This window comes from Saccharothrix sp. DSM 118769 (genome assembly GCF_052936295.1).
In genome coordinates, this window is sequence record NZ_CP193627.1 from 452,618 (window position 1) to 564,864 (window position 112,247).

The window sequence follows — 112,247 nt, forward strand, 5'->3', positions numbered from 1 at the left end:
GCACGGGTTTTGACGGGAACGCCGCGCACGTCGCGCCGCCGGGACGTTAGGCTGCCTCGCGTGTCGGAGGACCTGAGCGGGCGGCGGCTGGGGCACTACCGGATCGACGGCGTGCTCGGGCGCGGGGGCATGAGCGTCACCTACCGGGCCACGGACGTCAGGCTCGGCCGCAAGGTCGCCCTGAAGGTCATCGGCGAGCACCTCACCGCCGACGCCGAGTTCCGCGAGCGGTTCGTCGACGAGGCCCGCAACACCTCGGCCATCGACCACGCCAACATCGTGCCGCTCTACGACTTCGACGAGGTCGACGGGCTGCTCTACATCGCGATGCGCCTGGTCGACGGGCAGGACCTCGCCGCGCTCATCAAGGACGGCCCCCTCTCGCCCGCGCGGACGCTCACGCTGCTCGGCCAGGTCGCCGAAGCGCTCGACATGCTGCACGGCAAGGGCCTCGTCCACCTCGACGTGAAACCGGCGAACGTGCTGGTCACGGCCAAGGAGGCGTCGCGCGAGCACGTGTACCTCGCCGACTTCGGCCTCACCCGGCGCGGCGCCACCGGGCACCGCACCCGCACCGGCGACTTCCTCGGCTCGCCCACCTACGCCGCGCCCGAGCACCTGCGCGGCGAACCCCTCGACGGGCGCACCGACCAGTACGCGCTCGCGTGCATGCTGTTCGCCTGCCTGTCCGGCCGGCCGCCGTACCAGGGGGGTGTGCAGGACGTCATCCAGGGCCACCTCGCGTCCGAGACGCCGTCGTTGACCGCCCTGGTGTCCCTGCCGCCGGCCATCGACGACGTGCTGCGCAAGGCGACCTCCAAGGACCCGTCGCAGCGCTACGCCTCGTGCGTGGAGCTGGTCAACGCCGCCCGCACCGCGCTGTCCGCCGCGCCCCAGGGCGCCCCGCCGCCGCGCCGCACCGACTCCGGCTCGATGCCCGCGCTCGGCTCCCCGGTGCCCGGTCACCAGTCGTCCGGGCCCCAGGGGGCCGGTCCTCAAGGCGGCGTGCCCGCCCAGCAGCACCAGCCCTACCGGCCGTCGCCGCAGCAGCAGCCCTACCAGCAGCAACAGCAGCAGCCCGGGTTCCTCCAGGACCCCGTCCGGCTGCGCCCGCCCGCGCAGGTCGGCGCGTCCGCGTTCACCACCACCGGCAAGTCCCGGCCCGCCTGGTTCGCGCCCGTCGTCGCGGGCGTCGTCGCGATCGCGGCGATCGTCGTCCTCGTGTTCATCCTCACCCCGAAGGATGAACCGCCGCGACCGGTCGACCAGACCGGCACCACCCAGTCCATCGACGTCGGGGGCACCTCGGGCAGCAAGCCGCTGCCCACCAGCGTGCCCGTTCGGTCGTCCCGCTGAGCTGCACTTCTTGCACTCTCCTGCGTCGAGTGCTAAACACGGTACTGGCACTCGGAACACCTGAGTGCCAACACGCAGGCTGGGACTGGTGAGGCCCGCCCCCACGGGGGCAGGTCGTCCGTCGCGGGCACCGCGCCTGGCCGAAGCACCGTGTTCCGCTGTGGGCTCGCGCCTGCAGTGGCCCCATTCGTAATCAGGCGGAGGAACACACCGCAATGGCCAAGATGATCGCGTTCGACGAGGATGCCCGCCGCGGCCTTGAGCGTGGCATGAACCAGCTCGCCGACGCCGTCAAGGTGACGCTCGGCCCCAAGGGCCGCAACGTCGTGCTCGAGAAGAAGTGGGGCGCGCCGACCATCACCAACGACGGCGTCTCCATCGCCAAGGAGATCGAGCTCGAGGACCCCTGGGAGAAGATCGGGGCCGAGCTCGTCAAGGAAGTGGCGAAGAAGACCGACGACGTCGCGGGTGACGGCACCACCACCGCCACCGTGCTGGCCCAGGCCCTGGTCCGCGAGGGCCTGCGCAACGTGGCCGCCGGCGCCAACCCGCTCGGCCTCAAGCGCGGCATCGAGCAGGCCGTCGAGGCCGTCATCGAGCAGCTGCACAAGACCGCCAGGGAGGTCGAGACCAAGGAGCAGATCGCCGCCACGGCGTCCATCTCCGCGGGCGACACCACCATCGGCGAGCTCATCGCCGAGGCGATGGACAAGGTCGGCAAGGAAGGCGTCATCACCGTCGAGGAGAGCAACGCTCTCGGTCTCGAGCTCGAGCTCACCGAGGGCATGCGCTTCGACAAGGGCTACATCTCCGGTTACTTCGTGACCGACCCGGAGCGGCAGGAAGCGGTCCTCGAGGACCCGTACATCCTGCTCTACGGCTCCAAGATCTCCACGGTCAAGGACCTGCTCCCCCTGCTGGAGAAGGTCATGCAGGGCGGCAAGCCGCTGCTGATCATCTCCGAGGACGTCGAGGGCGAGGCCCTGGCCACGCTGGTCGTCAACAAGATCCGCGGCACCTTCAAGTCCGTCGCCGTCAAGGCCCCGGGCTTCGGCGACCGCCGCAAGGCGATCCTCCAGGACATCGCCATCCTCACCGGTGGCCAGGTCATCACGGAGGACGTCGGCCTCAAGCTGGAGAACGCCGACCTGTCGCTGCTGGGCAAGGCCCGCAAGGTCGTCGTGACCAAGGACGAGACCACCGTCGTCGAGGGTGCGGGTGACGCCGAGCAGATCCAGGGCCGCGTCAACCAGATCCGCGCCGAGATCGAGAAGTCGGACTCCGACTACGACCGCGAGAAGCTGCAGGAGCGCCTGGCGAAGCTCGCCGGCGGTGTCGCGGTCATCAAGGCCGGCGCCGCCACCGAGGTGGAGCTGAAGGAGCGCAAGCACCGCATCGAGGACGCGGTGCGCAACGCCAAGGCCGCCGTCGAGGAGGGCATCGTCGCCGGTGGTGGCGTGGCCCTGCTCCAGGCCGCCGAGATCGCGTTCGCGGGCCTGAAGCTCGAGGGCGACGAGGCCACCGGTGCCAACATCGTCAAGGTCGCCGTCGAGGCGCCGCTGAAGCAGATCGCCGTGAACGCCGGCCTCGAAGGCGGCGTCGTGGTGGAGAAGGTCAAGGGCCTCCCCGTGGGTCACGGCCTCAACGCCGCCACCGGCGTGTACGAGGACCTGCTCGCGGCCGGTGTCCCGGACCCGACCAAGGTGACCCGTTCGGCGCTGCAGAACGCCGCGTCGATCGCCGCCCTGTTCCTCACCACCGAGGCGGTCGTCGCCGACAAGCCGGAGAAGGCGGGCTCCGCCCCGGCCGTCCCGGACGCCGGCGGCATGGACTTCTGATCGGTTCTCCGATCAGGTGAGGTCCCTCCCGGAGGGCCCGGTTCGCTTCACGCGGACCGGGCCCTCCGGTATTCGTGAGGTGGAATAACGGCGGGTGGTGTGTTTTGCGCATCGGGTGTCGAATGCGGTGACCAGCGCTTTCGACAAAAGGGCTGACACGATTGGGTGAACCAGGCGTCGATAATGTACGGAAACGCTGTTACGGCCATCGGTTGGACAATGCAGCGCCCCGACCCGCCACCAGTCCCGAGAACGCCACGAGCCCAAACCCCCGACCCGGCCCACTCACCCACTGACCCTTAACCCACTCACCCACCCCGCCCCGCTGACCCCCGCCACTCACCCCGCCCCATTCACCCCGCTCCCCAAGGGCCGCCACCCCAGCCCGCACCGACCATCACGCTGCCTCCAGCGCTCCAGCGCTCCAGCGCTCCAGCGCTCCAGCGCTCCAGCGCTCCAGCGCTCCAGCGCTCCAGCGCTCCAGCGCCCCAGCGCCCCAGCGCTCCAGCGCCCCAGCGCACCGCCCGCCCGAGGTGCCGCGTCGCCTGCCCGCCTGCCTGTCCGCGCCGCGCCCCGCCTGCGCCGCCCATTCGCGCCGCGTCTGCCCGCGCCGCCTCTCCGTGCCGCGTCTGCCCGCGCCGCCCACTCGCGCCGCGCCCGCCTGCGCCGCCTGTCCGCGCTACCGGCCCGCCCGCGCCGTACCGGCCCGCCCGCGCCGTACCGGCCCGCCTGCGCCGCCCACCCGCGCCTGTCCGCGTCGCCTGCCTGTGCCCGCGCCTGCCGCGCTTGCTGCGCCTGTCCGCGCCGTGTCTGCCTGTCCGCCCGGGACGTCGAGCCGCCGGCCTATGCCGGTCGCCCTTCTGCGCCCCCGAGGTGGGGCGGGTTTCGGTCTTCGGGCCGCTTGGGTGGCGTGGTGGATTGTGGGATTGTTGAACGAGGGGGCGATTGGTGTGGCGGGGTAGGGGTGGGGTGGGGGCCTCAGGCGCCGAAGCACACGAACGGGCGGCGTAGGGGGTCGGCGGCGGTTGCCTCCGCCAGGGCGTGCGAGGGCGGCTTGCCCTCGGCCAGCAGCTTGTGGAACATCGCCATCGTCCGGGACGCGGCCCGGTCGCCCACCTTGCTGACGGCGGCGACCACGGTCCGCGACCCGCTGGCCAGCAGCGCGCCGGCGAAACCCAGGGCCTCGTCGCCCGGCCTGATGCGGCTCAGCGCCAGCGAGCACGCCGCCAGCACCACCTGCTCGGGCGCCCTGCGCAGCCTGGCCGTCTCGTGGGCGAACAGCGGCCCGTCGGCCAGCTCCAAGCGGGAGAAGAGGGCGTTGTCGGCCACGTGCTCGCCGTGCGCGGCGATGTGCGCCAGGCGCGCCCCGTCCAACGCCTCCAGCACGTCCGACACCGCGTCGACCACCACCGCGTCGGGGTAGGCCCCGCGCAGGTCGCTCACCTCGCCCACCGCCTCCGGCAGGTCCGGTCCGCCGACCAGGACGACCCGCGTGGCGCGCGGGGCGGCGGACGCCGCGTTCAGCCACGCCGTCGCCGAGGGGGCGACCACCACGGGCCGGTTGTGCAGGGACGGCAGGGCGTTCCACGGCACCGCGTACAGCTCGCCGGTCGGGACGACCACCAGTTCGCCCGCGCCCAGGTGGGGGCCCAGCGGCGCGATGAGCACCTCGTCCAAGCGTGCGGCACGCCGGGCCGCCGACTCGGTGATCGCGGCGGCCAGCACCTCGGGCAGGTGGTCGGGGGCCAGCACGTCGAGGTCGGCGTGCAGCTGCCTGCTCAGCTCGAACGCCTCACCGGCCCGCCCCAGGCGGACCAGGGTCGCGCCGTCCCGGGACAGCACGACGGCGGACAGGACGTCGTCGCGGGCGACGAAGCTGACCACGGTCCGGTCGCCCAGGTGCGGCACCACGTCGCCGACCCGGCGGACGGGCCGGGGCCGCCCCCACACGCTGGTGTGCCAGCCCAGGCGCGCGACCTCGTTCTGGAGGACGTCGAGGCGGGCCTCCAGCTCGTCGGCGGGACGCCCGTCGAGGCGGGCCTGCTGCACGGCGCGGGACAGGCTGCGCGACTCGGCGACGCGCCGCGCGAGCACCGGGTCGTCGATCGCCGGCAGCGGCTCGTAGCGGTAAACCTGGGCGCGGGTGCGCTCCAGCCAGTCGAACGCCACCCCGGCGTCGCCGTCCCGGTCCAGGACGAGGCCGACGGCCAGCTCGCCCAGTTCGCGGCCGTGCACGGCGGTGCCGCACAGCAGGTCGAGGCCGCCCATCCGGTCGCGCACCCGGCCCAGTTCGGCCAGGCCCTCCTCGGCCTCGCGCAGGGCGTCGTCGACCGCGCCGGTCGCGACGGCCAGCTCGGCCCGGCACAGGCGGCGCAGCATCCGGTGGTCCACGGGGGTGATGGGGGTGGGCGCGGGCACCCGGTCCAGCAGCCCGCGGGCCCCGGCCAGGTCACCGCGGCGGATCGCCATCCGGACCGCGAGCAGCGTCGCCACGGCCGCCTCGTCGGTCAGGCCGACGGCTTGGAGGCGTGCGGCCAGCTTCGCCGCGCGGGCCGGGGTCGCCGTGCGCGCCGAGGGTGCCGTGCGCGCCGGGGGCGCCGTGCGGGACCGGGCGGAAGGGCCAGGGGGAGAGCTGGAGGGAGAGCTGGAGGGGGAGTCGGCGGGGGAGCTGGAGGGGGACCCGGCGGGGGGAGCGGCAGGGGAGTCAGAGGGAGAGCCGGCCCGGGGGGCGGGGCGGGGGTTCGCCGAGGCGGAGACCGAGACGGCGATCGGCAGGCGCGCGGACGCCGTCGTGCCCGTCCTCGGCGGTCCGGCGGTCGGGCGTCGGTCGGTGGTGAGGAAGAAGCCCTCCACCGGCGGCAGCATCACCTCAGCGGAAGCGGAAGCGGAAGCGGAAGTAGGAGCAGGCGCAGGCGCAGGCGCGGGAGAGGGGGAGGGGACGGCGGCGAACTCGGCGCGCATCTTCATCAACGCCGCCAGCTCCGCCCACGACGTGCTGCCGCGCCGCCGGAAGCGGCGTTGTGCCTGGCCCGCCAGGTCCTGCGCGGTCGCCCAGTCACCCTGGAGCAGGGCGGCGGCGGCGCGGGTCAGCTCGGCTTCCGCCAGGTCCTGCCCCACCCGGCGGCGGCGCAGGACGACCAGGGCGTCGTCGAGGTGCTTGGCGGCCTCGTCGGCCAGGCCCGCCGCGAGCATCACGCGCGCCCGGTCGATGCGGGTCCTCGCGACCAGGTCCGGCGCCAGCACGCGGAACGCCCGTTCGGCCTGCTCGTGGTGGTGCAGCGACCGGGGCGCGTCGCCGGTCATCTGGGCGATGTCGCCGAGGTTGCCGTACGCCTTGGCGCGCATCAGCGGCAGGTCCTCGGCCTCGGCCAGCTCGATGGTGCGCCGGATGTCGCGCTCGGCGGCCTCGGGCAGCCCGAACGCGATGTTCGTCAGGCCGCGGTTCATCAGGGCCGCCGACAGCGTCGCCGTGTCGACCGCGCCGGCGGCCAGGCCGTCCTCCAGTTCGCGCACGGACTGGTCGTAGAGCGCGATGGCCTCGGCGGTGCGGCCCGCCCGGTGCAGGATCAGGGCCTGCTGGTCCTTGGCGATGGCGCGCAGCGAGACCGCCTCCGGCCCCTCGGGCAGGGCGGCGATCAGGTCGTTCGCCGTCCCGAGGTGCGCGAGGCCGTTCTCGACCGACCCGGTCTCGGCCTCGCCGTAGGACAGCGTGATCAGTATCCGGATGCGCACCGTGGTCGCCTCCGGGCTGGCCGGGGTGACGGGCAGTGCGCCCAGCGCGCGCCGCAGGAGTCTCACCGCGTCCGCGGGACGACCGGCCGATGCCGCGCGGTAAGCCTGTTTGCGCAGCTCAACGGCAAGATCAAGACCACTGTGGGCGGGGCTGGGTGCCGGTACGACGGCACGGGACACGGACACGCCCTAATGCCAGCACACAGAACGTGCCCGAGGAGCCGTCTTGTGGAGGGAATGGCTGAGCCGAACGGGTCACTCTCCGTGAGTGCACCGCCGGCGACCCGCTGTGAGCGTCCCTCGCAGGCCGAGCGCGCCGAGCGCGCCGAGCGCGCCGAGCGCGCCGAGCAAGGCGCGCGACGCGCCCGCCGCGGCGGGCCGGTTACAACATGATGGTGGGGGTCACGACCGTCCGACCGGGTTCGCCCCGGGAGTTGACCAGGTGGACCACGATCTGCGTGGTGCCCGCCGGCACGTCCGAGAGCACGAACCGGCCACCGTCGTCGGCCTTGGTCGTGCTGGACCGGTGCTCGGCGACCCGGACCTCCACGGTGTGCTCACCCGCGGGCACGAGCCAGCCGTCGATGCGGTGGTGCGCGCCGGTCGAGGTGAAGTTCACCATCAGGGTCAGGTTGTCCACCGTGAACGTGATCGTGCCCGGGTTCCCGCCGCGCACGCCGGCCAGCGAGCCCGCGCGTTCCCAGCGGGCGACCTCGACGTCCAGGTTCTCCAGGGCGACCGCGAACTGGATGCGTTCGACGAGCCCCGGTGGGGGCGCGTCCAACTCGTACACCAGGCGGTTCAGCTCAGTGAGGACTGCGGTGTCCTCTTGGCCTCTGCGGTCATCGCGCGGGTCGATGTCGTTCACCGCGATCCTCCTTCCGCGTCGAGATGTGTGCGCAGCATCGTCAGGCACCGGCCCCTGGTGGGCCCGATGCTGCCGCGTGGCATGGACAGTGCTTCGGCGACCGCGCGGTACTCGGCCCGCCCGGCCAGCACGGTGAGTCGCAGGAGTTCCTGGCACTTCTGCGACAAACGGCCGAAGGCCCGCCACAGCCGGTGGTCCCGGTCGTCGACCAGGGCGGCGTCCTCGGGCAGGCCGTGCTCGCTCTCCAGGTGGTCCGCCAGCTCGTCGCTCAGCGCGGCTTCGCGGTGGGCGGGCGTCCAGGTGCGCTGGGCCTCGCGGCGCGTCGTCACGACGAGCCACCCGGCCAGCGCGCGCGGTTCGACCAGTCGGTCGAGGTGGCGCAGCAGCGCGAGCCACACCGTCTGCACCACGTCCTCGGCGGTGCTGCGGTCCAGCCCGTGCCCCCGCGCGACGTGCCACACGAGCGGTGTCAGGTCCGCGACGAGCACGTCCAGCGCCCTGCGGTCGCCGTCCCGCGCGGCGACGACGCAGGCGGCGTGCCGGTCGGTTCCGTCGAGCCCCTCCCACGGTGGGCGCTCACCCGCCGTGCGCAGTTCTCCCAACGTCGTCACCTCCTCCTCGACTTCCCCCAGCCGGAGCTGATCGTCACACACGGGCGGTGTGCCCGCGGCGGGCGGTCCGCGGTGCCCCCCTCGCACCGCGGACCGCCGTTCCCCAGCCGGGCGGCAGCCGGTCGACACCCCTCGAAGCCGACCGACCGCCGCCCTTCCCCCAGCGTCCTCAGTGCGTTTGGTGATGGCCCTCGGGAGAGGGCGGCGGCGGTTCGGGCAGCTCGGGCGACTTCGGGTCGTCCGGGGTGCCGGTCTCGTCGGACGGTGCCGACGGGTCGAGCTCCAGCTCGTCAACGGGGTCGAGCTCGTCGACGCCAGGCGGGTTGGCGGTCATGCGCGGGCCTCCTCAGTCGGGGTTGAGGTCGGTCATCAGATAAGGAGTGAGTAGTTCTACGGTGGATACACGGCTGCCGGTTCACAGTTCACAGATCAGCCGACCGGGTGACGGGGGTCCGTCGTGGGCGTTCCGGCGCGACCGGCCGCTCGTTATGGTCCAGACCATGTTGGAAGTCATCGCACTGCACGCCGCCGACGCCGAGGCCGCGCAGGCCGGCGGCGCGGACCGCCTCGAACTGACCGTCGACATGGCCTCGGACGGCCTCACGCCGCCGGTCGCCGTGTACCGGGAGGTCGCCGCGGCGACCGACCTGCCGGTGCGCGTCATGCTGCGCGACGCCGTCGGGTTCGCGCCCGGCGACCCCGACCGGCTGCGGCGGGACGCGGCGGCGCTGCGCGAGGCGGGCGCGTCGGAGTTCGTGCTCGGTTTCCTCGACGCCTCCGGCCGGGTCGACGCGGACGCCGTGCGCGCCGTGCTGGCCGAGGTGGGGGGCTGCGCGTGGACGTTCCACCGGGCGCTGGACAACTCCGCCGACCCCGAGGGCGAGTGGGACGTCGTCGCCGGGCTCGGCTGCGACACGGTGCTCGCCGCCGGCAGCCCGCGCGGCGTGGCGGACGGCCTGCCCGTCCTGGAACGGCTCGCCGCCCGGCGGGGCGCGGTGCGGCTGCTCGTCGGCGGCGGGCTGAAGGCGGAGCAGGTGGCCCCGCTCAAGGCCCTCGGCGTGACCGGGTTCCACGTCGGGAGCGCCGTGCGCCCACGCGGGTGGGACGCCCCGCTGTCCGCCGACGCCGTCCGGACCTGGGCGAATCTGGTCTAGACCGCTTGCCGATCAGGACATTAGCATCCGCGTTGCTCCCCTTGAAATAGTCGTTGCGCAGGACGCAACGCAGCTCGGGAAGAGGTGGCGAGGATGCGGTTCGTAGTGGCGGCAGTCGCGGTGGGCGCCGCCGTGCTGGCCGGGTGCGCCCCGGTCCAGTCCGGCCCGGCGCCCGCCGGCGCGGACGAGCGGACCGGGCAGCTGAGGGTCTGGCTGTTCGACGAGGTCAACCGGGGACCGAAGGAGGCGGTCGTCGCGGAGGCCGTCGCCGAGTTCCAGCGGGCCCACGAGGGCGTCACCGTGGACGTGCAGTACATCCAGGTCCAGACCCGCGCCGAGCGGTTCAAGGCCGCGTTCAGCGACCCGGCGAGCGCGCCCGACGTCGCCGAGTTCGGCAACACCGACCTCGCGGGCTACGTGGCGGGCGGCGGGTTCGCCGAGCTGGACCTCTCGACGTGGGACGAGGCCGGCGACCTGCTGCCCGCCGTCCTGGACACGGGCAAGGTCGACGGCAAGGTCTACGGCGTCCCCTGGTACGTCGGCGTGCGCGCCCTCTACTACCGCACCGACGTCTTCCAGGAGCTGGGCCTCCAGCCGCCGGCGACGCTCGACGCGATCGCCACGACCGCCCGCGCGATCCGCGCCGCCAAGCCCGACCTGCTCGGCATCTCCGCCGGCGGCAAGTACACCTACGGCGCCATGCCGTTCGTGTGGGCCAACGGCGGCGACATCGCGAAGAAGGACGGCGCCGGGTACGTCTCCACCATCGACAGCGCCGAGTCGAAGGCCGGCCTGCGGCAGTACACCGAGCTGATCGCCGACGACATCTGCCCGCCCGCCCAGTGCGCCGCCAACGGCGGCGACGCCAGCGTCGAGGCGTTCCGCGCCGGCAAGGCCGCCATGGTCATCGGCGGCGACTTCAACCGCCGGTCCGTCGACGCCTCCACCGCCGCCGGCAAGTACGCCGTCGTCCCGGTGCCCGGCAGGACCGCGGGCACCATCGCGCCGGCGTTCGCGGGCGGCAACCTGCTCGGCGTCCTCAAGGGCTCGCAGCGCCGGACCCTCGCCCAGGAGTTCACCAGGCTCCTCGGCGGCAAGACCTACCAGCGCAAGATGTTCGACGCCATGGGCAACCTGCCCACGTTCGGCGACGTGCAGGCCGAGGTCGCGAAGGCCAACCCGGTGCTGGAGCCGTTCATCGAGACGCTGGAGTCCGGCACCAGGTTCGTGCCCGTCACCCCCGACTGGGCCAAGGTCGACGCGCAGGCCGTGCTGCCGAACCTGCTCCAGGAGGTCGCCGCCGGCGGCGAGGACGTCGACACCGCGGCGAAGGCGGCGGCCGACGAGATGAACGCCGCGTTCGGCTCGTGACGGCGCCGGCGAAGACCCCCGGGGTCGGGAAGGGGGACGGGCGGGTCGCGTTCGCCTACCTCGCCCCCGCGCTGCTGGTGCTCGTCGGCCTCATGGGCTACCCGGTGTACCAGCTCGTGCTGATCTCCCTGTTCGACTACGGCCAGGAGCAGGTCAGCGGCGGCGCGCCGCTGACCTTCCTGGGCCTGGGCAACTACGCGACCCTGCTCGGGGACGCGCGGTTCTGGTCCGTGCTCGGGCAGACCGTCGGCTTCGCGGCGGTGTGCGTGCTCGGGACCCTGCTGGTCGGCGCCGCCCTCGCGGTGCTGGCCACCAGGGTCCGCACGTGGGCGCGCACCACGCTGTTCCTGGCCGCGCTCGGCGCCTGGTCCACGCCCGCCGTCGCCGGGTCCACGATCTGGCTGTTCCTGTTCGACGCGAACTTCGGCTTCGTCAACGAGGTGCTGGGCACCACCGGGTTCTCCTGGACCTACGACAAGTGGACCGCGTTCGGGCTCGTCGCCGCGCAGGTCGTCTGGTGCTCGTTCCCGTTCGTCATGGTCACCCTCTACGCGGGGATCAAGGCCATCCCCGGCGAGGTGCTGGAGGCCGCCGCGCTCGACGGCGCGTCCACCCTGCGGACCGCGACGGACGTGATCCTGCCGCTGCTCAGGCCGCTGCTCGTCGTCGTCACCATCCAGTCGGTCATCTGGGACTTCAAGGTGTTCACGCAGGTCTACGTCATGACCAACGGCGGCGGCATCGCCGGGCGCAACCTCGTGCTCAACGTCTACGCCTACCAGCAGGCGTTCGCCGCCTCCGAGTACGGGCTGGGCGCGGCGATCGGCGTGGTGACGACGCTGATCCTGCTGCTCGTCACGGTCGGGTACCTGCGGGCGCTGCGGCGCGGGGGTGAGGCGCTGTGAACCGCCGGATCTCGCGCGGGATCGCCGAGACCGCCACCGTCGTCGTGGCGGGCGTGGTGGCGTTCCCGCTGTACTGGATGCTGCTGACCGCGCTGAAGCCCGAGGCCGAGGTCGTCTCGACCGACCCGCGGCCGTGGACGCTCCTGCCGACGCTGGACAGCTTCGTGCGGGCGCTCACCGTGCAGAGCTTCGGCCGCTACCTGCTCAACAGCCTCGTCGTGGCGGGCGCGGTGGTGGTGCTGAGCCTGTTCGTCTCGTTCCTGGCGGCCACCGCGCTGACCCGGTTCCGGTTCCGCGGCCGCACCACGATGCTGGTGATGCTGCTGGTCGTGCAGATGGTGCCGGTGGAGGCGCTGACCATCCCGCTGTTCTTCGTCATGCGGTCCGTGCGGGACGTCGCGCCCGCGTTCGGCCTCAACCACCTCGGGTCGCTGGTGCTGGTGCACCTGGCGTTCAGCCTGCCGTTCGCGATCTGGATGCTGCGCGGGTTCGTCGCCGCCGTGCCCGTCGAGCTGGAGGAGGCCGCGACCCTCGACGGCGCGTCCCGCTTCCGGTTCCTGTGGCAGGTGCTGTTCCCGCTCGTCGCGCCCGGCCTGGTGGCGACCAGCGTGCTGTCGTTCATCCACGCCTGGAACGACTTCCTGTTCGCCAAGACGTTCATCATCTCGGCGGCCGAGAACCAGACCCTGCCGCTGGCGCTGCAGGTGTTCGTCAAACCGGACCAGAACGACTGGGGCGCGATCATGGCAGGATCGACGCTGATGACGATCCCGGTGCTGGTCTTCTTCGTCCTCGTCCAACGGCGGCTCGTCGCCGGACTCGCGGGAGCGGTCAAGTGATCCTGTTGCCCAGGCCCGTCCTGTTCGACGCCGGTGACGGCGAGGTCGACTTCGACGGGGCGTTCCAGGTCGAGCGCGTCGACGGGCCCGCCGAGGGCTACCGGCTGTCCGTCTCGCCCGACGGGGTGCGCGTGCTGGCGTCCGACGACGCGGGCGAGTTCTACGCCCGGCAGACGCTGCGGCAGCTCAGCGGGCCCGCCGCGTTCCGGGCCGTGCCGCCCGGCGTGGTGCGGCTGCCGGTGTGCTCCGTGGTCGACCACCCGCGGTTCGCGTGGCGCGGGGTGCTGATCGACGTGGCGCGGCACTTCCTGCCCAAGCACGACCTGCTGCGCTACGTGGACCTGCTCGCCGCGCACAAGCTGAACGTGCTGCACCTGCACCTCACCGACGACCAGGGCTGGCGGTTCGAGTCCCGCCGCCACCCCCGGCTGCACGAGGTCGGCGGCTGGCGGCCCGACTCGCGGTCCGGCGACCGGCGCTCCGGCGGGATGACCGGCCGGCCCCACGGCGGCTACTACACCCAGGACGACCTGCGCGAACTCGTCGCCTACGCGGCGGCCCGGCACGTCACCGTGGTGCCCGAGATCGACGTGCCCGGCCACAGCCAGGCCGCGATCGCCGCCTACCCCGAGCTGGGCACCGCCGGCGGCGGCGTGTGGACGGACTGGGGGGTCAACCCGAACGTCCTCAAGGCCGACGAGGCCGCGGTGGACTTCTACCGGGACGTGTTCGACGAGCTGCTGGACGTGTTCCCCAGCGAGGTCGTGGGCCTCGGCGGCGACGAGGCCGAGGGCGGCGACGGGCGGTTCGTGCGGCGGGTCGCGCAGCACCTCGCGGCGCGCGGGCGGCGGCCGTTCGGCTGGGACGAGGTGCTCGACGCGGGCCCCCTGCCCGCGTCGACCGTCGTCGCGTCGTGGCGGGGCGAGGAACCGGGCCTGCGCGCCCTCGACCGCGGGCACGACGTCGTCCTGTGCCCCGAGGAGCACCTCTACCTCGACTACCGGCAGTCCGACCACCCCGACGAGCCCGTCCCGGTCGGCACGGTGACGACCCTGGAGGACGTCCACCGGTACGAGCCCGCCGCGGCCGACCGGGTGCTGGGCGTGCAGGCGAACCTGTGGACCGAGCACCTCGACTCGCCGCGGCGCCTCGACTACGCGGCCTTCCCCCGGCTCGCCGCGTTCGCCGAGGTCGCGTGGAGCCCCGCCGGTCCCCGCGACCACGCCGAGTTCCGGGCCAGGCTCGCCGGGCACCACCTGCCGAGGCTCGACGCCCTCGGCGTCGAGTACCGCCCCCTCGACGGCCCCCGGCCGTGGCAGACCCTCCCGGGCGTGCCCGGGTTCCCCCGCTAGACCGTCTCTTCGGGCACCAGCACCCAGGCGGCGAGGTAGAGGACCGCGCCCGCGCCGAACCCGAAGAGGGTCGCGGCGACCAGCAGGATGCGCAGCAGCGCCGCGTCGACGCCGAGGAGCTTCGCGAGGCCGCCGCACACGCCCGCGACCATGCGGTCGCCCCGGCTGCGGCGGAGCTTCTTGACCTTGTCGGTGGCCTGGTTCAGGGTGTCCGTCGCCTGGTTCAGCACGTCGTTCGTCGTCATGGCCCAAGCCTGCCCGGCCGGGCGTCCCGGCACATCGGGGACGCTCCCCGGTTCCGCCTCGGGGTTGAACCACGACCTGGCCCCGGGGTCCCCGGCCCCCGCTCGTCCGGGCGCCGGGGCGCCTCCGCCGCCTACCCTCGGAGGTGTGACGCCAGTGGAACCCGCCCCGCCGCCGGAGCCCGTGCAGTCGGGGCCCCCGCCGCCGGAGCCCGCGACGCCGGGCGAGCTGGCCGCCGCGCTCGACCGCGCCGGCTACCTGCCGGACGAGGGGATCGCCACCGCCGCCTTCCTGGCCCTGCGGATGCGCCGCCCCCTGTTCTGCGAGGGCGAGCCGGGCACCGGCAAGACGTTCCTGGCGGTGGCGCTGGCCGACGCGCTCGGCCTGCCGCTGATCCGGCTCCAGTGCCACGAGGGCATCGACGCCGCCCAGGCCCTCTACGACTGGGACTTCCCGCGCCAGCTCCTGCACCTGCGGACCCTCGAAGCCGCCGGGCCGGTCGACGCCGAGGCCGCCGGGGCCTCCCTGCACACCCGCCGCTTCCTGCTCGCCCGGCCGCTGCTGCGCGCCCTCGAACAGGCGCCGTGCGTGCTGCTCGTCGACGAGGTGGACCGCGCCGACGACGAGTTCGAGGCGCTCCTGCTGGAGGTGCTCGGCGAGAACGCCGTGACCATCCCCGAACTGGGCCGCGTCGCCGCCGCCACCCCGCCGCTGGTCGTGCTCACCTCCAACCGCACCCGCGACGTGCACGACGCCCTCAAGCGCCGCTGCCTCTACCACTGGCTGGAGCACCCCGACCTGGCCCGCGAGGTCGCCATCCTGCGCCGCGCCCTGCCCGGCGCGACGGAGCGCCTCGCCACCCGGGTCGCCACCGCCGTGCGCGCCCTGCGCGACCTCGACCTGCTCAAGCCGCCCGGCGTCGCCGAATCCCTCGACTGGGCCCGCGCCCTGCTCGCCCTGGGCCGCACCGACCTCGACACCGACACCGCCGCCGCGACCCTCGGCGCCGTCCTGAAGTACCGGGAGGACACCCGGCGCGTCCTGGCCGCCGGCGTCCTCGACCTGGTGACCGGGGACGCGGTCGCGGGATGACCGGGGCCGACGCGCAGAGCGGGACCGACGCGCCGACCGGGTTCGCGGGGTTCGCGCACGCGCTGCGGCACGCCGGGGTGCCGTGCGGGCCGGACCGGGTGCGGGCGTTCGTCGCCGCGCTCGACCACCTCGACGTCACGCGCGGCGCGGACGTGTACTGGGCCGGGCGGCTCGCGCTGTGCTCCGGGCCGGACGACCTGCCGCGCTACGACGCCGCGTTCGCCGCCTGGTTCGGCGACGCCCTCCCCCGCCCGCGTCCCCGGCCGCCGGCGCGCCGGACCTCGCACCTCGCCGCGCTCGGGACCGGCGCCGACCGCGCCGGGGGCGCGCCCCCGCTGCGGGTCGCGGCGAGCGACGCGGAAACCCTGCGGCACAAGGACATCGCCGCGATGAGCCCCGCCGAGCGCGAGCACCTCGCGCTGCTCGTGGCGGCGCTGCGGCCCGTGCCGCCCCGGCGGCGCTCGTCCCGGGCGCGGCCCGCGCGGCGCGGCGAGCTCGACCCCGCCCGGGTGCTGCGCCGGCTCGTCGCGACCGGGGAGGTGGTGCCCGCGCACCGGCGCCGCGCCACCCGCCCGCGCCGGGTCGTGCTGCTGGTCGACGTGTCCGGGTCCATGAAGCCCTACGCCGGCGCGCTGCTGCGGTTCGCGCACGTCGTCGCCCGCGCCGTGCCCGCCGAGGTGTGCACGCTCGGCACCCGGCTCACCCGCGTCACCCGGCAGCTGCGGCACCGCGACCCCGAGGCGGCGCTGACCGCGGCGGCCCGCGCCGTGCCCGACTCCGGGGGCGGCACGCGGCTCGGCGAGGCCCTGAAGGCGTTCCTCGACCGGTGGGGGCAGCGGGGCGCGGCGCGCGGCGCGGTCGTCGTGATCTGCTCCGACGGCTGGGAGCGCGGCGACCCCGCCCTGCTCGCCGAGCAGGTGGCGCGGCTCGCCCGGCTGGCCCACCGGGTGCTGTGGGTCAACCCGCACGCCGGCCACGACGGCTACCTGCCCGTGCAGTCCGGCATCGCCGCCGCCCTGCCGCACCTGGACCGGCTCCTCGCCGGTCACAGCCTCGACACCCTGCACGCCCTGCTGGAGGAGGTCCGACGTGCGTGATGTGCTCGCCGAACTGGCCCGTCGCGTCGACGCCGGGGAGACCGTCGGCGTCGGGACGGTCGTCGCCGCGTTCAGCTCCGCCCCCCGGCCGCCGGGCGCGGCGATGCTCGTCGGCGCCGGCGGCGAGGTCGTCGGCAGCGTGTCCGGCGGCTGCGTCGAGGGCGCGGTCTACGAGCTGGCGCGGGAGGTCGTGGCCGGTGGCGCGCCCGTGCTCCAGCGGTACGGGGTGAGCGACGACGACGCGTTCGCCGTGGGCCTGACCTGCGGCGGGATCATCGACGTGTACGTGGAGCCGGTGTCCGCGGCGACGTTCCCGGAGCTGCCCGAGGTGCTGGCGACCGTGCGCGCCGGGGAACCGGTGGCCGTCGCCACGGTCGTCGAGCACCCCGAGTGGGTCGGGCGCAGGCTCGTCGTGTGGCCCGACCGCGTGTCCGGCGACGTCCCGTCCGACCGGGCCCGCGACGCCGTCGCCGACGACGCGCGCGGCCTGCTCGCCGCCGGCCGCAGCGGCACCCTGCGCTACGGGCCGGACGGGCAGCGGCGCGGCGAGGGCATGGCGGTGTTCGTGAACTCCTTCGAACCACCGCCCAGGATGCTGGTGTTCGGCGCCATCGACTTCGCCGCCGCCGTGGCGCGGCTCGGCGCGTTCCTCGGCTACCGCGTCACGGTGTGCGACGCGCGCCCGGTGTTCGCGACGGCCGGCCGGTTCCCCGAAGCCGACGAGGTCGTCGTGGACTGGCCGCACCGCTACCTCGCCGGGCAGGCCGACGCGGGCGCGCTCGACGGCCGCACGGTCGTCGCCGTGCTCACCCACGACCCGAAGTTCGACGTGCCGCTGCTGGAGGTCGCCCTGCGGCTCGACCTCGGCTACGTCGGCGCGATGGGGTCCCGCCGCACGCACGACGACCGGCTGCGGCGGCTGCGCGAGGCGGGCGTCACCGAGGACGAGCTGGCCCGGCTGTCCTCGCCCATCGGCCTGGACCTGGGCGCGCGGACCCCCGAGGAGACCGCCGTGTCGATCGCCGCCGAGATCATCGCGCTGCGCTGGGGCGGGGGAGGGGAGCGCCTGGCGCGGACCGCCGGCGCCATCCACCGGGAACCGGGGGTTGTTTGACCCGACAACCAAGAGCAGGCTCGGACGTGACCCCCACCACAACCGGACCTGGAGGGTTCATGCGGATCACCGTCACCGTCGACGGCGTGGCCTACACCGACGAGGTCGAACCGAGAACGTTGCTGGTCCACCACCTGCGCGAACGGCTCGGCCGGACCGGCACCGTCGTCGGCTGCGACACGGGCAACTGCGGGGCCTGCACCGTCCACCTCGACGGGCGCAGCGTGAAGTCCTGCTCCGTCCTCGCCGTGCAGGCCGACGGCCACGAGGTCACCACCGTCGAGGGCCTGGCCCGGGACGGGCAACTGCACCCCGTGCAGCGCGCGTTCCACGAGAACCACGCCCTCCAGTGCGGGTTCTGCACCCCCGGCATGATCATGCAGGCCATCGACCTGCTCGCGGACAACCCCGACCCCGACGAGGACGAGGTGCGGCACGGCCTGGAGGGCAACCTCTGCCGCTGCACCGGCTACCAGAACATCGTGCGCGCCGTGCGCGCCGCCGCCCGCGCCGGCGGTGCCGCGTGACGGCCCCCGCCGACGCCCCCGCCGGGTCCCCGGATGCCGGACCCCCGGACGCCGGCCCCTCGGGCGCCGGACCCGAGATCGGCAGGGCCCGCCTGCGCAAGGAGGACGCCCGGCTCATCACCGGCGCCACCCGGTGGACCGACAACCTCCAGCTCCCCGGCATGCTGCACCTGGCCGTGCTGCGCAGCCCCGTCGCGCACGCCCGCATCACGTCGGTCGACGTCGGCGGGGCCACCCGGATGCCCGGCGTGCTCGCCGTCCTCACCGGCCGCGACCTCGCCGACGAGCAGGGCAGCCTGCCGTGCGCCTGGCCGATCACCGAGGACATGAAGGCCCCGCCCGCGCCGGCCCTCGCGGTGGACGAGGTGAACTTCGCGGGCGAGGCCGTCGCGCTGGTCGTGGCGCGCTCCGCGGCCGAGGCGCACGACGCGCTGGCCGCCGTCGACGTCGACTACGACGAGCTGCCCGTGGTCCTCGACATCACCCGCGCCGTCGAGGACGGCGCCGACCTCGTGCACCCCGACCTGGGCACCAACACCAGCGCCACCTGGGTGTTCGACTCCGCCGAGGCGGGCACCGGCGGCGACGTCGACCGGGCGGTCGCCGACGCCGAGGTGGTCGTGCGCCGCACGTTCCGCCAGCAGCGGCTCATCCCCGCGTTCATGGAACCCCGCTCGGTCGTGGTCGACCCCTCGCCCGACGGCGTCACCCTGTGGTCGTCCACGCAGGTCCCGCACGTCCTGCGGTGGATGCTGTCGGCCGTGCTCGGCATCCCGGAGCACACGATCCGGGTCATCGCGCCGGACGTCGGCGGTGGGTTCGGCGGCAAGCTCCAGGTCACGCCCGAGGAGGTGCTGACCCTGCTCGTCGCCCGCCGGCTCGGCAAGCCGGTGAAGTGGACCGAGACCCGCACCGAGTCGATGCTCTCCGGCCACCACGGCCGCGACCAGGTGCAGCGGCTCACCCTCACCGCCCGCCGCGACGGCACCGTCACCGGGCTCGACGTGGACCTGCTCGCCGACATGGGCGCCTACCTGCGGCTGATCAGCTCGGGCGTGCCGATCCTCGGCGCGTTCATGTTCAACGCCATCTACAAGTTCCCCGCCTACCGGTTCACCTGCGCGAACGTGTTCACGAACAAGGTGCCCACGGACGCCTACCGCGGCGCGGGCCGGCCCGAGGCGACGTTCGCGATCGAGCGGCTGATGGACGAGCTGGCCGCCGAGCTCGGCCGCGACCCGCTGGAGCTGCGGCGGCAGAACTGGATCGGGCGCGAGGAGTTCCCGTTCACCACCGTCGCGGGGCTCACCTACGACACCGGGGACTACGAGGCCGCCACCGACCGCGCCGTCGAGCTGTTCGACTACGACGGGCTGCGCGCCGAGCAGGCCGGCCGCCGCGCCGCCGGCGACCCCGTGCAGCTGGGCATCGGCATCTCCACCTACACCGAGATGTGCGGGCTCGCCCCGTCCCGCGTGCTGGGCGCCCTGCGGTACGCGGCGGGCGGCTGGGAGCACGCGGCCGTGCGCGTGCTGCCCACCGGCAAGGTCGAGCTGGTCACCGGCACCTCCCCGCACGGCCAGGGGCACGTCACGGCGTGGAGCCAGATCGTCGCCGACCGGCTCGGCGTGCCGTTCGAGGACGTCGAGGTGCTGCACGGCGACACCCGCGTCGCGCACCGCGGCATGGACAGCTACGGGTCCCGCTCGGTGGCCGTCGGCGGCGCGGCGGTCGCGCTGGCCGCGGACAAGGTGCTCGCCAAGGCCCGCGCGATCGCCGCGCACCTGATGGAGGTCGGCGAGGACGACGTCGAGTTCGCCGCCGGCGCGTTCGCCGTGCGCGGCACGTCCACCACGATGGCGTTCGGGGACGTGGTGGTCGCCGCGCACGTCGCCCACGACCTGCCCGACGGCGTGGAACCCGGGCTCGACGCCGAGGCCACGTTCGACCCGGAGAACTTCTCCTACCCGCACGGCACGCACCTGTGCGCGGTCGAGGTCGACACGGAGACCGGCGCGGTGGCGATCCGCTCGTACGTGTGCGTCGACGACGTCGGCACGGTGGTGAACCCGCTGATCGTGGAGGGCCAGGTGCACGGCGGCCTGGCGCAGGGCATCGCGCAGGCCCTGTTCGAGGAGGCCGTGCACGACGAGCACGGCACCCTCACCACGGCCACCCTCGCCGACTACCTGCTGCCGTCCGCGGTGGACCTGCCGCACTTCACCACCGACCGCACCGAGACGCCCGCCGCGACCAACCCGCTGGGCGTGAAGGGCGTCGGCGAGGCGGGCACCATCGCGTCCACCCCGGCCGTGGTCAACGCGGTCGTGGACGCCGTGCGGCACCTGGGCGTCACCGACGTGGGGATGCCGTGCACCCCGATGCGGGTGTGGAAGGCGATCCGGGGCGCGTCCACCGACCCGCCCACCACGCCCGGCCCCGGCGGCGGCCTGGGCTCGATCACCACGACGGGGGGCGGCGCGTGATCCCGGCCGCGTTCGACTACGTCGCGCCCACCACGGTCGAGGAGGCCGTGCGGGCCCTCGCCGAGGGCGGCGAGGACGCCAAGGTGATGGCGGGCGGGCAGAGCCTGGTCCCGGTGCTGCGGATGCGGCTCGCCGCGCCGACCCTCGTGGTCGACCTGTCCCGGCTGACCGGGCTGTCCGGCGTCCGCGACGAGGGCGACTCGCTGCTCGTCGGGGCCATGACCACCCAGCACGACCTGCACCGGGACCCGCTGGTGCGCGCGCACGCCGGGCTGCTGCGGCTCGTCGTCGGCACCGTCGCCGACCCGCAGGTGCGCCACCGCGGCACGGTCGGCGGCTCGCTCGCCCACGCCGACCCGGCGGGCGACCTGCCCGCGCCCGTCCTCGCGCTGGACGCGGTGCTGGTGTGCGTCGGTCCGGGCGGGACCCGCGAGGTGCCCGCGGCGCGGTTCTTCGTCGACCGCTTCACCACCGACCTCGCCCCCGACGAGCTGCTCACCCACGTGCGCGTCCCGAAGCTGACCGGCTGGGGCGCGCGCTACGAGAAGTTCACCCGGGTCGCCCAGGCGTGGTCGATCGCCGGGGTCGCCGCCGCGGTGCGGGTCGAGGACGGCGGCATCACCGGGGCCCGCGTCGGCCTGACCAACATGGGCCCCACCCCGGTGCGGGCGCACGGCGTGGAGGAGGCGCTGGTCGGGCGGCCCGCGACGGCCGAGGTGATCGCCGCGGCGGCGGCCCGCGCCGGCGAGGGCACCTCCCCGGCGACGGACGCCGACGCCGACGCCGAGTACCGCGCGCACCTCGCCCGCGTGCTCACCGGGCGGGCCGTCACCGCGGCGGTGGGCGCGTGAGGCTGGAGCACCGGTTCACCGCCCCCGCGCCCGTGCCGGCCGTGTGGGCGGTGCTGCTCGACCCGGAGGCGGTCGCGCCGTGCATGCCGGGCGCGACCCTCACCGGCGTCGACGGGCCCTCGTTCACCGGCACCGTCAAGGTCAAGCTGGGCCCGGTGAGCCTGCTCTACCGGGGGACCGGCGAGTTCACGTCCGTCGACGAGGCGGCGCGCACCGCCGTGCTGACCGCCGCCGGCAAGGACAGCCGGGGCAACGGCACCGCGTCCGCCACGGTGTCCGTGGCGCTCACCGCCGCCGGCGACGGCACCGACGTGTCCGTGGTCACCGAGGTGCGCGTCACCGGCCGTCCCGCGCAGTTCGGGCGCGGTCTGATCGGCGAGGTCGCGGGCAAGGTCGTCGCCGAGTTCGCCGAACGCCTGGCGGCGCGGCTCGCGCCGGCGGAAGCTGAGGGCGTGACCGCTCCAGAGGCAACCGCCCGGCCGAGGCTGCACGCCGTCCCGGACGAGCCGCTCGACCTGCTCGACACCGGGGGCGCGCCCGCCCTCCGGCGGGTGCTGCCGGTGGCCGCCGGCCTGGCGGTGCTGGTGCTGCTGGTCCGCGCCGTGCGCCGGCGGCGCAGCTGAACGCGCGCGGCGGGCGGCTGGCCCTCGGGCTGGCCGCCTGCGCCGCCGCGGTGGCCTGCACCGGCTCGCCCGTCGTGCTCACGCCGTCCCGCGCGCCGGCGACGACCACCACGTCCACCGCGCCCGAGCCGCCGTCGTTCACGCTCGCCGCGGGCGGTGACGTCCTCATCCACCCGGCGCTCACCGAGCAGGCCGACCAGGACGGGGCGCGCGACTTCACGCCCCTGCTGGAGGGCCTGCGGCAGGCCGTCGACGCCGACGTGTCGATCTGCCACCTGGAGACGCCGCTGTCCGCGCCGGGCGCGCCCACGTTCGGCTACCCGGCGTTCAGCGCGCCGCCCGAGGTGGCGACCGCGCTGCGGCGCATCGGCTACGACAGCTGCTCCACCGCGTCCAACCACACCCTCGACCGCGGCCCGTCCGCGATCGCCACCACGCTGGACGCGCTGGACGCCGCCGGCCTGCGGCACACCGGCTCGTTCCGCTCGCCCGAGGAGTCCGCCACGCCGCTGCTGCTCGACGCGAAGGGCGTGAAGGTCGGGCACGTCGCGTTCACCTACGGCTTCAACGGCATCCCGCTCGACCAGCCGTGGCGGGCGAACCAGCTCTCCGTCGAGGGCGTCCTGACCGCCGCGCGGGCCGCGCGCGCCGCCGGCGCCGAGGTCGTCGTGGCCTCCCTGCACTGGGGCGACGAGTACCGGCACGAGGCGACGCCGCAGCAGCGCGAGATGGCCGCCGCGCTGCTCGGCGACCCGGCCGTGGACCTGATCATCGGCACCCACGTGCACGCCGTGCAGCCGATCGAGCGGGTCAACGGCAAGTGGGTCGTCTACGGCATGGGCAACGAGGTGGCCCGCCACTCCGAGCCGAGGGGCATCACCGAAGAGGGCATCATCACCCGCTTCCGGTTCGTGAAGGGCGACGCCGGCTGGTCGGTGGCGGACGCCTCCTACGTGCCGACCCTGGTCGAGTTCGGCCCCCCGATCCGCGTGGTCGACCTGACCCGGGTCCCCGCCACGCCGAGGCGCACGGAAGCCCTGACCCGCACCGACGGCGTCGTCCGCAGCCTGGGCGCGGACATCGCGCACCCCTGAGGACCACCGGTCCACCCGTTCGCCCGACCGGTGGGACCGGTGTCGCCGTACGATCCGGTCACTCGCTCCGGAGGAGGTGGTGTGGATGGTCGACCGGTTCCGCGACGCGTTGCTGACCCCGGGGGAGACCGCCCGGCACCTGCTCATCCCGAAGCGCACCATGTCCCGCTGGCTGGCCGAGCAGGCGGGCGGAGCGCCGCTCGTGCACCGCGTCGCGGCGGAAGGGCGCGGAGCCCCCTCGGTGCCGTTCGTGGCGGTGGTCGAGGCGTACGTCCTGCGCTCGCTCCGCGACCTCGGCCTCACCAAGCGGAAGATCAGGGACGCCGCGGCGGCGGTGCGCACCGAGTTCGGCACTCCCTACGGCCTCGCGACGCAGCAGATCGTCACCGACGGCCTCGACATCTTCCTGCACTACGCCGATGGCGACCTGGCCCGCGTCGGTGACCGGCAGCGGCCCATCAGGGAGGTGCTCGACGGCTACCTGCGCTACATCGCGTGGGACGCCGAGGACGGGTTCGCCTCGTCGCTGCGGTTGCGCCAGTACCCGGACATCGCGCCGGTGGTGATCGACCCCTTGTTCGGCTGGGGGGCACCGGTGGTCCAGGAGAACCGCGTCCCGGTGGACGCCGTCGTGCGGATGTGGCTGGCCGGCGACTCCCTCAAGGACGTCGCGCACGAGTACGACCTGGCTCCCGACCAGGTCGAGGCCATCTGCCGCGCGGCACAGCATGTCGCCGCTTGAGTACTTCCTCGACCGGGGACTGGGACGCGGTGTGGCCGACGGCCTGCGCGCTCGGGGGTGGCTCGTGCACCGCATCACCGACCACTACCCCGACGACGCCCAGTGCGTCCCGGACGAGGAGTGGCTCGCGTACGGGCTGGAGCGCGGCTGGGTCCCGTTGTGCAAGGACGGGCGGATCAAGGGGCGGCACCACGAGCGCGAGCCGATCGCGGTGCACTCGGCGGTCCTGTTCTACCTGAACAACCAGCAGCTCCGCCGCGAGGAGATGATCAGCCGCTTCGTGAACGCGCGTCCGGCGATGGAGCGCGCCGTGCGGCGGGGTGGTCCGGCCGTCTACGCCGTGGCGGAGTCGACCATTCGGCGGACCTGGCCCTGAGCGGGGGCAGCCCGAGCAGGGGCAGCCCGAGCGCGGACAGCCGAGCAGGGGGCAGCCCGAGCGGGTCAGCCGAGCAGGCGGCGCACCCGGTCCAGCCGGTCCAGCCAGCGCCCCTCCGTCGCCGGGTCCGCGGCGACCCCGCCCAGGAGGTCGGGGGTCGGGGCCGTCGACGGCACGGGCAGCCGGCCGTCCACCGGGCGCAGGGACCCGCTCGTCACGTCCCCGTCCAGCAGGGACAGGGTGCCCAGGCCGCACGCGAAGTCCAGTTCCGGCAGGGCGCCCGCCAGCGCCAGGCCGGCCGCCATGCCCACCGACGTCTCCAGCGCCGACGACACCACGCACGGCAGGCCGCACGCCTCCGCCACCTCCAGCGCCCGCCGCACCCCGCCCAGCGGCGCGACCTTGATCACCGCCACGTCCGCCGCGCCGGCCACCGCGACCCTCACCGGGTCCTCGGCGTGCCGGATCGACTCGTCCGCCGCGATCCGCACGTCCACCCGCCGCCGCACCGCGGCCAGCTCCTCGACGGTCCGGCACGGCTGCTCGACGTACTCCAGGCCGCCCGCCGCGCGGTCCAGCTCGCGGATCGCGGCCACCGCCGCGCCCACGTCCCACGCCGCGTTCGCGTCGACCCGCACCGCGCCGCCCGGCCCCAGCGCGTCGCGCACCGCCGCGACCCGCTCCAGGTCGGCGGACAGCGGCGTGCCGGGGTCGGCGACCTTCACCTTCGCCGTCGAGCAGCCGGACGCGGCGACGATCGCGTGGGCCCGCTCCGGCGACACGACCGGCACCGTGCAGTTCACCGGCACCGACGTGCGCACGGGCGCGGGCCAGCCCCGTTCCGCCGCCTCCACCGCGCACCGCAGCCACGGCACCGACTCGGCGTCCCCGTAGTCCTCGAACGGGCAGAACTCGCCCCACCCGGCCGGCCCCTCCCAGATGACGCCGTGGCGGGCGGTGATGCCGCGGAACCGGGTGCGCATGGGGATCGAGTAGACCTGCGCCGAGTTGACCTGCACCGGCGAATCCTAGAGCGGGTCGGGTGGTCGGGCGGGGTCAGCCGATCCTGGGGCCGAGCAGGTCGTCGGCGTCCACGATCCGGTAGGCGTAGCCCTGCTCGGCCAGGAACCGCTGCCGGTGCGCCGCGTAGTCGGTGTCGAGCGTGTCGCGGGACACCACCGAGTAGAAGTGCGCCTGCCGGCCGTCGCCCTTGGGCCGCAGCAGCCGGCCCAGCCGCTGCGCCTCCTCCTGCCGCGACCCGAACGTGCCCGACACCTGCACCGCGACCGACGCCTCGGGCAGGTCGATGGAGAAGTTCGCCACCTTCGACACCACCAGCGTGCGCAGCTCGCCCCGCCGGAACCGGTCGAACAGCTCCTCGCGCTCCTTGTTCTTCGTCGAACCCTGGATGACCGGCGCGTCCAGCGCCTCGCCCAGCGCCTCCAACTGGTCCAGGTAGGCGCCGATGACCAACGTCGGCTCGTCGGGGTGCCGGTCCAGGATCGCCCTCACCACCGGCAGCTTCGTGCGGGCCGTGGCGCACAGCTTGTAGCGCTCCTCCGGCTCGGCCGTCGCGTACTCCAACCGCTCGTTGTCGGTCAGCGTCACCCGCACCTCGGTGCACTCGGCGGGCGCGATCCAGCCCTGCGCCTCGATGTCGCGCCACGGCACGTCGTACCGCTTCGGCCCGATCAGCGAGAACACGTCGCCCTCCTGGCCGTCCTCGCGCACCAGCGTCGCGGTCAGGCCGAGCCGGCGGCGGGACTGGAGGTCGGCCGTCATCCGGAACACCGGCGCGGGCAGCAGGTGCACCTCGTCGTAGACGATCAGGCCCCAGTCGCGGGAGTCGAACAGCTCCAGGTGCTTGTACTCGCCCTTCGACTTGCGGGTGATCACCTGGTAGGTCGCGATGGTGACCGGCCGGATCTCCTTGCGCTCGCCCGAGTACTCGCCGATCTCGTCCTCGGTGAGCGACGTGCGCGCCACCAGCTCGCGCTTCCACTGCCTGCCCGCCACCGTGTTGGTGACCAGGATCAGCGTGGTGGCCCCCGCCTCGGCCATCGCCGCCGCGCCGACCAGCGTCTTGCCCGCGCCGCACGGCAGCACGACCACGCCCGAGCCGCCCGCCCGGAACGCCTGCGCGGCCAGCCGCTGGTAGTCGCGCAGCTGCCAGCCGTCCTCGCGCAGCTCGATGGGGTGCGCCTCGCCGTCGACGTACCCGGCGAGGTCCTCGGCGGGCCAGCCGATCTTGAGCAGCAGCTGCTTGAGCCGGCCGCGTTCGCTCGGGTGCACCACGACGGTGTCGTCGTCGACGCGGTCGCCGAGCATCGGCTTGACCTTCTTGTGCCGCAGCACCTCCTCCAGGACGGCGCGGTCCAGGGAGATGAGGGTGAGGCCGTGCGTCGGGTGGTTGGCCAGCTGGAGGCGGCCGAAGCGGCCCATGGTGTCGACCACGTCCACCAGCAGCGGCTGCGGCACCGGGTAGCGCGAGTAGCGGACCAGGGCGTCCACGACCTGCTCGGCGTCGTGGCCGGCGGCGCGGGCGTTCCACAGCGCCAGCGGCGTGACGCGGTAGGTGTGCACGTGCTCGGGCGCGCGCTCCAGCTCGGCGAACGGCGCGATGGCGGTGCGGGCGTCGTCCGACAGCGGGTGGTCCACTTCCAGCAGCAGGGTCTTGTCCGACTGGACGATCAAAGGGCCGTCGGTCACGAGTGCGCACTCCCGTCGATTGGGTACCTCCAGTGTGCCCACCGGGGGCAAGTCGGTCCCCCGACCGCGTGTGCGCCTGGTCACGGCCCTGGCGATACCTTCTGGGTCGTCACGCGCACCCGTCCAGCGAGGATGATCATGAGCAACGAGCCGGCACAGCCCGCCGACGACGCGTCCGAGCCCACCGCGGGCGGTGCTCCCCCGGCCAGGCCCACCTCGCCCCGCGTGCCGCCCGCCGACGCGGAGCGCGTCGCCGCCGCCGAAGCCGCCGCCGCGAACGCGGACGGGCCCGAGCTGACCGCCCCGGCGTCCACCGGCCTGGGGTCGGGCGCGGGCGTCGCCGGCCAGGGCCCCGCCCCCGAGCAGGGCGCGGGCGCGCGTGAGCAGCCGGTGACCGGCAACGAACCCGCCACGCCCGCGGGCCCGACCGCCGTGACGGGCGCGCGGCCGGCCCCCTCCGCCGACCCGGTCGCCACGGGTGCCGGCGAACCGGCCTCCCAGGCCCCCGCCGCCGACGAGCCGTCCACGGGCGGGAACGTCGCCGCGCCGGGCGCGGCGGCCGGCGGTTCGGCCGCCACCGAGCCGCCGGGCACCGCCGGTGCCGCCGGGACCGGAGCCGCGGGGACCGGAGTTGCCGGGACCGGTGCTGCCGGGACTGGTGCTGCCGGGACGGGTGCCGGCGCTGTGCCGCCCGCCCGACCGGTCGGCGAGGTCCCGCCCGGCCCCGGCGCGTCGATCCCCGGCACCGCGCCCGCCGACACGATCTCCGACTCGCTCCCGGACGCGGCCACGACCGGCTCGACCGGCGCGACCGGCCCCGGCGCGACCGCGACCGGCTCGGCGACCACCGGTTCGGCTGTGGCGGCGACTGGGGCGACCGCGGCCGGTGCGGGTGCGGGTGCCGGTGCGGTCGAGGAACACGATCCCCGCGACAAGAAGAAGACCCTCCGCACGGTGTTGATCATCGTGGTGATCCTCGCCCTGGTCGCCGTCGTCGTGTACGGCGTGAGCCTGCTCACCAACACCGCCTCGAACGCCGAGGCCGGCGACTGCGTCAGCGTCACCTCGCAGGACGGGGACCGCGCCGACGTCGAGTCGCTCGACTGCTCGGCCGACCGGGCGTCCTTCAAGGTCGGCAAGGTCGTGGAGTCGACCGACGCCACCTGCCCGGAGGAGGGCCTCTACACCGAGATCGTCCCGACCCAGAACGTCGGCGACGGCTTTAAGCTGTGCCTGCTGCCGAACATGGCCGAGGGCGCCTGCTACAAGCCGGACGAGGGCACCGGCTTCGTGAAGACCGAGTGCACCGGCCCCGAGACCATCAAGGTGACCAAGGTCGTCCAGGGCTCGACCGACCTGGAGGCGTGCCCCGACTCCGCGGGCATGTCCTACCCGGAGCCGGCCGTCACGTACTGCCTGGCACCCGCCGAGGAGTGAGCGAATGCCCGCTGGGGGGTAACCCGATCGGGTGAACCAGCTCAACCGGTCGGACGGCCGTGCCGATGCCCTGGGCCATGCGGAAGACGATCCGGTGGGGCATCGGCGCGGTCGGCCTGGTCGTGGTGGGCGCGTTCGCCACCACGGCCCTCGGGGCCGATCCCGAGGGACCGCCGGTGGGCGCGTGCGCGCGGATCGAGGGCACGGCGAAGGCGGCGAAGTACCAGGCGGTGGACTGCTCCTCCGACCGGGCCACGGTCAAGGTCGCCAAGGTCGTCGAGGAGGGCGGGAAGTGCCCCGCCGGCGGCGGGATCTACTCGACCTACACCGGCTCGTCGACGCTGTGCCTGATCCCCAACTTCGTCGAGGGCGGCTGCTACCAGCGGGACCAGCAGACGGGCCTGCGCAAGGTCGACTGCTCGACCACCGGCTCGGTCCGCGTCGTCAAGGCGTCGAAGGGCCCGGTGGACTGCGGCGACGACCGCACCCTGCGCTACCCGGAGCCCGCCGTCACGTTCTGCCTCACCCACCCCGCCTGACGCCCGCGCCCGTGCGCTGAAACGCCCGCGCCCGTGCGCCGAAACACCCGCGCCTGTGTGCTGAAACGCCCGCGCCCGTGCGCGGAAACGGCTGCGCCCGCCGCTGGACCGGGGGTACGTTCCGCTCGCCCGATTCGAGAGGAACGCCAGGTGACCACGCCCCCCAACCCGCCCCCCGGTCAGCCGCAGGGCTACCCGCCACCCCAGCAGCCGGACTGGGGACAGCCGTCGTCGCCGCAGGGGTTCCCGGCCCAGCAGCCGTACCCGCAGCAGCCGCACCCCCAGCAGCCCGGCTTCCAGCAGCAGCCCGGCTACCCGCAGCAGGAGCAGCCCGGCGGCTACCCCCAGCACCCCGGCGGCTACCCGCAGCAGCCGTACCCGCAGCAGCCCGGCTTCCAGCAGCAGCCCGGTTACCCGCAGCAACCCGGCTACCCGCAGCCGTTCGCCGGCCAGCCGTACCCCGGTCAGCAGCTCCCGCCGCCGCCCGGCAACAAGGTGTCCCGGGGCGCGAAGAAGCTGGTCGGCGTGGTCGTGGTGGCCATCGTGGGCGTGGTCGTCGCGGGCGTCATCGCGAACCTGACCGGCCCGTCCGGCGCGGACCCCGGCGAGTGCATCAAGATCATCTCGGCGAGCGTCTCGGACGCCGAGGTGGAGAAGGTCGACTGCGGCTCGTCGGAGGCCGCCTTCAAGGTGGCGTCGAACCTGAGCAGCAGCGCCGACTCGTGCCCGGACGGCGACTACGCCGAGTACTCCGACCGCGGCGGCCGGCGCAGCAACGGCTTCAAGCTGTGCCTGGTGCTCAACGCGGCCGAGGGCGACTGCTTCAAGCAGGAGGGCTCGGTCGTCGCCGCCAAGACGACCAAGGTGACCTGCGGCGCGGGCGCCACCTACAAGGTCGGCAAGGTCGTCCAGGGCCGGGCCGACGAGAACGAGTGCGCGGGCGGGGAGACGCCGGTGGTCTACTCGCAGCCGGCCGCCACGATCTGCCTCGTGGAGCCGTAAAAAAGGCCGAAAGCAGCCGTAAAAAAGCCGCGAAGAACCGAAAGCAGAGGGGGCCTTCTCACCGGAGAAGGCCCCCTCTGCCGTGCGCGGTCCGTCAGTTCGTGGTGCCCGGCGGCAGCAGCGCGCCGACGTCGAGCCGTTCCTTGAGCACCTCTTCGGTGTCCATCATGTCGGCGACCCGCTGGAGCCGGACCGGGTTCAGCGACAGCGGGAACACGCCCACCGACACCAGCGCCGCGGTCTGCTGGTCCACGTCGACGTAGCCGGTCAGCGCGTCCTGCACGGACAGCTTGTTGTTCGACGCGGTTTCCTGCGCGGTGCGCAGCACCTGCCGGAACAGGGCGAGCGTGCGCGGGTTGCCGTCGGCGAACTTCTTGCTCGACGCGTACCCCGACATGGGGAAGTCCTTGGTGGGGCCGATCGCGGTGTCGGTGACGACGCGGGCGCCGGCGTCGCGCTGGGCCTTGGTGATGAACGGCTCGGTCATCCAGGCCGCGTCGACCTGCTTGGCCTTCATCGCCTCGACCATCTGGTCGAACGGCATCTCGCGCAGCGCGATCCGCTGCTTCTCCACGCCGGCCGTCTTGAGCACGGCCTTCGTGGTGAGTGCGCCGACGTCCTCGGTCGAGTTCACCGCGATGCGCGGCGCGGCCAGCGCGCCGGGTGCGTCGTAGTCCCCGTTGAGCGTGACCAGCGCCATCGTGCCGGTGCCCGCCTGGTACGCCTCGCCCTGGAGCTGGATCTGCGCGCCGTCGACGTAGCTGCGGAACAGGTTGACGTGGCTCGCCCAGGTCAGGTCGAGGGTCGTGTCGAGCTGCTGGATGCCCTCGTCCTCGCTGCTCAGCGTCACGAGCTGGACCTGGAGCCCGGACTTCTCGAACAGCTTGTTGTCGAGGGCGAGCTTCAGCGGCGCCACGTCGACGACCGGCAGCACGCCGATGCGCAGCGTGTTGCGCTCCACCTCGGGCTGGTCGACGCTGTCGGTGCCCGGGAGCAGACCGCACGCCGTCAGGGTCGCGGCGCACGCGATCAACGCTGCCGCACGTCGCAGAACACGCGCTGGGGTAGGCATGGCACCTCTCGCCGGGACGACCTCGAGAGCGGGGTCTTATTGATCAAGGAATTGTCGACGAAGGATGTCGATGTGGGGGATGGTAACCACCCAGAGGTATGAAACGACAGTCCTGCTCCGATACGGTGAGTGCCCTCGCACTCTTCCCCGGGGCAGGGGTCGAGCACTACGCTCCCCGCCGGGTGGCACTGGTCGTCGCACACGGTCGTGTCGCCGCCCGGGGGTGGGGTGCCTAGCCGGCGCTACCACTCCTGTGCTGCAATTCGGCCCGATTTCGTGTCCATGCTTCGGTCCGTGGGGAGAGGCCGGGGAACACTGCTGCAAGAAGAGGAAGCCCAGGGTGGCCCGTCGAGAGAGAGGTCCCAGCCAGTCAGGCGTGGGAAATCTGACACGCTCCGAAAGGCCCGGAACGGGTGAAGGAATGACTGCGCTGCGTGAGGGAAGTGTGACAGAGTCCACGGGCGCCGTTTCCGCGACGGACGCACGCGCTCCGCAACGGGACACCCGCACCGCGGGCTGGCGCCTGCGCAACTGGCGACTGCCGACCAAGCTCGCCGCCGTGCTGCTGATCCCCACGATCGCGGCGCTCGCCCTCGGCGGTCTGCGCGTGAACTCCGACCTGGCCGACGCCACCGAGTTCAACCGGTTGGCGAACCAGATCCAGCTGGAGTCCGCGGTCGCCGACCTGGTGCAGCAGCTCCAGCGCGAACGGGACCTCAGCACGCTCCACGTCGCCTCCGGCAAGGCGCTGGACCGCGTCGTCCTCGACCGCCAGCTCCGCCGCGTCAACGACACGATCGACGCCCTGAACACCAAGATCCTGGAACTCAGCGGCGACCTCGGCGACGACGTGGTGACCCGCTTCCGGCAGGCGTCGAGCCAGCTCAACCGCCTCAACAGCCTGCGCAACGCGGTCCGCGACACGGCCTACCCGTCGGACGCGGTGCTGCGCACCTACTCCGAGTCCGTGGAGAGCCTCCTGGACCTCGGCGAGCAGGCCATCGCGGGCATCAACGACCCGGAGCTGGTGCGGCTGCACCTGGCGACCAACGCCATCGCCCGCATCAAGGAGCAGGAGTCGCGCAAGCGCGGCATCATGCTCGACGTCTTCCAGCGCGGGCAGCTCGGCTCGCCGCAGGAGCGCCTGATCCTCTCCGCCGAGGCCGAGCTGAACGCGGCCCGCAACGACTTCCGCAAGTCCGCGACCCCCGACCAGGCCAAGATCTACGACGACACCGTCACCGGCCTGATCGTCGACACCGCGAACGACATGGTGGAGACCGCCCTCAACCTCGGCGAGAACGAGCAGAGCCTGGAGGCCCTGCGCCCGGAGAAGTGGGACATCGCCGCCACGCTGACGGTGAACCTCACCCGCGACGTGGAGAACCTGCTGCTGGAGCAGCTCCAGAACCGCACCGACGAGCTGACCGGCCAGGCGCGCAGGGCGGCGTTCGTCGACTCCGGCATCGTCCTCGTCTCGCTGCTGCTGGCCCTGGTCATGGCCCTGTTCGTGGCCCGCTCGATCCTCCAGCCGCTGCGCGTGCTGCGCCGCACCGCCCTCGACGTGGCCGACCACGGCCTGCCCGAGGCGGTCGGTCGCATCCTCAAGGACCCGAACCCGCAGGAAGCCGCCAAGTCCGCCATCGCGCCGGTGCCGATCACCACCCGCGAGGAGGTCGGCCAGGTGGCCCGCGCGTTCGACGCGGTGCACGGCGAGGCGGTCCGGCTGGCCGCCGAGCAGGCCCTGCTGCGCGACAACGTCAACTCGATGTTCGTCAACCTGTCCCGCCGCTCGCAGGCCCTGGTCGAGCGCCAGCTGAACCTGATCGACCGGCTGGAGCAGGACGAGCAGGACCCCGACCAGCTCGCCAGCCTGTTCGAGCTGGACCACCTCGCGACCCGCATGCGCCGCAACAGCGAGAACCTGCTGGTCCTGTCCGGCACGGACCTGTCCCGGCGGCTCACCCGCCCGGTCCCGGCGGCCGAGGTCCTCGGCGCCGCGGTGTCCGAGGTCGAGCAGTACGCCCGCGTGCAGGTCGGCCAGACCCCCGAGCTGACGGTCCAGGGCCGCGCGGTCAACGACCTCGTGCACCTGATCGCCGAGCTGCTCGACAACGCCACCGCGTTCTCCGACCCGGTGACGAAGGTCACCGTGCGCACGGCCCGCACCCGCAAGGGCGAGCTGGCCATCGAGATCCAGGACCGCGGCGTCGGCATGGGCGAGCAGGAGATCAACGACGCCAACACGCGCCTGGCCGACCCGCCGGACGTCGACGTCGCCGTGTCCCGCCGCATGGGCCTGTACGTGGTCGCGCGGCTGGCCAAGCGCCACGACATCAAGGTGCGGCTGCGCTCCAACGAGGACATCGAGGGCGGCACCACCGCGCTCGTGCTGGTGCCCGACACGCTCGTGCAGCAGCCCGGCCAGGCCGGCGCGCCGATCGAGCCCGCCGCCGCGTTCCCGAGCCAGAACCCCGCGCAGCGCTCCGCCGGCATCGCCGGGGCGTTCGGCGGCGGCGGCCTCGGCAACGGCGGTGGCGGTCTGGCCGGCGGCCTCGGCGGCGGTCCGTCCCCCGCGGACGACGAGCCGAGCTTCCCCAGCTTCCCCAGCCTGCCCCGGGTCGAGGACGAGCAGCCCGCGTTCCCGGTGAGCTTCGTGCGGGGCGACGGCGAGCACGACCCGGCCCGCGTGCCCGCGTTCGGCGACGTCCCGGCCGAGGTGCCCGCCGAGACGTCCGCCGAGATCTCGCAGCCGTGGCTGCCGGTGGGCGACGAGCGCGACGCCGAGCGCGAGCCGTCCGGCTCGTTCGGCGAGCCGACGCTGTTCACCGCCTACGAGGACCGCGACGAGCAGGACCAGGACCAGCACGGCTTCGAGACGGCCCAGTTCGCCGCCGCCGTCGAGCCCGGCTTCCACACCGCGAACGGGTCCTTCGACACCGGGTCCTTCGACACCGGGTCCGCCGACACGGGGTCCGCCGACACCGGGACCGGGGTCTTCGGCTCCGCGTTCGGGGCCCGCGCGCCGGAGGCGCCCGCCCACCGCAACGGCACCGCCCCGTCGCCCGCGGCCAAGGAGGTCGAGCACGACTTGGACGCCCCGACCGAGCGGCTGCCGATCTACGAGGCGGTCCTCTCGCAGTGGTTCCAGGCCGTGGGCAGCGAGACCTCGGCGGCGACCGCCCAGGCGGTGCCGCCCGCACCGGCGGCGGGCGCCGGGGCGACCCGCGAGCCCGTCCGGGAGTCGCTGCCGACCCGCAGGCCGCAGCCCGTGCCGCCGGTCGCGCCCACCACGTCCGAGGACGCCCCGCCGCGGCGCGGCACCCTCGACGCGAGCGCCAACGGCCACGCCGCGCGCGACTCCGAGGGTGCGCTTGCCCACACGGGTGACGCCGCGCCTAGTCTGACCGAGAACGGGTTGCCCAAGCGGCAGCCCGGCTCGCCCACCGCCCTGCCCAAGCGCGCTACGGAGAACCCTTATGGGGAGGTGTCCCGCGTGACCGAGCCCGAGCCGGTCGCCGAGCCCGAGCCGTCCGCGCCGTCCGCCGAGTCGGTGTGGCACTCGCCCGCCGACGAGGGCTGGCAGGCAGCACAGGCCTTGCTCGCCAAGGCCCCCGAGACCACGACACAGGCGGGGTTGCCCAAGCGGGTGCCCAAGGCTCAGCTTGTGCCGGGATCAGCCGCGCCGAAGCCCCAGGCGGCGGAGCGGCAACCGCAGCGGCCCCCGCTGCCACCACGATCGGCTGACGCGATCCGTGGACGCATGTCGAGTCTTCAGCAGGGCGTCCGTCGTGGGCGACACGCTTTGATCGACGCTTACGCTGGTGACATGTCGAGCCGGCAAGACGAGGAGCAGGAGTGACGACCGCAGCTCAGCCAGGCAGCTTTGGTTGGCTTATCACCGACTTCGTGCGCCGGGTTCCCGGTGTAGCGCATTCCGTGGTCGTGTCCGCCGACGGGCTTCTGCTCGCCGGCTCGCAGGGCCTGCCCCGCGACCGCGCCGAACAACTCTCCGCGGTGGCGTCCGGGCTGGTCAGCCTCACGGCCGGCGCCGCACGGTGCTTCGAGGCGGGCACGGTCAACCAGACCGTGGTCGAGATGGAACGGGGTTACCTGTTCCTGATGTCGATCAGCGACGGGTCGTGCCTCGCGGTGCTCGCGGCCCCGAACTGCGACATCGGCCTCGTGGCCTACGAGATGACCCTGCTGGTCGAGCGCGTGGGCCAGCAGCTGACCCCGGAGCTGCGCGCGCAGCTCCAGGGCGTGGTTCGGCGGTAGATCCTCGTGAGATCGTGGGGGTGAGGGTAAATGGCTGAACGATCTGGCGCCGGTGGCCGCCGCTTCGGTAGGAACTTCAACTACCAGGAGTGGGCGGTCGGCGGTTTCCGTTTCGCTGAGCCGGATGCCGACCCCACACAGGACGAGGAAGCCGAGGACGCACCCAACTCGTGGACGGCCGGCCGGGCCGGACAGGCGCGGCCACCACGGGTCGAAGGCACAGGGCAGGGGCAAGGCGACATGTCACAGCGTGAGGTTGACGACTCGTCGTACGGCTACGACGACGTTCCCAACCGGTTCGACATCGACGGGTACGGCAGCGGGTTGTTCGGAGGTCCGGGCGCCGACCTGTTCGGTGCCCACGGCCTGCCCGACAGCGTGCCGGAACAGGTGCCCTACACGACCGGTCCGCAGCCGGTCGTGCGACGGGAGGAGAACCCGGCCGCCGAGTCGGGTTCGCTCGTCCGCCCGTACACCAGGACCGGTGGCCGCACCCGGCCCGACTACGACCTCGCGATCGAGGCCCTGATCTCCACCAGCGAGAAGGGCCTCGACCGGGACGCGGCCGTGCTCCCCGAGCACAGGTCGATCTGCGGGCTCTGCACCGACACCAGGTCGGTGGCCGAGGTCGCCGCGCACCTCCGACTGCCCCTCGGCGTGGCGCGGGTGCTCATCGGCGACATGGCGAGCATGGGTTTGGTTTTGATTCACCAGGGTGGCTTGGTCGTGGGGGACAGGCCGTCCATTGATTTCCTTGAGAGGGTGCTCAGTGGGCTTCGCAGGCTCTAGCCCCAACGCGGCCGAAGGCGCACGGAAGCCTACGACCTCCGCGAAGATCGTGGTGGCCGGTGGCTTCGGCGTGGGCAAGACTACGTTCGTCGGTTCCGTGTCGGAGATCGTTCCGCTGACCACCGAAGCGGTGATGACCGAGGCCAGCGCCGGGGTCGACGACCTCTCGGCGACGCCGAACAAGGTCACGACGACGGTGGCCATGGACTTCGGTCGCGTGTCACTGGACCAGGACCTGATCCTGTACCTGTTCGGGACGCCGGGTCAGCACCGGTTCTGGTTCATGTGGGACGACCTGGTGCGGGGTGCGATCGGCGCGATCGTGCTGGTGGACACGCGCAGGCTGGCCGACGCGTTCGCGTCGATCGACTTCTTCGACGACCGGCAGCTGCCGTACGTGGTCGGCGTGAACTGCTTCGACGGTCTGCTGCACCACCGGATCGAGGACGTGCGCGACGCGCTGACCATCGACCAGTCGGTGCCGATCGTGACGTGCGACGCGCGCAACCGCCAGTCGACCAAGCAGACCCTGATCACGCTGGTGGAGCACGCCATGCGCCAGTGGATGTCGGTCCGCGCGGGCTGACACCCCCTTCGCTCCTCGGGGCGGCCCCCTCGCGGGAGGCCGCCCTGAGGCGTGTCCGGACCCTGAGGCGTGTCCGGACCCTGAGGCGTGTCCGGACCCGGGGGCGCCCCGCTCCCGGCGCCAGGTCGCCGGCAGGTGGTCGCGCGCCACGTCCGGTGACTACGCGCCGTCGTCCTCGACCAGCGCGGCCGACGTGATGCGGTGCAGCGGGAACCGGCGCACCTCGCCGTAGCTGACGTCCACGCCCTCCAGCACGCCACCGCCCACGACCTGCGGCGTGATGACGCGCCGCGCCGCCGTGCCGTGCCCGTCGACGAAGTCGACCAGCACGTTGCGGCCCAGCCTGGCGGCCCGCTGGAGCAGGTCGAGGGTGGCGGACGGTCCCGCGCCCAGGTGACCCGGCACGGACACGCGGGCACCGCCCGCGGTGGTCGCCGCGCGGTCGCCCGCCCGCACCAGGCGCACCAGCTCGCCGAGCTGCTCGTCGGACGGCGTGGTGGGCTGCGCGGGCCTGCGGCGGCCCTTGCCCGCGATCCGCCGCCCGCCCCCGCGCAGGTCGAGCACCCCGCCGTCCGCGCCCTCCGCGGCGGGCGCGAAGCCGGCGGCCCGCAGCACGTCCAGCACCTCGGCCAGCGGCAGCGGGCAGACCACCACGGTCGGCGCGATCCGGCGCAGCTCCAGCCGCTCGGCCGCCGGGTGCGCGAGGACCTCGGCGATCAGCACGGGGTCGTCGCAGCGCAGGAACGACCCGGCCGCGCCGCCGCGCAGCCTGCCGTGCCGGCGGGCCGCGTCGTCGATCAGGTAGGTCAGCGACTGCGGGACCGGCGTCCGCGACCGCGACCGGAACAGCTCGTGCAGGTCGGCGGCGCTGCGGCCCGCGTCGAACGCCCGCCGCACCGACCCCTCGTGCACCCGGTACACGGTGGCCCCGCCCGCCGACTCGACGTCCGCGACCAGCGCGATCTCGTCGGCCAGCTCCGGGTCGAGCCGGCCGGGCGCGACCACCGTCAGGTCGGCCTGCACCAGCACGTGGTCGACCGGCGCGGGCAGCGCGTCGGCGAGCCGCTTGGCCGCCGCGGCCGGTCCCTCGGCGAGCAGGGTGCGGCCCTGCGCGGTGAGCGCGCCCAGCGCGAGCACGCCCACCGACGTGCCCTCCTCCACGGTCCAGCGGACCAGCTCGTCGCGCAGCCGGCCGCCCCGCCGGGGGGCGCGCCACGCCAGCACGGCGGCCAGCTCGCCCGGGTCGGTGACCGCGGTGCCGGGCTCCAGCGCGGCGAGCGCCTCCAGCACGCGCCGCCGGTCGCGCGGCGCGGCCGGCCGGTTCAGCTCGGGGGCGAGGGCGTTGAGCAGGCGGTCGCGGTCGTCGCGCTGCCCGATCAGGCCCGGCAGCCGGGGCAGGTCCACCCACGCCTGGGCGAGCGTCGCCCACCGGTGCTCGGGCGCGGCGACCAGCCACGCGTCGGTCTGCGTCGTCGGCACCCACCCGGGTTCGGTCCCGTCGCTGTCGGCGACCAGGCCCGCGTTGACGACCAGCTCCACCAGCAGCGCGGCCCGGCGTTCGTCCACGTCCAGGTCCTTGGCGAGCTTGCGCAGCTCGCGCACGCCGACGCCGCCCGACCGCAGCACCGCGGGCGGCTCGTCGGACCAGCTCCGCAGCAGCCCCTCCACGTGCCGGGTCAGCTCCAGCGCCTCGCCGCCGCCGGTGTGGTCGACCACCGACGGGTCGCGCGCCACCGTGCCCAGCGCGGGTTCCACCGCCTGGACCGGGCCGAGCGGGGACCTGCCGCGCACCTTCAGCCCGATCTCGCGCGGCAGCTCCACGGTCCGCGCGTCGCGCCGGACCAGCAGGCCGCGGGCGAGCAGCTTCTGGATCGGCGTCGTCGCGCTCGCCAGGGGCACGACCTGCGCCGCGTCCTTCGTCTGCCCGACCGGCGGCCCGGCGGCGAGGGCCAGCAGCACCCGCCGCTCGTCCTCGGGGAGGTCGTCGACGTCCGCGTCGGCGAGGGCGGGCACGGAGCGCCCCAGGCCGCACGGGAACGGGTTGACCGCGTCCCGGGTCGCGGGCGGGGTGGAGAGGGCGTCGTCGGGCCCCCACAGCAGCGCCCGCGCCCGCAGCACCGCGAGGGCGGGCCGCACGTCGGTCCGGCCGAACAGCGCCCGGACGGCCTTCACGCCGACCGGGGCGAGGTCCGCGTCCAGCACGAGCAGCGCTTCGAGCACGGTGAGCGTCATCGTGTCGAGGTCCTCGCACGCCCGCGCCACCGAGGCGCGCGAGCCGATGCGCGTCGCCAGGACGGAGGTGTCGGCGGGCGGCGGCGTGGCCAGGTCCGGCCGGGCGCGCAGCAGTGCCACGAGCGCGGTGTCGTCCTGCGCCCGCAGCCACTCGGCGAGGGTGGTGCCGGACATCCCCACCACGTTATATGCCCGCCGCCCGGGGCGGCACGGCGGTGGGCACCACCCCGACCGCCGCGACCCGGGTTAGCCAGGCCACAGGTGACGATGCTCTCGGATTCCGGGTACCCCGGGACCGGTCCGGTCCCCGCGCCGGGACCGGGGCCGCGACGTGAGGCACACTTGTCCGCGAAGCAGGCACCACCGAGGAGGAACAGTGGCCAAGCTCCGCCCCGAGCGCATCGACCCGAACTGGCCGGAGGCCCCGGAAGGCGACAAGCACGCGGTCAGCGAGTTGGCCGCCGACGTGCAGGGCGCGCTGTCCCCGTTCGGCAAGGTCACCTTCCCGCTGCCGGTCGAGGAGCTCGGATACCACCACCCGGTCACCGAGATCAACCGCTAGCCCCGAAGTGGCGCGCGCGGCCGTCGAGCCGCGCGCGTTCCGCAATTCGTCCGGGACTACTCTCGACTCCCGCCTGAGCAGTGCAGTTCTGGGAGGTTCGATGCCGGTCCCCGGCCCTGGTTACTCGATCACCGTCCGCCTGGAGGCCCCGCCGTCGGCGTCGGCCGCGGGTGACCTCACCTCGGCGGTCGGTCGGGCCGGCGGCGTCATCACGGCCTTCGACGTCGTCGAGTCCCACACCGACCGCGTCATCATCGACCTCACGTGCAACGCCCTCTCGGCCAACCACGCGAAGGACATCACCGACACCCTGGAGCTGCTGCCCGGGATCGTCGTCCGCAAGGTGTCCGACCGGACGTTCCTGGTCCACCTCGGCGGCAAGATCGAGATCTCGTCCAAGGTGCCGCTGCGCAACCGCGACGACCTCTCCCGCGCCTACACGCCCGGTGTCGCCCGCGTCTGCCAGGCCATCGCCGAGAACCCGGACGACGCCCGCCGGCTGACCATCAAGCGCAACACGGTCGCCGTGGTCACCGACGGCTCGGCCGTGCTGGGCCTGGGCAACCTCGGCCCGGCCGCCGCGCTGCCGGTGATGGAGGGCAAGGCGGCGCTGTTCAAGAAGTTCGCGGGCGTCGACGCGTGGCCGGTGTGCCTGGACACCCAGGACACCGAGGAGATCATCCGCGCGGTGGAGCTGATCGCCCCCGTCTACGGCGGCATCAACCTGGAGGACATCGCCGCGCCGCGCTGCTTCGAGATCGAGGCCCGGCTGCGCGAGAAGCTCGACATCCCCGTCTTCCACGACGACCAGCACGGCACCGCGATCGTCGTGGTCGGCGCCCTGCGCAACGCGCTGCGCGTCGTCGGCAAGAAGATCTCCGACTGCAAGCTCGTGGTGTGCGGCGTGGGCGCGGCGGGCTCGGCGATCATCCGGCTGCTGCTCAAGCAGGAGCCCGGTGACGTGGTCGCGGTCGACGTGGACGGCATCGTGCACCGCGACCGGCCCGGCCTGGACGACAACCTGAGGTCCATCGCCGCCGCCACCAACAAGGACAACGTCAGCGGCCGGCTGCACGACGCGCTGGTCGGCGCGGACGTGTTCATCGGCGTGTCGGCCCCGAACCTGTTCGGCGCCGAGCAGGTCGCCACGATGAACCCCGACGCCATCGTGTTCGCGCTGGCCAACCCGGACCCGGAGATCGACCCGATGGAGGCGCAGAAGCACGCCGCCGTCGTGGCCACCGGGCGCAGCGACTTCCCCAACCAGATCAACAACGTGCTGGCGTTCCCCGGCGTGTTCCGGGGCCTGCTGGACGCCCACGCGCGGACGATCACCGACGCGATGCTGCTGGCCGCGGCCAACGCCATCGCCGACGTGGTGGACGGCGATCGGCTCAACGCGTCGTTCATCGTGCCCAGCGTGTTCGACACCTCCGTGGCGCCCGCCGTGGCCGACGCGGTGCGCAAGGCGGCGGCCGACCCGGCGTGACCCGGGGTGGGTCGTGCCGCCGGGGCCTAGCATCGGCGGCATGACCCAGCAGTTCACGCACCTGGACCAAGCCGGGGCGGCCCGGATGGTCGACGTGTCCGGCAAGGAGCCGACCACGCGCACCGCCGTCGCCTCCGGCGTGCTGCGCACGACCGCCGAGGTGGTGGCGCTGCTCGCCCGCGACGGCCTGCCCAAGGGCGACGCGCTCGCCACGGCCCGCATCGCCGGGATCATGGCGGCCAAGCGCACGCCGGACCTGGTGCCGCTGTGCCACCCGATCGCGCTGTCGAGCGTCAAGGTGGAGTTGGAGCTCGGCGACGCCGAGGTCCGCGTCACGGCCACCGCGCGCACCACCGACCGCACCGGCGTGGAGATGGAGGCGCTGACCGCGGTAGCCGTGGCCGGGCTGACCCTGCACGACATGGTGAAGGCGGTCGACCCGGCGGCGACGATGGACGCGGTGCGGGTCGAGCGCAAGGAGGGCGGCAAGACCGGCCTCTGGGAGCGCCCGTGACGCCGCCCGTGACGCCGCCCGTGACGCCGCCCGTGACGCCGCCCGTGACGCCGCCCGTGACGCCTCCTGCGACGTCTCCCGCGACGTCTCGGCCGCGCACCGCGCGCGTGGTCACCGCCTCCAACCGGGCCTCCGCCGGGGTGTACGAGGACCGCGGCGGCCCGCTCATCGTCGACTGGCTGCGCGAGCGCGGCTACGCCGTGCCGGACGCGGTGGTCGTGCCGGACGGCGACCCGGTCGCCGAGGCGCTGCGCGCGGCCGTCGCGGACGGCGTGCACGTGGTGGTCACGACCGGCGGCACGGGCATCAGCCCCACCGACCGCACGCCGGAGGCGACCCGCTCGGTGCTCGACCGCGAGGTGCCGGGCGTGGCGGACGCCATCCGCCTGTCGGCCTGGCCGCGGGTGCCCACCGCCGTGCTGTCGCGCGGGGTGGCCGGGGTCGCGGGTCGCACGTTCGTGGTGAACCTGCCCGGGTCGCCGGGCGGGGTGCGGGACGGGCTGGGGGTGCTCGACGCCGTGCTGGAGCACGCCGTCGACCAGGTGGCGGGGGGTGACCACGCGTGACCGAGGTGCTGCGGGCGACCGTCAGCGACCAGCCGCTGTCGGTGGAGGAGCACGCCGCGCTGGTGGCGCACGCGGCGGCCGGGGCGGTCGTCACGTTCGCCGGGGTGGTCCGCGACCACGACGGCGGGCGCTCGGTGCGGGAGCTGGAGTACGTCGGGCACCCGACGGCCGCCGCCGTGGTGGCCGAGGTGGTCGCCGACGTGGTGGCCGGCGTCGAGGGGGTGCGGGCGGTCGCCGTGTCGCACCGGGTCGGGGCGCTGGCCATCGGTGACGTGGCGCTGGCGGTCGCGGTGGCCGCCGAGCACCGGCGCGAGGCGTTCGACGTGTGCTCCGACCTCGTCGACGAGGTGAAGCGGCGGCTGCCGGTGTGGAAGCGGCAGGTGTTCGCCGACGGCGCCGACGAGTGGGTCAACATGCCCTGAGGAAAGCCCTGGAACGGGGAAGGACCCCGGCCGCCGGGGGAAGGCGGTCGGGGTCCTCAGCCGGTGGTGCGTCGGCTCGCGCCGACCACGATCACTTGGTGGCGATCTTCATGCCCGGCATGATCAGGTCGGCGTTCGGGATGAAGTCCTTGTTCAGCTCGTGGAGCTTCGCCCAGCCGCCCTCGACCTTCAGCTCGTCCGCGATCTTGGACAGGCTGTCGCCCGCCTTGACCTCGTAGTCGCCCTGGGGGTTGGACGACGGCAGCGCCACCACGACGGGGGCGGGGGCGGCCTGCTGCTGGACCGGGGCGGACTGCTGCCGCTGCACCGGCGCGGGCGCGCTCTGCTGCTGCTGCTGCTGGACCGGGGCCTGGCGGACGGGGGCCGCGGCGCCGCCGAGGCCCTTGGGGCCGCAGACGGGCCAGGCTTGGATGCCCTGGGTGGCCAGGACGTTCTCGGCGACCCGGATCTGCTCCTCGCGGGACGCCTGATTGGGCATCCCGGAGCCACCGTTGGCGCGCCACGTGGACGGCAGGAACTGCAGGCCGCCGTAGTAGCCGTTGCCGGTGTTGATGCTCCAGTTGCCGCCGCTCTCGCACGCGGCGACCACGTCCCAGTTGACGCCGGAGCCCTGTGCGGACGCGGTGCCGGCGGCCATGGCCAGCGGCGCGCCGACGATGACGCCGGCGACGGCGACCTTCGCGACACGACGGGCGGCGGGGGACACGGACGGACGGTGCTTGCCTCGGTAAGAAGCCATTTCCCTCTCGGCCCACCCGCACCTGCTCGGGCGACTCGGGTTCGGGGCCCGGGGTGTCGCCCAGCTCCTGTCCGGCGGTTGTCTCTCGCTCGGGGGTGTTCCCGGGACGCCGGTGGACAGGTTCGGTGCGTGGCGTTCCGGGTGGTGCTCTGGTCGGTCGGGGCCAACCGAGAAGCGACGGTACGTAACCGGAGAGGCCGCGCCAAACGGAAGCGCACGTGATGCACGTCACAGTAACACTACGGGGTGATCCCTCGACCCTTGCGTTTAGCCAGGTCAGAGCACCGTTATGGTTCCGTTTCCGTTCCGAGATCGAGCGAAATGCATAACGTAAAGTGAGGTCTGGGTCACGCCCTAATCCATCCGAGAAGGGCGTGGCTAACCCCCGGCGAAGGGCGGCAGCACGTCCAGTTGTGATCCGGGCGACACGGGCGTGTCGAGGTTCCGGACCGCGACCCCGTCGAGCAGGTAGCTGCACGCGGGCAGCACGCGGGTCAGCCGGTCGCCGTGCCGGGCCTCCAGGGCGGCCAGCGCCGCCGCCACGGTCGCCCGGTCGGCCGGCAGCCCGACGTCCTCCCCGTCCACCCCCGCGGCGGCCCGCGCGCCCGCGAAGTACCGGACCGCCACCACCACGCCGGCCGCCCGGGTCGCCCCGCCGCCCGCCGCGCCCGCTGCCGCGCCGGCCAGGTCCGCCGCCGCGGTCGCCCGGCCCGCCGCCGCGGTCACCCGGTCGTTCGCCGCGCCGGCCCGGCCCGCCGCCGCGGTCGCCTGGCCCGCTGCCGCGCCGGCCCTGCCCGCTGCCGCGCCGGCCCTGCCCGCTGCCGCGCCGGCCCTGCCCGCTGCCGCGCCCGCCTGGCTCGCCGCCGCGGTCGCCCTGTCGCCCGCCGAGGTCATCCCGCCGCCCTCCGCCGTCCCCGTCGCTCCCGCCGTCCCCGGCACCCGGTCGTCGTCGTCCCCGTCATCGGGTCGTCACCCGCCGATCGCGCTCATGGGCCGGTCGGGCTGGCTGAACCCGGCGTCGTTGATCCCGTGCCCGGCCGCCTTCGCCCACGAGTTGCCCCGCCACGCGTCCGCGACCTCCTCGTCGGTCGCCCCGCCCCGCAGCAGCGCCCTCAGGTCCGTCTCCGTCCGGCTGAACAGGCAGTTGCGCACCTGGCCGTCCGCGGTCAGCCGGGTCCGGTCGCACGCCGCGCAGAACGGCCGGGTCACCGACGCGATCACGCCCACCACCGCCGGGCCGCCGTCCACCAGCCACTTCTCCGCGGGCGCGCCGCCGCGCTCACCGGGCTCGGGCTCCAGCGCGAACGCCGCGCGCAGCGACGCCAGGATCTCCTCGGCGGTCACCATGCCGTCCCGGTCCCAGCCGTGCTGCGGGTCCAGCGGCATCTGCTCGATGAACCGCAGCTGGTAGCCGTGCTCCACGCAGAACCGCAGCAGCGGCACGGCCTCGTCCTCGTTGACGCCGCGCATCAGCACCGAGTTGACCTTCACCGGCGTCAGCCCGGCGTCCCGCGCGGCGGCGAGGCCGGCGAACACGTCGTCGATCCGGTCACGCCTGGTCAGCTCCCGGAACCGGGCCGGGTCGAGGGTGTCCAGCGAGACGTTCACCCGGTTCAGCCCGGCCGCCACGAGGTCCACCGCGCGCCGCGCCAGGGTCACCCCGTTCGTGGTCATCGAGATCCGCGGTCGGGGCCGCAGCGCGGCGGTCGCCGCCACGACGCCCTCCAGGCCGGGCCGCAGCAGCGGCTCGCCGCCGGTGAACCGGATGTCGGTCACCCCGAGTAGGGTCACCGCGACGCGCAGGAGCCTGGTCAGCTCGTCGTCGGAGAGCAGCTCCGGCTTCGGCAGCCAGTCCAGGCCCTCCGCGGGCATGCAGTAGGTGCAGCGCAGGTTGCAGCGGTCCGTGAGGGACACGCGCAGGTCTTTCGCGACCCGGCCGAACCGGTCGACCAGCAGTGGTGAGCCCGGACGCCCCGCGGTCTCCGGGTTGCCGCGCACGGCGGGTAGCCCCAACTCGACAGCTGTCACCCCGTCCAGGGTAATCGGCCGACGCCGGTGGGTGGACGAGGAGAAGCCGGTGGGCGGAACTCCCCCGCGCGGAGGAGGATGCCTGGCCGCGCCCCGCAGCCGCTAAGTTGCTGGGCATGACGAGCGAGCACGACGTGCCCGCCGACGTGCCCGCCGACGTGGTGGAGCGGTTCGGCTCCTACACGCGGGAGACGAGCGCGCTCACCGCCCAGGTCCACGGCAGGCTGGCGGAGCGGATGGGCCTCTCGCCGACCGACGAGAAGTGCCTCGACCTGGCGCTGCGCGCGGGGGGACCGGTCACGGCGGGCCGGATCGCCGAGCTGTCCGGCCTGTCCACCGGCGCGGTGACCGGGGTGATCGACCGGCTGGAGCGCGCCGGGTACGCGCGCCGCGTCCGGGACCCGCACGACCGCCGCAAGGTGTTCGTCGAGGTCACGTTGGCCGACGACGCCAGGTCCGAGCACCTCTCGCGCGGCGCGCAGGAGGCCCTGACCGAGGTGTTGTCGCACTTCACGCCCGAGGAGCGGGACGTGCTGGAGCGCTACCACCGGGCGGTCGTCGCGGCGTTCCGGAAGCGCGTGGTCGACGCCTGAGCCGGCAGCATGTCGCCCATGAGCGATCAGTGGAACTACCTGATGGACATGGACGGCGTGCTCGTGCACGAGGAGCACCCCATCCCGGGTTCGGGCGAGTTCGTCGCCGAGCTGACCGCGAACTCCATCCCGTTCCTCGTGCTCACCAACAACTCCATCTACACCCCGCGCGACCTGCGCGCCCGGCTGTCCCGCACGGGCCTGGAGGTGCCGGAGTCGGCGATCTGGACCTCGGCGCTGGCGACCGCGCGGTTCCTCGACTCGCAGCGGCCCGGCGGGTCGGCGTTCGTCATCGGCGAGGCGGGCCTGACCACGGCCCTGCACGAGATCGGCTACGTGCTCACCGACCGCGAGCCGGACTACGTGGTGCTGGGCGAGACCCGCACCTACAGCTTCACCGCGATCACCAAGGCGATCCGGCTGGTGGAGGAGGGCGCGAAGTTCATCGCCACCAACCCCGACGCCACGGGACCGTCGCGCGAGGGCTCGCTGCCCGCGACCGGCGCGGTGGCCGCGCTGATCGAGCGGGCCACCGGCCGCGCCCCTTATTACGTGGGCAAGCCCAACCCGCTGATGATGAGGTCGGCGCTGCGGGCGCTGGGCGCGCACTCGGAGCACACCCTGATGATCGGCGACCGGATGGACACCGACGTGCGCTCGGGCCTGGAGGCGGGCCTGCGCACCATCCTGGTGCTGTCGGGCATCTCCGCGGACTCCACCGCCGAGCTGTACCCGTACCGGCCGACGCGGGTGGTGAAGTCGATCGCCGACCTGGTCGGCCACTCGGCGAACCCGTTCCCGGAGGACGAGCCGAACCCGGTCTAGGCGTCCCGGCCCGGCTGCGCGGCGGAGTCGTGCCGTCACGGTCCGCTCGGCCCGGCTCCCCCCGGCGGGGGAGCGGGCGGCCGACCGCCGGAACGGGGTGCCGAAGCGCTGATCGACTCGCGCGCACGACCCCCGCGCGTCGCCTATCGTCGCGGGTGTGGAACGACCGCTGTTCGTGGTCGGCGACGTGCACGGGCACCTCGCCGAGCTGACCCGCGCCCTGCACGCCGCGGACCTGGTGGACGCCGACGGCGACTGGAGCGGCGGCGACGCGGAGCTGTGGTTCCTGGGCGACTTCGTCGACCGCGGCCCCGACGGCGTCGGCGTGATCGAGTTCGTCATGCGCCTGCACGAGCAGAGCGGCGGGCGGGTCGACGCGCTCGTGGGCAACCACGAGGTGCTGCTGCTGGGCATGCACCGGTTCGGCGACGAGAACGTGCCGGGCGCGCCCACGCCCCGCAGCTTCGCCCGCAGCTGGCTGCTCAACGGCGGCCTGCGCAGCGACCAGGACCGGCTCACCGACGCCCACATCGGGTGGCTGACGTCGCGCCGCGTGCTCACCGAGGTGGACGGCCACCTGCTCATGCACTCCGACACCCTCGCCTACCTGGAGTGGGGCGCCACGATCGACGAGGTCAACGACGCCGTGCACCACGTGCTCGGGGGCGACGACCTCGAACAGTGGTGGGAGTGCTGGCGCAAGATGACGACGCGCTACGCGTTCCGCGGCCCGGACGGCCCGGCGGTGGCCACCGCGCTGCTCGACCTGCTGGGCGGCCGGGAGGTCGTGCACGGGCACAGCGTCATCGCCGACCAGCTCGGCGTGCCGCCGGCGGAGATCGACGGCCCGCTGCGCTACGCCGACGGCAGGGTGCTGGCCGTGGACGCGGGCCTCTACAGCGGCGGCCCGTGCCTCGTGGTGCGGCTGGACGAGCCCGATGCCGACGAGCCCGGCGCCGACGAGCCCGAGCCCGCCGGAGCCGGGGTCGAGGGGCCGGCCTAGGGGGCCGGCACGATCTCCTTGCCCAGCGGCAGCAGCGAGACGGGCACCAGCTTGAAGTTCGCGATGCCCAGCGGGATGCCGATGATCGTCACGCACAGCGCGATGCCGGTGACGACGTGCCCGATCGCCAGCCAGACGCCCGCGACGACGATCCAGATCACGTTGCCGAGCAGCGACGGCGCGCCCGCGCCCGGCCGGTCCACGACGGTGCGGCCGAACGGCCACAGCGCGTAGTTCGCGATCCGGAACGACGCCAGCCCCCACGGGATCGTGATGATCAGCACGCAGCAGACGATGCCCGCGAGCACGTACCCGACGGCCAGCCAGAAGCCGCTGAGCACCAGCCAGATCACGTTCAGGATGAGCCTCACCGCACCCATCCTGCCCGATTAAGCTGCCCGCTTGTGCTGAACAGACTCCGCTGGGGTGTCGTCGCCACGGGCGGCATCGCCGACGTCGTGACCGGTGACCTCCGCCTCCTGCCCGACGTCGAGGTGCTCGCGGTGTCCTCCCGCGCGCTGCCGAAGGCCGAGGCCTTCGCCGCGAAGCACGGCGTCCCCCGCGCCTACGGCGACTACGCCGACCTGCTGGCCGACCCGGACGTGGACGTCGTCTACGTGGCGACGCCGCACGTCCAGCACCACGAGGTGAGCCGGGCCGCGCTGGCGGCGGGCAAGCACGTGCTGTGCGAGAAGCCCGCCGCGCTGACCTCCGCCGACCTGCGCGAGGTGGTCGACCTGGCGCGCGAGCGCGGCCTGTTCTTCATGGAGGCCGTCTGGACCCGGTTCAACCCGCTCGTCGTGCGCCTGGGCGAGCTGGTCGCGGCGGGGGAGATCGGCGAGGTGAGGTCGGTTCGGGCCGACTTCGGGTTCACGCTGCCGCACGACCCGGCGCACCGGCTGTGGAACCTGGGCCTGGGCGGCGGTTCGCTGTTCGACCTGGGTATCTACCCGGTGTCGTTCGCGCACCTGCTGCTCGGCGAGCCGGAGGCGGTGCACGCGCACGGTTCGCTCGTCGGCGGCGTGGACGCCGAGCTGGGGATGCTGCTCGGCTACCCCGGCGGCGCGCACGCCCTGCTCGGGTCGTCGCTGGTCAGCCCGCTCAAGGACGGCGCGGTCGTGTACGGGACGAAGGGGCTGGTGGAGTTCCCGGAGGCGATGTACAACCCGGCGCGCATGATCGTGAACGGCGTGGAGCACACCTACGTGCAGGAGGGCGCGGGGTACGTGCCGCAGCTGCGCGAGGTGGTGGCCCGGGTCGTGGCGGGCGAGGTGGAGAGCCCGTCGATGTCGCACGACGAGTCGCTGGCGATCCTGCGCACGATGGAGCGGGCCGCCGCGGGCGTCGGCCTGTCCTACGAGGGCGTCCGGTAGTCCGCGCCCGCTAGTCCGCGCCCGCCCGGCGCGCGTAGTCGTCGGCGTAGCGGGCGACCAGGGCGGCCGACTCGACCGGCGGCAGGGCCAGCGACCGCAGGCACCGCATCTTGTGCTCGTAGCGGGCCACGACCCGCGGGTCCTCGTGGAAGGCGGTCGCGGTGTCGGTCTCCACGACGGCCAGGGGCCGGGTCGGCGCGGGGAACGCCAGCAGCGCGGCCGGCCGCAGCAGCGCCTCGTGCGCCGGGGCGGTCGCGGGGACGACGTGGACGGTGGTGCCCGGCGCCCCGCACACCAGCGCCAGGCGCCGCACCTGGTCGCGCATGGTCGCCGTGCCGCCGACGACCATGCGCAGGGCCGCCTCGTGCACGTAGAGGGTGGTGAGCGGCCCGATGACGGCGCGCAGCGCCGCCTGGCGCGCGGCCCGCGCGCGGACGAGGTCGTCGTCGCCGGTGAGGGCGCGGGTGTAGTCGGCGGTCTGGGCCAGGGCGGGGATCGCGAACGCCTCGTAGCAGGTGATCGCGGTGGCGGCGCGCTCGTGCACGGACAGCGCGGTCAGCGCGTCGGGGGCGGTGTCGTGCAGGCGCAGGAAGCTGCCGGTGTCGGGTTCCGCGGTCAGGGCGAGGATGTGGTCGCGGGTGGCCTTGTCGGCTCCGCAGCGGCCGACCAGCGCGCCGATCTCCCACGGGGCGGCGCCCCGGCTGCCCGTCTCCAGCTTGTTCAGCTTGTTCGGTGACCAGCCCAGGGACTCGCTGAGCACCGCGGCGGACAGGGCGGCCCGACGCCGGACGCGCCGCAGCTCCTCGCCCAGTTCGCGGCTGTGCGCGGTGCCCGACCTGACCGCGGCCCTGTTCTCCGCCGGTGCTTCCGTCCGTCCAACGGTCTCCACGTGGTCGATCCCTCCCGGGTGCGTCGAGCGAGGCGGGCACCGGAGGACCGGCAACGAAAATGTAGTGTCATGAACGTTCTTGGGGCGACATCCCGATCGGGTGACGCTGGTCGCCTGTTCGTGGGCGCGACCGGCAGACTGGCCCCGCCCCCGCCCGAGGAGTGACCATGACCGACGCGCCGAAGCCGGTCCCGCCGATCCGCCGGCGCCAGTTGGCGTACCGGTTGGCCGAGCTGCGCGACCAGGCGCGGATGACGCAGGACGACGCGGTGCGGGCCACCGGCCTCAGCCGCTCGACCATCAGCAAGATCGAGAACGCCGAGCAGGCGATCCTGGAGAAGAACGTCCGGCTGCTCGCCACCGCCTACGGCGTGGGGTCGCCGGAGCTGGACGTGCTGCTGCGGATGGCCCGCGAGAGCAACCAGCGCGGCCTGCTGGTCGCGCACGCCGACGTGGCCGCCGACTTCGCGCGGGACTACATCAGGTTGGAGAGCTACGCCTCGGAGGTGTGGACGCTGGAGACGGCCCACGTGCCCGGCATCCTCCAGACGCGGGAGCACACCCGGGCCCTGCGCCGGGTGTGGAAGCCGGACGCGACCGAGGACGACCTCCGGCGCGCCGTCGAGCTGCGCGCCGAGCGGCAGCGCCGGCTGACCGGTCCGGCGCCGCTGCGGCTGCGCGTGATCCTCGACGAGGGCGTGTTCGACCGGCTCGTCGGCGACGCCGGGGCGCGGGTGGGGCAGGTCGACCACCTCGTCGAGATGTCGCGGCGGCCGAACGTCGTCGTCCAGCTGATGCCCAAGAGCGCCGGGCTCTACCGGGGCATGGACCAGCCCTTCTCCGTCCTGCGCTTCGACCCCGCGCCGGGCATGGACGTCGCGTACGCCGAGGGGCTGTTCAGCGCCACCTACCACGAGAAACCGCGCGAGGTCGTCGCGCACGTCGAGCTGTTCGAGGAGATCGCCTCGGCCGCGCTTTCACCGGCGGCGACCCGTGACGCCCTGGCTACGCTGAGGGGCGCACTCGGGAGCGACGACTGAAAGGGGTTGGCATGACCGACCTCATCCCCGGCACGTGGCGGAAGTCGAGCAGGTCGGCCGGCAACAACGGCAACTGCGTCGAGCTGGCCCAGGCCGGTGACGGCCTGGCGGTGCGGGACAGCAAGAACCCGGGCGGTGGCGCGGTGGTCGTCGGGGCGAAGGCCAGGGCGGCGTTCCTGGCGGCCGTGCGGGAGGACCGCGCCGGCCGGTGACCGGCGGGCGGACCGCCCTCACGGCTCGCGCAGCAGGGCCTCCGCCACCGCCACCACGGCCTCCACCCGGCGGCTGCTCGGCGTCAGCAGGTGGCTCAGCGCGACCCGCACGACCGTCTCCGCGACCAGGTGCGCGCGCGCGGCGGGCAGCGCCGGCCAGTGCGCCCGGACGTGCTGCGCGAACACCGACGTGGCGAGCGTCAGGACGGGCTGGCCGCGGGTGGTGAGCAGCGGCAGCATGTCCTCGGCGTTCGCCCCGGAGAACACGGACCTCGCCAGCGGGTCCTCGCCGGCCAGCTCGAAGGCGAACCGGATGCCGAGCCGCAGCCCCTCCAGCGGGTCGGGCGTGGCCTGCATCCGCTCCCGCACCCCGTCGAGGAACTCGCCCGCCTTGAACAGGGCCACCGCCTGCACGAGCCGGTCCTTGTTGCCGAACTCGTTGTAGACGCTCTGCCTGCTCACCTTCGCCCTGGACGCGACGTCGGCCATCCGCAGGCCGCGCGAACCGCGCTCGGCCACCAGGTCCACGGCCGCCAGCAGCAGGGCGCGGGTGAGTTCCGTCACGGCGCAAAGCTTGGCACAGCGGCGGTTACAGTCGGGGTGTGCCGCTGACCGTGGGATTCGACCTGGACATGACGTTGATCGACCCCCGTCCCGGGATGGCGGCCGTGATGGACGCGGTGGCGGCCGAGTGCGGCCACCCCCTCGACGGCGCGCACTTCGCGGCCAACCTCGGCCCGCCCCTGGACATGGTCTACCGGGGCTTCGGCGTGCCCGAGGAGGAGATCCCCGACCTGGTCGACCGGTTCCGCGCGCTGTACCCGGAGGTGGTGATCCCGGCGACGGTGGCGCTGCCCGGCGCGGCGCGGGCGCTCGCCGCCGTGCGCGAGCTGGGCGGGACGACGCTGGTGGTGACCGGCAAGTACCGGAAGAACGCGGCGCTGCACCTGGCCGCGTTCGGCTGGGAGGTCGACCACCTGTTCGGCGAGCTGTGGTCCACCGGCAAGGCGGAGGCGCTCCGGGCGCACGACGCCGCCGCCTACGTCGGCGACCACGTGGGCGACGTGCGGGGCGCGAAGGCGGCGGGCGCGGTGGCCGTGGCCGTCGTCAGCGGGCCGTGCGGCGCGGACGAGCTGGCCGCCGAGGGCGCGGACGTCGTGCTGCCCGACCTGACCGGTTTCCCGGACTGGCTGCGCGCGAACGCCGAGCGGCTCAGCGCCGGGGCCGCCGGGAGTCCCGCACCGCGCTGAACACGCCCAGCGCGAGACCGGCGGGGGTGAGCAGCCACCCCGCCGCGAACACCCACGCGGGCAGGCCGCGTTCGCCCACGACGAACATCGCGACGATCGCCACGACACCGAGCGCGAACAGGGCCACCGCCGCCGGCATCAGCTTCGAGGTCGACATGCGGATGAGCCTAGTCGCGCGATCGGAGGTGCCTCCGCGCCGGTGTTCTGGCTACTCTGGTGGGACGCGCCTCGGGCACGCCCGGGGCGCGTTCGTCGTGTGAGTGCAAGAGGGATTGGTGAGCGCGGTGCCGACCGGCAAGGTCAAGTGGTACGACTCGGAGAAGGGCTTCGGCTTCGTCACGCAGGACGGTGGCGAGGACGTCTACGTGCGGAAATCCGCGCTGCCCCCGGGTGTCGAGGGCCTCAAAGCCGGTCAGCGCATCGAGTTCGGCATGGCCGAGGGCAGGCGCGGCCCGCAGGCGCTGTCGGTGCGCCTGATCGACCCGGCCCCGTCCGTGGCCGAGGCGCGCCGCCGCCCCGCCGAGGAGCTGCACGGCCTGGTCGAGGACATGATCAAGCTGCTGGAGATCAAGGTGCAGCCCGAGCTGCGCCGGGGCCGCTACCCGGACCGCAAGAACACCAAGCTGGTCGCCGAGGTGGTCCGGGCCGTGGCGCGGGAGCTCGACCCGTAGGTCAGCCCTGCTCCACGCGCAGCACCCACGTGCCGCGCGCCACGAAGTCGAAGGCGCCCGTCGTGCTCGCCTCGATGCGCGCCCCGTACTGCTGGACCTCGACGCTCTCCAACCGGTCGGCGGGGTCCGGCAGCACGAGCGTGTACGCGAACCTCGGCTCGCGCGAGGTGAACAGCTTGCTGCGCAGCGGCTCCCGGGGCACGCCCGCGCCGTCGCGGTAGGTGAACTTCACCGACCAGGCGGTCTCGGCCAGCTCGCCGGGCACGGAGATCTGCACCGGCTTGCCGGGCCGCACCCGCAGCACGCCCAGCGCCTCCACGTCCACGTCGCAGTTCTCCGACTGGAGGTCGCAGTACTGCGACGGCGCGACGGTGACCGCGTGGCCGTCGGCGTAGAAGGTGACCTCGGGGTTCCGCGGCGCCGCGCAGGCGGTGAGGGCCAGCAGCGGGACGACGGCAAGCGGGACTCGGCGCACGGCCGTCGAGCCTACGTGCCGCGGTGCGGCGCGACGGGCGCGGGGCGCAGCGGCCGGTCGCCGCCGAACCCGGGGACGAGCGTCGCGCCCCGCCGGGTCTGCACGGTCTGCGCCAGGCCCACCGCGAGCAGCACCGACAGCACGGTGAACCCGACCCAGTACTCGGTGGGCAGCAGCACGCCGAGCGCGCCGCCGAACACCCAGCCGAGCTGGAGGATCGTCTCCGACCGGCCGAACGCCGAGGCCCGCGACTCGTCGGGCACGTCGTCCTGGATGACCGCGTCCAGCGACACCTTCGCCAGCGAGCTGGCCGTGGCCCCGACCAGGCCGACGACCGCCGCCGTGGTCAGGCCGGGCAGCACCGCCGCCACCACCGTCGAGGCCAGCGCCGCGCCGAGGCAGCCGAGCACGACGTGGTCGGGCGAGCCGAAGTGCAGGCGCGCGCCCACGGCGTTGCCGAGGAAGCTGCCCGCACCGGCCGCCGCCGCGATCACGCCGAGCAGCAGCAGCTGCTTGAACGCGTCGCCCTCGGTCTGGGCGCGCACCACGAACGCGGAGAACAGCATCAGGAACCCGGTGAGCATCCGGATCGTGCCGTTGCCCCACAGCGACACCACGACCGTGCGGCCCAGCGGCTGCCGCTCCCGCTTCTGCGGCCTGCCGGGCTCGCGCGGCCGGGCCCGCAGCGACGCGGGCACCTCGCCCTCGGTGACCTCGACCCACGACGGGATGCGCAGGCAGTAGTAGGCGTTCACGGCGCTGAGCACGGCGGTGAACCACAGCGCGCCCGGCGAGCCGAACAGGTTCGCGAACCCGGCCGCGAACGCCCCGAGCACACCGCCCGCGGCCAGGCCGAACACCGTCATCCGGGCGTTGGTCTTGGACAGCGTGATGTCGCGCGGCAGCACGCGCGGGGTGATCGCGGCCTTGAGCACGGTGAACGACTTGGACAGCACCATGCTGCCCAGCGCCGCCGGGTACAGGCCCCAGTTGTCGAAGTTCATCGCCATCACGATCGACAGGAGCACCCGCAGCGCGCACGAGGCGGCCAGCGCGATCCGCCTGCCGCGCTGGACGCGGTCCAGCGCCGGGCCGATGACCGGGGCGACCAGCGCGAACGGCGCGACCGTGATCAGCAGGTAGAGGGCGACCTTGCCGCGGCTCTCGCCGGAGGCGGCGGAGAAGAACAGGGTGTTGGCGAGCGCGACGGCCATGGCGGCGTCGGCCGCGTAGTTCAGCATCACCGCGTAGGTGAGCGAGGACAGGCCGGACTGCTTGGCGCCGTCGGCGTGCGCGGCGCGGCGGAACGTCGCCAGCGCCCGGCCGCTCAGCTCACGGGCGCGGAACCACGCGACGCGGGTGACGGTGAGCTTCCTCGGCAGGGTCGGCGCGGTGGGCCGGTCGTCCGGCGGCGGGGCGAAGCGCGCCTCCTCGGTCCGGTCGTCCCCGCCGTGCCCGGGTCCCGGGCGGCGCTCGCGCGGGTCCCCGGTCCGGTCGTCCCCGTCGTGCCGCGGTCCCGGGCGGCGCTCGCGGGGGTCCTCACCACCGGGCCGCTGCCGTGCTCCGCGGCGCGGCGGGTCGGGCGGCGGCGGCGCGCCGGGGGTCGGGTACGGCCGGGTGCGCGGCTTGTACTCGTCGTCCTCCCACGGGTACCGCCGCGACGGGTCTTCCGGCCGAGGGGGCGTCACGCCCCAATCCTGCCTCACCCGGCGCGGACTTTCCCGCGCAATGCGCGGTCAGCCCCCGGTGAACCTCACCCGGAAGATCGTCGGCCAGTTCTTGCCGGTCAGCAGGAACTCGTCGGTGCCCGGCACGGCCGCGATGCCGTTGAGCACGTCGGTCGCCGGCACGTCGGCCGGCCGCAGCCCCGACAGGTCGTGGGTGGCGACGACCCGGCCGTCCGCGGGGTCGATCCGCACGACCTCGTCGGTCTGCCACACGTTCGCCCACACCCGCCCGCCGGCGCACTCCAGCTCGTTCAGCTCGGTGACCGGCCGGCCGTCGCGGGTCACCCGCACCGACCCGGTCTCGGCGAACGTGGCGGGGTCGCGGAACACCAGCTCGTCGGTGCCGTCGCTCATCACCAGCCGGTCGCCGTCGAGGCACAGGCCCCAGCCCTCGCCCTCGTAGGTGACGCGCCTCACTTCTTCGAGGGTGTCGCGGTTCCGCTCGACGGCCACGCCGTCCCGCCAGGTGATCTGCCACAGGCGGTCGCCGACGACCGTGATGCCCTCGCCGAACAGCGGCGCGGGCAGGTCCGCGCGCCGCTCGACCTCGCCCGTGGCGGGGTCGATCCGGCGCACCGACGACCGCCCCTCCAGGCCGGTGCCCTCGTAGAGGACGCCGTCGACCAGCTCCAGGCCCTGCGTGAACGCCCCGGTGTCGTGCGGCAGCGTGCCCAGCACCTCGTAGCCCGCCGGGGCGGGTCCGGACGCGCCCGGCGTACCGCCGGGTGGCCCAGCGCACGCCACCGACGACACGAAGACCACCGCCACCATCAGCCACCGCACGTCCGAAAGGGTGGCACGTGTGCGCGGAGAGGCGAAGGCGTGCGGCACAATTCACCTGTGACCGCAACGCCGACCCAGCAGCCCAATCCAGCGCTCGCCGACCCCACTGCCGTCCAGCTCGCCCGAGCCGCAGCACAGGAGGAGGCGGGCGCGGAACGCGTCGGCGACCACGTGGGCGTGATCGCCGAGGACGAGGCGTCGGTCACCCACCTGTTCGAGGCCGAGCACGCCGGCTACCACGGCTGGAACTGGGCCGTCACGCTCGCGTTCGCCGGTGCCGGCACGCCGCTCTCCGTCAGCGAGGTGGTGCTGCTGCCCGGCGACGAGGCGCTCGTCGCCCCCGACTGGGTGCCCTGGCACGAGCGGGTCCGCGCCGGTGACCTGGGCGTCGGCGACCTGCTGCCCGCGCCCGAGGACGACCCGCGCCTGGCGCCCGGCTACGTCGCCTCCGACGACCCGGCCGTCGAGGAGGTCGCCCTGGAGGTGGGCCTCGGCCGGGTGCGCGTGCTGTCCCGCGAGGGCGTGCTGGACGCCGCCCAGCGGTGGCACGGCGGTGACTTCGGGCCGCGCAGCGAGATGGCGCGCAGCGCGCCCGCGCACTGCGGGACCTGCGGTTTCTACCAGCGCGTCGCCGGGTCGCTGGGCGCCGCGTTCGGGGTCTGCGCGAACGAGCTGACGCCGGCCGACGGGCACGTCGTGCACGTCGAGTACGGGTGCGGCGCGCACTCCGAGGTCGAGGTCGAGGGCGGCCCGGCGATCCCGGTGGCCGACGTCGTGTACGACGACGCCGTGCTGGACGTGGAGGCCAACGAGGTGCCCGAGCCCCCTGCCGACACCTCCGCCGCGACCCCCGCCGAGTCCCTTGCCGGCACGTCCGCCGGTACGTCCGCCCGTACGTCCGCCGACGAGAGCGGGCGGTGAGCCCGGAGCCGCACGACCCGTTCGGCACCGCGGCGCTGCGCGAGTCGGTGCTGGCCGCGTGGCGCGGGTCGCCCACCCGGTTCCGCGAGGACGCCAACGCCGAGGAGGACCTCCGCCTCGGCGGCTACCGCGACCGGCTGCTGGTGGAGCTGGCGCAGAACGCCTCCGACGCGGCCGGCGCCGAACCCGGCGTGCTGCGGCTGACCGTCGTCGACGGCGAGCTGCGCGCGGCGAACACCGGCGCGCCGCTGGACGCGGCCGGGGTGGCGGCGCTGGCGTCGCTGCGCGCGTCGTCGAAGTCGGCGGGCACGGTCGGCCGGTTCGGCGTCGGCTTCGCGGCCGTGCTGGCGGTGACCGACGCGCCGCGCGTGGTGTCCCGCTCCGGCGGGGTGGCGTTCTCCGCGGACCGCACCCGCGAGGCGGTGCCGGAGCTGGCGTCGGCGCGCGGCGGCGACGTGCCCGTGCTGCGGCTGGTGTGGCCGACCGACGAGGACGACCTGCCCGAGGGCTTCGACACCGAGGTCCGGCTGCCGCTGCGCGGTGACGCGCCCGACCTGGTGGCCGAGTTCGCGCTCCAGGTGCCCGACCTGCTGCTGGCCCTGCCGGGGCTGCGGCGGGTCGAGGTCGGGTCCGACGCGTGGGAACGCGCGGAGACCGACGGCGTGGTGGAGCTGACCGGGCCCGGCGGCGTGCGGCGGTGGCTGGTGCACCGCGACGGCGGCGAGCTGCCCGAGCACCTGGTCGCGGGCGTGGAGGCCCGGCCGCGGTGGTCGGTGTGCTGGGCGTGGCCGATGGACGAGCCGCTGGCCGGCGACGTGCTGCACGCGCCCACCCCCACCGACGAGAAGCTGTCCCTGCCCGCCCGGCTGATCGCGACGCTGCCGGTGGAGCCGTCCCGGCGGCGGGTGCTGGCCGGCGACGCGGCGGCGTTCGTGCTGGACCGGGCCGCCGCCGCCTACCCGGCGCTGGTGGCGGCCCTGCCCGCGGTCGAGCGCACGTCCCTCGTGCCGCTGCCCGGGTTCCCGCTGTCCGAGGTGGACGACCGGCTGCGCACGGCGCTGCTGGCCGAGCTGCGGACCGCCGCGTGGCTGCCGCTGGCCGACGGCGAGTGGGGCGCGCCCGCGTCCTCGAAGGTCCTGGACGTCGCGTCGTTCGACCTGGTGGAGCTGCTGGAGGACGTCGTCCCCGGCCTGCTGGACCACGAGCTGACGCTGCCCCCGCACGCGAAGGCGCTGGCCGCGCTCGACGTGCCGCGCATGTCGGTCGCCGAGGTCGTGGCCGCCCTCGCGGGCGTCGGCGGCGACCCGTCGTGGTGGCGGCAGGTGTACGAGGCGCTGTCGCCGATCGCGGACGTCGACTCCACGGCGCGCGAGGAGATGGGCGCGCTGCCCGTGCCGCTGGTCGACGGCCGCCTGGTGAGCAGCCCGCGCGGCGTGCTCGTCGGCACCGACTCCGACCTGTTCTCGGTGCCCGGCCTGCGGATCGCGCACCCGGAGGCCGCGCACCCGCTGCTGCTCAGGCTGGGCGCGACCGAGGCGTCCGCCGCCGAGCTGCTCGACTCCGACGCGGTGCGCGAAGCCGTCCGGCAGAGCCTCGACGACCCCGGCATGGAGGGCGCCGAGCTGGTCTCCACCGTGCTGCGGCTCGTGTCGCGGGCCGGCGGCCGGCCGTGGCTGGGCGGGCTGGCGCTGCCGTCCGGCACGGGGGAGTGGCGGCGCGCCGACGAGCTCGTGCTGCCCGACTCGGCGCTGCTGGAGGTGCTGGAGGACGACGCGCCGTTCGGCGTGCTGGCGCCCGGGGTCGCGGCGGAGTGGCCGCGCGAGGTGCTGACCGGCGTCGGCGTGATCGACGGGTTCACCGTGGTCGACGACGACTCGCCCACCGAACCCGACCACGACCTCGCCGACGAGGGCTACTGGTGGGACGCGTTCGACGTGCCGCCGACGCGGGTGCTGGGCGTCCGCGACCTGGACCTGGTGGCGCGCGACAAGTGGCCGAGGGCGCTGGCGATGATGGCCGCCGACCCCGTCACGTGGCGCGCGGTGACCGAGCCCGACGGCTACACCGGCTGGTGGCTGGCCCGCTACGCGACGTTCGACGGCGTGCCGCTCGGCTCGTGGCGGCTGCCCGACGCGACGGGGCTGGAGGGCCTGTACGACGTGGTGCCGGACGTCGGCCTGCCCGCGCACGTGCTGGCGGCGACGGGCGTCCGCACGTCGCTGGGCGTGCTCGACGAGGACGACGTGACCGACCTGCTGTCCCGCCTGGGCGACCCGGCGCGCGCGCTGTCCGACGCCCTCGTGCTGCGGGTGCACGCGCTGCTCGCGTCGGTGGCCGACGACGTGCACGTCGAGCCGCCCGACCGCGTCCGCGCCCTGACCGGCGAGGCCGTGCCGGCGGACGACGTGCTGGTGCTCGACCTGCCGTGGCTGCTGGGCGTGCTGCCGCCGGAGCAGGTCCTGGCCTCCGCCGGGTCCGCGCCGGCCCTGGCCGAGCTCCTCGCCCTGCCGCTGGCCTCGGAGGAGGTCACCGGCGAGGTCGTGGGGGCCGGCGACGAGGTCGTGTGGGCCGAGCTGGGCGCGGTGCGCGTGGCGTGCGACCTGCTGGGCGTGGAGCTGCCGACCGCCGGCGTGGTCGTCCACGACACCCTGGTCGTCGCCGCCGAGGGCGCCGAGCACGAGGTCTCCTGGTGGGTGGCCGACGACGTCGTGCACGCCGCCGACACCCCGGAGGGCCTGGCCCGCGCCCTGGCGTGGACCACCTCCCGCTGGGAGGACCGCCACACCTTCGCCGCCCTGATCGCAGACCCGACCCCCACCGTCCTCCTCGGCTGACCCGCGAGTCATGCGCTCGCACCCCGCGAGTCATGCCTTCACGACCCGAGAGTCCAACGCTCAGGACCCGAGAGTCCAACGCTCAGGACCCGAGAGTCCAACGCTCAGGACCCGAGAGTCCAACGTCCAGGACCCCTGAGTTCTTCATTCGCGAGTGGAGAACTCAGGGGTCCTGAGCGTTGGACTCTCGGCTCAGTCGGTGAGGCCCTGGCCCTGCTGGGCGGTGCGCCTGCCCCGGCGCGCGGCGGAGCGCTGCCACGTGAAGACGCCGTAGCCGATCACCCCCAGCAGACCGCCCGACAGGCACGTCCACAGCAACGTCGTCTCCGAGCGCCAGAACAGCAGCACCACGAGGAAGCCGGCGAACCACAGCACGGTCCCGGTCACGATGGCGGGCACGGGGTCGGCCAGCCTCGCGGGCAGGGGCGGCGGTGCGGGGAGCTGTGCTGGGAGGAGGGGCGCTGCGTCCTGTTCGGCCACGTCAGGCAGGCTACCTGTCCGAAACACGGGTGGGGCACGCTCTGCCTCCACGCCACACCGACCAAGGAGAAGAGATGGCCACCGCCGACCCCGCCGCCTCCGACTCGCCAGAACCGACGGCGCCAGAACCGACGGCACCCGGACCCGCCGGCAGGACCAAGACGTCCGCGCTCGACGGGTTCTTCAAGATCTCCGCGCGCGGGTCCACGGTGGGCCGCGAGGTGCGCGGCGGCCTGGTCACGTTCGTCACGATGGCCTACATCGTGGTGCTGAACCCGCTGATCCTGGGCAGCTTCGCCGCCGACGACCCGTCCGCGAAGGTCGACGTCCTGGGCAACATCCTCACCGTGCCGCAGGTCGCGGCGGTGACGGCGCTCGTCGCGGGCGTCATGACGATCCTGTTCGGACTGATCGCGAACTACCCGTTCGCGCTCGCCACCGGCCTCGGGATCAACTCGTTCGTGGCGGTCACGATGGTGCCGCAGATGTCCTGGCCCGAGGCGATGGGCCTGGTCGTCGTCAACGGCCTGGTAGTGCTGCTGCTGGTCGTCACGGGCGTCCGCACGGCGGTGTTCAACGCGGTGCCCGCCGAGCTGAAGGCGGCCATCGCGGTCGGCATCGGCCTGTTCATCTGCTTCATCGGCCTGGTCGACGCGGGCTTCGTGCGCCGTGTCCCGGACGCCGCCGGCACCACCGTCCCGGTCGGACTGGGCATCAACGGCTCCATCGCGTCGTGGCCCACGTTCGTGTTCGTCGTCGGCCTGGTGGTGACCGGCATCCTGGTCGCCCGCAAGGTCAAGGGCGGCATCCTGATCGGCGTCCTGTCCGCGACCGTGCTGTCCATCGTGATCGAGGCGGTCGTCAAGGCCGGCCCGTCGGCGGGCGTGAACCCGGCCGGCTGGAACCTGGGCTACCCGGCGCTGCCCGACCAGGTCTTCGGCCTGCCGGACCTGTCGCTGCTCGGCGACGTGTCGTTCGGCGCGTGGACCCGGGTGCCCGCGCTGACCGCCGCGCTGCTGGTGTTCACGCTGGTCCTGACGGACTTCTTCGACACCGTCGGCACCATGACGGGCCTGGGCAAGGAGGCCGGCCTGATCGGCAAGGACGGCCAGCTGCCGGGCGTGTCCAAGGCGCTGTTCGTGGACGGCGTGGGCGCGGTGGCGGGCGGCGTGGCGTCCTCGTCGTCGAACACCGTCTACATCGAGTCGGCGTCCGGCATCGCGGAGGGGGCGCGGACGGGCCTGGCGAACGTCGTGACGGGCCTGCTGTTCCTCGCCGCGATGTTCCTGACCCCGCTGTACGCGGTGGTGCCGATCGAGGCCGCGGCCCCCGCGCTGGTGATCGTCGGCGCGCTGATGATCATCCAGGTCCGGGAGATCGACTTCGCCGACTTCTCGGTGGGCCTGCCCGCGTTCCTCACGATCGTGGTCATGCCGTTCACCTACTCGATCGCGAACGGCATCGGCGCGGGTTTCGTGAGCTACGTGCTGCTGAGGGCGCTCACCGGCCGGGCGCGGAGCGTGCACCCGCTGATGTGGGTGGTGGCGGCGGCGTTCGTCGTCTACTTCGCGATCGGGCCGATCCAGGCCGTCCTCGGCTGAGGACGAATTCACACGATGGGGGCAGAGATCGTGAGGTATGCTAACTACGTGGTGGAGACCGAGGTCGAGGCAGGACTGGCGAGCCGGCTGCGGCTGGCGGTCGTCAGGCTGAACCGCAGGCTCCGCGCGCAGCGGGTGAACTCCGCGATCTCGCTCACCCAGGTGTCCGCGCTGTCCACGCTGCACAAGTGCGGACCGCTGACACCCGGCGAGCTGGCCGCCAAGGAAGGCGTCCAGCCGCCGTCGATGACCAGGGTCATCGCCGCGCTGGAGGAGTACGGGTTCGCCACGCGCCGCCCCCACCCCACCGACGGCCGGCAGGCCATCGTGGAGCTGAGCGAGGCAGGGCTGAGCTACATCGACGAAGAGGTGTCCGCGCGGGAAGCCTGGCTCGACGTCCGGCTGGCCGAGCTGACACCCGAGGAACGGGACGTGCTCTCGCGCGCGTCCTCGATCATCGACAGGATGGCGGGGCAGTAACGACGTGCCGGCGTACGCGGGTGGTGCAGAGACCGATCGGCTCGACCGCAACACGGCCGCACCCCCGCCACGCCGGCGCAGCAGCACGTTCGGCTCCCTGCGCGTCCGCAACTACCGCCTCTACGCCTCCGGCCAGGTCGTCTCGCTCGTCGGCCTGTGGATGCAGCGCGTCGCCCAGGACTGGCTCGTACTGGAGCTGTCCGACGGCTCACCGGTAGCGCTCGGCATCGCCGCCGCCCTCCAGTTCGCGCCGACGCTTCTGCTGTCGCTGTGGGCCGGCGTCCTCGCCGACCGGCTCGACAAGCGCAGGCTGCTGCTCGTGCTGGAGACCGGGCTCGGCCTGTGCGCCCTGGCGCTGGGGCTGCTCGACGTGACCGGCGTGGTCGAGCTGTGGCACGTCTACCTGCTGTGCCTGCTGCTCGGCGCCGTGTCGGCGGTGGAGACACCGGTGCGGCAGAGCTTCGTCGTCGAGATGGTCGGCCGCGACCAGCTCACCAACGCCGTCGCGCTCAACTCCATGACGTTCAACCTGGCCCGCATGGTCGGCCCGGCGGTCGCCGGCGTGCTGATCATCGTGGTCGGCACCGGCTGGGTCTTCCTCGTCAACGCCGTCAGCTTCCTCGGCGTCCTGCTCGGCCTCGTCCTGATGAACCCGCGCGAACTGCACCGCGGCGACCCCGTGCCGCGTGAGAAGGGCCAGCTGCGCGAAGGGCTGCGGTACGTCCGCAAGCGCCCCGACCTGGTGATCCTGCTGTTCATGGTGTTCTTCATCAGCACGTTCGGGTTGAACTTCTACGTGACCCTGGCGGTGCTGGCGCGCAACACGTTCGGCGGTGACGCCAGCGCGTACGGCCTGCTGTCCACGATGCTGGCGGTCGGCACGCTGGCGGGCGCGACCCTGGCCGCGAAGCGCAGCGCCAACGGCAAGCCGGGGCTGCGGCTGCTCATCATCGGCGCGCTGGCGTTCGGCGTGCTGGAGATCGTCGTCGGCGTGCTGCCCACGATGTGGCTGACGGGCGCCGCCCTGATTCCGCTCGGCATCGCCATGATGACCTTCACGACCACCGCGAACGCCACCGTGCAGCTCGCCGTGTCACCCGCGATGCGCGGCCGGGTGATGGGCCTCTACATGCTCGTCTTCCTCGGCGGCAACCCGGTCGGTGGCCCCGTCATGGGCTGGCTGGCCGAACACTTCACCGCCCGCGCGCCCCTCGTGGTCGGCGGCGTCGTGTCGATCGTCGCGGCCGTCGTGGGCGGCCTCGTCCTGGCCCGCCGAAACGGCCGCACCCTCCCGACCCACCGCTTCCCCCTGCGCCGCCGCCCCCGCCCCTGACCGCCCCCGCCGCCGCCCCCGCCCCCGCCCGCCGCCGCCCCTGCGCCTGACCGCCGCCGTCCCTGAACGTCGCCGTCCCTGAACGTCGCCGTCCCTGACCGCTGGCGCCGCCGCCATCGGGCCGCCACTTCCGCCCCGAGGATCGTTCAACAATCGCACAATCCCCTCGCGGCCATCTCCTCGCGGCCATCTCCTCGCGATCATGCCCCCGTGCTGGGTGCCCGCGATCATCTCCCCGTGGTCATCGCAACGGACTGGGTCCGCCTGCTCATCGTGTGCCTGGTGTTCACCGCCGCCGCGGCCGTCGTCGTGCGCTGGGGCGGTCTGGCGTCGGCGAAGCCGGTGGTCCGGGCAGCGCTGCGGGCGACCGCGCAGCTCGCCGCCGTGTCCGCCGTCATCACGGTGGTGCTCGCGTCCCTGCCGCTGACGATCGGGTTCCTGGTCCTCATGGCCACCGTCGCGACCGGCACGTCCGCCGCGCGCACGGGGACCGGCCGGCGCGGCGCGTGGGTGGCGCTCGCCATCCTCGGCGGCACGCTCCCCGCCGTGGCCCTGCTGGTGCTCGGCGGGCTGGTGCCGGTCACCGGCATCGCGCTCGTCCCCGTGGGCGGCATCCTGATCGGCGGCGCGATGACCGCGACCACGCTGTCCGTCCGCCGGGCCCTCGACACCCTGCACGACCGGCGCGGTGAGTACGAGGCCGCGTTGGCGCTCGGCTTCACCGAACCGGACGCCGTGCGCGAACTGGTGCGCCGCCCCGCCGCCGAGACGCTGCTCCCCGCGCTCGACCAGACCCGCACCGTCGGCCTGGTCACCCTGCCCGGCGCGTTCGTCGGGATGCTCCTGGGCGGTGCGCCGGTGTGGCAGGCGGGAGCGCTGCAACTCGTCGTGCTGCTCGGCCTGCTCGCCGTCGAGGCGGTGGCGATCGTGGTGGTCGTGGAACTCGTCGCGCGCGGTTTCGTCCGACGGACTTCCCAAGAACAGGAGCTTAGGCTAACCTAAGTCCCGTCGCTTCGTGGTGGGAGCGGCAGTCAGTTCGGGAACAGACGAGGCCCCGCCTCCCGGTCGTACCGCCGGGCAGCGGGGCCTCGTCGTACCCCGGAGCCGCACACCGCCCGCCGCCACCGGAACGCGCGTCCCGTCCGCGTCCCACGACCACTGGGATCGCGAGATCGCCGAAGCCGCGGGGGTGGACCGCACCTCGGGCGTCCGGACCCTGGCAAGATAGGCGCATGGGCACCGAGGAGGAATGGCCGGTCGAGCAGACGTGGTCATTGCGCAACACGCACTGGCACGCGTACGTGGAGCACACGTCCCTCGACCACGCCTCCCCGCGCTCCGAGCGGTTGGAGCGCACGCCGGAAGAGGTGCTGACCACGCCGACCGAGGTGGCCGCGTGGTTGGAGGTCAACCTGCGCAGCGCCACCAAGCCCGAGGAAGCCGGCAAGAAGCGGACCAAGGACGACCGGGACTTCACCGACTCGAACCGCGTGCACACCTCGCTGGCGTCGGCGGGGGAGAGCATCTACACGGGCGTCAAGGGCATGCTCACCCTCGCGGTGGAAGCGGTGACCCCCGACGAGTGCCGCAACACCCACGACGGCGCGGACGTGGCCCCCCTGAAATCAGGCCGCCGCCGCTGAGCGGAGCGCCCCACCCGAGCGCACCCGACCAAGGCGCCTGAACAGGCCGCCCGACCGGGATGCCCGGCAGGGATCACCCGATCGGGGCTCGAAGATCGGGTATTAATGGTAATGGCGACGTTGTTGCCGGGAAAATGGAGGCGGCGGCGCACCGGACCTGTGCCCTGCCGCCAGAGGGTCGCAAGGTCCTCACCTTCGGGTGTGAGTCTCCTGCTCTCGGGGCGCAAGCGAAGTCGCTCGCGTACACCGCGCCCCGCTGGATCGCCCCGCACCAGCCCCGCACCAGCCCGCGCTCGGCATGCCCGCGCTGCCCGCGCACGCCGGCGCTGCCCGCGCTGCCTCCGCCGTCACGCCGTTCCGCACCGCGCGCTCGCAGCCCCCTGCACCCGCCTGCTCGCGGCCCTGCGCCGGCCCCGCTCGCAGAGCCCGCACCGGCCGGGGCTCGCACCTGCCGTGGCCCGGTACCTGCCGTGGCCCGGAGGACCGGGGCCCGCCGCGCCCCGACAGTGCGGCGGGCCCCGGAGTCGGGGTGGGGGTGGTCATCGGGTTGTCGTGGCCGCCGCCCGGGGCGTGGTCATGCCGCCCGGGGCCGTGGTCACGGGGTTACGTGGTCATGGGGTCACGGGGTCACCGGCCACGTGTGGACGGGTTCGCCCCCGTGCATGAGTTCCAGGTACCTGGCCAGCATCGTGGACAGGGCGGTGTCGCGGTCGGCGCCTCGGTCCTCCAGTCGGGCCACCGTCTCGCGCTGCCACTGCGAGCCGGTGCGCCTCGCCAGGCACCGGGCCTCGATGACGCCCAGGTAGCGTTCGCGCGCCTCGTCCGAGACGCCGCAGTCTCGCAGGCCCTCGTGCGCCAGGGGGAGCAGCCTGCGCAGCACCAGCTCGTCCGGCGGCACCCAGCCGATGCCGGGCCAGTAGAGCTGGGCGTTCATCCCGTGCCTCGACCCGGCGTACAGGTTCTCCTCCGCGGCGTGGAACGACATCTGGCTCCACAGTGGACGTTCCGACGTCGTCAGCGCCCGCTGCGCGCCGTAGAAGAACGCGGCGTTGGCCATCGTGTCCAGCACCGTCGGCCCGGCCGGCAGCACGCGGTTCTCCACCCGCAGGTGGGGCACGCCGTCCACCACGTCGTACACCGGCCTGTTCCAGCGCCACACCGTCCCGTTGTGCAGCCTCAGCTCGGTCAGCGACGGCGTCCCGCCCGACCCCAGCACGTCCAACGGGTCCTCGTCGCCCGTCTCCGGCAGCAGCGCCGGGAAGTACCGCACGTTCTCCTCGAACAGGTCGAAGATCGACGTGATCCACCGCTCCCCGAACCACACGCGCGGCCGGACGCCCTGGTTCTTCAGCTCCTGCGTCCTGGTGTCGGTGGCCTGCAGGAACAGCGGTATGCGGGTCTCGTGCCACAGCGCCCGCCCGAGCAGGAACGGCGAGTTCGCCGCGATCGCCACCTGCACCCCGGCCAACGCCTGCGCCGCGTTCCAGTGGGCCGCGAAGTCGTCGGGCGCGACCTGGAGGTGCAGCTGCACGGACGTGCAAGCCGCCTCCGGCATGATCGACTCGGAGTAGCTCGACAGCTTCTCGCCCGTCCGCCCGGGCAGCGGCGACAGCTCGCCCGAGATGGACAGCGCCACCTCCTCGCCGCGCTCGGCGAGGATGCGGTCGTTGAGCATCGAGTAGCGCGGCTGGGTGGACAGCCACCGCCGGTCGAAGTGCTCCTGCCGCAACGTCGGCAGCACCCCGATCATCACGATCGACGTCCCGGCGTCGTGCGCCTTGTCGTCGGCCGACGCCAGCGTCGACACCAGCTCCCGCTCCAGGTCGAGCGTCTCGTTCCCGGCCAGCTCGCGCGGCGGGACGTTCACCTCCAGGTTGTGCTGCCCCAGTTCCAGCGTGAACGAGGGGTCGTCGATCTTCTCGAGCACCTCGGAGTTGGCCATGGCCGGCCGGCAGGCGCCGTCGACCAGGTTCAGCTCGATCTCCAACCCCATCTGCTGACGCGGGAACGAGAAGCTGTCCTCGACCAACATGGTCCCCAGCGCGTCCATGCACCGCTGCATGCGCTCGCGGTAGCGCTGGCGATCTTCCCTGGTGAACGTCCGACTGGACACATCCGTACCCATGCCGCCTCCCAATCGGTCGGGGTGCTCCGGCGGGCTCAGCGGAGGCCAACCGTGACACAGCACCCACCTGCTCGCTAGCGCCCAAATCGGTGCTCTCTGTCACATAGCAGTAACAATAAGCGAGAACATGCAGGTTGTGGGCGCGTCTTGTCCGGCCCCTGATCTGCGAGGGGTGTTCACGTGTCGGGAGGTGGGACACTGCCCGGGTGATCGAGATCGACGACCCGGCGGACCCGAGGCTGGACGACTTCCGGGACCTGTCGACGGCCGACCGCCGCCCGGACCGCCCGGGTGGGCGGGGCCTGGTGATCGCCGAGGGCGTGGTCGTCGTCGAACGCCTCCTCGCCTCGCCCTACCCGGTCCGCGCGCTGCTCGGCGTGCGCCGCCGCGTCGAGGCCCTCGGCGACCTCCCGGCACCCGCGTACGTCACCTCCGCCGAGGTGATGGCCGAGGTGGTCGGCTTCCACCTCAACCGGGGCGTGCTCGCCGCCGCCGACCGCGCGCCGCGCCCGTCGCTGGACGACCTGGCCGCCACCTCGACCCGCCTCGCCGTCCTCGAAGGCGTCGGCGACCACGAGAACCTGGGTTCGCTGTTCCGCAACGCCGCCGCGCTCGGCGTGGACGGCGTCGTCCTCGGCCCGGGGTGCAGCGACCCGCTCTACCGGCGCAGCGTCCGCGTCTCGATGGGGCACGTGCTGCGCGTGCCGTTCACGCACGCCCCCGACCTCCGCGAGGGCCTGGACACCCTGAAGGCCAACGGGTTCACGGTCGCCGCCCTCACCCCGCGCGCCGGCTCGGTGGGCCTGGCCGACGCGGGCCTGCGGGGGCGCAAGGTCGCCGTGATGCTCGGTTCCGAGGGACCCGGCCTCACCGAGGAGGCCATCGCCGCGGCCGACGTCGCCGTCCGCATCCCCATGGCCGACGGCGTCGACTCGCTCAACGTCGCGACCGCGGGCGCCATCGCCTTCTACGCCATCGCCTGACGCTTCTGCGCCACCGCCCGAGGCGCTACGTTTCTCTCCGAGCAGAGGAGGACGCAGGTGGAACTGCGGGTCCAGGACGGCCGCGCCGTGCTCGCGGGACGCGACGACGCGGGCGAGCACGAGGTCGACCCCCACACCCTCCCGCTCGGCGCGGGCCTGGCGGACGACCTGCACGAGTGGGCGAAGGTGGCCGACGCCGTGCGCCGCACCGACACGCCCCCCGAGGGTGCCGCCGGTGCCCTGGTGACCAGGCGGGGCCGCCAGCTGGCCGGTCGCCTGGCCGCCGACATGGGGTCACCCGTCCGGTACACCGACCCGGTGACGGGCGACGTGGTCACGGTCGACGTGCCCGCCGACGACCCGGACGACGCGACCGGGGCCGGGGGCGCGGGCGGTGCCCCTGTCGGAACCGGGACCGGAACCGGGAGCGGGAGCGGGACCGACGAGCCGTCCGCCGGTGAGCAGCCGGAACCCACGCCGTGGGCCACCGGGCTCACCGTCAGCCTGATCACGGCGGCGATCGTGACGTTCACCGTGTTCACGCTGTCGGTGGGGCTCGGTGAGACCAGCCAGTGGCTCGCGCTGCTGGCGAACGTCCTGGTGGTCGGCGGCATCTCCCCCTCGGTGTGGCTGGCGCGCAGGGTGCCGGTGTGGCGCTGGATGGCCTACGGCGTCGTCGCGGGCGTCCTCGCGGCCTGGCTGTCGCTCCTGCTCACCACCCTCCTCTGAACACCCTGAACGACAACCTGGACGAACGAACGACAACCTGAACAAACGACCCGGGACGGCCCGGACGGCCCGAACGAGCGGACGGGCCGTCCGGGCCGGTCAGGCCAGCGACTCCCGCCACGCCGAGTGCAGGGCCGCGAACCGCCCGTCCCCCTCGATCAGCTCCTCCGGCGTCCCGTCCTCGACCACCCGGCCGCCGTCGACCACCAGCACGCGGTCCGCGATGAGCACGGTCGACAGCCGGTGGGCGATGATGAACGCCGTCCGGTCGGCCAGCACGGTCTCCAGCGCCCCCTGCACGAGGCGCTCGGTCGGCACGTCCAGGCTGGACGTGGCCTCGTCCAGCACCAGCACCGCCGGGTCGGCCAGGAACGCCCGCGCGAACGCCACCACCTGCCGCTGACCCGCCGACAGCCGCCCGCCGCGCTTGCGCACGTCGGTGTCGTAGCCCTCGGGCAGCGCCCGGATGAACGCGTCCCCGCCGACCGCCCGCGCCGCCGCCTCCACCTCGGCCCGCGTCGCCGACGGCCGCCCCAGCGCGATGTTGTCCGCGACCGAGCCGTCGAACAGGAAGTTCTCCTGCGTCACCATGACCACGGCGCGCCGCAGCTCGACGTCCGCGACGGACCGCAGGTCCACCCCGTCCAGCCGCACCGCGCCCGCCGTCGGGTCGTAGAACCGGGCCACCAGCTTCGCGATGGTCGACTTGCCCGCCCCGGTCGTGCCGACCAGCGCCACCGTCTGCCCGGCGGGCACGGTCAGGTCGAACGGCGGCAGCACCACCGGCGTCGTCGCCGAGTACCGGAACCCCACCCCGTCGAACCGCACCGCGCCCCGCACGTCGCCCAGCGGCGACGGGTCGTCGGGTTCGCGGACCGTCGGCTCCTCCTCCAGCAGCCCGGAAATCTTCTCCAGCGCCGCCGTCGCCGACGCGTACGTGTTCGTGAACATCGCCAGCTGGTCGAACGGGTCGTAGAACCGCCGCACGTACAACGTGAACGCGGCCAGCACCCCCAGCTCCAGCTGCCCGCCCGCGACCCGGAACGCGCCCCACGCCAGGATGACCGCCAGCGACAGGTTGCCGATCGCCCGGACGAGGGCCGTGAACGACGCCATCACGCCCATCGCCTCGGTGTTCGCGTCGCGGAACCGGGTGTTCAGCTCACCCATGATGGCGGCGTTGCGGCGCTCCCGGCGGAACGCCTGCACCGCGCGGACGCCGTTCATGGTCTCCACGAACTGCACGATGATCTGCGCGATGGCGCCGCGCGTGCTGCGGTAGGCGTGCGCCGAGCGGCGGCGGAACCACCGGGTCAGCAGGTACAGCGGCACGAAACCGGACAGCACGACCAGCGCGAGCGGCACGTCCAGGTACAGCAGCACCGCGGAGATGCCGACCACCGACAGCAGCGAGGTCAGCAGGCCGTCGAGGCCCTCCTCCAGCAGGTCCTGCAACGAGTCGATGTCGCTGGTCGCGCGGGAGATGACCTTGCCGGAGGTGTAGGTCTCGTGGAACGCCACGGACAGCCGCTGGGCCTGCCGGAAGATGCGTTCCCGCAGCACGAGCAGCACGTCCTGCCCGACGCGGCCGGTGAGCCGGACGAACGCGAAGCGCAGCCCGGTCGCGACCAGCCCGCTCGCCGCGTACCCGCCGACGCACCACGCCAGCACCGCCGGCCGCCCGTCGAGCGCCGCGGGCACGCCCCGGTCGATGGCGGCGGCGATCAGCAGCGGGCCCGCCAGCACGATCAGGTTCTCCACCACCACGAGCGCCAGCGCCAGCACCGCGGCCCGGGTGTGCGGGCGCAGCAGCTCGCCGAGCAGCCGCCGCGACCGGGCCTGGAGCAGCACGCCCGTGGCCCGGGTGATCTCCTCGACGTCCTCGGCGGCGACGCCGCGCCACGCCTGGTCCCCGGCGCCCGGGGCACTCTCCTCGGTGGGCGCGCTCACGCCGCCACCTCCTCGTCCTCGGCGGTGGACAACAGGTTCCGGTAGGTCTCGTTGACCGCCAGCAGCTCGGTGTGCACACCGACCGCGGCGATCCGCCCGTCGACGAGCAGCGCGACCCGGTCGGCGAGCTGCACCGTGCTCGGCCGGTGCGCCACGACCAGCGCCGTCACGCCGTGCAGGACGCGCCGCAGCGCCGCCTCCACCTCGGCCTCGGTGTGCACGTCGAGCGCGGACAGCGGGTCGTCCAGCACCAGCACCGCCGGGTGCCCGACGACCGCGCGGGCCAGCGCCAGCCGCTGCCGCTGGCCACCGGACAGCGACAGGCCCTGCTCGCCGATGCGGGTGTCCAGGCCCCACGGCAGGGCGTCCACGAACTCCTCGGCCCGCGCCACCCGCAGCGCCTCCCGCACCCGCGCCTCGTCCACGCCCGGCGCGCCGAGCGCCACGTTCTCGGTGACGCTCGCCGAGAACAGGATCGGTTCCTCGAACGCCGTGCCGACCACCCGCCGCAGCTCCGCCAGGTCCAGGTCGCGCACGTCCACGCCGTCCACGGTGACCCGGCCGCGGGTGACGTCCGCGAGGCGCGGCACGAGCGCGGTGAGCGTCGTCTTGCCCGACCCGGTCGCGCCGACCAGCGCCACCGTCTCGCCGGGCCGGATGTCCAGGTCGACGCCGCGCAGCACCTCGTCCTCGGCGCCGGGGTGCGCGAAGTGCACGCCCTCGAACCGCACGTGCCCGCGCACCGGGGTCGCCGACGGTTTCGGGACGGCGGGCCCGCGCACGGTGACCGGCTCGTCGAGCACCTCGCGGAAGCGCTCCACCGCGGACGCGGTCGAGTTCGCCTCCGCCAGCAGCCACCCGATCGAGTCGACCGGCCAGCGCAGGTAGGCGAACACCGCGACGGCGGCGACGAGCGTGCCGGCGGTGGTCGTGCCGTTCGCGATGCCGACCGCGCCGAACGCGAGCTGCCCGGCGATGCCCAGCTCGGGCAGCACGATCAGCACCGCCCACAGCGCGGCGAACACCCGCACCTTCGCCAGTTCGGTGTCGCGCAGCTCGCGGGCCTGGCGCAGGAACCGCTTCGCCAGGTGCGGGCCGCGCCCGAACGCCTTCAGCACCCGGATGCCCAGCACCGACTCCTCGACCACGGTCGTCAGGTCGCCGGCCTGGTCCTGCGCCCGCCGCGCGACGACCTTGAACCTCGACTCGAACAGGTAGGACAGCAGCACCAGCGGCAGCGTGCAGACCAGCGCGACGGAGCCGAGCACCGGCGACAGCCAGAACAGCACGCCCAGGCCGACCAGCACCACGAACGTGTTGACGACGAGGAACACCAGCGAGAAGCCGACGAACCGCCGCACCTGGGTCAGGTCGGTCGTGCCGCGCGACAGCAGCTGCCCCGACTGCCACCGGTCGTGGAACGACACCTGGAGCCGCTGGAGGTGGTCGTACAGGTCGGAGCGCATCCGCGCCTCGACGTCCGACGCCGGGCCCGCGATGAGCCTGCGGCGGGCGTAGAACAGGCCGGCCTCGGCGCAGCCGAGCAGCACGACCACACCTATGAGCAGCGGCAACGCCCCCAGGTCGCGGCCGGCGATCGGGCCGTCCACGATGCGTTGGGTGACGAGAGGTATGCCCAGCCCGCACATCATGGCCAGCGCGGTGGCCGCCGCGCTGAGCGCGATCGGCGTCCGCACGGGTTTGAGGTACGGCCACAGCCCGCGCAGAGTCGCGGCCGTGGAAGTAGGTTCTTCCGACACGAGTCCCCCTCCGGTCTCCCCCCGACGTTACGAAGGAAGACCGACGCTCGGCACCCGAGTTTTCCCCGGGCTCGTCCCGGTACGACCGTGCAAGCTCGACCCCGGTGGAGGTCAAGGTGGACGTCCGGTACCTGCGCACCGAGCCGACCATGGCGTTCCCGCGCGGCAGGCTGCTCGCGGTGCGCGGCGGTCGCCTGCACGTGTGGGCCCCTGACGGCTGGGACGTCGTCGGTGGCACCCGGCCCGAGGGCGCGCGGCCGATGAGCCGCGCCGAGGCGGAGGGGTGGTGCCGGGCGGAGGGCGTGGACCAGGTCGTGCTGGACACCGTGCCCCGACCGGGCTAGCCCCGCTTGCGCCCGCGCACCGCCGCCGGGGCCGTGACCAGGCCCGCGAGGCCGTAGCAGGCGGCCGCGAGCAGGACGAGCACGGTCCACCGGTCGCCCAGGCCGGCCCACCGCTCGGGGAGCCGGAAGTAGTGCGCGAGGCCCAGCAGGACCGGCCCGACCAGCACCACCGGCCACACCGGGCGGACCTTGAGCAGCCACAGCGCCGGCCCGGCGAGCAGGGCGCTGACCAGCAGCGCGACCGGTAGCCCGACCACGACGAGCAGGATGAACTCGCTCAACGTGGTCTCGTTCACGACCCGGTCGAGCACGCCGGTGCGGTAGGCCCAGATCCAGGCGACCAGCAGCGCCGCGCCCACCCCGGCCGACAGCACGACGCGCAGCAGCACGGTGAACGCGGCGCGGCCCGCCGTCGAGGTCTCAGCCACGCCGGGCAGTCTCGCGCACGTCGTGCCGCGCTGTCACGGGCGCGGCCAGCACGAACCCGACCACGCCGGCCAGCACGCCGCCGCCCGGCACGCTCACCCACACCGTCGCCAGCGTCAGCACGGCGGTGAACGTCACCCCGACCGCCGCGAACCCCAGGGGGCGCGCCCGGCGTGCCGCGGCCAGCACCAGCCAGGCCAGCAGCACGCCCACGAACAGGCTCACCGGGATCGCGACCAGGCCCAGCCCGAGGCAGTCCCAGTCGTCCTTGGAGCACACCGCCCCGGAGGCGATGAACTCGCGCAGCCCCCACCAGGCCGCACCCAGCCCGGCCCCGACCGCGGCACCGACGACCACCCGTCCCAGCATGACCGCCGAGTACCCGCCCGGTGACCCGCGGGAAACCCCCACCCGGCCGAGCCCGCACCCTCCACCGGCATGCGAGAGGCCCTCACCCGACCGGGTGGGGGCCTCTCGTCACGATCTCAGCCCCGGTTGGAGCGGACGCCCAGCAGGACGTCCTCCCACGACGGCACGATCGGGTGGGTCTTCTTGCCACCGCGCTTGGGCGGCGGCTCCTTGCGCGGCGGCTGCTTGGACCCCGCCGCCGGGGTCGGCTGCTGCTGCTGCGGGACCGGCGGCGGCTCCTCCGCGACGGGCTCCTCGACGACCGGCACGGGCTCCGGCTCCGGCACCACCGGCGGCGGGGGCGGGGGCGCGACCGGGACGACGGGCTCCTCGCGGGCGAGGATCTCCGGCTCCGGCTGGCGCTCCACCTCCAGCGCCTGGCGGGCCAGCGCCGTCACCGGGCGCAGGCTGCGCAGGCCCCGGTTCGGGTTCGGGTCCATCAGGTCCACGGCGGCGTCGTCCAGCGCGGTCACCGTGCCGCCCTGCACGCCCGGGTGGAACGCCCAGTGCGCGCGGTTGTCCGAGCGGCCCGCCGTCCAGTGCAGCTGCACGACCCAGCGGCCGTCCTCGCCGCGCCACGAGTCCCAGCTGACGTCGGCGTACTCCTGGCCGCGCAGGCCGAACGAGTGCGCCACGACCTCGCCGAGCGTCTGCACGTCCGGGCCGTCCTCGCGGACGGGGTGGGCGCGCTGCGCCAGGTCGGCCGTGCGGGACCGCTCCAGCAGCACGGGGTAGGCGAACCGCTCGACGCGGTGCTTCGGGATGCCGGCCGCCGCGGCGACCTGCTCCACCGACTCGCCGGCGCGGATGCGGGCCTGGATCTCGCGCGGTCGCATCTGCGACTCGCTCTCGACCTCGATCTGGCCGAGCCGGGTCAGGTCGCCTCGCGCGGCCGCGCGCAAGCGCTCGTCGGCGGGGAGCACGAAGCGCTCGCCGCGATCCGGGTCCTCCAAGATGACGGACTTGCCGTCGTCTTCGAGCCCGATGACTCGCAACGCTCGCATCATGGCCTCCCCGATGACTCACCTCGCCGACTGCTGACGTTAATCCGGCGCGCCGCCTTGACGGGTGAGGCTCGCCGTGCCCATCGATATCTTCGTGTGATCTTGCCGTATGTCGTCCGTGTCCGCACGTCCGTTACGGGCGCGTCCACCGTCCAGGGTGCCTGATCACGGGCCCGATGGACACCCCCGGGCACGAGAACGCCGAACGGCCGGCCACCCGCGCGGGGTGGCCGGCCGTCCGGTGCGCGATCGGTCAGAGCTGCCCCACGACCCAGTCGACGGCCCGGGTCAGCGTCGTCACGTCGGTCGGCTCGACGGCCGGGAACATGGCGACGCGCAGCTGGTTGCGGCCCAGCTTGCGGTACGGCTCCACGTCCACGACGCCGTTCGCGCGGAGCGCCTTGGCGACGGCCGAGGCGTCCACCGCGTCGTCGAAGTCGATCGTGCCGACGACCTGCGAGCGGTGGGCCGGGTCGGCCACGTACGGGGTCGTGTAGGACGTCGACTCGGCCCACGAGTACAGGCGCGAGGACGAGTCGGCGGTGCGCTCGACGGCCCACTTCAGGCCGCCGTTGCCCAAGATCCACTCGATCTGGTGGTTCAGCAGGAACAGGGTCGCCAGCGACGGCGTGTTGTACGTCTGGTCCTTGGTGGAGTTGTCCAGCGCCGTGGTCAGCGACAGGAACTCCGGCACCCAGCGGCCCGACGCGCCGATCTCGGCCACCCGCTCCAGCGCGGCGGGGGACATGAGCGCGATCCACAGGCCGCCGTCGGAGGCGAAGTTCTTCTGCGGCGCGAAGTAGTAGACGTCGTAGTCGGACGCCTCGACCGGCAGGCCGCCGGCGGCCGACGTGGCGTCGATCGCGACCAGCGCGCCGTCCGAGCCGGCCGGGCGGGAGACGGGCACCGCGACACCGGTCGACGTCTCGTTGTGCGCCCAGCCGACGAGGTCGGCGCCCTCGGCGTAGGCGATCTCCGGCGCGGAGCCCGGGTCGGCCTTGACCACGATCGAGTCGCCCAGGAACGGGGCGTCCGAGGTGACCTTGGCGAACTTCGAGGAGAACTCGCCGTAGGTGAAGTGCTGCGCGCGCTCGCGCACCAGGCCGAACGCGGCGGCGTCCCAGAAGGCGGTCGTGCCGCCGTTGCCGAGGACGACCTCGTAGCCGTCGGGCAGCGAGAACAGCTCGCGCAGACCGGCGCGCACCGAGCCCACCAGGGACTTGACCGGCTTCTGCCGGTGGGAGGTGCCCATCAGCGCGGCGCCCTCGGCCGCGAGCGCCGCGAGGGCCTCGGGACGGACCTTGGAGGGCCCGCAGCCGAAGCGGCCGTCGGACGGCCGGAGGTCGGAGGGCAGGACCAACGAGGTGGGGTCGGCGGTCTGGGTCATCGCGAAGCCTCCGGTCACGGGGAGGGGGTCGGCACGACCGGCGCCGTTGCCGGGGGCCTAAGTGTTGCAGCAGCGTGGCCGGGCGGTGACGGCCGGGTGTCCGTGGTCACTTCCCGCAGCTGACGCACCGTGGACTGTAGACAGTCCACACCCTCCCGAGAGTCCAACCCCCAGCCCCCGAGAGTCCAACCCCCAGGCCCGGCGAGTCCAACGCTCACGACCCGCGAGTCCAACGCTCAGGACCCCTGAGTTCTGCATTCACGGCTCACACCGTTAGGCATGAGCGCATGACACGGGGGTCGTGAGCGCATGACTCGCGGGTCGTGAGCGCATGACTCGCGGGTCGTGAACGTAGAACTCAGGGGGTCTGGGGGTTGGACTCTCGGGGTCTGGAGGTTGGACTCTCGGGGTCTGGGGGTTGGACTCTCGGAGAAGGGGGGTTAGGCGATCTGGTCCCAGCCCTCTACTTCGGAGGGCTTGCGGGGGCCCGGGCCGATGTAGGAGGCGGACGGGCGGACCAGGCGGCCGGTGCGCTTCTCCTCCAGGATGTGCGCCGACCAGCCGGCGGTGCGGGCGCAGGTGAACATCGCGGGCATCATGTGCGGCGGCACCTGGGCGAAGTCCAGGATCACCGCGGCCCAGAACTCGACGTTCGTCTCGATCGCCCGGTCCGGGCGGCGCTCGCGCAGCTCGGCCAGCGCGGCCTGCTCCAGCGCGTCGGCCGCCTCGTAGCGGGTCGCGCCCAGCTCCTTGCACGTCCGCCGCAGCACGCGCGCCCGCGGGTCCTCCGCCCGGTACACCCGGTGCCCGAAGCCCATCAGCCGCTCGCCGCGGTCGAGGACGCCCTTGACGAAGGCGCGCGCGTCACCGGTCCGCTCGACCTCCTCGATCATCGGCAGCACGCGCGCGGGCGCGCCGCCGTGCAGCGGGCCGGACATCGCGCCGATCGCGCCGGACATGGCCGCCGCCACGTCCGCGCCGGTCGCGGCGATGACGCGGGCGGTGAACGTGGAGGCGTTCAGGCCGTGCTCGGCCGCCGACACCCAGTACGCGTCGAGCGCCTTCACGTGCGCCGGGTCGGGCTCGCCGCGCCAGCGGGTCAGGAAGCGCTCGGTGATGGTGCGGCACTCGTCGATGCGGTACTGCGGCACGGCGGGCCGCCCGATGCCGCGCGCGGACTGCGCCGCGTACGACAGGGCCATGACGGAGGCGCGGGCCAACTGCTCGCGCGCCTGCTCGTCGGTGATGTCCAGCAGCGGCTGGTAGCCCCAGATGGGGGCGACCATGGCCAGCGCCGCCTGCACGTCGACCCGCACGTCGCCGGTGTGCACCGGGATGGGGAACGGCTCGGCGGGCGGCAGGCCGGGGCCGAAGCGGCCGTCGACCAGCAGCGCCCACACATTGCCGAAGGTCACCTTGCCGGCGAGGTCCTCGATGTCGACGCCGCGGTAGCGCAGCGCGCCACCGTCGCGGTCCGGCTCGGCGATCTCGGTGCGGAAGGCGACCACGCCCTCAAGTCCCGGTTTGAACCCGTCGTCCTCGCTCTGCACCACGCTGTGCGCTCCTTCTCGGCGGAAGTTGAGAGTTGTCAGCACCTTCCTCCGGGTGGCACGCACCCGCAATCAGGCCGGCCCGTGGCGTCGGTCACGATCAAGGAAACGATTCAGAACGCAAGCCGATCGCAAGGTGATCGTTAAGCCCTTGTTTCCACGAGGCGGTAGCGGCGTTGCGCGTGGTAGACCACCGGTCATGCACCTCACGCCCCACGAGCGGGACAAGCTGCTGGTCCACGTCGCGGCCGACGTCGCGCGCAGGCGGCTGGAGCGCGGTGTGGTCCTGAACTACCCGGAGGCGGTCGCGCTCATCACCGACCACGTGCTGGAGGGCGCGCGGGACGGTCGCTCGGTCAGCGAGCTGATGGACAGCGGCCGGCACGTCCTCGCGCGCGCCCAGGTGCTGCCGGGCGTGCCCGAGATGATCGAGTCCGTGCAGGTGGAGGCCACCTTCCCGGACGGCACGAAGCTCGTGACCGTGCACGACCCGATCGTGTGATCCCACCCGATCGCGCGACCCGACAGGCGAGGAGCCGCCCGTGATCCCCGGCGAGATCATCCCCGGCGACGAGCCGGTGGAGCTGAACCCCGGACGGCCGCGGACCGCGCTCGTCGTGGTCAACGCGGCGGACCGGCCCGTGCAGGTCGGGTCGCACTACCACTTCGCGGCGGTCAACCCGGGCCTGGAGTTCGACCGCGAGGCGGCGTGGGGCAAGCGGCTGGACGTCCCGGCGGGCACGGCGGTGCGCTTCGAGCCGGGCGTGGAGCGGGAGGTCGTGCTGGTGCCGATCGCCGGGGCGCGGCGCGTGCCGGGGCTGCGGCCGGAGTGGGCCGGCGACCTGGACGGGCGGGACCGGAGCGGGCGGGACCTGGACGGGCGGGGGCTGGACGGGTGACGGACATCGACCGCCGCCGCTACGCGGACCTGCTCGGGCCCACCGCGGGCGACCGGATCAGGCTCGCCGACACCGACATCCTCATCGAGGTCACCGAGGACCGCAGCAGGGGCGCGGGCTCCGGCGACGAGGTGATCTTCGGCGGCGGCAAGGTGATCCGCGAGTCCATGGGGCAGGGCGTGGCGACCCGCGCCGAGGGCGCGCCCGACCTCGTCATCACCGGCGCGGTGGTGCTCGACCACTGGGGCGTCGTCAAGGCGGACGTGGGCGTGCGCGACGGCCGGATCGTCGGCATCGGCAAGGCCGGCAACCCGGACACGATGGACGGCGTCGACCCGGCGCTGGTCATCGGCCCCGGCACCGAGGTGCTGTCCGGCAACGGCAAGGTGCTCACCGCGGGCGGCATCGACTGCCACGTGCACTTCGTCTGCCCGCAGATCGTGGAGACCGCCGTCGCGTCGGGCCTCACCACGCTCGTCGGCGGCGGCACCGGTCCGGCCGAGGGCACGAAGGCCACCACGGTCACGCCCGGCGCGTGGAACCTCGGCCGGATGCTGGCCTCGATGGACCACATGCCGGTGAACGTGCTGCTGCTCGGCAAGGGCAACACCACCCGCGAGGACGCCCTGCGCGAGCAGCTCGCCGGCGGCGCGGGCGGGTTCAAGCTGCACGAGGACTGGGGCACCACGCCCGCCGCGATCGACGCGTGCCTGCGGGTGGCGGACGAGTCGGGCGTGCAGGTCGCCATCCACACCGACACGCTCAACGAGGCCGGGTTCCTGGAGTCGACGCTGGCCGCGATCGCGGGCCGGTCGATCAACGCATACCACTCCGAGGGCGCGGGCGGCGGGCACGCGCCGGACATCATCCAGGTGGTGTCCGAGCCGAACGTGCTGCCGTCGTCGACGAACCCGACCCGCCCGCACACCGTGAACACCCTCGAAGAGCACCTCGACATGCTGATGGTGTGCCACCACCTCAACCGGTCGGTGCCCGAGGACCTGGCGTTCGCGGAGAGCCGCATCCGGCCCACCACGATCGCCGCCGAGGACGTGCTGCACGACCTGGGCGCGATCTCCATGATCAGCTCCGACTCGCAGGCCATGGGCCGGGTCGGCGAGGTGATCATCCGAACGTGGCAGACCGCGCACGTGATGAAGAAGGCGCGCGGGGCGCTGCCCGGTGACGGCGCGGCGGACAACCTGCGCGCCCGCCGGTACGTCGCGAAGTACACGATCAACCCGGCCGTCGCGCACGGCATCGACCACGAGGTGGGCTCGGTCGAGGTCGGCAAGCTCGCCGACCTCGTGCTGTGGGAGCCGAAGTTCTTCGGCGTGCGGCCGTCGGTGGTGCTCAAGGGCGGGTTCATCGCGCACGCGGCGATGGGCGACGCGAACGCGTCCATCCCGACCCCGCAGCCGATCCTGTCCCGGCCGATGTTCGGGGCGCACTCGGCGGCGCTGAGCAGCGTGCACTTCGTGTCGCGGCAGGCGGTCGACGCCGACCTGGCGGGGCTGCTGCGGCTGGCCCGGCCGCTGGTGCCGGTCGGCGACACGCGGAACGTGACCAAGGCCGACATGGTGCTCAACGACGCCCTGCCGGACGTGCGGGTCGACCCGGACAGCTTCGCCGTGCGCATCGACGGCGACCTGGTCGAACCGCAGCCGGTGGCGGAGCTGCCCATGGCCCAGCGCTACTTCCTGTTCTGATGGACCTCGTCGCGGTCATGCTCGCGGACTCCCGTTTCCCGGGCGGCGGCCACGTCCACTCGGGCGGCCTGGAGGAGGCGGCGGCGCGCGGGCTCGTGCACGACGAGGCGTCGTTGCGCTCCTTCCTGGTCGGCCGGCTGCGCACGGCGGGCGCGCTGGGCGCGGTGTTCGCGGCGGCGGCCACCCGCGGCCGGTACGCGGAGCTGGACGTCGAGCTGGACGCCCGGACCCCGTCGCCCGCCCAGCGCGCGGCGTCGCGCACCCAGGGCCGGGGCATCGCGCGGGCGGCGACGCGGGCGTGGCCGTCGGCGGAGCTGACCGGGCTGCTGCGGGCCACCCCGAGACCGCACCACCCGATCGTGGTGGGCGTGCTGGTGGCCGACCCGTTCGCCGCCGCCCAGACCGTCGCCTACCACGCCGTGACCGGCCCGGCGACAGGCGCGATCCGGCTGCTCGGGCTCGACCCGTTCGGGGTGAACGCCGTGCTCGCGCGGCTCGCGCCGGAGATCGACGCGGTCGCCGCGCACGCCGTCCGGCACGCCGACGACGACCCCGCGGACCTGCCCGCGCCCAGCGCCCCGGGCCTCGACCTGCTGGCCGAGGCCCACGACCGACACCACGCGGAAGAGGTGCGTCTCTTTGTCAGCTGACCACGGCCACGGCCACGTGCACCCGGTGAACTTCGACCCGACCGACGCCGGCCACGACCCGCACGACCACGCGCACGACCACGCGCACGACCCGCACGGGCACGGGCACCGCGCCGTGCGGCTCGGGATCGGCGGCCCGGTGGGCTCGGGCAAGACCGCGCTGACCGCCGCGCTGTGCCGGGCGCTGGGCGGCAGCGTGGACCTGGCGGTGGTGACCAACGACATCTACACCACCGAGGACGCCGACTTCCTGCGCGCGGCGGGCGTGCTGGACACCGAGCGGATCGAGGCGGTGCAGACCGGCGCGTGCCCGCACACCGCGATCCGCGACGACATCACCGCCAACCTCGACGCGGTGGAGCTGCTGGAGCACCGGTTCCCCGGCCTGGAGCTGGTGATCATCGAGAGCGGCGGCGACAACCTGACCGCCGTGTTCAGCCGCGGCCTGGTCGACCGGCAGGTGTTCGTGGTCGACGTGGCGGGCGGCGACAAGGTGCCGCGCAAGGGCGGCCCCGGCGTGACCACCGCCGACCTGCTGGTGATCAACAAGACGGACCTCGCGCCGATGGTGGGCGCCGACCTCGGCGTCATGACCTCCGACGCCCACCGGGTGCGCGGCGAGCTGCCGGTGATCAGCCAGTCCCTGGTGGAGACCCCGGACGCCCCCGCCGTGGCCGAGTGGGTGCGCGCCCAGCTCCGCGTGCTGGCCGGGTCCGGGATCGGGGTCGGGGCCGAGGTCGGGTCCGGGTCCGGGGCCGGGTGAGGGCGCGGGCGCACCTGGCCGTCGAGCGCGGCCGGGACGGGCGGACCGTCGTGCGCGGGATGCGGTCGATGGCCCCGCTCAGGCTCGTGCCGGCCAGGGGGTCGGGGGACGCGGCCCTGGTCCACCTCGTCAGCGCGGTCACGTCCCCGCTCGGCGGCGACGACCTCGAACTGCGGGTCGTGGTCGGCCCCGGCGCGTCCCTGGTGTTGCGCGGAGTAGCCGCCACGCTCGCGCTGCCCGGCCACCGCGAGGGCGGCAGCCGGGCGCTCGTGCACGTGGAGCTGGAGGCCGGCGCGAGCCTGGAGCACCTCCCCGAACCGACCGTCGTCACGGCCCGCGCGCACCACGAGGCGGTGTTCCGGGCGGACCTCGCGGACGACGCCCGTTTGCGCACGCGGGAAATAGTCGCGATGGGCCGGCTGAACGAAAGAGCGGGTTCGCTCACCACCACTCTCGACATCCGCGGGAACGGCCCCGTCATAAAGCAGACATCTCATTTGGGGGTGCCCGAGGTGGACGGTTCGCCGGCCGGGCTGGCGGGCCGCCGCGTGCTCGGCACCGAGCTGCTCCGCTGGGGCCCCGACCTGCCGGCGGCGGTCGCCGAGGACTGGTGGTCCCTCGTCCCGCTGGCCCGCGGCGGCAGCCTCGCGACCGCCCTGGCGGACGACGCGGTGACCGTGGAACGCGCTTTGGACGAGGCGCGCCGCAGGCACCCCGGATCGTCCGAAGCGCTTCTGACTCGATCCCGGACACGATTCCGAGTCGAAGCTCACAGTTAGACCCCCGGATCGGGTGGTAGCCATCACCACCCAGGCGGTTCCGCGATTAGCGTGGAGCCCGTACGGTCGCGGGAACCCCAGGCACCACGAGTGCTCAGCCCAGCTCCGGGAGGTCGGTATGACGGAGACGACGACCGCTATCGCGCTGCCGTCGATGCGCGTGTCCTACGAGCAGGGTTCGCTCACGGAGAGCGACCTCGCCGCCAGTTGGCACGAGCAGCTCCAGCTGTGGCTCGACCAGGCGGCGGGCGCCGGTCTGTCGGAGCCGAACGCGATGGTGCTCGCCACCGCCGACCCGCAGGGCCGCCCCTCGTCCCGCACCGTCCTGGCCAAGGGCCTCGACGAGCGCGGCCTGGTGTTCTTCACCAACTACACGTCCGCCAAGAGCCACGACCTGATGGCCACGCGCTACGCGTCGGCCACGTTCCCGTGGTTCGCCATGCAGCGGCAGGCCCACGTGCGCGGCACCGTGGAGAAGGTCGGCCCGGCGGAGACCGCCGCCTACTGGGAGAGCCGCCCGCGCGGGTCGCAGATCGGCGCCTGGGCGTCGCCGCAGTCGCGGGTGGTCCGGGGCCGCACCACGCTGGAGAGCGCGCTGCACAAGGTCGAGCGCCAGTTCGCCGACGCCGACCGCGTACCCGTGCCGCCGCACTGGGGCGGCTGGCGCATCCGGCCCGAGGAGGTCGAGTTCTGGCAGGGCCGCCGTGACCGCATGCACGACCGCCTGCGCTTCCGCCTCAGCCGCGACGGCTGGGAAGTGCAGCGCGTCGCACCGTAGTCCCTCGTCGTGCCTGGTAGGAGCCCTGCGGTCGATCGTCGGCCGCGGGGCTCCCGCGCGTTCGGGGGCACGGCTTCGCGGGTGCGGTGGGATGAAGTGGTCCCGGTGGGCCAGTACGGCCCACCGGGACCTGAACTGGCTAGCCGAGCAGGAAGTGTGCCGCCTGTGCGGCGAGGAACAGCACGACCTGGATCACGCGGGATCTGCGGACCTCGTGCGAGCAACCGCAGTTGCGGTGACGCTTGGGGGTACGTCGCTTCGACATGATGTGCTCCCTTTCGCCCGGCTGAAGGCACACCTGTAGTGCCTCACCACGACCGGACGCGTCAGACCTCGTCAGAGGTCTGGATTGGGGCACATCTGTTGCGACATGCGGGGAGTGTCGCACCTGCCGAACCGGTCGTCAACGCACTTCTGCGCGGTTCCGGCCCTCCGGAACACCTTGTTAGTTGCCGTACGCTAACGACCGTGCGGAAAGTCCTGGGCCGGATCGCGATCGACACCCGGCCGCTGAAAGTCCTCGCCTTCCGGCGGCTGTGGCTCTCGACGGTGGTCACCGCCGTCGGCAGCCAGCTGACGGCCGTCGCCGTGCCGAAGCAGGTGTACGACCTCACCGGGTCGTCCGGCTGGGTGGGCGTGGCGGCGGGCGTGGCCCTGGTGCCGCTGCTCGTGTTCGGGCTCTACGGCGGCGCCATCGCGGACGTGGTCGACCGGCGCAAGCTGCTGATCGTGACCAACACGGGCATCGCCGTGACGTCCGTGCTGCTGTGGCTCCAGGCGGCGCTGAGCGCGAACTCGGTGTGGCTCGTGATCGCGCTGCTCGGCCTGCAACAGGTGTTCTTCGCGGCCAACGCGCCCGCCCGCACCGCGTCCGTGGCCCGGCTCGTGCCCGCCGAGCAGATCCCGGCGGCCTCCGCGCTGTCGTCCACGGTGATGATGTTCGGCGGCGTGTTCGGGCCGATGCTCGCGGGCTCGCTCATGCCCGTCGTCGGGTTGTCCACCCTCTACCTGGTCGACGCCGTCGCGCTGACCGCCACCATCTGGGCCGTCTGGAAGCTGCCGCCGCTGCCGCCGCTCGACGGCACCTCCCGGCGCGCCGGCGTGCGGGACGTCGTGGACGGCTTCCGGTACCTGGCGCTGCAGAAGATCCTGCTCGCGAGCTTCCTGCTCGACATCATCGCGATGGTGTTCGGGATGCCCCGCGCGCTGTTCCCCGAGATGGCCGAGAACACGTTCGGCGACCCGCCCGGCGGCGGCCTGGCCCTGGGCTGGCTGTTCGCCTCGATCTCGCTGGGCGCGATGCTGTGCGGCCTCACGTCCGGGTGGACGTCGAGGGTGAACCGGCACGGCATGGGCGTCGTGGTCGCCGTCGTGGCGTGGGGCGTCGCCATGATCGGGTTCGGCCTGTCGGACGTCCTGTGGCTCGCGGTCGTGTTCCTGGCGATCGGCGGCGCGGCGGACATGATCAGCATGGTGTTCCGCAGCGCGATCCTCCAGTCGGCCGCGACGGACGAGATGCGCGGCCGGATGCAGGGCATGTTCATCGTCGTGGTGGCGGGTGGGCCGCGCATCGCCGACCTGCTGCACGGCACCGGCGGCGCGGCCATCGGGCCGGGTCTCGCCACCACGCTCGGCGGTGTCCTGGTCGTGGTGGGCACGGCCGTGGCGGTGCTGGCGATCCCGGCGATCCGCCGCTACCGGTTCACACCTTCAATCGTTGAACGAACCTCTCCCACGCAGTAGCGGGGACGGAGAGGGTGGGCGCGGGGTTCTTCGAGTCCCGCGCCGCCACCCGACCGGGCAGCACCGCCACCTCCACGCAGTTGGCGGTGTCGGCACTGCGGGAACTCTTGCGCCACAGGGTCATGCATCGATGATCCCACGCAGGTAGGCGGCGGTGTCCTCCTCCGAGCAGGCTAATTCCCGCAGCTCCGCCCAGGTCTTCTCGTACACCTCGATGTGCTCGTCCTCGTCGAGGAACAGGCTGGCGACCTTGTTCTCCAGCAGGACCAGGCTCGGTTCCTCGTCGTACTCCAGGACCACGAAAGGCCCGCTGAGCCCACCGTGGAAGCCGCTGCCGGTGGGGATGACCTGGATGGTGATGTTGGGGCGCTCGGCGGCGTCGATGAGGTGGCGGACCTGGCGCTTGTGCTCGCCCGATTCGCCGAAAGGGCGCTCGACGGCGCTCTGCTCGATGATCGTGTGCAGCACGAGCGGGTTCCGGCGGGACAGGAGTCCCTGGCGCGCCATCCTGCTGGCGATCAGGGCATCGATCCGGTTCTCCGGGAGGTCGTGCCCGGTGGCCGCGATTATCCATCGCGTGTATTCGGAGGTTTGGAGCAGGCCGGGGATGACCAGCGGCTGGTAATGGAGGAGCGAACTGGCCTCGTCCTCGAAATCGACCCAGGTCTGCCAGTCCTCGTGGAGCTTGGGCGTGTTCATCCGCAGCAGGCCGCGTTGTTCGGCGTGCCGGGCGAGGTCGAGCAGTTCCACCCGCTGCTTGCGGTCCACGCCGTAGAAGTCGAGCAGCTTTTCGAGGTCGTCGAGGTACACCCCGATGCCCGAGGTCTCGATGCGGCTGATCTTGCTGCCGGACATGCCCAGCGCGTCACCGACGGCGTCGGTGCTGGCGCCGGTGGCGGTGCGGAGCCTCTTGAGGGTGTGCGCGAGTCGGCGGGAGCGGACGGAGGGTCCGGCGCGGCGTGCCATGCCGACAAAGTAGGGGCGTCCGAGAAGCCAAAGCCATGTCGTTCACACCATCGTGTCATTGCTGCTCGATTAGGAGCGCTGCAATCTTGTTGCATGGAATTCATCAAGGTGGTCGAGCCGCGTCGTGAGTGGCTGGTGCGGTGCTACTCGGACAAGGAGGACGTGCTGTCCCTCGAAGTCCACGACGGCGGCCTCTCCCTCTTCCTCCCCGCCGGGCGCGACCAGGTGCGGCTGAGCGCTCCCCAGATCGCGGCCTTCCGGCAGGCGTTCGACGAGGCCCTCTCCCGCGCGGAGGAGGACCTGCGGGCGGTCGCCGGGTCGTGACCTCAAGGCTTGCCCAAGGTGTGGCTTCCCGTCTGTCCACGGCAGGTGTGATCCGGCACACTCATCCGGCATGGCGGAACCGACGAGCGCACCGGCGCAACCGGAACTGAAGCGGGCCATCGGCCCCAAGCTCCTGCTGTTCTTCGTGGTCGGTGACATCCTCGGCACGGGCATCTACGCCCTGACCGGCAACGTCGCCGGCAAGATCGGCGGCGCGCTGTGGGTGCCGTTCCTGATCGCGTTCGCGGTGGCGTTCCTGACCGCGTTCAGCTACCTGGAGCTCGTCGGCAAGTACCCGCGCGCGGCGGGGGCGGCGCTCTACACCAACCGGGCGTTCAAGATCCAGTTCCTGACCTTCATGGTGGCGTTCGCGGTGATGTCCTCGGGCATCACCTCCGCGTCCTCGGCGGCGCTGGCGTTCGGGCGCACCTACCTCCAGTCCGTGATCAAGGAGTTCTTCTCCGACACGTTCACGGTCTCGGCCACGCTGGTCGCGATCCTGTTCATCATCGGCCTGGCGCTCGTCAACTTCCGGGGCGTCTCGGAGTCGGTCAAGGCGAACGTCGTCCTGACCTGCATCGAGCTGTCCGGCCTGGTGATCATCATCGCGATCGGCGTGTTCGCGGTGGCCTCCGGCGACGGCGACGCGAGCAGGCTGACCCAGGTCGACCCGGCACCCGGGCAGTCCGCGCTGCTCGCGATCACGTCGGCGACGGCGCTGGCGTTCTTCGCGATGGTCGGGTTCGAGGACTCGGTGAACATGGCCGAGGAGTGCAAGGACCCGGTCCGGATCTTCCCGAAGGCGATGCTGTGGGGCATGGTCGTGGCCGCGGTGATCTACGTGCTGGTCGCGATCACGTCGTCGCTGCTGATCCCGGCGAACGAGCTGTCCAAGGCGGGCTCCTCGGCGCTGCTCAAGGTCGTCCAGGTGGGCGCGCCGGGCTTCCCGCTGTGGGTGTTCTCGCTGATCGGCCTGTTCGCGGTCATCAACTCGGCGCTGATCAACATGCTGATGGCGAGCCGGCTGATCTACGGCATGTCGAACGAGCGGATCATCCCGAAGGTGTTCGGGGCGGTGCACGCGACCCGTCGCACGCCGTGGATCTCGATCATCTTCACGTCCGGCGTCGCGATCATCCTGGTGTCCACGGCGGACATCGCGAAGCTCGGCGGCACCACGGCCCTGCTGCTGCTGATCGTGTTCACGATCGTCAACGTCGCGGTCCTGGTGCTGCGCAAGGAGGAGTCCGACCACAAGCACTTCCGCGCGCCGACGTGGGTGCCGGTGCTGGGCGCGATCACGTGCGCCTACCTGGCGAGCCCGCTGTCGGGTCGGCCGTGGGAGGACTACAAGATCGCCGGCTACCTGCTGGCGGCGGGCGCGGTGCTGTGGGTGGTCAACCGGTTCGTGCACGGCAAGACCGAGTTCGACGCGGAGAAGCTGGCGAAGTGACCCCCGCTCGACGGGGCGCCCGGTGACGCCGTGCCCGGTGCCGCTGTCCGGCGGCACCGGGCACGGGCCTACGCGCACCAGGTGTTGCCGGTGTACGACAGCTTGCTCGCGAGGACCCAGCCCCACTTGCCGTTGTTGACGTTCGCGCCGTAGTAGCGCGGGTTGCCCTGGATGCGGACGTTGAGGGTGTCGCCGGCGATGGCCCACCCGACGAACGACCCGCCGCTCTGGGCGTCGGTCATGTCGCCGTAGGTGGTCACGGTGTACTGCCAGACCTGCGTGCACGCCGCGCCGGGCGCGCCGCCCGCGGCCGGTGCGGCGTGCGCCGTCCCCGCCGCGAGCACCAGGCCGAGGACGGACGCCGTGGTCGCGAGGCCGCGTGAGAGCGTCTTCAACTGGACTCCTCTGTGGGGGAGGTTCACCGACGAACGCGAATCATGGTGAACCGGCACCCGCCGCGCCTAGCGGCGGTCGGGTGGTCCGTCGCGCCGGGAAATCCCCCGAAGTCGTCACGAGGCGTGAGCGGGCGCGAAACGCCGCAGGTGGACGGGGTCGTGGGCGTTGACCACGGTCACCCGGTCGGCGACCTCGCGCAGCCTCGCCAGGTTGGCCAGCCTCAGCTCGGCGATCGTCTGCACCCGCTTCTCGAACGCCGCCAGGCCGGCCGGGACGTGCGGCGGGGTGGCGAGCTGGCCGTGGTGGAAGTAGGCGTCGCCCGCGTGCAGCAGCCAGCCGTCGTCGGTCCGGACCGCGACGCCGGTGTGGCCCCTGGTGTGGCCGACGAGCGGGACCAGCAGCACGTCGGGGAGCAGTTCACGGACGCCCTCGAAGCCCTCCCACGCCTCGCCGGTCGGCTCGTGCGGCACGAAGTCCGCGTGCCGCCACTGGGCGGGGGAGTAGCGCGGGTTGTCGCGGTCGTCCAGCTCCTCGCGCAGGACGTGCACGCGCGCGTCGGGGAAGTCCCGCAGGCCGCCCGCGTGGTCGATGTCGAGGTGGGTGAGGGCGACGTGCCGCACGTCGGACGCCGCGAAACCGAGGGCGTCCAACTGCCGCACGGCGGTCTCCCGCGCGTCGAGCACGGGCCGGCTCGCGACGCGGAAGAGCAGCGGCAGGGTCGCCTTCGGCGCGCGGACGTCGTCCAGGCCGATGCCGGTGTCGACCAGCACCAGGCCGTCGTCGGTCTCCAGCAGGAGGGTGTGGCAGACCAGTTCGCCGCGGTGCAGGAACGAGCCGCGGCCGGTCACCAGCCGACCGCCGAAGGGGCGCATGGTGCCGCAGTTGAGGTGGTGGACCTTCACGTCGCGGGCCTTTCCAGGAGGGCGCCCAGGTGGGCGCGGACGGCGTCGATCGGGGCGAGGGAGCGGCGGGTGCGGGCGAGCAGCAGCGCGCCCTCGATGGCGGCGAGGGCGACCGCGGCCCGCTCGTCGTCGCCCAGGTGGGTGGCCAGGACGGCCTGCCAGGAGGCGTAGGCGTCCTCGCACGCGGTGCGGATGGGCTCGCTGTCGGCCGCCGCGTCCAGCGCCACCCCGGCGATCGGGCAGCCGTTGCGGAAGTCCGAAGCGAGCAGGGCCGCGCCGAGCAGTCCCAGTACTTGGGAAAGCGCTTCCACGGGTGATGGACCCGAGGTCAGCGCGGTGTCCAGGGTGTCGCGCAGGTCGGCGCCCGCGAGGGCCACCGCCTCGACCGCGAGCTGCTCCTTGCCGCCGGGGAAGTGGAAGTACATCGAGCCCTTGGGTGCCCCGCCCTCGGCGAGCACCTGGTTCACGCCCGTGGCGTGGTAGCCCTGCGCGCGGAAGAGGTCGGCGGCGGTGCGCACCACCCGCTGCCGGGTGTCGGTCCGTCGTGGCATGTTTTTACTATAGAGACCGGTCTACTTACTTTGTCGAGCGGATACGCTCTCGACCCATGCTGGAGATCGCCCACGGCGCCGCGCGCGCCGTCATCGAGCCGCACGGCGCCGGACTCAAGTCCTACGAGGTCGGCGGCGTGCCGTACGCGGAGACCTACGACGACGAACCGCCCATGGGCAGCGGCGCGGTGCTCGTGCCGTGGCCCAACCGCACGGCCGGCGGCAGGTGGACGCTCGACGGCGAGGAGCTCCAGCTGGAGATCGGGGAGCCCGCCCGGGGCAACGCGATCCACGGCCTGGTCCGCCACGCCATCTGGGGCGTGGTCGAGCACACCGGGTCGCTGCTGTCGCTGGAGACGCCGGTGGCGGGCCTCGGCTGGCCGGTCGAGCTGCGCACCACCATCACCTACGCCCTGGACGAGAACGGCCTGACCGTCTCGCACGGCGTCACCAACGTGGGTGAGAAGCGCACCCCGTTCGGGGTCGGCACCCACCCGTACCCGCGGGCCGGCGCGTCGGAGACGGACGAGACCTCGCTGTCGCTGGCCGCGACGACCGTGCTGCCGGTGGACCCGCAGACCATGATCCCCAACGGCCCGGCCACCCCGGTCGAGGGAACCGAGTACGACTTCCGGATGGCGCGCCTGCTGGAGGGCGTGCAGCTCGACACCGCGTTCGGCGGCTGCGAACCGGTCGACGGCCTGGTGCGGCACGTGCTGCGCGGACCCTCGGGCGCGGTCGAGATGTGGGCGGACCCGGACTTCAAGTGGGTGCAGGTCTACACGCCGGGCAACTACCCCGGCCGGGGCCGCGCGGTGGCGATCGAACCCATGACGTGCCCGCCGGACGCGTTGAACTCGGGCATCGACCTGCTGTGGCTGGAGCCGGGCGAGTCGTGGGCCGGTCGCTGGGGTTTGCGCCCGTTGGCCTAGGCAATTAGCGTCGCTAACTATGAGCGTCGCAATCACGGGTGGGTACGTCGTCCCGGTGGCCGGTGAGCCGATCGAGGGCGGGACGGTCCTGATCAGGGACGGCAAGATCGTCGCGGTCGGCGCGGACGTCGAGGTCCCCGACGACGCCCGCGTCGTCGACGCGACGGGTTCGTGGGTGCTGCCCGGCTTCGTGGAGGCGCACGGCCACCTCGGCGTGCACGAGGAGGGCGAGGGCTGGGCCGGGCAGGACACCAACGAGATGACCGACCCCAACGGCGCGCGGCTGCGCGCGCTGGACGCCATCAACGCCGCCGACCAGGGCTTCGCCGACGCCCTGTCCGGCGGCGTGACGACCGCGGTGGTCAAGCCGGGGTCGGGCAACGTCATCGGCGGCCAGACCGTGGCCGTGAAGTGCTGGGGCCGCACGGCCGACGAGATGCTGCTGCGCAACCCGGTGAGCGTCAAGAGCGCGCTCGGCGAGAACCCCAAGCGCGTCTACGGCGACCAGAAGAAGCTGCCGTCCACCCGCCAGGGCGTCGCCGCGGTCATCCGCGACGCGCTGACCAAGGCGCAGGACTACGCGGCGAAGCGCGACGCGGCCGAGGGGCCGTTCGACCGGGACACCACGTCCGAGGTGCTGGCCCGCGTCCTGTCGGGTGAACTCCCGTGGTGCCAGCACTGCCACCGCGCCGACGACATCGCCACCGCGCTGCGGCTGGCCGACGAGTTCGGCTACCGGCTGATCGTGAACCACGGCACCGAGGGCCACCTGATCGCCGACCTGCTCGCCGAGAAGGACGTGCCGGTGATCATCGGGCCGCTGTTCACCAGCCGGTCCAAGGTCGAGGTGCGCAACCGGTCGCTGCGCAACCCCGGCATCCTCGCGCGGGCGGGCGTGCGGATCGCGATCACCACCGACCACCCGGTCGTGCCGATCCACTTCCTCGTGCACCAGGTGACGCTCGCCGTGAAGGAGGGCCTGGACCCGAAGGTCGGCCTGGAGTCGATCACGGTGAACCCGGCGCGCATCATGGGCCTGGACGACCGGGTCGGCTCGCTGCGGCCGGGCCTGGACGCGGACGTGGTCATCTGGTCCGGCGACCCGCTGGACGTGATGAGCCGGGCCCTGAAGGTCTTCGTGGACGGCCGCGAGGTGTACCGCTACGAGGACGGCCGCGAGGTCGTGGAGAGCCCGTTCTACGCGGAGTGACCCGGTCGGGCGACTCAGTCGGGGTGACGCGCGGGGGCGTCCCGCCGGTGCGGGGCGCCCTCCGGTTTTGCTACCCTGTGGTCGCGGACCCGTCCCACTCACGTGGGGAAGCGGGTCCAGCTTCTTTTCCGGACCCTCACACCACCTGCGGCTTGCCGCCGGTCGTGCACGTCGAGCCGAGCAGTTCCGGGTACCAGTCCCACATCAGCTCCTTGCCGGGGGCGCGCAGCACCGCCTGGTAGGCGGCGTAGGCCACCAGGTCCGCGACCTGCACCCACTGGCTGAGGTGGGAGCCCTGGAAGAGCGGGTCCTCGACGAGGTTGCGGGTGGCGAGCTTGAGCGTGCGGTGCGCCTGTCGGTAGGAGGGGTCCGTCCCGTCCCCGTCCATGATCACGAGTCCGTGTCGGCCGGTCGCGGTCAAGCGGTCGTCGATCATCCTGATCAGGTCGGCGTAGACGGCGGCTTTGGCGTCCGCGTACCGGGTGCCCGCCGCGTCGCGGCAGACGGCGCCCGTGCGGACCCCGGGCATCGCCGCGATCGTGCGCAACGCGTCGACCATCGCCCTGGACCTGTTGGCCTTGCTGTGGTCCCAGTCCGTCTTCGTCGGCCGGCCGCGCCCGTTCGCGAACCTCGTGGCGTGCAGCTCGTAGCTCGCCGGCACGCCGCTGGTGGCGTTCAGGTGCTTCCGCCAGTCGAGCCACGACCGCAGTGCGGGGCGCCAGTCCGCCACCGACAGCTCGACCCAGCCGTAGACGACGAGCGCCGAGGACCGGGCTCCGGAATCGTCGATGTAGAACAGGCGCACGTCGCTCACGCGGCTACGTTATGCCGGCGTGTGCACACCGTGACGGTCGGCTACCTGAAGTAGCTATGCACGATCCGCGAGTCGCCCCCGTCCGTCACCGCCGCAGTTCGCGCCCGATCACGAGCCGCTGGATCTGGTTCGTCCCCTCGAAGATCTGGAGCACCTTCGCCTCCCGCATGTACCGCTCCACGGGGAAGTCGCGCGTGTACCCGGCCCCGCCCAGCACCTGCACGGCGTCCGTCGTCACCTTCATCGCCGCGTCGGTGCAGACCAGCTTGGCGATCGCCGCCTGCCGCCGGAACGGGAGGCCGCGGTCGCGGCGGCGGGCGGCGGACAGGTAGGTGGCGCGGGCCGACTCGACGGCGGCGGCCATGTCGGCGAGCAGGAACTCCAAACCCTGGAAGTCGATGATCGGGCGGCCGAACTGGGTGCGGGTCTTCGCGTAGGCCACGGCCTCGTCCAGGGCCGCCTGCGCCAGGCCCACGGCGGTGGCGGCGATGCCGAGCCGGCCGGAGTCCAGCGCGGACAGCGCGATCTTCAGGCCGTCGCCCTCCGCGCCGATCAGGCGGTCGGCGTCGAGGCGCACGTCCTCGAAGAGGAGCTGCGCGGTGATCGAGCCGGTCAGGCCCATCTTACGCTCGGGCGGCGCGGCGGTCGGGCCGTCGGCGCCGCCGGGGGCGAGGAAGCAGCTGACGCCCCGGCCGCCGTCGTCGGACGTGCGGGCCATCAGGGTGTAGAAGTCGGCGACGCCGGCGTGCGTGATCCACGCCTTGGTGCCGTTGACGGTGTAGCCGGAGTCGGTGCGCACGGCCCGCGTGGACAGCGCGGCGGCGTCCGACCCGGCGTGCGACTCGGACAGCGCGTACCCGCCCAGCAGGTCGCCGCCCAGCACGTCGGGCAGCCAGCGCGCCTTCTGCTCGTCCGTGCCGAACGTCGCCAGCGCGTAGCTGGACATGACGTGCACGGACAGGCCGACGCCGACCGACATCCAGGCGGAGCCGACCTCCTCCAGCGCCTGGAGGTACACCTCGTACGGCTGGCCGCCGCCGCCGAACTCCTCCGGGTACGGCAGGCCGAGCAGCCCCGTCTTGCCCAGCAGCCGGAACTTGTCGCGCGGGAACCGCCCGTGCTCCTCGGCCTCGGCGGCGTGCGGCGCCAGCTCGTCGCGGGCGATCTCGCGCACGAGGGACAGCAGGTCCTCGGCCTCGGTGGTGGGGAGCAGGCGTTCGGCGGGCATCGTCGACCTCCGTACGGGTGTACTCACGGCAGTACTGCGGGACGTACGCCAGTACTGTAGCGAGTGGGTGTGACAGAGTCCCGCACATGACCTCGATCGCCCGCCGCCCCCTGACGCCCCGGCAGGTCGAGCTGCTGGCGCGGCTGGAGGCGCTGGTGCTCGCCGAGGGCTTCGCCCACTTCACCCTCGACGACCTCGCCGCCCGCCTGCACTGCTCCAAGTCGACGCTCTACGCGCTGGCCGCCAGCAAGGAGCAGCTCGCCGTGCGCGTCGTCGGCCGGTACTTCAAGGGCGCCGCCGAGCGCATCGAGAGCAGGGTCGAGGGCGTCCGCGACGTGCGCGCCCGCGTCGGCACCTACCTCGCCTGCGCGGCCGAGGAGCTGCGCCGCGCGTCCGCCCAGTTCATCACCGACGTCGCGGCGTCCGCGCCCACCCGGTCGACCTACGAGCGCAACGCGCGGGCGGCGGCCGAGCGCATCCGGGAGTTCATCCAGGAGGGCGTGCGTGAGGGCGTGTTCCGCGAGGTGCACGCGACGCTGGTCGCGGAGATGGCCGGGCTGCTCATCGAGGGCATCCAGACCGGGGTGCTGACCCGGCGGGCGGGCGTGTCCGACGCCGAGGCGTTCACCGCCCTGGGTGAACTGCTGCTGGACGGTTTGCGGAGAGAACGGAGCCAGTCGTGATCGTGGTTGCCGGTGAGGCGCTGGTCGACCTCGTGCCCACGCCCGAGGGGAACCTCGCGCCGCGGCTCGGTGGCGGGCCCTACAACGTGGCGGTCGCCGCCGGGCGGCTCAAGGCCCCCGCGGCCTTCCTGTCGCGGGTGTCGTCCGACCTGTTCGGCGACCGGCTCGTGGCGCGCCTGCGCGACTCGGGCGTGCGCACCGACCTCGTGCAGCGCGGCGACGAGCCGACGACGCTCGCCGTCGTGGGCCTGACCGAGGACGGCTCGGCGCGCTACTCGTTCTACGTGGAGGGCACCGCCGACCGGCAGGTCACCGACCCCGGCCCGCTGCCCGCCGGCACGAGGGCCGTCTCGTTCGGCACGCTGTCGCTCGTGCTGGAGCCCGGCGCGAGCACCTACGAGCGCGTGCTGTGGCGCGAGGCCGAGCGCGGCGCGCTCACCGTGCTGGACCCCAACATCCGGGCCGGCCTCATCCACGACCCGGTGGCCTACCGCGACCGCTACGACTCGTGGCTGCCGCACGTCGGCCTGCTCAAGGTGTCGGTCGAGGACGCCCGCTGGCTGGCCGACCTGCCGGACACCGCCACCGAGGACGAGGTGCTCGACGTCGTGCGCGTGTGGCAGGGCGCGGGCCCCGCGGCCGTCGTGCTCACCCGCGGCGGTGACGGCCTGGCCGTGCTGACCGCCGGCGGTGACGTGATCCACGTCCCACCGACGCCCGTCACCGTCGTCGACACCATCGGCGCGGGCGACACCGTGCAGGGCGCCCTGCTCGCCTGGCTGCACGAGCACGACGCGCTGTCGGTCGAGGCCGTGCGCGGTCTGGACGCCGACGGGTGGCGCGCCGCGCTGGGGTTCGCGGGCGCGGCGGCGGCGATCACGTGCTCCCGCGCGGGGGCCGAGCCGCCGTTCCGGCACGAGCTGGGATGACCTAGCTCTCACCCCGCTTGAGGTGGAGGAACACCCGCCACGGGTTACGGTGGTGGTTGCACGCCAGTCACCCGCGCGACCGCGTGTGATGCCGGTCCCATCTCGCAGAATCGGTTCACACCCGGCTGTGGTGGGGGTCGTCCGCTGACTAGCGTGGGAAAACTGACAGGACCCCAACGGGGTGGTGCTGCGGTGCGGGGCCGAGTGCCGCGCCCGCGTGCGTGCGAGACCCGCATGAGCCCACCCCGCCCTAGCGTGAGAGGGACTCTGCATGCCCGACGCGACGACTGCGCCGAACGACACCCGTACCGTCGCGCTGCGCCATCCGGGCGGAGAGCACGAGATGAAGGTAGTACCGGCCACCGAAGGTGCGCCCGGTATCGACCTCGGGAAGCTCCTGGCCACGACAGGTCTGGTGACCCTGGACAGCGGTTTCGTCAACACCGCGTCCTGCTCCTCCGAGATCACCTACATCGACGGTGACGCGGGCATCCTGCGCTACCGCGGCTACCCGATCGAGCAGCTCGCCGAGAAGTCCAACTTCCTGGAGGTCAGCTACCTGCTGATCTACGGCGAGCTCCCGACCCAGGCCCAGCTGGAGGAGTTCTCCTCCAAGATCAGCCGTCACACCCTGCTGCACGAGGACCTGAAACGGTTCTTCGACGGCTTCCCGCGCGACGCGCACCCCATGCCCGTGCTGTCCTCGGCGGTGTCCGCGCTGTCGACGTTCTACCAGGACAGCCTGAGCCCGTTCGACGCCAACCAGGTCGAGATCTCCACGATCCGCCTGCTGGCCAAGGTGCCCACCATCGCGGCCTACGCCTACAAGAAGTCCGTGGGCCAGCCGTTCCTGTACCCGGACAACAGCCTGGGCCTGGTGGACAACTTCCTGCGCATGACGTTCGGCTTCCCCGCCGAGCCGTACGACGTGGACCCGGACCTGGTCCGCGCGCTCGACCTGCTGTTCGTGCTGCACGCCGACCACGAGCAGAACTGCTCCACCTCCACCGTGCGCCTGGTGGGCTCGTCCGAGGCCAACCTGTTCGCCTCCATCTCCGCGGGCATCAACGCCCTGTTCGGCCCGCTGCACGGCGGCGCGAACAGCGCGGTGCTCGACATGCTGGAGAAGATCCGCAACGAGGGCGGTGACGTCTCCTCGTTCGTGAAGAAGGTCAAGAACAAGGAGGACGGCGTCCGCCTGATGGGCTTCGGCCACCGGGTCTACAAGAACTACGACCCGCGCGCCGCCATCGTGAAGAAGACGGCGGACGAGATCCTCGGCAAGCTCGGCGCGTCCGACGAGCTGCTGGACATCGCGAAGTCCCTGGAGGAGACGGCGCTCGCCGACGACTACTTCGTCGAGCGCAAGCTGTACCCGAACGTCGACTTCTACACGGGCCTCATCTACCGCGCGATGGGCTTCCCGACGAAGTTCTTCACCGTGCTGTTCGCCCTGGGGCGCCTGCCCGGCTGGATCGCCCACTGGCGCGAGATGATCAACGACCCGGCCACCAAGATCGGCCGCCCGCGGCAGGTCTACATCGGCTCGCCGGAGCGCAACTTCGTGCCGCTCGACCAGCGCTGACCGCTCTCACCGCGCCACGACGAAGGCCCGCACCCGGTGGTGCGGGCCTTTTTCGCGCCCGGCGGCCGGTCACCCGGGCGGTCACCCCGGTGGTCACCCGGCCGGGCGACCGTCGTGCGGGCGGTCCCGGGGGCTCCTAGGGTCGGCCGCGTGGACGCCTCGACCGTCGTCTGGTTCCGCCGCGACCTGCGGACCGCCGACCACCCCGCCCTGCTGGCCGCCGCCGGGCGGGCGAGGCGGGCGGTGGGGCTGTTCGTGCTCGACCCCGTGCTGCTCAAGGCTTCCGGGCCGCGGCGGGTCGAGTTCCTGCACCGGTGCCTGCGGTCGCTGGACGCGCAGCTCGGCGGCCGGCTGGTGGTGCTCGCGGGCGACCCGGTGGACGTCGTGCCGGAGGTCGCCCGGCGGGTGGGGGCGCGGTCCGTGCACGTGTCGGCCGACTTCGGGCCGTACGGGCGGCGGCGGGACGAGCGGGTCGCCGAGCGGGTCGAGCTGGTGCGCGCCGGCTCGCCGTACGCGGTGGACCCGGGCAGCGTCAGGAAGGCCGACGGCACGCCGTACAAGGTGTTCACGCCGTTCTCCCGGCAGTGGCGCGAGCACGGCTGGGACGACCCCGCGCCCACTGACGCGTCCACTGTGGACTGGAAGCGGACCCGGCTGGGCGAGGCCGTCCCGCGCGGCGACGGGCTGCCGGACGTCGCGCCGCTGTGGGACGCGTTCCGCGACGAGCGGCTGCCCGACTACGCGACCCGCCGCGACCGGCCCGACCTCGACGGCACCAGCCGGTTCTCCGCCTACCTCAAGTGGGGCGTGGTGCACCCGCGCACGCTGCTCGCCGACCTCGGCGACGACGAGGGGTCGGCGACCTTCCGCAACGAGCTGGCGTGGCGCGACTTCTACGCCGACGTGCTGTGGCACCGGCCGGAGACCGCGCGCCGCAACCACGACCCGAAGTTCGACCGGATGCGGCTCGACGACGACGCGGAGCGCTTCCGGGCGTGGTGCGAGGGCCGCACCGGCTACCCGATCGTGGACGCCGGGATGCGCCAGCTGCTCGCCGAGGGCTGGATGCACAACCGCGTCCGCATGGTCGTGGCGAGCTTCCTCGTCAAGGACCTGCACCTGCCGTGGTGGTGGGGCGCGCGGCACTTCATGGCGCACCTCGTGGACGGCGACCTCGCGTCCAACCAGCACGGCTGGCAGTGGGCCGCCGGTTCCGGCACGGACGCCGCGCCCTACTTCCGGGTGTTCAACCCGGTCGCGCAGGGCCGGCGGTTCGACCCGGACGGGGCGTACGTGCGCAAGTACGTGCCGGAGCTGCGCGACGTGCCCGGCCGGCGCGTCCACGAGCCGCGCGACCCGATCGTGGACCACGCGCACGAGCGCCAGGAGGCGCTGGCCCGCTACCGGGCGATCAGGGCCTGATCACCCGGACCGTCATCCCCGGGGCTGGTCACCCCGGGGGTCGGTCACCTGAGGGCGTCGCGCAGCCGGACCCGCGCCCCGGTGCGCAGCACCGCGTTCGAGTACACCCTGCCGCCCAGCCAGGTGATCGCGGCGATGGCGGCCAGCGCCAGCACGACCGCCAGCAGCACCTGCCACGCCGGCGCCACGCCCATCGCCATCCGCCCCGGCAGCAGGATCGGCGCGAACGGCGGCAGCACCGACAGCACCGCGACCGCCGTGCCGGTCGGGTCGGCGATCAGCAGGTTGAAGCCGACCAGGAACACCACGACGACGGTCATGCTGATCGGCGTCAGCACCGACTGGAGCTCCTCCTGCCGCGACACCAGCGACGCGGCGGCGGCGAACACCGTGGCGTAGAGGAAGAACCCGAGCAGGTACCAGAGCACGCCGGTCGCCAGCGCGCCGCCGGCCACGCCCGCGACGTCGACCACGCCGGAGAACGACGCCAGCCCCAGGCCGATGCCGCCGACCAGCACGAGCTGGAGCAGCCCCACCGCGCCCAGGCCGACGACCTTGCCCAGCAGCAGCTGCCACGGCCGCAGCGCGGCCAGCAGCACCTCCACGACCCGGCTGGACTTCTCCTCCACCACGCCCTGCGCGACCATCGTCCCGTAGACCAGCAGCGAGTAGTACAGCAGCGCGGCGATCACCAGGCCGATCGCGAGCCGCTGGCCGTCGGCCGCGTCACCGGGCTCCAGCGCCACCACCTCGACGCCCGCCTCGGCCACGTTCCGCGCCACCACGGCCGGGTCCAGGCCGGCCTCGGCGAGCTGGGCGTCGAGCACCTGCTGCTTCACGATCAGGTCGATCACGGTGCGCAGCTCGCCGCTCAACGACTCCTTCACCACCACCCGCAACGCGTCCGGGGCGCCGCTGACCAGCGCGTCCACCTCGCCGGAGCGCACCTGCCCCTCGGCCGCGGCCGGGTCGGCGACGTCGACCACCTCCACCTCGCGGCCGAACGACGCCGCCGTCCGCGCCAGCGGCTCGGCGAGCACGGTGGCCTGGCCGCTCAGCGCGACCCGGTCGCGGTCCGCGCCGTCGAACAGCACGGCCTGGAGCAGCACGTACCCCGCCATGACGGCGACGATCACCAGCGTGCCCCACAGGAAGGACTTGGTGCGCACCTTGACCAGGAACTCCCGGCGCGCCACCAGGAACACCGCCCGCCCGGGTGTCAGGCCGTTCATGCGGAGCCCCCCTCGGTCACCACGCTGCGGAACAACTCGGTCAGCGACGGCCGCTGCCGGGAGAACTCGTGCACCGGACCGGTGCCCAGGGCCGCGCGCAGCACCACCTGGTCGTCGGCGTCCAGGGCGAGGTCGAGCACCGTGCGACCACCCGCGACCGACGACGCCCGCACGCCCGGCAGCCCGTCCGCCCAGCCCGGCGGGGCCTGCGGCGCGTCCACCACCAGCTTCGCCGCGCCGCCCGCGCGCAGCTCGTCCACCGGGCCGCAGGCGACCATCCGGCCCGCGCGCACGATGCCGACCCGGTCGCACAGCCGCTCCACCAGGTCGAGCTGGTGGCTGGAGAACACCACGGGCACGCCGGTGGCGGCCTTCTCGCGCAGCACCTGGCTCATCACGTCCACCGCCACCGGGTCCAGCCCGGAGAACGGCTCGTCGAGCACCAGCACGTCCGGCTCGTGCACCAGCGCGGCGGCCAGCTGCACCCGCTGCTGGTTGCCCAGGCTCAGCTTCTGCACCTCGTCGTGCCGGCGGTCGCGCAGGCCCAGGCGGCCGATCCAGTCCTCCGCCGAGCGGTGCGCCGCGTTCGTCGGCAGGCCGTGCAGCTCGGCCAGGTAGACGAGCTGGTCGAGCACCTTCATCCGCGGGTAGAGGCCGCGCTCCTCGGGCATGTAGCCGATGCGCCTGCGGGTCTCGAACGTGATCGGCGCGCCGTCCCAGCGCACCTCGCCGGAGTCCGCGGCGAGCACGCCGAGCGCGATGCGCATGGTGGTGGTCTTGCCGGCGCCGTTGCTGCCGACGAACCCGAACAGCTCGCCCGCCCGCACGTCGAAGGTCATGTCGGCCAGCGCGACGACCTCCCCGTAGCGCTTGGAGACGCGGTCGATCTCCAGCACGCCCTGTGGCACGGCGCCTCTCCTCCTGTTGGGCTCTAGCGGTAGACCTGCGTCGACAGGGGTTCGAAGGGGCTGCGGCTGAACACCGCCTCCACCGGGAGCCCGAAGACCTCGCAGATCCGCAGCGCCAGGTCGAGGCTCGGGTACTGGTCCCCCCGCTCCAGCGCGCCGATCGTCTGCGGGTTGACCTCCACGGCCCGCGCAAGCCCCGCCCTCGTCATACCCCGTTCGACCCGCAGCACGCCGATCCGGTTGTGGATCGGCTGCCCAGGGCCTCGGCGCACCGGACTCATGCTACGAAGTGTTGCGAAAACCCAACAGAACGGCAAGTAAACAGTTCACACAACAGGTCGACCGGACGCACCGCCGCCCGGACGACCCCGAAATCACGATTCGGTGAAACGATACGGAGCTCGGAACCGAATCGACTCTCGACGACTCGAATGCGCAGTAGGGCCGCAAGCCCCGTTGCCGTGAGGGGTGACCATGGAGCCGGACCAGTGGCTCGCGCAGTACGGACAGAAGATCGAGCAGGCGAAGCAGAGCGCCACCGCGGTGCAGGAGCAGCTCGGCGGCGTCGGCGGCAGCGCCACCTCGCCGGACGGGCTGATCACCGTGACGGTCAACGCCTCGGGGGCGCTGACCAACCTCGTCCTGCGCCCGCAGCTGCGCGGCGAGGACCCGGAGCGCGTCTCCGGCGCGATCATGACGGCCGTCGCCCAGGCGCAGCGCGCCGCGGCGGGGCAGGTCGTCCAGATCATGTCGGAGTCGTTCGGGGACGGTCCGGCGCTGGACTTCGTGAAGTCGAAGATGCCCAACGGCTATTCGGGTGACGGCACGGACGCCGTGGAACCGGAGCCGGAGATCCAGCGTCGGGACACCAGGCCCGATGACGACTACTTCACCAACCCACCCGATGTCATGGCCTGAGAGCAGGGGGTAGACGACCATGTTCGACGCGTTCAACGTGAGCCCGGAGCAGATCCGGGCGCACGCCGCCACGGTCGACCAGTTGACGCAGCGGATGCTCTCGGCGACCAAGACCGCCGACCCGTCGCTGTCGACCGAGGCGTTCGGCGTGTTCGGGTCGTTCCTGGCCGAGTTCCTGCTCAAGGCGGCGGGCAACTCCCAGGACATCCTCGGCCAGGCCACGGAGACCATCGCCGACATGTGCCAGGGCCTCAAGGAGGTCGCCGACCTCTACGAGAACGTCGACCTGGACAACGCGTTCGGGTTCACCGGAAAGGCGCGCGGATGACCACGCAGGCGAGCACGCAGGGTCGTGACCCGTCGTACCTGATCAGCGACGTGCAGGGCACCGTCGCGGCCGTCGAGCGCGGCGACTGGGTGCAGGCCGGGCTGGGCATGGCCAACACCGCCATGGGCATCGTGGGGATGGCGTCGAACCCGCTGTCGGGCTTCCTGTCCGCCGGGTTCAGCTGGGCCATCCAGCACGTGGACTTCCTGCGCGAGCCGTTCGACGCGCTGCTCGGCAGCCCGGAGTCGATCAAGAAGATGTCCGACACCTGGCTGTCGGCGTCCAAGCAGATCGAGGGCATCGTCGCCGACTACCGGCGCACGTCCGAGCAGGAGACGAAGGGGTGGGCCGGCCGGTCCGCCGACGGCTACCGCGCGGCCAGCAAGAAGCACGCGGCCGGGCTGGAGACGCTGGCCAAGGCCACCAAGGGCATCTCGCAGGCCGCGAAGGGCGCGGGCGAGCTGGTCGCCACCGTGCGCAAGACCATCATGGACCTGATCAGCCAGGCCGTGTCCGACATGGTCATGAAGATCATCCAGTGGCTGGCGGCGTCGTTCCTGACGTTCGGCGCGGCCATCGCGGGCGCCATCGCGGACATCGTGCAGATGGCGTGCAACTACGCCAAGAAGCTCGCCGACTTCCTCCAGAAGCTCGGCAACTCGCTCAAGAAGCTCATCGACCTGATCAAGTCGGTGTCCTCGATCGCGCAGACCGCCAAGCAGATCCTCCAGGCGATCACCGCGATGACGTCGTCCAACAAGGGCGGTGCGGGCGGCGGCGGTTCGGGTCCGCGGCTCAGCCAGGGCGGCCTCGGGCTGACCGACGGCCAGCTGCGCGACATGGACCGCGGCGCGAACGACCGCTACACCAACAACCCCGGCGGCTCGACGAACACGTCGGGTTCCGGCGGCCACTCGGCCGGTCCGGTCGTGAGCCGCCCGCCGACGGTGGGCGTGGGCTACGGCCCGGACGCCCCGGCGGCCGGCGGCGGCGGGTACTACCCCGGTGGGCCGAGCGGTCCCGTGGTGAGCCGTCCCCCGCAGGTCGGCGGCGGTTCGGGCGGTTACCCGGCCCCCGGCACCCAGCCCGGCACGTACCCGGCCCCCGGCGGCCACCCCGGCTCCGGCGGCTACCCGGGTTCGGGCGGCTACCCCGGTTCCGGCGGTTACCCGGGCTCCGGCGGTTCCGGCGGTTCCGGCGGCTCCGGCAGCACCGGCGGCGGGCGTCCCGGCGCGGGCGGCGGCCACTGGGAGCCGGGCCGGTGGGTCGCGGACAGCGGTTCGTCCGGCCCGACCACCCTGCCCTACAACCCGAGCGGCACCACGCACGCGACCAACGTGACGCCCGGCGGCGTCGGCGGCGCGTACGTGCCCCCGGTCCGCCCGGCGACGCCCGACCTGCCCCACACCCCGAGCGTCGGTGGTGGCGGGGGCGGCGTCGGCGGCGGTGGCGGCGGTTTCGCGGGTGGCGGCGGTGGCGGTTTCGCCGGTGGCGGCGGCGCGGCCGGCGCGGGCGGCGGCGGCCAGACCCTCCAGGCGGGCGGCTCGTCCGGCGTCCTGGGCGCGTCCGGCGGTGCGCAGCCCGGTGCGGCCGGTGCCGCGGCGGCGGCGGGCGGGCGTCCCGGCGGCGGCGGTGGCGGCATGGGCATGATGGGCGCGCCGATGATGGGCGCACCCGGCCAGGGCGACGGCGGCAAGGACCACCAGCGCAAGGTGCGGCTGGAGGGCGACGCCCTGATCGAGGAACCGCCGAAGGCGGCAAAGCCGATCATCGGCGAGTAACCGAAGGGGATCCCACCGGGGTCCCCTTCCCCACCCCCCGAGAGTCCAACCTCCAGGCCCCGAGAGTCCAACCCCCAGGTCGCGAGAGTCGTACCTCCAGGACCCCTGAGTTCTACGTCCGGAACGTAGAACTCAGGGGTCCTGAGTGTTGGACTCTCGAGGCCCCGGCGTTGGACTCTCGGGGCCTGAGCGTTGGACTCTCGCGGGTTAGGTGAGGGTGGACAGGGCTTCTGCCACTTGGCGGGTCACTTCGGGTTCGGCGGCGGCTCGGTCGGCGGGGACTAGGCCGGTCCGGGTTCGGCGGTCCAGGACGTCGTCGGCGTCGAGGGCGCCCTCGTGGTGGACCGCCCAGGCGACCTCGCCCACCTCGGCCACGCGGGGGGCTTCGCTGCCGTAGCGGGCGACCAGGTGGGGCGCGCCGGTGGCGGGGCCCGCGCCCACCAGGGGCAGGTTCGCGGTGCGGGTGGGGACCGCGGTCAGGCCGGTGGCGGTCACGGCGTCCGCGGCCATGCGGCGGTACGTGGTGAGCTTGCCGCCCACGACCGTGGTGACGTTGTCCCGCTTGAGCACCGCGTGCCGGCGGGACAGGTCGGCGCTCGCGCCCGTGCCCGCCAGCAGGGGGCGGAGACCGGCGAACGCGCCCAGGACGTCGGCGTGCGCCAGCGGGCGCTCCAGGACCGAGGACGCCACCGAGAGCAGGAAGTCCACGTCGGACCGCGGCACCTCGGGCACGTCGGGGACCGGCCCGTCGACCGGCTCGTCGGTCAGCCCCACGTAGACGCGCCCGTCCTGCTGGGGGAGCAGCAGGGCGAAGCGGTTGCGGGACCCGGGCACCGGCACGGTCAGCGCGGTGCCGGTCAGGCCGGCGGTGGAGGCGGCGAGGACCAGGTGCGACCCCCGCGACGGGCGCAGGTCCACGTCCACCAGCGACCCCGCCCACACGCCCGTCGCGTTCACCGCGGCACGGGACGTCACGGTGAACGACTCGCCGGTCAGGGTGTCGGTGGCGGTGGCGCCGGTGGGGGTCAGGGCGTCCACGCGGGTCCTGGTCAGCACGCGCGCGCCCAGGCCGGCGGCGGTGCGGGCCAGGGCCACCACGAGGCGGGCGTCGTCGACCAGCTGCCCGTCGAACCCGAGCAGGCCGCCCCGCAGGTCCGCGCGGCGCAGGCCGGGGGCGAGGGCCAGGGCCTCGGCGGCGGGCACGCGGCGTGGTGGCGGCAGCACGCCGGCCGGGGTGCGGGCCGCGCGCCGCAGCACGTCGCCCGCCCGCAGGCCGGCCATCACCACCGGGTCGTGCGAGCGCCCGTGCAGCGGCACGAGCTGCGGCAGGGCGCGCACCAGGTGCGGCGCGGTGCGGGTCATCAGGATGCCGCGCTCCACGGCGCTCTCCCGGGCCAGGCCGACCTCGCCCCGGGCGAGGTAGCGCAGGCCGCCGTGCACGAGCTTGCTCGACCACCGGGACGTGCCGAACGCGAGGTCGCGCGCCTCCAGCAGGCACACGGTCAGGCCGCGCGCCGCCGCGTCGAGCGCCACGCCCGCGCCCGTCACGCCGCCGCCCACGACGAGCAGGTCCACCGGCGTCGACGAGACGTGGTCCAGGTCGCGGGCCCGCCGCGCGGCGTTGAGGGACGTGCTCACGACAGCGCCGCGTCGAGGTAGGCGGCGAGTTCGGCCAGCAGGTCGTCGAAGTCCAGGTCGGTCGTCGCGGGCCGCACCGACAGCACCAGCGACTGCGTCGTCAGCAGCACGAGCCGCGCCTGCGCGGTGGCCGAACCCGCCCGGACCGACCCGTCGGCGTGCCCCTCGGCGATCCGCGCGACGAGGAACGCCTCGACCATCCGCTGCGTGCTGCCGAGCCGCTGCACCAGGTAGGGCAGCATCAGCTCGGCGTCCAGGTCGAGCACCCGCCGCATGAGCGGGTCGGCGGCGAGCAGCCGGATGCCCTGCACGGCCTGGTCGACCAGCCGTTCCCGCGCGGTCGCGCCGGTCACCTCGACGCGGCCGAGCAGCGCGGTGAACTCCCTGGTCATCAGGGCGCGCACGAGCGTGCCCACGTCCGGGAACCGGCGGTAGAGGGTCATCCGGCTCACGCCGGCGCGCTTCGCGATGTCCGTCAGCGTGGTGCGCCGCACCCCGACCTCGACCACGCAGTCGCGGGCCGCGTCGAGGAGCGCGTCATCACTGTGACGTTGAGACGTCATGTGTCACACTGTAGCGGTGACCGAGCGCATCGACCACACCCTCCGGGGACGGTGGACCACCGACCAGGGGCACCTGCCGCCGCACGCCCTCACGTGGCTCCGCCGGCGGACGGGGCTCACCGGCGCCACCACCCCGGCCCGCGCGCCCGTCGTGCCGGACTCGGCCCTGGGCGACGCCGCGCGCGCCGCGCTGGGCGCCGTCGTCGGCCCCGGCCACGTCCGGGTGGACCCGGGGTCGCGCCTGGGCCGCGCCGGCGGCCTGTCCTACCTGGACCTGCTGCGGCAGCGCGGCGACGGCGACCTCGCCGTGCCCGACGCCGCGGTGCTGCCCGGCACGCCCGAGGAGGTCACCGAGGTCCTCAGGACCTGCGTCGAGCACGACGTGGCGGTGGTCCCGTTCGGCGGCGGCACGTCCGTCGTCGGCGGCGTCACGGCCCTGCGCGGCGACAAGGCCGCCGTCATCGCCCTGGACCTGAGCCGGCTCGACCGGCTCGTCTCGGTGGACCCGGTGTCCCGCCTGGCCGTGCTCCAGGCCGGCCTGCCCGCGCCCGAGGCCGAACGGCTGCTCGCCGCGCACGGCTTCACCCTCGGCCACGTCCCGCAGTCCTACGAGCGGGCGACGATCGGCGGGTTCGCCGCGACCCGCTCGGCCGGCCAGGCGTCCTCCGGCTACGGCCGGTTCGAGGACCTGGTCGAGGGCGTCCGGCTGAGCACGCCGGTGGGCGAGTGGCGGCTCGGCGCGGCGCCCGCGTCCGCCGCCGGTCCCGACCTCAAGCAGCTCGTGGTCGGCAGCGAGGGCGCGTTCGGCGTCATCACGGAGGTGGAGCTGCGGCTGCGCCCGCGCCCCGCGGTCGAGCGCTACGAGGGGTTCTTCGTGGACGGCTGGGAACGCGGCACCGAGGTCGTGCGCGACCTCGCCCAGCGGCGGGTGCTCGCCGACGTCACCCGGCTGTCCGACGCGGACGAGACCGAGGTGTCGCTCGCGCTGACCGGCGGCTGGAAGACCTCGGCGCTCAAGGCGTACCTGCGGGCGCGGGGCGTGGCCGAACCGTGCCTGCTGGTCCTGGGCTGGCACGGGAGCACCCCGCGCGAGGTCCGCCGCCGGAAGCGGGAGGCGCTGCGAGGACCGGCGCTGCGGGGACCGGCGCTGCGGGGACCGGTGCTGGGGGGACCGGTGCTGCGGGGATCGGCGCTGCGGGGACCGGCGCCGCGCGGGGCGAAGCTGGTGGCCCTGGGGACCGCCCTCGGCGAGGCGTGGCGGCACGGCCGGTTCGCCGGGCCGCGCCAGCGCGACGCGCTGATGGAGGTCGGCGTGTGCGTCGAGACCCTGGAGACCGCCGCGCACTGGTCGCGGCTCTCCGAGCTGCGCGACGCCGTGCGCGGGGCGCTGGTCGACGCCCTGGGGCGGCGGTGCGTGGTCATGTGCCACGTCTCGCACGCCTACGAGACCGGCGCGTCCCTGTACTTCACCGCCGTCACCGCCCGCGACCCCGACGACCCGGTCGGCCAGTGGCGGGTCGCGAAGGCCGCCGCGGCCGAGGCCGTCGCCGGGCTCGGCACGATCACCCACCACCACGCGGTGGGCACCGACCACGCGCCGTACCTGGAGGGCGAGATCGGCGCGCTCGGCGTGGACGTGCTGGCCTCGGTCAAGCGCACCCTCGACCCGACCGGCGTGCTCAACCCCGGCAAGCTGATCCCCGGCGCGCCCCTCGCCGGCGGGTTCACCCCGTCGGGGCTAGCGTCGCGGGATGACCGGTGACCTGCTGATCCGCTCCGTGCGGCCGTGGCCGAACAGCCCCGGCGCCCCCGCCGTCGACGTGCTGTGCGCGGACGGCCGCATCACGGCGGTCGCACCCGACCTGACGGCACCCGGGGGCACGCCCGCGGTCGACGGGCGCGGCGGCGTGCTGCTGCCCGCGTTCACCGACGCGCACGCGCACCTCGACTCCACGCGCCTCGGCCTGCCCTTCCGCCCGCACAGCGCGGGGACCGGCCTCGCCGAGCTGGTCGAGGACGACCGCCGCCACTGGCGCGACGCGGAGGAGTCCGTCGCCGACCGCGCCACGCGCACGCTGGGGCGCACCATCGCGTCCGGTGCGACGCACGTCCGCAGCCACGCGCAGGTCGACGTGGACTCGGGGCTGGACCGGCTCGACGGCGTGCTGGCCGCCCGCGAGGCGCACGCCGACCGCGCGCACGTCGAGGTGGTGGCGTTCCCGCAGTGCGGCATCCTGCGCGAGAAGGGCACCGCCGAGCTGCTCGACGCCGCCCTGCGGTCGGGTGCCGACCTCGTCGGCGGCCTCGACCCGGCGGGCGTCGACCGCGACCCGGTGCGGCACCTCGACCTCGTGTTCGGCCTGGCGGAGAAGCACCAGCGCGGGGTGGACGTGCACCTGCACGACACCGGCTCGCTCGGCGCGTTCGAGGTCGAGCTGGTGTGCGAGCGGGTCGCCGCGCTCGGGATGCAGGGGCAGGTCACGATCAGCCACGCGTTCGCGCTGTCCACAGTGGACGCCGATCGGCAGCGCGAGCTGGTCGACCTGCTCGCCGGGCACGACGTCGCGGTCACCACGGTCGCGCCGGGCGCGCGGGAACCCCTGCCGCTGCTCGGGCTGCGCCGCGCGGGCGTGCGCCTCGGCCTCGGCCAGGACGGCATCCGCGACTACTGGTCCCCCTACGGCAACGGCGACATGCTCGACCGGACCTGGCAGCTCGCGTACCGCGGCGGCTTCCGCCGCGACGACCAGGTCGAGATGTGCGCGGACATCGCCACCCGCGGCGGCGCCGCCGTGCTGGGCCGGTCCCTCGGCCTCACCGAGGGCTCGCCCGCCGACCTGGTCGTGGTGCCCGGCGACACCGTCACCGCCGCCGTGATGGACCGCGCCCCGCGCACGCTGGTCGTGCGCGCGGGGCGCGTCGTCGCCGCCGACGGCGAACTGGTCCGGCCGTAGCCCGCCGGGGCACCGCGCGGCGGGCTACGGCGGTTACAGGGTGACGAGCGCCTTGCCGGTGTTCTCCCCGCGCAGCATCCCGATGAACGCCTCCGGCGCGCGCTCGATGCCCTCGGTGACCGTCTCCCGGTAGCGCAGCGCGCCCTCCGCGATCCAGCCGGACACCTCCTCGGTGAACCGCCCCTGCAGGTGCCTGTGGTCGTACACGAGGAAGCCGCGCAGCGTGAGCCGCTTGCCCACGGCCAGGCCGAGCTTGGTCGGGCCGACCGGCTCCCGCGTGTTGTAGTTGGAGATCGAGCCGCACAGCGCGGCCCGGCCGTACGGGTTGAACGAGGCCAGCGCGGCGTCGAGGTGGTCGCCGCCGACGTTGTCGAAGTACACGTCGATGCCGTCCGGCGCGGCGTCCGCGAGCAGCTCGACGACCGGGCCGTCCTTGTAGTTGAACGCCGCGTCGAAGCCCAGCTCGTCCACCAGGTACTCGACCTTGGCGGCGCTGCCCGCGCTGCCGATGACGCGCTTCGCGCCGCGCAGCCTCGCCACCTGGCCGGCGACCTGGCCGACCGCGCCCGCCGCGCCGGAGACGAACACGACGTCGCCCTCCTGCATCGCCGCCACCTCCAGCAGGCCCGCGTACGCGGTCATGCCGGGCATCCCCAGCACGCCCAGGTACGCGCCGAGCGGCGCGGCGGCCGGGTCGACCTTCACCGCGGTGGAGGCGTCGACGTCGGCGTACTCGCGCCAGCCCAGGTCGTGCAGCACGGTGTCGCCCACCTGGAAGCCGGGGTCCTCCGACGCCACGACCTCGCCGACCGCGCCGCCGCTGAGCGCCTCGCCGACCTCGAACGGCGGCACGTAGGACTTGACCGCGTTCATCCGGCCCCGCATGTACGGGTCGACGCTCATCAGCCGGTTGCGGACCAGGAGCCGGCCCTCGCCGGGGGTCGGCACGGGCGCTTCGGCCAGGGTGAAGTCCCCGGCGGTCGGGAAGCCCTCGGGCCGCGAGGCCAGGCGGATCTCACGCGAGGTGCTCGGCAGTGTCATAAGGGCGACAACCGCGCGGGCCCGGTGGGCTGTTCCGGCGATCAGGTGTGACGTGCGTCCCGCAGGGCCGCTACGGACCGGTACCCGAACCCCAACCGGCGGTAGACGGCGATGGCGGCCGGGTTGTCGGCGTTGACCATCAGCGCGCACGTCCCGCGCTCCGCCAGCAGGTCCCGGACGACGAACGCGCACAGGGCCGTCGACAGCGACCGGCCCCGGTGGTCCGGGTGGGTCGCCACGCCCGCGACGAACCCGACGCCGGGGGCCGACCACGCGTCCGCCGCGACCGCCGCGAGCACGCCGTCCACGCGCAGCCCGGCCCAGCGGGTCGGCCCCGGCTCGTGCGGCCACACGTACGTGTCGGGGTTGGCCTTGCGCAGCAGGGACTCGACGGCGTCGTGCTCGTCCTCGCCCAGCCACTCGGGAGCCAACCACCCGGGAGCCGGCCACCCGGGACGGGCTTCGGGCAGCCGCCCACCGCGCTCCATCCACCCGAAGACGCCCCGCACCGGCCACCCCAGAGCGGCGGCCAGCTCCTCGGTGACCAGCGGCGCGGTGCCCGGCCGGGCGTGCGCGTCGAGCAGCGCGCCCACGTCGTCCACCGGGCCCGCCGCCACCAGCCGGTCGTGCCGGTTCAGGCCCGGCGCGAGCACGGCCACCGCGCCGCCGTGCGCCCACGCCGCGCCGCCGGCGCGCCAGTACCCGGGCAGGAGGGACTGGGCGGCCCAGCGCACCAGGGGGTCGGGGCCGGCCGCGGCCACGTCGGCCGGGGTGGTCAGTTCGCGCATGACCGCATCATCACCCGGGGGCTACCCTGACCCGCGTGGACATCCGCCGCGTCACGTCGTTCGACGCCGTCGTGGCCGCGGGCCACCTGTTCGACGCCGCGCCGCGCGAGGACGCCACCCGGGCGTTCCTCGCCGACGACCGGCACCACCTGCTCGTCGCCTACGTCGACGGCGAGCCCGCCGGGTTCGTCTCCGGCGTGGAGACCATCCACCCCGACAAGGGCGTGGAGATGTTCCTCTACGAGCTGGGCGTGGACGAGGCGCACCGGCGGCGCGGCGTGGGCACCGCCCTCGTCGGCGCCCTCGTCGACCTGGCCCGCGCGCGGGGCTGCACCGGCGCGTGGGGCGGCACCGAGCGGGACAACGCCGCCGCGCTGGCCACCTACCGCAGGGCGGGCGCCGACACGGACTTCGGCACGGTCGTCGTCTCCTGGGACTTCTAGCCGCGCCCGGCCCGCCAGGTACCCCGGCCCGTCAGGTACCCCGGCCCGTCAGGCGCCCTTGCGGCGCAGCAGGGTGCGCTTCTGGAGCGACTCCTCCAGCGCCTCGAACGCGCGGTCCATCGCCTCGTCGTACTCGTGCTGCGGGCGCGGCGGCACCGACTCGTCCGGCGCGGGCACCGGGGTCATCGTCATCCACCGCTCCTCCCAGAGCAGCTCGACGACGGCCTCCCAGTGCACCCGCACGACGGCGCGCACCAGCTTCTCCCGCTCGATGACCTCGACCACCCGCTCCTGGGACGCGGCCAGCCGGTCCAGCAGCTCGCGCGCCCGGACCCGGTCGTGGGCGCGCATCCGGTCGACCGACTCGCCGGCGAGGCCGATCAGCTCCTTGTACCGCTCCACCGCCGAGACCCCCGGGACCCCCGGGACCGCCTCGGCCCCGCCGCCCCCGGTGTGGCCGGGTTCCCCGTGGACCCGCTGCGCCGGTGCGTGGCCCCGCTGCGCCGGCACCGCGGACACGTGGCTGATCATGGTTCCTCCCGGGTGTCGAACGGGATGACGACCTCGGGCCGCGAGTGCTCGAACCGGTCGAAGAACAGCCCGCGCCGCGGTCGGGGCGACCACGACAGGACCGGCTCCGGCCCGAGCGACAGCAGCTCCTTGCCCTGGATGTCGAACGCCACCCACGCGCCGATGTCGTCGTAGGCGCCGGGCGACAGGCTGTTCTTCAACCGCTGCACGCCGCGCCACCACCCCAGCACGTGGGTGCGGTGCTCCGGCCCGTGCCGCAGCACGGTCCGCAGCCGGTCCACGCCCGACGTCCTGGTGTCGTCCTTGGTCTCCAACAGGGTGTGCGCGGCGTCCACGCCGTAAACCACCAGG

112 protein-coding genes and 1 pseudogene (1 of these 113 cut by a window edge) are annotated in these 112,247 nt (G+C 73.7%); 68 read left to right on the top strand and 45 right to left on the bottom strand.

Translation table 11 applies throughout. The features are described 5' to 3' along the window. The first annotated feature begins 60 nt into the window (after positions 1–60). Together ACRAKJ_RS02205 and groL are read left to right on the top strand one after the other, a co-directional pair. A complete protein-coding gene (locus ACRAKJ_RS02205) occupies positions 61–1,356 on the top strand; it encodes a protein kinase domain-containing protein (RefSeq protein ID WP_438923619.1) in 1,296 nt (431 codons plus the stop codon). 215 nt (positions 1,357–1,571) lie between these two features. Next, on the top strand, positions 1,572–3,194 hold the full coding sequence (gene groL / locus ACRAKJ_RS02210) for a chaperonin GroEL (protein WP_438923620.1): 1,623 nt from the start codon (positions 1,572–1,574) through the stop codon (positions 3,192–3,194). 978 nt (positions 3,195–4,172) lie between these two features. Here the strand turns inward: groL and ACRAKJ_RS02215 are convergent. From ACRAKJ_RS02215 to ACRAKJ_RS02230, 4 genes are all read right to left on the bottom strand, one after another. Then, a complete protein-coding gene (locus ACRAKJ_RS02215; protein ID WP_438923621.1) occupies positions 4,173–6,992 on the bottom strand; it encodes a CHAT domain-containing protein in 2,820 nt (939 codons plus the stop codon). Positions 6,993–7,308: 316 nt separating this feature from the next. Beyond that, positions 7,309–7,731 (bottom strand): carboxypeptidase regulatory-like domain-containing protein, encoded by a 423-nt coding sequence (locus ACRAKJ_RS02220; RefSeq protein ID WP_438923646.1) that lies wholly within the window; start codon positions 7,729–7,731, stop codon positions 7,309–7,311. Positions 7,732–7,790: 59 nt separating this feature from the next. Next, positions 7,791–8,396 carry a sigma-70 family RNA polymerase sigma factor gene (locus tag ACRAKJ_RS02225; protein ID WP_438923647.1) on the bottom strand — a complete coding sequence of 202 codons (606 nt, stop codon included), beginning with the start codon at positions 8,394–8,396 and terminating at the stop codon, positions 7,791–7,793. 178 nt (positions 8,397–8,574) lie between these two features. Next, the gene (locus ACRAKJ_RS02230) at positions 8,575–8,739 is read right to left on the bottom strand and encodes a hypothetical protein (RefSeq protein WP_438923622.1); all 165 of its coding nucleotides are present in this window, start codon (positions 8,737–8,739) and stop codon (positions 8,575–8,577) included. A 166-nt stretch (positions 8,740–8,905) separates the two neighbouring features. On the opposite strand from ACRAKJ_RS02230, the gene ACRAKJ_RS02235 reads away from it, so the two are divergent. The 5 genes from ACRAKJ_RS02235 (at position 8,906) to ACRAKJ_RS02255 (ending at position 14,026) form a co-directional block, all read left to right on the top strand. Continuing rightward, positions 8,906–9,559, top strand: coding sequence for a copper homeostasis protein CutC (locus tag ACRAKJ_RS02235; protein ID WP_438923623.1), 654 nt, complete (start codon positions 8,906–8,908; stop codon positions 9,557–9,559). Between the two features lie 93 nt (positions 9,560–9,652). Then, positions 9,653–10,930 carry an extracellular solute-binding protein gene (locus tag ACRAKJ_RS02240; RefSeq protein ID WP_438923624.1) on the top strand — a complete coding sequence of 426 codons (1,278 nt, stop codon included), beginning with the start codon at positions 9,653–9,655 and terminating at the stop codon, positions 10,928–10,930. Next, positions 10,927–11,835, top strand: a complete 909-nt coding sequence (locus tag ACRAKJ_RS02245; protein ID WP_438923625.1) for an ABC transporter permease subunit — start codon at positions 10,927–10,929, stop codon at positions 11,833–11,835. Before ACRAKJ_RS02240 ends, ACRAKJ_RS02245 begins: the two co-directional genes overlap by 4 nt. Then, entirely contained in the window at positions 11,832–12,674 is an 843-nt protein-coding gene (locus ACRAKJ_RS02250) for an ABC transporter permease subunit (RefSeq protein WP_438923626.1), read from the top strand. The genes ACRAKJ_RS02245 and ACRAKJ_RS02250 overlap by 4 nt, the downstream gene beginning before the upstream one ends. Further along, on the top strand, positions 12,671–14,026 hold the full coding sequence (locus tag ACRAKJ_RS02255) for a family 20 glycosylhydrolase (RefSeq protein WP_438923627.1): 1,356 nt from the start codon (positions 12,671–12,673) through the stop codon (positions 14,024–14,026). Before ACRAKJ_RS02250 ends, ACRAKJ_RS02255 begins: the two co-directional genes overlap by 4 nt. Here ACRAKJ_RS02255 and ACRAKJ_RS02260 read toward each other — a convergent pair. Next, the gene (locus ACRAKJ_RS02260; RefSeq protein WP_438923628.1) at positions 14,023–14,271 is read right to left on the bottom strand and encodes a PspC domain-containing protein; all 249 of its coding nucleotides are present in this window, start codon (positions 14,269–14,271) and stop codon (positions 14,023–14,025) included. The genes ACRAKJ_RS02255 and ACRAKJ_RS02260 overlap by 4 nt on opposite strands. A gap of 154 nt (positions 14,272–14,425) precedes the next feature. Here ACRAKJ_RS02260 and ACRAKJ_RS02265 point away from each other — a divergent pair, with 154 nt between their 5' ends. From ACRAKJ_RS02265 to ACRAKJ_RS02310, 10 genes are all read left to right on the top strand, one after another. Further along, positions 14,426–15,361, top strand: coding sequence for an AAA family ATPase (locus ACRAKJ_RS02265; RefSeq protein WP_438923648.1), 936 nt, complete (start codon positions 14,426–14,428; stop codon positions 15,359–15,361). Further along, positions 15,358–16,458, top strand: a complete 1,101-nt coding sequence (locus tag ACRAKJ_RS02270) for a vWA domain-containing protein (RefSeq protein WP_447008861.1) — start codon at positions 15,358–15,360, stop codon at positions 16,456–16,458. Before ACRAKJ_RS02265 ends, ACRAKJ_RS02270 begins: the two co-directional genes overlap by 4 nt. Beyond that, positions 16,451–17,572, top strand: a complete 1,122-nt coding sequence (locus ACRAKJ_RS02275; protein ID WP_438923630.1) for an XdhC family protein — start codon at positions 16,451–16,453, stop codon at positions 17,570–17,572. The genes ACRAKJ_RS02270 and ACRAKJ_RS02275 overlap by 8 nt, the downstream gene beginning before the upstream one ends. A gap of 59 nt (positions 17,573–17,631) precedes the next feature. Further along, positions 17,632–18,099, top strand: coding sequence for a 2Fe-2S iron-sulfur cluster-binding protein (locus ACRAKJ_RS02280; RefSeq protein WP_438923631.1), 468 nt, complete (start codon positions 17,632–17,634; stop codon positions 18,097–18,099). A 77-nt stretch (positions 18,100–18,176) separates the two neighbouring features. Beyond that, positions 18,177–20,585 (top strand): molybdopterin cofactor-binding domain-containing protein, encoded by a 2,409-nt coding sequence (locus tag ACRAKJ_RS02285; protein ID WP_438923649.1) that lies wholly within the window; start codon positions 18,177–18,179, stop codon positions 20,583–20,585. After that, on the top strand, positions 20,582–21,436 hold the full coding sequence (locus ACRAKJ_RS02290) for an FAD binding domain-containing protein (RefSeq protein ID WP_438923632.1): 855 nt from the start codon (positions 20,582–20,584) through the stop codon (positions 21,434–21,436). The genes ACRAKJ_RS02285 and ACRAKJ_RS02290 overlap by 4 nt, the downstream gene beginning before the upstream one ends. Beyond that, a complete protein-coding gene (locus tag ACRAKJ_RS02295) occupies positions 21,433–22,059 on the top strand; it encodes an SRPBCC domain-containing protein (protein ID WP_438923633.1) in 627 nt (208 codons plus the stop codon). Before ACRAKJ_RS02290 ends, ACRAKJ_RS02295 begins: the two co-directional genes overlap by 4 nt. A gap of 50 nt (positions 22,060–22,109) precedes the next feature. Beyond that, positions 22,110–23,153 carry a CapA family protein gene (locus ACRAKJ_RS02300; protein ID WP_438923634.1) on the top strand — a complete coding sequence of 348 codons (1,044 nt, stop codon included), beginning with the start codon at positions 22,110–22,112 and terminating at the stop codon, positions 23,151–23,153. 85 nt (positions 23,154–23,238) lie between these two features. After that, positions 23,239–23,895: a DUF433 domain-containing protein gene (locus ACRAKJ_RS02305; protein ID WP_438923635.1), complete on the top strand. Its 657-nt coding sequence runs from the start codon at positions 23,239–23,241 to the stop codon at positions 23,893–23,895. Continuing rightward, positions 23,882–24,271 (top strand): PIN-like domain-containing protein, encoded by a 390-nt coding sequence (locus ACRAKJ_RS02310; RefSeq protein WP_438923636.1) that lies wholly within the window; start codon positions 23,882–23,884, stop codon positions 24,269–24,271. Before ACRAKJ_RS02305 ends, ACRAKJ_RS02310 begins: the two co-directional genes overlap by 14 nt. A 65-nt stretch (positions 24,272–24,336) precedes the next feature. Here ACRAKJ_RS02310 and ACRAKJ_RS02315 read toward each other — a convergent pair whose 3' ends face one another. Further along, positions 24,337–25,290 carry an o-succinylbenzoate synthase gene (locus ACRAKJ_RS02315; RefSeq protein ID WP_438923637.1) on the bottom strand — a complete coding sequence of 318 codons (954 nt, stop codon included), beginning with the start codon at positions 25,288–25,290 and terminating at the stop codon, positions 24,337–24,339. Positions 25,291–25,327: 37 nt separating this feature from the next. Further along, the gene (locus ACRAKJ_RS02320) at positions 25,328–26,980 is read right to left on the bottom strand and encodes a DNA repair helicase XPB (protein ID WP_438923638.1); all 1,653 of its coding nucleotides are present in this window, start codon (positions 26,978–26,980) and stop codon (positions 25,328–25,330) included. A gap of 138 nt (positions 26,981–27,118) precedes the next feature. On the opposite strand from ACRAKJ_RS02320, the gene ACRAKJ_RS02325 reads away from it, so the two are divergent. The 3 genes from ACRAKJ_RS02325 (at position 27,119) to ACRAKJ_RS02335 (ending at position 29,958) form a co-directional block, all read left to right on the top strand. Then, positions 27,119–28,417 carry an LppU/SCO3897 family protein gene (locus ACRAKJ_RS02325; protein WP_438923639.1) on the top strand — a complete coding sequence of 433 codons (1,299 nt, stop codon included), beginning with the start codon at positions 27,119–27,121 and terminating at the stop codon, positions 28,415–28,417. Positions 28,418–28,494: 77 nt separating this feature from the next. Beyond that, positions 28,495–28,956 (top strand): LppU/SCO3897 family protein, encoded by a 462-nt coding sequence (locus ACRAKJ_RS02330; protein ID WP_438923640.1) that lies wholly within the window; start codon positions 28,495–28,497, stop codon positions 28,954–28,956. A gap of 150 nt (positions 28,957–29,106) precedes the next feature. Continuing rightward, positions 29,107–29,958 (top strand): LppU/SCO3897 family protein, encoded by an 852-nt coding sequence (locus tag ACRAKJ_RS02335; protein WP_438923641.1) that lies wholly within the window; start codon positions 29,107–29,109, stop codon positions 29,956–29,958. Positions 29,959–30,052: 94 nt separating this feature from the next. On the opposite strand, the gene ACRAKJ_RS02340 is transcribed toward ACRAKJ_RS02335, so the two are convergent. Further along, positions 30,053–31,030 (bottom strand): ABC transporter substrate-binding protein, encoded by a 978-nt coding sequence (locus ACRAKJ_RS02340; RefSeq protein WP_438923642.1) that lies wholly within the window; start codon positions 31,028–31,030, stop codon positions 30,053–30,055. A gap of 340 nt (positions 31,031–31,370) precedes the next feature. On the opposite strand from ACRAKJ_RS02340, the gene ACRAKJ_RS02345 reads away from it, so the two are divergent. Genes ACRAKJ_RS02345 through ACRAKJ_RS02360 form a run of 4 tightly spaced genes read left to right on the top strand, consistent with a single transcriptional unit; the run spans position 31,371 to position 36,683 of the window. Continuing rightward, positions 31,371–34,892, top strand: a complete 3,522-nt coding sequence (locus ACRAKJ_RS02345; RefSeq protein ID WP_438923643.1) for a nitrate- and nitrite sensing domain-containing protein — start codon at positions 31,371–31,373, stop codon at positions 34,890–34,892. After that, positions 34,889–35,308 (top strand): roadblock/LC7 domain-containing protein, encoded by a 420-nt coding sequence (locus ACRAKJ_RS02350; protein WP_033442969.1) that lies wholly within the window; start codon positions 34,889–34,891, stop codon positions 35,306–35,308. Before ACRAKJ_RS02345 ends, ACRAKJ_RS02350 begins: the two co-directional genes overlap by 4 nt. Before the next feature lie 30 nt (positions 35,309–35,338). Further along, entirely contained in the window at positions 35,339–36,097 is a 759-nt protein-coding gene (locus ACRAKJ_RS02355) for a DUF742 domain-containing protein (RefSeq protein ID WP_438926673.1), read from the top strand. After that, the gene (locus ACRAKJ_RS02360; RefSeq protein ID WP_438926674.1) at positions 36,078–36,683 is read left to right on the top strand and encodes an ATP/GTP-binding protein; all 606 of its coding nucleotides are present in this window, start codon (positions 36,078–36,080) and stop codon (positions 36,681–36,683) included. Before ACRAKJ_RS02355 ends, ACRAKJ_RS02360 begins: the two co-directional genes overlap by 20 nt. A 159-nt stretch (positions 36,684–36,842) precedes the next feature. On the opposite strand, the gene ACRAKJ_RS02365 is transcribed toward ACRAKJ_RS02360, so the two are convergent. Beyond that, positions 36,843–39,089 (bottom strand): helicase-associated domain-containing protein, encoded by a 2,247-nt coding sequence (locus ACRAKJ_RS02365; protein ID WP_438926675.1) that lies wholly within the window; start codon positions 39,087–39,089, stop codon positions 36,843–36,845. Between the two features lie 202 nt (positions 39,090–39,291). Here ACRAKJ_RS02365 and ACRAKJ_RS02370 point away from each other — a divergent pair, with 202 nt between their 5' ends. From ACRAKJ_RS02370 to ACRAKJ_RS02385, 4 genes and pseudogenes are all read left to right on the top strand, one after another. Then, on the top strand, positions 39,292–39,477 hold the full coding sequence (locus ACRAKJ_RS02370; RefSeq protein WP_306745602.1) for a hypothetical protein: 186 nt from the start codon (positions 39,292–39,294) through the stop codon (positions 39,475–39,477). 100 nt (positions 39,478–39,577) lie between these two features. Further along, positions 39,578–40,966: an NAD-dependent malic enzyme gene (locus ACRAKJ_RS02375; protein ID WP_438926676.1), complete on the top strand. Its 1,389-nt coding sequence runs from the start codon at positions 39,578–39,580 to the stop codon at positions 40,964–40,966. A gap of 40 nt (positions 40,967–41,006) precedes the next feature. Continuing rightward, a complete protein-coding gene (gene moaC, locus ACRAKJ_RS02380; protein ID WP_438926677.1) occupies positions 41,007–41,480 on the top strand; it encodes a cyclic pyranopterin monophosphate synthase MoaC in 474 nt (157 codons plus the stop codon). 107 nt (positions 41,481–41,587) lie between these two features. Further along, positions 41,588–42,468: pseudogene (locus ACRAKJ_RS02385) on the top strand (molybdenum cofactor biosynthesis protein MoaE). Positions 42,469–42,559: 91 nt separating this feature from the next. On the opposite strand, the gene ACRAKJ_RS02390 reads toward ACRAKJ_RS02385, so the two are convergent. The 3 genes from ACRAKJ_RS02390 to moaA form a co-directional block, all read right to left on the bottom strand. After that, positions 42,560–43,228: a transglycosylase family protein gene (locus ACRAKJ_RS02390; RefSeq protein WP_438926678.1), complete on the bottom strand. Its 669-nt coding sequence runs from the start codon at positions 43,226–43,228 to the stop codon at positions 42,560–42,562. Between the two features lie 378 nt (positions 43,229–43,606). Next, positions 43,607–44,122, bottom strand: a complete 516-nt coding sequence (locus ACRAKJ_RS02395; RefSeq protein WP_447008862.1) for a MoaD/ThiS family protein — start codon at positions 44,120–44,122, stop codon at positions 43,607–43,609. A gap of 75 nt (positions 44,123–44,197) precedes the next feature. Continuing rightward, on the bottom strand, positions 44,198–45,256 hold the full coding sequence (gene moaA / locus ACRAKJ_RS02400; protein ID WP_438925333.1) for a GTP 3',8-cyclase MoaA: 1,059 nt from the start codon (positions 45,254–45,256) through the stop codon (positions 44,198–44,200). A gap of 116 nt (positions 45,257–45,372) precedes the next feature. On the opposite strand from moaA, the gene ACRAKJ_RS02405 reads away from it, so the two are divergent. From ACRAKJ_RS02405 to ACRAKJ_RS02415, 3 genes are all read left to right on the top strand, one after another. Continuing rightward, positions 45,373–45,849, top strand: a complete 477-nt coding sequence (locus ACRAKJ_RS02405) for a MarR family transcriptional regulator (RefSeq protein ID WP_438925332.1) — start codon at positions 45,373–45,375, stop codon at positions 45,847–45,849. A gap of 18 nt (positions 45,850–45,867) precedes the next feature. Continuing rightward, positions 45,868–46,674, top strand: coding sequence for an HAD-IIA family hydrolase (locus ACRAKJ_RS02410; protein WP_438925331.1), 807 nt, complete (start codon positions 45,868–45,870; stop codon positions 46,672–46,674). Positions 46,675–46,831: 157 nt separating this feature from the next. After that, positions 46,832–47,677, top strand: a complete 846-nt coding sequence (locus ACRAKJ_RS02415) for a metallophosphoesterase (protein WP_438925330.1) — start codon at positions 46,832–46,834, stop codon at positions 47,675–47,677. On the opposite strand, the gene ACRAKJ_RS02420 is transcribed toward ACRAKJ_RS02415, so the two are convergent. Beyond that, entirely contained in the window at positions 47,674–48,048 is a 375-nt protein-coding gene (locus tag ACRAKJ_RS02420) for a YccF domain-containing protein (protein ID WP_438925329.1), read from the bottom strand. The two genes, ACRAKJ_RS02415 and ACRAKJ_RS02420, sit on opposite strands and share 4 nt — an antisense overlap. A gap of 33 nt (positions 48,049–48,081) precedes the next feature. Here ACRAKJ_RS02420 and ACRAKJ_RS02425 point away from each other — a divergent pair, with 33 nt between their 5' ends. Next, a complete protein-coding gene (locus ACRAKJ_RS02425) occupies positions 48,082–49,050 on the top strand; it encodes a Gfo/Idh/MocA family oxidoreductase (RefSeq protein WP_438925328.1) in 969 nt (322 codons plus the stop codon). A 10-nt stretch (positions 49,051–49,060) separates the two neighbouring features. Here the strand turns inward: ACRAKJ_RS02425 and ACRAKJ_RS02430 are convergent, their stop codons facing one another. Continuing rightward, positions 49,061–49,939, bottom strand: coding sequence for a DUF5753 domain-containing protein (locus ACRAKJ_RS02430; RefSeq protein WP_438925327.1), 879 nt, complete (start codon positions 49,937–49,939; stop codon positions 49,061–49,063). Positions 49,940–50,106: 167 nt separating this feature from the next. Here ACRAKJ_RS02430 and ACRAKJ_RS02435 point away from each other — a divergent pair, with 167 nt between their 5' ends. Further along, positions 50,107–50,979, top strand: a complete 873-nt coding sequence (locus tag ACRAKJ_RS02435; RefSeq protein WP_438925326.1) for a Scr1 family TA system antitoxin-like transcriptional regulator — start codon at positions 50,107–50,109, stop codon at positions 50,977–50,979. Between the two features lie 11 nt (positions 50,980–50,990). After that, positions 50,991–51,191, top strand: a complete 201-nt coding sequence (locus ACRAKJ_RS02440; RefSeq protein ID WP_438925325.1) for a DUF397 domain-containing protein — start codon at positions 50,991–50,993, stop codon at positions 51,189–51,191. A gap of 18 nt (positions 51,192–51,209) precedes the next feature. Here ACRAKJ_RS02440 and ACRAKJ_RS02445 read toward each other — a convergent pair whose 3' ends face one another. Next, positions 51,210–51,755 (bottom strand): TetR family transcriptional regulator, encoded by a 546-nt coding sequence (locus tag ACRAKJ_RS02445; RefSeq protein ID WP_438925324.1) that lies wholly within the window; start codon positions 51,753–51,755, stop codon positions 51,210–51,212. A 38-nt stretch (positions 51,756–51,793) separates the two neighbouring features. Here ACRAKJ_RS02445 and ACRAKJ_RS02450 point away from each other — a divergent pair, with 38 nt between their 5' ends. Continuing rightward, complete coding sequence (locus ACRAKJ_RS02450; protein WP_438925323.1) at positions 51,794–52,441, top strand: HAD hydrolase-like protein; 648 nt, start codon at positions 51,794–51,796, stop codon at positions 52,439–52,441. On the opposite strand, the gene ACRAKJ_RS02455 is transcribed toward ACRAKJ_RS02450, so the two are convergent. After that, complete coding sequence (locus ACRAKJ_RS02455) at positions 52,404–52,598, bottom strand: hypothetical protein (RefSeq protein ID WP_438925322.1); 195 nt, start codon at positions 52,596–52,598, stop codon at positions 52,404–52,406. The genes ACRAKJ_RS02450 and ACRAKJ_RS02455 overlap by 38 nt on opposite strands. 127 nt (positions 52,599–52,725) lie before the next feature. Here ACRAKJ_RS02455 and ACRAKJ_RS02460 point away from each other — a divergent pair, with 127 nt between their 5' ends. Beyond that, complete coding sequence (locus ACRAKJ_RS02460) at positions 52,726–53,112, top strand: cold shock domain-containing protein (protein ID WP_438925336.1); 387 nt, start codon at positions 52,726–52,728, stop codon at positions 53,110–53,112. Between the two features lies 1 nt (position 53,113). On the opposite strand, the gene ACRAKJ_RS02465 is transcribed toward ACRAKJ_RS02460, so the two are convergent. Genes ACRAKJ_RS02465 through ACRAKJ_RS02475 form a run of 3 tightly spaced genes read right to left on the bottom strand, consistent with a single transcriptional unit; the run spans position 53,114 to position 56,085 of the window. Beyond that, entirely contained in the window at positions 53,114–53,587 is a 474-nt protein-coding gene (locus tag ACRAKJ_RS02465) for a DUF2771 family protein (protein ID WP_438925321.1), read from the bottom strand. A gap of 11 nt (positions 53,588–53,598) precedes the next feature. Further along, the gene (locus tag ACRAKJ_RS02470; RefSeq protein ID WP_438925335.1) at positions 53,599–55,317 is read right to left on the bottom strand and encodes an MFS transporter; all 1,719 of its coding nucleotides are present in this window, start codon (positions 55,315–55,317) and stop codon (positions 53,599–53,601) included. A gap of 6 nt (positions 55,318–55,323) precedes the next feature. After that, the gene (locus ACRAKJ_RS02475) at positions 55,324–56,085 is read right to left on the bottom strand and encodes a glutaminyl-peptide cyclotransferase (protein ID WP_438925334.1); all 762 of its coding nucleotides are present in this window, start codon (positions 56,083–56,085) and stop codon (positions 55,324–55,326) included. 69 nt (positions 56,086–56,154) lie between these two features. On the opposite strand from ACRAKJ_RS02475, the gene ACRAKJ_RS02480 reads away from it, so the two are divergent. Next, entirely contained in the window at positions 56,155–57,018 is an 864-nt protein-coding gene (locus ACRAKJ_RS02480; protein WP_438925320.1) for a DUF3027 domain-containing protein, read from the top strand. Further along, a complete protein-coding gene (locus tag ACRAKJ_RS02485) occupies positions 57,015–59,852 on the top strand; it encodes a sacsin N-terminal ATP-binding-like domain-containing protein (protein ID WP_438925319.1) in 2,838 nt (945 codons plus the stop codon). Before ACRAKJ_RS02480 ends, ACRAKJ_RS02485 begins: the two co-directional genes overlap by 4 nt. A 192-nt stretch (positions 59,853–60,044) precedes the next feature. Here ACRAKJ_RS02485 and ACRAKJ_RS02490 read toward each other — a convergent pair whose 3' ends face one another. After that, the gene (locus ACRAKJ_RS02490) at positions 60,045–60,332 is read right to left on the bottom strand and encodes a DUF2530 domain-containing protein (RefSeq protein ID WP_438925318.1); all 288 of its coding nucleotides are present in this window, start codon (positions 60,330–60,332) and stop codon (positions 60,045–60,047) included. Positions 60,333–60,406: 74 nt separating this feature from the next. On the opposite strand from ACRAKJ_RS02490, the gene ACRAKJ_RS02495 reads away from it, so the two are divergent. The 5 genes from ACRAKJ_RS02495 to ACRAKJ_RS02515 all read left to right on the top strand — a co-directional run bounded on the left by ACRAKJ_RS02495 (position 60,407) and on the right by ACRAKJ_RS02515 (position 65,389). Next, the gene (locus tag ACRAKJ_RS02495) at positions 60,407–61,933 is read left to right on the top strand and encodes a solute carrier family 23 protein (RefSeq protein WP_438925317.1); all 1,527 of its coding nucleotides are present in this window, start codon (positions 60,407–60,409) and stop codon (positions 61,931–61,933) included. Positions 61,934–61,948: 15 nt separating this feature from the next. Further along, positions 61,949–62,413 (top strand): MarR family transcriptional regulator, encoded by a 465-nt coding sequence (locus tag ACRAKJ_RS02500; protein ID WP_438925316.1) that lies wholly within the window; start codon positions 61,949–61,951, stop codon positions 62,411–62,413. Positions 62,414–62,417: 4 nt separating this feature from the next. After that, positions 62,418–63,746: an MFS transporter gene (locus ACRAKJ_RS02505; protein ID WP_438925315.1), complete on the top strand. Its 1,329-nt coding sequence runs from the start codon at positions 62,418–62,420 to the stop codon at positions 63,744–63,746. 237 nt (positions 63,747–63,983) lie between these two features. Next, the gene (locus ACRAKJ_RS02510) at positions 63,984–64,748 is read left to right on the top strand and encodes an ABC transporter permease (protein ID WP_438925314.1); all 765 of its coding nucleotides are present in this window, start codon (positions 63,984–63,986) and stop codon (positions 64,746–64,748) included. 230 nt (positions 64,749–64,978) lie between these two features. Continuing rightward, the gene (locus ACRAKJ_RS02515; RefSeq protein WP_438925313.1) at positions 64,979–65,389 is read left to right on the top strand and encodes a hypothetical protein; all 411 of its coding nucleotides are present in this window, start codon (positions 64,979–64,981) and stop codon (positions 65,387–65,389) included. A 619-nt stretch (positions 65,390–66,008) separates the two neighbouring features. On the opposite strand, the gene ACRAKJ_RS02520 is transcribed toward ACRAKJ_RS02515, so the two are convergent. After that, positions 66,009–67,514, bottom strand: coding sequence for a glutamate-cysteine ligase family protein (locus ACRAKJ_RS02520; RefSeq protein WP_438925869.1), 1,506 nt, complete (start codon positions 67,512–67,514; stop codon positions 66,009–66,011). Between the two features lie 206 nt (positions 67,515–67,720). On the opposite strand from ACRAKJ_RS02520, the gene ACRAKJ_RS02525 reads away from it, so the two are divergent. Then, entirely contained in the window at positions 67,721–68,497 is a 777-nt protein-coding gene (locus ACRAKJ_RS02525; RefSeq protein ID WP_438925870.1) for a TrmH family RNA methyltransferase, read from the top strand. 57 nt (positions 68,498–68,554) lie between these two features. Continuing rightward, complete coding sequence (locus ACRAKJ_RS02530; protein ID WP_438925871.1) at positions 68,555–69,226, top strand: DUF2537 domain-containing protein; 672 nt, start codon at positions 68,555–68,557, stop codon at positions 69,224–69,226. Positions 69,227–69,325: 99 nt separating this feature from the next. Here ACRAKJ_RS02530 and ACRAKJ_RS02535 read toward each other — a convergent pair whose 3' ends face one another. Then, positions 69,326–71,176, bottom strand: a complete 1,851-nt coding sequence (locus ACRAKJ_RS02535) for an ABC transporter transmembrane domain-containing protein (protein WP_438925872.1) — start codon at positions 71,174–71,176, stop codon at positions 69,326–69,328. After that, positions 71,173–72,873 carry an ABC transporter transmembrane domain-containing protein gene (locus ACRAKJ_RS02540; RefSeq protein WP_438925873.1) on the bottom strand — a complete coding sequence of 567 codons (1,701 nt, stop codon included), beginning with the start codon at positions 72,871–72,873 and terminating at the stop codon, positions 71,173–71,175. Before ACRAKJ_RS02540 ends, ACRAKJ_RS02535 begins: the two co-directional genes overlap by 4 nt. Positions 72,874–73,040: 167 nt before the next feature. Between ACRAKJ_RS02540 and ACRAKJ_RS02545 the strand changes: the two genes are divergently transcribed. Further along, positions 73,041–73,280, top strand: a complete 240-nt coding sequence (locus ACRAKJ_RS02545; RefSeq protein ID WP_438925874.1) for a hypothetical protein — start codon at positions 73,041–73,043, stop codon at positions 73,278–73,280. Here ACRAKJ_RS02545 and ACRAKJ_RS02550 read toward each other — a convergent pair. From ACRAKJ_RS02550 to ACRAKJ_RS02570, 5 genes are all read right to left on the bottom strand, one after another. After that, the gene (locus tag ACRAKJ_RS02550; protein ID WP_438925875.1) at positions 73,277–73,708 is read right to left on the bottom strand and encodes a hypothetical protein; all 432 of its coding nucleotides are present in this window, start codon (positions 73,706–73,708) and stop codon (positions 73,277–73,279) included. The genes ACRAKJ_RS02545 and ACRAKJ_RS02550 overlap by 4 nt on opposite strands. Further along, on the bottom strand, positions 73,701–74,063 hold the full coding sequence (locus ACRAKJ_RS02555) for a hypothetical protein (RefSeq protein WP_447008863.1): 363 nt from the start codon (positions 74,061–74,063) through the stop codon (positions 73,701–73,703). Before ACRAKJ_RS02555 ends, ACRAKJ_RS02550 begins: the two co-directional genes overlap by 8 nt. A gap of 128 nt (positions 74,064–74,191) precedes the next feature. Further along, entirely contained in the window at positions 74,192–75,118 is a 927-nt protein-coding gene (sepH, locus tag ACRAKJ_RS02560) for a septation protein SepH (RefSeq protein WP_438925877.1), read from the bottom strand. Between the two features lie 253 nt (positions 75,119–75,371). Next, complete coding sequence (serC, locus tag ACRAKJ_RS02565; protein ID WP_438925886.1) at positions 75,372–76,505, bottom strand: phosphoserine transaminase; 1,134 nt, start codon at positions 76,503–76,505, stop codon at positions 75,372–75,374. Between the two features lie 440 nt (positions 76,506–76,945). Then, entirely contained in the window at positions 76,946–78,058 is a 1,113-nt protein-coding gene (locus ACRAKJ_RS02570) for a citrate synthase 2 (RefSeq protein ID WP_438925878.1), read from the bottom strand. Positions 78,059–78,254: 196 nt separating this feature from the next. Here ACRAKJ_RS02570 and ACRAKJ_RS02575 point away from each other — a divergent pair, with 196 nt between their 5' ends. The 7 genes from ACRAKJ_RS02575 (at position 78,255) to pdxH (ending at position 83,633) form a co-directional block, all read left to right on the top strand. Then, positions 78,255–78,557, top strand: a complete 303-nt coding sequence (locus ACRAKJ_RS02575; RefSeq protein ID WP_438925879.1) for an urease subunit gamma — start codon at positions 78,255–78,257, stop codon at positions 78,555–78,557. Positions 78,558–78,597: 40 nt separating this feature from the next. Further along, entirely contained in the window at positions 78,598–78,954 is a 357-nt protein-coding gene (locus tag ACRAKJ_RS02580) for an urease subunit beta (protein WP_438925880.1), read from the top strand. Continuing rightward, positions 78,951–80,663 carry an urease subunit alpha gene (locus ACRAKJ_RS02585; protein WP_438925881.1) on the top strand — a complete coding sequence of 571 codons (1,713 nt, stop codon included), beginning with the start codon at positions 78,951–78,953 and terminating at the stop codon, positions 80,661–80,663. Before ACRAKJ_RS02580 ends, ACRAKJ_RS02585 begins: the two co-directional genes overlap by 4 nt. Next, positions 80,663–81,313 (top strand): urease accessory UreF family protein, encoded by a 651-nt coding sequence (locus ACRAKJ_RS02590; RefSeq protein ID WP_438925882.1) that lies wholly within the window; start codon positions 80,663–80,665, stop codon positions 81,311–81,313. Before ACRAKJ_RS02585 ends, ACRAKJ_RS02590 begins: the two co-directional genes overlap by 1 nt. After that, positions 81,303–82,076 (top strand): urease accessory protein UreG, encoded by a 774-nt coding sequence (gene ureG / locus ACRAKJ_RS02595; RefSeq protein ID WP_438925883.1) that lies wholly within the window; start codon positions 81,303–81,305, stop codon positions 82,074–82,076. Before ACRAKJ_RS02590 ends, ureG begins: the two co-directional genes overlap by 11 nt. Further along, a complete protein-coding gene (locus ACRAKJ_RS02600) occupies positions 82,073–82,855 on the top strand; it encodes an urease accessory protein UreD (RefSeq protein ID WP_438925884.1) in 783 nt (260 codons plus the stop codon). Before ureG ends, ACRAKJ_RS02600 begins: the two co-directional genes overlap by 4 nt. Before the next feature lie 118 nt (positions 82,856–82,973). Continuing rightward, a complete protein-coding gene (pdxH, locus tag ACRAKJ_RS02605) occupies positions 82,974–83,633 on the top strand; it encodes a pyridoxamine 5'-phosphate oxidase (RefSeq protein WP_438925885.1) in 660 nt (219 codons plus the stop codon). Between the two features lie 139 nt (positions 83,634–83,772). Here the strand turns inward: pdxH and ACRAKJ_RS02610 are convergent, their stop codons facing one another. Continuing rightward, complete coding sequence (locus tag ACRAKJ_RS02610) at positions 83,773–83,898, bottom strand: hypothetical protein (protein WP_438925540.1); 126 nt, start codon at positions 83,896–83,898, stop codon at positions 83,773–83,775. A 203-nt stretch (positions 83,899–84,101) separates the two neighbouring features. Here ACRAKJ_RS02610 and ACRAKJ_RS02615 point away from each other — a divergent pair, with 203 nt between their 5' ends. Continuing rightward, entirely contained in the window at positions 84,102–85,376 is a 1,275-nt protein-coding gene (locus ACRAKJ_RS02615) for an MFS transporter (protein ID WP_438925539.1), read from the top strand. On the opposite strand, the gene ACRAKJ_RS02620 is transcribed toward ACRAKJ_RS02615, so the two are convergent. Then, positions 85,336–85,500, bottom strand: coding sequence for a DUF397 domain-containing protein (locus ACRAKJ_RS02620; protein WP_438925538.1), 165 nt, complete (start codon positions 85,498–85,500; stop codon positions 85,336–85,338). The genes ACRAKJ_RS02615 and ACRAKJ_RS02620 overlap by 41 nt on opposite strands. Then, complete coding sequence (locus ACRAKJ_RS02625) at positions 85,497–86,342, bottom strand: Scr1 family TA system antitoxin-like transcriptional regulator (RefSeq protein WP_438925537.1); 846 nt, start codon at positions 86,340–86,342, stop codon at positions 85,497–85,499. Before ACRAKJ_RS02625 ends, ACRAKJ_RS02620 begins: the two co-directional genes overlap by 4 nt. Positions 86,343–86,435: 93 nt before the next feature. Between ACRAKJ_RS02625 and ACRAKJ_RS02630 the strand changes: the two genes are divergently transcribed. Together ACRAKJ_RS02630 and ACRAKJ_RS02635 are read left to right on the top strand one after the other, a co-directional pair. Next, positions 86,436–86,666: a hypothetical protein gene (locus ACRAKJ_RS02630; RefSeq protein ID WP_438925536.1), complete on the top strand. Its 231-nt coding sequence runs from the start codon at positions 86,436–86,438 to the stop codon at positions 86,664–86,666. Positions 86,667–86,736: 70 nt separating this feature from the next. Then, on the top strand, positions 86,737–88,119 hold the full coding sequence (locus ACRAKJ_RS02635; RefSeq protein ID WP_438925535.1) for an amino acid permease: 1,383 nt from the start codon (positions 86,737–86,739) through the stop codon (positions 88,117–88,119). A 68-nt stretch (positions 88,120–88,187) separates the two neighbouring features. Here the strand turns inward: ACRAKJ_RS02635 and ACRAKJ_RS02640 are convergent, their stop codons facing one another. The 3 genes from ACRAKJ_RS02640 to ACRAKJ_RS02650 form a co-directional block, all read right to left on the bottom strand. After that, positions 88,188–88,514, bottom strand: coding sequence for a hypothetical protein (locus ACRAKJ_RS02640; protein ID WP_438925534.1), 327 nt, complete (start codon positions 88,512–88,514; stop codon positions 88,188–88,190). A gap of 114 nt (positions 88,515–88,628) precedes the next feature. Continuing rightward, the gene (locus tag ACRAKJ_RS02645; RefSeq protein ID WP_438925533.1) at positions 88,629–89,417 is read right to left on the bottom strand and encodes an MBL fold metallo-hydrolase; all 789 of its coding nucleotides are present in this window, start codon (positions 89,415–89,417) and stop codon (positions 88,629–88,631) included. After that, entirely contained in the window at positions 89,414–89,968 is a 555-nt protein-coding gene (locus ACRAKJ_RS02650; RefSeq protein ID WP_438925532.1) for an LmrA/YxaF family transcription factor, read from the bottom strand. Before ACRAKJ_RS02650 ends, ACRAKJ_RS02645 begins: the two co-directional genes overlap by 4 nt. A 56-nt stretch (positions 89,969–90,024) precedes the next feature. On the opposite strand from ACRAKJ_RS02650, the gene ACRAKJ_RS02655 reads away from it, so the two are divergent. Together ACRAKJ_RS02655 and ACRAKJ_RS02660 are read left to right on the top strand one after the other, a co-directional pair. Next, positions 90,025–90,900 carry an aldose 1-epimerase family protein gene (locus ACRAKJ_RS02655; protein ID WP_438925531.1) on the top strand — a complete coding sequence of 292 codons (876 nt, stop codon included), beginning with the start codon at positions 90,025–90,027 and terminating at the stop codon, positions 90,898–90,900. Positions 90,901–90,919: 19 nt separating this feature from the next. Further along, on the top strand, positions 90,920–92,110 hold the full coding sequence (locus ACRAKJ_RS02660; protein ID WP_438925530.1) for an amidohydrolase: 1,191 nt from the start codon (positions 90,920–90,922) through the stop codon (positions 92,108–92,110). Positions 92,111–92,246: 136 nt separating this feature from the next. On the opposite strand, the gene ACRAKJ_RS02665 is transcribed toward ACRAKJ_RS02660, so the two are convergent. Next, a complete protein-coding gene (locus ACRAKJ_RS02665; protein ID WP_438925529.1) occupies positions 92,247–92,924 on the bottom strand; it encodes a DUF3800 domain-containing protein in 678 nt (225 codons plus the stop codon). A gap of 85 nt (positions 92,925–93,009) precedes the next feature. Next, positions 93,010–94,152 (bottom strand): acyl-CoA dehydrogenase family protein, encoded by a 1,143-nt coding sequence (locus ACRAKJ_RS02670; protein ID WP_438925528.1) that lies wholly within the window; start codon positions 94,150–94,152, stop codon positions 93,010–93,012. A gap of 86 nt (positions 94,153–94,238) precedes the next feature. On the opposite strand from ACRAKJ_RS02670, the gene ACRAKJ_RS02675 reads away from it, so the two are divergent. From ACRAKJ_RS02675 to ACRAKJ_RS02690, 4 genes are all read left to right on the top strand, one after another. After that, entirely contained in the window at positions 94,239–94,835 is a 597-nt protein-coding gene (locus ACRAKJ_RS02675) for a TetR family transcriptional regulator (protein ID WP_438925527.1), read from the top strand. Further along, positions 94,832–95,764: a PfkB family carbohydrate kinase gene (locus tag ACRAKJ_RS02680; protein WP_438925526.1), complete on the top strand. Its 933-nt coding sequence runs from the start codon at positions 94,832–94,834 to the stop codon at positions 95,762–95,764. Before ACRAKJ_RS02675 ends, ACRAKJ_RS02680 begins: the two co-directional genes overlap by 4 nt. A gap of 271 nt (positions 95,765–96,035) precedes the next feature. Further along, positions 96,036–97,349 (top strand): citrate synthase, encoded by a 1,314-nt coding sequence (locus tag ACRAKJ_RS02685; protein ID WP_438925525.1) that lies wholly within the window; start codon positions 96,036–96,038, stop codon positions 97,347–97,349. A gap of 150 nt (positions 97,350–97,499) precedes the next feature. Next, a complete protein-coding gene (locus ACRAKJ_RS02690; RefSeq protein WP_438925524.1) occupies positions 97,500–98,771 on the top strand; it encodes an FAD-binding domain-containing protein in 1,272 nt (423 codons plus the stop codon). 44 nt (positions 98,772–98,815) lie between these two features. Here the strand turns inward: ACRAKJ_RS02690 and ACRAKJ_RS02695 are convergent, their stop codons facing one another. The 3 genes from ACRAKJ_RS02695 to ACRAKJ_RS02705 are packed head-to-tail and all read right to left on the bottom strand — an operon-like array spanning position 98,816 to position 101,192. After that, the gene (locus ACRAKJ_RS02695) at positions 98,816–100,003 is read right to left on the bottom strand and encodes an ABC transporter permease (protein WP_438925523.1); all 1,188 of its coding nucleotides are present in this window, start codon (positions 100,001–100,003) and stop codon (positions 98,816–98,818) included. Then, on the bottom strand, positions 100,000–100,911 hold the full coding sequence (locus tag ACRAKJ_RS02700; protein ID WP_438925522.1) for an ATP-binding cassette domain-containing protein: 912 nt from the start codon (positions 100,909–100,911) through the stop codon (positions 100,000–100,002). The genes ACRAKJ_RS02695 and ACRAKJ_RS02700 overlap by 4 nt, the downstream gene beginning before the upstream one ends. Positions 100,912–100,934: 23 nt before the next feature. Continuing rightward, positions 100,935–101,192 carry a helix-turn-helix transcriptional regulator gene (locus ACRAKJ_RS02705; protein ID WP_306745664.1) on the bottom strand — a complete coding sequence of 86 codons (258 nt, stop codon included), beginning with the start codon at positions 101,190–101,192 and terminating at the stop codon, positions 100,935–100,937. 193 nt (positions 101,193–101,385) lie between these two features. Here ACRAKJ_RS02705 and ACRAKJ_RS02710 point away from each other — a divergent pair, with 193 nt between their 5' ends. The 3 genes from ACRAKJ_RS02710 to ACRAKJ_RS02720 are packed head-to-tail and all read left to right on the top strand — an operon-like array spanning position 101,386 to position 103,938. After that, on the top strand, positions 101,386–101,829 hold the full coding sequence (locus ACRAKJ_RS02710) for a YbaB/EbfC family nucleoid-associated protein (protein ID WP_438925521.1): 444 nt from the start codon (positions 101,386–101,388) through the stop codon (positions 101,827–101,829). A 19-nt stretch (positions 101,830–101,848) separates the two neighbouring features. Further along, positions 101,849–102,157: a type VII secretion target gene (locus tag ACRAKJ_RS02715; protein ID WP_438925520.1), complete on the top strand. Its 309-nt coding sequence runs from the start codon at positions 101,849–101,851 to the stop codon at positions 102,155–102,157. Beyond that, positions 102,154–103,938, top strand: a complete 1,785-nt coding sequence (locus tag ACRAKJ_RS02720; RefSeq protein WP_438925519.1) for a WXG100-like domain-containing protein — start codon at positions 102,154–102,156, stop codon at positions 103,936–103,938. The genes ACRAKJ_RS02715 and ACRAKJ_RS02720 overlap by 4 nt, the downstream gene beginning before the upstream one ends. Before the next feature lie 207 nt (positions 103,939–104,145). Here ACRAKJ_RS02720 and ACRAKJ_RS02725 read toward each other — a convergent pair whose 3' ends face one another. Further along, on the bottom strand, positions 104,146–105,576 hold the full coding sequence (locus tag ACRAKJ_RS02725) for an FAD-dependent oxidoreductase (RefSeq protein ID WP_438925562.1): 1,431 nt from the start codon (positions 105,574–105,576) through the stop codon (positions 104,146–104,148). After that, positions 105,573–106,139 carry a TetR family transcriptional regulator gene (locus tag ACRAKJ_RS02730; RefSeq protein ID WP_438925561.1) on the bottom strand — a complete coding sequence of 189 codons (567 nt, stop codon included), beginning with the start codon at positions 106,137–106,139 and terminating at the stop codon, positions 105,573–105,575. The genes ACRAKJ_RS02725 and ACRAKJ_RS02730 overlap by 4 nt, the downstream gene beginning before the upstream one ends. Positions 106,140–106,155: 16 nt before the next feature. Between ACRAKJ_RS02730 and ACRAKJ_RS02735 the strand changes: the two genes are divergently transcribed. Then, the gene (locus ACRAKJ_RS02735; RefSeq protein WP_438925560.1) at positions 106,156–107,901 is read left to right on the top strand and encodes an FAD-binding protein; all 1,746 of its coding nucleotides are present in this window, start codon (positions 106,156–106,158) and stop codon (positions 107,899–107,901) included. Next, positions 107,891–109,093, top strand: coding sequence for an amidohydrolase (locus tag ACRAKJ_RS02740; protein ID WP_438925559.1), 1,203 nt, complete (start codon positions 107,891–107,893; stop codon positions 109,091–109,093). The genes ACRAKJ_RS02735 and ACRAKJ_RS02740 overlap by 11 nt, the downstream gene beginning before the upstream one ends. 33 nt (positions 109,094–109,126) lie before the next feature. Here ACRAKJ_RS02740 and ACRAKJ_RS02745 read toward each other — a convergent pair whose 3' ends face one another. Both ACRAKJ_RS02745 and ACRAKJ_RS02750 read right to left on the bottom strand, forming a co-directional pair. Further along, positions 109,127–110,134: a zinc-binding dehydrogenase gene (locus tag ACRAKJ_RS02745; RefSeq protein WP_438925558.1), complete on the bottom strand. Its 1,008-nt coding sequence runs from the start codon at positions 110,132–110,134 to the stop codon at positions 109,127–109,129. A gap of 41 nt (positions 110,135–110,175) precedes the next feature. Beyond that, positions 110,176–110,922, bottom strand: coding sequence for a GNAT family N-acetyltransferase (locus ACRAKJ_RS02750; protein ID WP_438925557.1), 747 nt, complete (start codon positions 110,920–110,922; stop codon positions 110,176–110,178). Positions 110,923–110,957: 35 nt separating this feature from the next. Between ACRAKJ_RS02750 and ACRAKJ_RS02755 the strand changes: the two genes are divergently transcribed. Then, the gene (locus tag ACRAKJ_RS02755) at positions 110,958–111,365 is read left to right on the top strand and encodes a GNAT family N-acetyltransferase (protein ID WP_438925556.1); all 408 of its coding nucleotides are present in this window, start codon (positions 110,958–110,960) and stop codon (positions 111,363–111,365) included. Between the two features lie 48 nt (positions 111,366–111,413). Here the strand turns inward: ACRAKJ_RS02755 and ACRAKJ_RS02760 are convergent, their stop codons facing one another. Then, positions 111,414–111,896 carry a hypothetical protein gene (locus tag ACRAKJ_RS02760; RefSeq protein ID WP_438925555.1) on the bottom strand — a complete coding sequence of 161 codons (483 nt, stop codon included), beginning with the start codon at positions 111,894–111,896 and terminating at the stop codon, positions 111,414–111,416. Continuing rightward, a protein-coding gene (locus ACRAKJ_RS02765) for an FtsK/SpoIIIE domain-containing protein (protein ID WP_438925554.1) crosses the window boundary here: on the bottom strand, positions 111,893–112,247 show its end. 2,405 nt of this gene lie beyond the right edge of the window; the window shows 355 of its 2,760 coding nt (coding positions 2,406–2,760); the start codon falls outside the window, past its right edge — the gene reads right to left on this strand; the stop codon is at positions 111,893–111,895. The genes ACRAKJ_RS02760 and ACRAKJ_RS02765 overlap by 4 nt, the downstream gene beginning before the upstream one ends.

Coding starts and splice junctions, on each gene's coding strand:
- ACRAKJ_RS02330 (WP_438923640.1), top strand. CDS start 28,495: ATGCGGAAGACGATCCGGTGGGGCATCGGCGCGGTCGGCCTGGTCGTG.
- groL (WP_438923620.1), top strand. CDS start 1,572: ATGGCCAAGATGATCGCGTTCGACGAGGATGCCCGCCGCGGCCTTGAG.
- ACRAKJ_RS02670 (WP_438925528.1), bottom strand. CDS start 94,152: ATGCCCGCCGAACGCCTGCTCCCCACCACCGAGGCCGAGGACCTGCTG.
- ACRAKJ_RS02270 (WP_447008861.1), top strand. CDS start 15,358: ATGACCGGGGCCGACGCGCAGAGCGGGACCGACGCGCCGACCGGGTTC.
- ACRAKJ_RS02515 (WP_438925313.1), top strand. CDS start 64,979: ATGGGCACCGAGGAGGAATGGCCGGTCGAGCAGACGTGGTCATTGCGC.
- ACRAKJ_RS02720 (WP_438925519.1), top strand. CDS start 102,154: ATGACCACGCAGGCGAGCACGCAGGGTCGTGACCCGTCGTACCTGATC.
- ACRAKJ_RS02685 (WP_438925525.1), top strand. CDS start 96,036: ATGCCCGACGCGACGACTGCGCCGAACGACACCCGTACCGTCGCGCTG.
- ACRAKJ_RS02590 (WP_438925882.1), top strand. CDS start 80,663: ATGGACCTCGTCGCGGTCATGCTCGCGGACTCCCGTTTCCCGGGCGGC.
- sepH (WP_438925877.1), bottom strand. CDS start 75,118: ATGCGAGCGTTGCGAGTCATCGGGCTCGAAGACGACGGCAAGTCCGTC.
- ACRAKJ_RS02520 (WP_438925869.1), bottom strand. CDS start 67,514: ATGGGTACGGATGTGTCCAGTCGGACGTTCACCAGGGAAGATCGCCAG.
- ACRAKJ_RS02695 (WP_438925523.1), bottom strand. CDS start 100,003: ATGAACGGCCTGACACCCGGGCGGGCGGTGTTCCTGGTGGCGCGCCGG.
- ACRAKJ_RS02375 (WP_438926676.1), top strand. CDS start 39,578: ATGCCGGTCCCCGGCCCTGGTTACTCGATCACCGTCCGCCTGGAGGCC.
- ACRAKJ_RS02650 (WP_438925532.1), bottom strand. CDS start 89,968: ATGCCACGACGGACCGACACCCGGCAGCGGGTGGTGCGCACCGCCGCC.
- ACRAKJ_RS02745 (WP_438925558.1), bottom strand. CDS start 110,134: ATGACACTGCCGAGCACCTCGCGTGAGATCCGCCTGGCCTCGCGGCCC.
- ACRAKJ_RS02655 (WP_438925531.1), top strand. CDS start 90,025: ATGCTGGAGATCGCCCACGGCGCCGCGCGCGCCGTCATCGAGCCGCAC.
- ACRAKJ_RS02730 (WP_438925561.1), bottom strand. CDS start 106,139: ATGACGTCTCAACGTCACAGTGATGACGCGCTCCTCGACGCGGCCCGC.
- ACRAKJ_RS02410 (WP_438925331.1), top strand. CDS start 45,868: ATGAGCGATCAGTGGAACTACCTGATGGACATGGACGGCGTGCTCGTG.
- ACRAKJ_RS02760 (WP_438925555.1), bottom strand. CDS start 111,896: ATGATCAGCCACGTGTCCGCGGTGCCGGCGCAGCGGGGCCACGCACCG.
- ACRAKJ_RS02495 (WP_438925317.1), top strand. CDS start 60,407: ATGGCCACCGCCGACCCCGCCGCCTCCGACTCGCCAGAACCGACGGCG.
- ACRAKJ_RS02395 (WP_447008862.1), bottom strand. CDS start 44,122: ATGACCTCGGCGGGCGACAGGGCGACCGCGGCGGCGAGCCAGGCGGGC.
- ACRAKJ_RS02455 (WP_438925322.1), bottom strand. CDS start 52,598: ATGTCGACCTCGAAGCTGATGCCGGCGGCGGTGGCCCTGTTCGCGCTC.
- ACRAKJ_RS02390 (WP_438926678.1), bottom strand. CDS start 43,228: ATGGCTTCTTACCGAGGCAAGCACCGTCCGTCCGTGTCCCCCGCCGCC.
- ACRAKJ_RS02635 (WP_438925535.1), top strand. CDS start 86,737: ATGGCGGAACCGACGAGCGCACCGGCGCAACCGGAACTGAAGCGGGCC.
- ACRAKJ_RS02710 (WP_438925521.1), top strand. CDS start 101,386: ATGGAGCCGGACCAGTGGCTCGCGCAGTACGGACAGAAGATCGAGCAG.
- ACRAKJ_RS02740 (WP_438925559.1), top strand. CDS start 107,891: ATGACCGGTGACCTGCTGATCCGCTCCGTGCGGCCGTGGCCGAACAGC.
- ACRAKJ_RS02240 (WP_438923624.1), top strand. CDS start 9,653: ATGCGGTTCGTAGTGGCGGCAGTCGCGGTGGGCGCCGCCGTGCTGGCC.
- ACRAKJ_RS02355 (WP_438926673.1), top strand. CDS start 35,339: ATGGCTGAACGATCTGGCGCCGGTGGCCGCCGCTTCGGTAGGAACTTC.
- ACRAKJ_RS02750 (WP_438925557.1), bottom strand. CDS start 110,922: ATGCGCGAACTGACCACCCCGGCCGACGTGGCCGCGGCCGGCCCCGAC.
- ACRAKJ_RS02630 (WP_438925536.1), top strand. CDS start 86,436: ATGGAATTCATCAAGGTGGTCGAGCCGCGTCGTGAGTGGCTGGTGCGG.
- ACRAKJ_RS02440 (WP_438925325.1), top strand. CDS start 50,991: ATGACCGACCTCATCCCCGGCACGTGGCGGAAGTCGAGCAGGTCGGCC.
- ACRAKJ_RS02405 (WP_438925332.1), top strand. CDS start 45,373: ATGACGAGCGAGCACGACGTGCCCGCCGACGTGCCCGCCGACGTGGTG.
- ACRAKJ_RS02475 (WP_438925334.1), bottom strand. CDS start 56,085: ATGGTGGCGGTGGTCTTCGTGTCGTCGGTGGCGTGCGCTGGGCCACCC.
- pdxH (WP_438925885.1), top strand. CDS start 82,974: ATGACGGAGACGACGACCGCTATCGCGCTGCCGTCGATGCGCGTGTCC.
- ACRAKJ_RS02435 (WP_438925326.1), top strand. CDS start 50,107: ATGACCGACGCGCCGAAGCCGGTCCCGCCGATCCGCCGGCGCCAGTTG.
- ACRAKJ_RS02575 (WP_438925879.1), top strand. CDS start 78,255: ATGCACCTCACGCCCCACGAGCGGGACAAGCTGCTGGTCCACGTCGCG.
- ACRAKJ_RS02365 (WP_438926675.1), bottom strand. CDS start 39,089: ATGTCCGGCACCACCCTCGCCGAGTGGCTGCGGGCGCAGGACGACACC.
- ACRAKJ_RS02310 (WP_438923636.1), top strand. CDS start 23,882: ATGTCGCCGCTTGAGTACTTCCTCGACCGGGGACTGGGACGCGGTGTG.
- ACRAKJ_RS02280 (WP_438923631.1), top strand. CDS start 17,632: ATGCGGATCACCGTCACCGTCGACGGCGTGGCCTACACCGACGAGGTC.
- ACRAKJ_RS02500 (WP_438925316.1), top strand. CDS start 61,949: ATGGGGGCAGAGATCGTGAGGTATGCTAACTACGTGGTGGAGACCGAG.
- ACRAKJ_RS02260 (WP_438923628.1), bottom strand. CDS start 14,271: ATGACGACGAACGACGTGCTGAACCAGGCGACGGACACCCTGAACCAG.
- ACRAKJ_RS02325 (WP_438923639.1), top strand. CDS start 27,119: ATGAGCAACGAGCCGGCACAGCCCGCCGACGACGCGTCCGAGCCCACC.
- ACRAKJ_RS02715 (WP_438925520.1), top strand. CDS start 101,849: ATGTTCGACGCGTTCAACGTGAGCCCGGAGCAGATCCGGGCGCACGCC.
- ACRAKJ_RS02660 (WP_438925530.1), top strand. CDS start 90,920: ATGAGCGTCGCAATCACGGGTGGGTACGTCGTCCCGGTGGCCGGTGAG.
- ACRAKJ_RS02620 (WP_438925538.1), bottom strand. CDS start 85,500: ATGACCCTGTGGCGCAAGAGTTCCCGCAGTGCCGACACCGCCAACTGC.
- serC (WP_438925886.1), bottom strand. CDS start 76,505: ATGACCCAGACCGCCGACCCCACCTCGTTGGTCCTGCCCTCCGACCTC.
- ACRAKJ_RS02610 (WP_438925540.1), bottom strand. CDS start 83,898: ATGTCGAAGCGACGTACCCCCAAGCGTCACCGCAACTGCGGTTGCTCG.
- ACRAKJ_RS02625 (WP_438925537.1), bottom strand. CDS start 86,342: ATGGCACGCCGCGCCGGACCCTCCGTCCGCTCCCGCCGACTCGCGCAC.
- ACRAKJ_RS02305 (WP_438923635.1), top strand. CDS start 23,239: ATGGTCGACCGGTTCCGCGACGCGTTGCTGACCCCGGGGGAGACCGCC.
- moaC (WP_438926677.1), top strand. CDS start 41,007: ATGACCCAGCAGTTCACGCACCTGGACCAAGCCGGGGCGGCCCGGATG.
- ACRAKJ_RS02675 (WP_438925527.1), top strand. CDS start 94,239: ATGACCTCGATCGCCCGCCGCCCCCTGACGCCCCGGCAGGTCGAGCTG.
- ACRAKJ_RS02235 (WP_438923623.1), top strand. CDS start 8,906: ATGTTGGAAGTCATCGCACTGCACGCCGCCGACGCCGAGGCCGCGCAG.
- ACRAKJ_RS02705 (WP_306745664.1), bottom strand. CDS start 101,192: ATGAGTCCGGTGCGCCGAGGCCCTGGGCAGCCGATCCACAACCGGATC.
- ACRAKJ_RS02230 (WP_438923622.1), bottom strand. CDS start 8,739: ATGACCGCCAACCCGCCTGGCGTCGACGAGCTCGACCCCGTTGACGAG.
- ACRAKJ_RS02340 (WP_438923642.1), bottom strand. CDS start 31,030: ATGCCTACCCCAGCGCGTGTTCTGCGACGTGCGGCAGCGTTGATCGCG.